83 protein-coding genes and 7 pseudogenes are annotated in these 92,462 nt (G+C 60.5%); 42 read left to right on the forward strand and 48 right to left on the reverse strand.

What is annotated here, in order from left to right; all coding sequences use genetic code 11:
* From NKI49_RS22660 to NKI49_RS22690, 7 genes are all read right to left on the reverse strand, one after another.
* On the reverse strand, positions 1-936 hold a 936-nt coding region (locus NKI49_RS22660), incomplete at its 3' end, for a VCBS domain-containing protein (RefSeq protein WP_352695771.1).
* A 736-nt stretch (positions 937-1,672) separates the two neighbouring features.
* The gene (locus tag NKI49_RS22665) at positions 1,673-3,304 is read right to left on the reverse strand and encodes an ABC transporter ATP-binding protein (RefSeq protein ID WP_352606883.1); all 1,632 of its coding nucleotides are present in this window, start codon (positions 3,302-3,304) and stop codon (positions 1,673-1,675) included.
* On the reverse strand, positions 3,294-4,178 hold the full coding sequence (locus NKI49_RS22670; RefSeq protein WP_352606881.1) for an ABC transporter permease: 885 nt from the start codon (positions 4,176-4,178) through the stop codon (positions 3,294-3,296). Before NKI49_RS22670 ends, NKI49_RS22665 begins: the two co-directional genes overlap by 11 nt.
* Positions 4,175-5,221 (reverse strand): ABC transporter permease, encoded by a 1,047-nt coding sequence (locus NKI49_RS22675; RefSeq protein ID WP_352606879.1) that lies wholly within the window; start codon positions 5,219-5,221, stop codon positions 4,175-4,177. The genes NKI49_RS22670 and NKI49_RS22675 overlap by 4 nt, the downstream gene beginning before the upstream one ends.
* Positions 5,222-5,316: 95 nt before the next feature.
* Positions 5,317-6,924 (reverse strand): ABC transporter substrate-binding protein, encoded by a 1,608-nt coding sequence (locus NKI49_RS22680; RefSeq protein WP_352606877.1) that lies wholly within the window; start codon positions 6,922-6,924, stop codon positions 5,317-5,319.
* 117 nt (positions 6,925-7,041) lie between these two features.
* On the reverse strand, positions 7,042-7,395 hold the full coding sequence (locus NKI49_RS22685) for a Rieske (2Fe-2S) protein (RefSeq protein WP_352606875.1): 354 nt from the start codon (positions 7,393-7,395) through the stop codon (positions 7,042-7,044).
* A gap of 13 nt (positions 7,396-7,408) precedes the next feature.
* Positions 7,409-8,491: an amidohydrolase family protein gene (locus NKI49_RS22690; protein WP_352606873.1), complete on the reverse strand. Its 1,083-nt coding sequence runs from the start codon at positions 8,489-8,491 to the stop codon at positions 7,409-7,411.
* A 134-nt stretch (positions 8,492-8,625) separates the two neighbouring features.
* On the opposite strand from NKI49_RS22690, the gene NKI49_RS22695 reads away from it, so the two are divergent.
* Entirely contained in the window at positions 8,626-9,483 is an 858-nt protein-coding gene (locus NKI49_RS22695) for a LysR family transcriptional regulator (protein WP_352606871.1), read from the forward strand.
* 213 nt (positions 9,484-9,696) lie between these two features.
* Positions 9,697-10,650 (forward strand): FAD-binding oxidoreductase, encoded by a 954-nt coding sequence (locus NKI49_RS22700; protein WP_502899604.1) that lies wholly within the window; start codon positions 9,697-9,699, stop codon positions 10,648-10,650.
* Between the two features lie 339 nt (positions 10,651-10,989).
* Here NKI49_RS22700 and NKI49_RS22705 read toward each other — a convergent pair whose 3' ends face one another.
* From NKI49_RS22705 to NKI49_RS22750, 10 genes are all read right to left on the reverse strand, one after another.
* The gene (locus NKI49_RS22705) at positions 10,990-11,307 is read right to left on the reverse strand and encodes a sensor histidine kinase (protein ID WP_352606867.1); all 318 of its coding nucleotides are present in this window, start codon (positions 11,305-11,307) and stop codon (positions 10,990-10,992) included.
* A 127-nt stretch (positions 11,308-11,434) separates the two neighbouring features.
* The gene (locus NKI49_RS22710) at positions 11,435-12,310 is read right to left on the reverse strand and encodes a YihY/virulence factor BrkB family protein (protein ID WP_352606865.1); all 876 of its coding nucleotides are present in this window, start codon (positions 12,308-12,310) and stop codon (positions 11,435-11,437) included.
* A 415-nt stretch (positions 12,311-12,725) separates the two neighbouring features.
* Positions 12,726-13,862: a succinylglutamate desuccinylase/aspartoacylase family protein gene (locus tag NKI49_RS22715; protein WP_352606863.1), complete on the reverse strand. Its 1,137-nt coding sequence runs from the start codon at positions 13,860-13,862 to the stop codon at positions 12,726-12,728.
* Positions 13,852-14,865 carry an ABC transporter ATP-binding protein gene (locus tag NKI49_RS22720; protein ID WP_352606861.1) on the reverse strand — a complete coding sequence of 338 codons (1,014 nt, stop codon included), beginning with the start codon at positions 14,863-14,865 and terminating at the stop codon, positions 13,852-13,854. The genes NKI49_RS22715 and NKI49_RS22720 overlap by 11 nt, the downstream gene beginning before the upstream one ends.
* Positions 14,862-15,884 (reverse strand): ABC transporter ATP-binding protein, encoded by a 1,023-nt coding sequence (locus NKI49_RS22725; protein WP_352606859.1) that lies wholly within the window; start codon positions 15,882-15,884, stop codon positions 14,862-14,864. The genes NKI49_RS22720 and NKI49_RS22725 overlap by 4 nt, the downstream gene beginning before the upstream one ends.
* Complete coding sequence (locus NKI49_RS22730; protein WP_352606857.1) at positions 15,881-16,711, reverse strand: ABC transporter permease; 831 nt, start codon at positions 16,709-16,711, stop codon at positions 15,881-15,883. The genes NKI49_RS22725 and NKI49_RS22730 overlap by 4 nt, the downstream gene beginning before the upstream one ends.
* Before the next feature lie 62 nt (positions 16,712-16,773).
* Positions 16,774-17,712, reverse strand: coding sequence for an ABC transporter permease (locus tag NKI49_RS22735; protein WP_352606855.1), 939 nt, complete (start codon positions 17,710-17,712; stop codon positions 16,774-16,776).
* Positions 17,713-17,745: 33 nt separating this feature from the next.
* Complete coding sequence (locus NKI49_RS22740) at positions 17,746-19,320, reverse strand: ABC transporter substrate-binding protein (RefSeq protein WP_352606889.1); 1,575 nt, start codon at positions 19,318-19,320, stop codon at positions 17,746-17,748.
* Between the two features lie 183 nt (positions 19,321-19,503).
* Complete coding sequence (locus NKI49_RS22745) at positions 19,504-19,800, reverse strand: hypothetical protein (protein WP_352606853.1); 297 nt, start codon at positions 19,798-19,800, stop codon at positions 19,504-19,506.
* A gap of 5 nt (positions 19,801-19,805) precedes the next feature.
* On the reverse strand, positions 19,806-21,467 hold the full coding sequence (locus NKI49_RS22750; protein WP_352606851.1) for a CocE/NonD family hydrolase: 1,662 nt from the start codon (positions 21,465-21,467) through the stop codon (positions 19,806-19,808).
* Positions 21,468-21,639: 172 nt separating this feature from the next.
* Between NKI49_RS22750 and NKI49_RS22755 the strand changes: the two genes are divergently transcribed.
* Both NKI49_RS22755 and NKI49_RS22760 read left to right on the forward strand, forming a co-directional pair.
* Entirely contained in the window at positions 21,640-22,452 is an 813-nt protein-coding gene (locus NKI49_RS22755) for a helix-turn-helix domain-containing protein (protein WP_352606849.1), read from the forward strand.
* 230 nt (positions 22,453-22,682) lie between these two features.
* On the forward strand, positions 22,683-22,871 hold the full coding sequence (locus NKI49_RS22760) for a hypothetical protein (RefSeq protein WP_352606847.1): 189 nt from the start codon (positions 22,683-22,685) through the stop codon (positions 22,869-22,871).
* Positions 22,872-22,910: 39 nt separating this feature from the next.
* On the opposite strand, the gene NKI49_RS22765 is transcribed toward NKI49_RS22760, so the two are convergent.
* Positions 22,911-23,768 carry a GGDEF domain-containing protein gene (locus tag NKI49_RS22765; RefSeq protein WP_352606845.1) on the reverse strand — a complete coding sequence of 286 codons (858 nt, stop codon included), beginning with the start codon at positions 23,766-23,768 and terminating at the stop codon, positions 22,911-22,913.
* A gap of 872 nt (positions 23,769-24,640) precedes the next feature.
* Between NKI49_RS22765 and NKI49_RS22770 the strand changes: the two genes are divergently transcribed.
* The 5 genes from NKI49_RS22770 to NKI49_RS22790 all read left to right on the forward strand — a co-directional run bounded on the left by NKI49_RS22770 (position 24,641) and on the right by NKI49_RS22790 (position 28,069).
* Positions 24,641-24,898, forward strand: coding sequence for a hypothetical protein (locus NKI49_RS22770; RefSeq protein ID WP_352606843.1), 258 nt, complete (start codon positions 24,641-24,643; stop codon positions 24,896-24,898).
* A gap of 178 nt (positions 24,899-25,076) precedes the next feature.
* Positions 25,077-25,322 carry a type II toxin-antitoxin system Phd/YefM family antitoxin gene (locus NKI49_RS22775; protein WP_352606841.1) on the forward strand — a complete coding sequence of 82 codons (246 nt, stop codon included), beginning with the start codon at positions 25,077-25,079 and terminating at the stop codon, positions 25,320-25,322.
* The gene (locus NKI49_RS22780) at positions 25,319-25,771 is read left to right on the forward strand and encodes a PIN domain-containing protein (protein ID WP_352606839.1); all 453 of its coding nucleotides are present in this window, start codon (positions 25,319-25,321) and stop codon (positions 25,769-25,771) included. Before NKI49_RS22775 ends, NKI49_RS22780 begins: the two co-directional genes overlap by 4 nt.
* Positions 25,772-26,714: 943 nt before the next feature.
* Positions 26,715-27,239, forward strand: coding sequence for a YciE/YciF ferroxidase family protein (locus NKI49_RS22785; RefSeq protein WP_352606837.1), 525 nt, complete (start codon positions 26,715-26,717; stop codon positions 27,237-27,239).
* A 320-nt stretch (positions 27,240-27,559) separates the two neighbouring features.
* Complete coding sequence (locus NKI49_RS22790; RefSeq protein ID WP_352606835.1) at positions 27,560-28,069, forward strand: ferritin-like domain-containing protein; 510 nt, start codon at positions 27,560-27,562, stop codon at positions 28,067-28,069.
* A 560-nt stretch (positions 28,070-28,629) separates the two neighbouring features.
* On the opposite strand, the gene NKI49_RS22795 is transcribed toward NKI49_RS22790, so the two are convergent.
* Positions 28,630-29,442: an SIR2 family NAD-dependent protein deacylase gene (locus NKI49_RS22795; protein ID WP_352606833.1), complete on the reverse strand. Its 813-nt coding sequence runs from the start codon at positions 29,440-29,442 to the stop codon at positions 28,630-28,632.
* Positions 29,443-29,616: 174 nt separating this feature from the next.
* On the opposite strand from NKI49_RS22795, the gene NKI49_RS22800 reads away from it, so the two are divergent.
* From NKI49_RS22800 to NKI49_RS22845, 10 genes are all read left to right on the forward strand, one after another.
* Positions 29,617-30,399: a heme-binding protein gene (locus tag NKI49_RS22800; RefSeq protein WP_352606831.1), complete on the forward strand. Its 783-nt coding sequence runs from the start codon at positions 29,617-29,619 to the stop codon at positions 30,397-30,399.
* 92 nt (positions 30,400-30,491) lie between these two features.
* Positions 30,492-32,270, forward strand: a complete 1,779-nt coding sequence (locus NKI49_RS22805) for a methanol/ethanol family PQQ-dependent dehydrogenase (RefSeq protein ID WP_352606887.1) — start codon at positions 30,492-30,494, stop codon at positions 32,268-32,270.
* Entirely contained in the window at positions 32,251-33,114 is an 864-nt protein-coding gene (locus tag NKI49_RS22810) for a substrate-binding domain-containing protein (protein WP_352606829.1), read from the forward strand. Before NKI49_RS22805 ends, NKI49_RS22810 begins: the two co-directional genes overlap by 20 nt.
* Positions 33,111-33,644, forward strand: coding sequence for a c-type cytochrome (locus tag NKI49_RS22815; RefSeq protein WP_352606827.1), 534 nt, complete (start codon positions 33,111-33,113; stop codon positions 33,642-33,644). The genes NKI49_RS22810 and NKI49_RS22815 overlap by 4 nt, the downstream gene beginning before the upstream one ends.
* Positions 33,641-34,654 carry a cytochrome c oxidase subunit II gene (coxB, locus tag NKI49_RS22820; RefSeq protein WP_352606825.1) on the forward strand — a complete coding sequence of 338 codons (1,014 nt, stop codon included), beginning with the start codon at positions 33,641-33,643 and terminating at the stop codon, positions 34,652-34,654. Before NKI49_RS22815 ends, coxB begins: the two co-directional genes overlap by 4 nt.
* On the forward strand, positions 34,651-36,621 hold the full coding sequence (gene ctaD, locus NKI49_RS22825; protein WP_352606823.1) for a cytochrome c oxidase subunit I: 1,971 nt from the start codon (positions 34,651-34,653) through the stop codon (positions 36,619-36,621). The genes coxB and ctaD overlap by 4 nt, the downstream gene beginning before the upstream one ends.
* A complete protein-coding gene (locus NKI49_RS22830; protein WP_352606821.1) occupies positions 36,618-37,223 on the forward strand; it encodes a cytochrome c oxidase subunit 3 in 606 nt (201 codons plus the stop codon). Before ctaD ends, NKI49_RS22830 begins: the two co-directional genes overlap by 4 nt.
* 64 nt (positions 37,224-37,287) lie before the next feature.
* Positions 37,288-37,566 (forward strand): hypothetical protein, encoded by a 279-nt coding sequence (locus NKI49_RS22835; protein WP_352606819.1) that lies wholly within the window; start codon positions 37,288-37,290, stop codon positions 37,564-37,566.
* Entirely contained in the window at positions 37,563-38,447 is an 885-nt protein-coding gene (locus NKI49_RS22840) for a cytochrome c oxidase assembly protein (RefSeq protein ID WP_352606817.1), read from the forward strand. The genes NKI49_RS22835 and NKI49_RS22840 overlap by 4 nt, the downstream gene beginning before the upstream one ends.
* On the forward strand, positions 38,428-38,964 hold the full coding sequence (locus NKI49_RS22845; RefSeq protein WP_352606815.1) for a c-type cytochrome: 537 nt from the start codon (positions 38,428-38,430) through the stop codon (positions 38,962-38,964). The genes NKI49_RS22840 and NKI49_RS22845 overlap by 20 nt, the downstream gene beginning before the upstream one ends.
* Before the next feature lie 104 nt (positions 38,965-39,068).
* Here the strand turns inward: NKI49_RS22845 and NKI49_RS22850 are convergent, their stop codons facing one another.
* Complete coding sequence (locus tag NKI49_RS22850) at positions 39,069-40,415, reverse strand: IS5 family transposase (RefSeq protein WP_352695776.1); 1,347 nt, start codon at positions 40,413-40,415, stop codon at positions 39,069-39,071.
* 663 nt (positions 40,416-41,078) lie between these two features.
* Entirely contained in the window at positions 41,079-41,315 is a 237-nt protein-coding gene (locus NKI49_RS22855; RefSeq protein WP_352606147.1) for a hypothetical protein, read from the reverse strand.
* 139 nt (positions 41,316-41,454) lie between these two features.
* Between NKI49_RS22855 and NKI49_RS22860 the strand changes: the two genes are divergently transcribed.
* Entirely contained in the window at positions 41,455-41,550 is a 96-nt protein-coding gene (locus NKI49_RS22860; RefSeq protein WP_352606149.1) for a YHYH domain-containing protein, read from the forward strand.
* A 261-nt stretch (positions 41,551-41,811) separates the two neighbouring features.
* Here NKI49_RS22860 and NKI49_RS22865 read toward each other — a convergent pair whose 3' ends face one another.
* From NKI49_RS22865 to ku, 3 genes are all read right to left on the reverse strand, one after another.
* Positions 41,812-41,973, reverse strand: a complete 162-nt coding sequence (locus tag NKI49_RS22865; protein ID WP_352606151.1) for a hypothetical protein — start codon at positions 41,971-41,973, stop codon at positions 41,812-41,814.
* Between the two features lie 477 nt (positions 41,974-42,450).
* Positions 42,451-42,795 carry a hypothetical protein gene (locus tag NKI49_RS22870; protein ID WP_352606153.1) on the reverse strand — a complete coding sequence of 115 codons (345 nt, stop codon included), beginning with the start codon at positions 42,793-42,795 and terminating at the stop codon, positions 42,451-42,453.
* 76 nt (positions 42,796-42,871) lie between these two features.
* The gene (ku, locus tag NKI49_RS22875; protein ID WP_352606155.1) at positions 42,872-43,696 is read right to left on the reverse strand and encodes a non-homologous end joining protein Ku; all 825 of its coding nucleotides are present in this window, start codon (positions 43,694-43,696) and stop codon (positions 42,872-42,874) included.
* A 587-nt stretch (positions 43,697-44,283) separates the two neighbouring features.
* Here ku and NKI49_RS22880 point away from each other — a divergent pair.
* Together NKI49_RS22880 and NKI49_RS22885 are read left to right on the forward strand one after the other, a co-directional pair.
* A complete protein-coding gene (locus tag NKI49_RS22880; protein WP_352606157.1) occupies positions 44,284-44,472 on the forward strand; it encodes a DUF3606 domain-containing protein in 189 nt (62 codons plus the stop codon).
* Between the two features lie 637 nt (positions 44,473-45,109).
* Complete coding sequence (locus NKI49_RS22885; RefSeq protein ID WP_081689552.1) at positions 45,110-45,289, forward strand: hypothetical protein; 180 nt, start codon at positions 45,110-45,112, stop codon at positions 45,287-45,289.
* Between the two features lie 346 nt (positions 45,290-45,635).
* Here NKI49_RS22885 and NKI49_RS22890 read toward each other — a convergent pair whose 3' ends face one another.
* From NKI49_RS22890 to NKI49_RS22910, 5 genes are all read right to left on the reverse strand, one after another.
* Positions 45,636-45,761, reverse strand: a complete 126-nt coding sequence (locus tag NKI49_RS22890; RefSeq protein ID WP_352606159.1) for a hypothetical protein — start codon at positions 45,759-45,761, stop codon at positions 45,636-45,638.
* Positions 45,762-46,336: 575 nt separating this feature from the next.
* Positions 46,337-48,505 carry an amylo-alpha-1,6-glucosidase gene (locus NKI49_RS22895; RefSeq protein WP_352606225.1) on the reverse strand — a complete coding sequence of 723 codons (2,169 nt, stop codon included), beginning with the start codon at positions 48,503-48,505 and terminating at the stop codon, positions 46,337-46,339.
* Between the two features lie 165 nt (positions 48,506-48,670).
* On the reverse strand, positions 48,671-49,786 hold the full coding sequence (locus NKI49_RS22900) for a glycosyltransferase family 4 protein (RefSeq protein WP_352606161.1): 1,116 nt from the start codon (positions 49,784-49,786) through the stop codon (positions 48,671-48,673).
* A 102-nt stretch (positions 49,787-49,888) separates the two neighbouring features.
* Complete coding sequence (locus tag NKI49_RS22905; RefSeq protein ID WP_352606163.1) at positions 49,889-50,209, reverse strand: DUF982 domain-containing protein; 321 nt, start codon at positions 50,207-50,209, stop codon at positions 49,889-49,891.
* A gap of 1,306 nt (positions 50,210-51,515) precedes the next feature.
* Positions 51,516-51,905, reverse strand: a complete 390-nt coding sequence (locus NKI49_RS22910; RefSeq protein ID WP_352606165.1) for a hypothetical protein — start codon at positions 51,903-51,905, stop codon at positions 51,516-51,518.
* 454 nt (positions 51,906-52,359) lie between these two features.
* Here NKI49_RS22910 and NKI49_RS22915 point away from each other — a divergent pair, with 454 nt between their 5' ends.
* The 10 genes and pseudogenes from NKI49_RS22915 (at position 52,360) to NKI49_RS22960 (ending at position 60,396) form a co-directional block, all read left to right on the forward strand.
* Positions 52,360-53,052 carry a winged helix-turn-helix domain-containing protein gene (locus tag NKI49_RS22915; protein WP_352606167.1) on the forward strand — a complete coding sequence of 231 codons (693 nt, stop codon included), beginning with the start codon at positions 52,360-52,362 and terminating at the stop codon, positions 53,050-53,052.
* 198 nt (positions 53,053-53,250) lie between these two features.
* The gene (locus NKI49_RS22920; protein ID WP_352606169.1) at positions 53,251-53,529 is read left to right on the forward strand and encodes a hypothetical protein; all 279 of its coding nucleotides are present in this window, start codon (positions 53,251-53,253) and stop codon (positions 53,527-53,529) included.
* A gap of 146 nt (positions 53,530-53,675) precedes the next feature.
* The gene (locus NKI49_RS22925) at positions 53,676-54,095 is read left to right on the forward strand and encodes a hypothetical protein (RefSeq protein WP_352606171.1); all 420 of its coding nucleotides are present in this window, start codon (positions 53,676-53,678) and stop codon (positions 54,093-54,095) included.
* Between the two features lie 144 nt (positions 54,096-54,239).
* Positions 54,240-55,078: pseudogene (locus NKI49_RS22930) on the forward strand (pyridoxal-phosphate dependent enzyme).
* A 163-nt stretch (positions 55,079-55,241) separates the two neighbouring features.
* Entirely contained in the window at positions 55,242-55,499 is a 258-nt protein-coding gene (locus NKI49_RS22935) for a winged helix-turn-helix domain-containing protein (protein WP_352606173.1), read from the forward strand.
* 285 nt (positions 55,500-55,784) lie between these two features.
* Positions 55,785-56,987 (forward strand): plasmid partitioning protein RepA, encoded by a 1,203-nt coding sequence (gene repA / locus NKI49_RS22940; RefSeq protein WP_352606175.1) that lies wholly within the window; start codon positions 55,785-55,787, stop codon positions 56,985-56,987.
* A gap of 80 nt (positions 56,988-57,067) precedes the next feature.
* Positions 57,068-58,033 (forward strand): plasmid partitioning protein RepB, encoded by a 966-nt coding sequence (gene repB / locus NKI49_RS22945; RefSeq protein ID WP_352606177.1) that lies wholly within the window; start codon positions 57,068-57,070, stop codon positions 58,031-58,033.
* A 155-nt stretch (positions 58,034-58,188) separates the two neighbouring features.
* On the forward strand, positions 58,189-59,394 hold the full coding sequence (gene repC / locus NKI49_RS22950) for a plasmid replication protein RepC (RefSeq protein ID WP_352606179.1): 1,206 nt from the start codon (positions 58,189-58,191) through the stop codon (positions 59,392-59,394).
* Between the two features lie 91 nt (positions 59,395-59,485).
* Entirely contained in the window at positions 59,486-59,917 is a 432-nt protein-coding gene (locus NKI49_RS22955) for an antitoxin Xre-like helix-turn-helix domain-containing protein (RefSeq protein WP_352606181.1), read from the forward strand.
* Positions 59,914-60,396 (forward strand): RES family NAD+ phosphorylase, encoded by a 483-nt coding sequence (locus NKI49_RS22960; protein WP_352606183.1) that lies wholly within the window; start codon positions 59,914-59,916, stop codon positions 60,394-60,396. Before NKI49_RS22955 ends, NKI49_RS22960 begins: the two co-directional genes overlap by 4 nt.
* Positions 60,397-60,564: 168 nt before the next feature.
* Here the strand turns inward: NKI49_RS22960 and NKI49_RS22965 are convergent, their stop codons facing one another.
* The gene (locus NKI49_RS22965; RefSeq protein WP_352606185.1) at positions 60,565-61,734 is read right to left on the reverse strand and encodes a site-specific integrase; all 1,170 of its coding nucleotides are present in this window, start codon (positions 61,732-61,734) and stop codon (positions 60,565-60,567) included.
* A gap of 8 nt (positions 61,735-61,742) precedes the next feature.
* Positions 61,743-62,840 carry a hypothetical protein gene (locus NKI49_RS22970; RefSeq protein ID WP_352606187.1) on the reverse strand — a complete coding sequence of 366 codons (1,098 nt, stop codon included), beginning with the start codon at positions 62,838-62,840 and terminating at the stop codon, positions 61,743-61,745.
* 223 nt (positions 62,841-63,063) lie between these two features.
* Here NKI49_RS22970 and NKI49_RS22975 point away from each other — a divergent pair, with 223 nt between their 5' ends.
* Positions 63,064-64,182, forward strand: coding sequence for an RHE_PE00001 family protein (locus tag NKI49_RS22975; RefSeq protein WP_352606189.1), 1,119 nt, complete (start codon positions 63,064-63,066; stop codon positions 64,180-64,182).
* 100 nt (positions 64,183-64,282) lie between these two features.
* Positions 64,283-64,969 carry an XRE family transcriptional regulator gene (locus NKI49_RS22980; protein WP_352606191.1) on the forward strand — a complete coding sequence of 229 codons (687 nt, stop codon included), beginning with the start codon at positions 64,283-64,285 and terminating at the stop codon, positions 64,967-64,969.
* A gap of 70 nt (positions 64,970-65,039) precedes the next feature.
* On the opposite strand, the gene NKI49_RS22985 is transcribed toward NKI49_RS22980, so the two are convergent.
* From NKI49_RS22985 to NKI49_RS23020, 8 genes and pseudogenes are all read right to left on the reverse strand, one after another.
* Complete coding sequence (locus NKI49_RS22985) at positions 65,040-65,960, reverse strand: hypothetical protein (protein WP_352606193.1); 921 nt, start codon at positions 65,958-65,960, stop codon at positions 65,040-65,042.
* Entirely contained in the window at positions 65,957-66,757 is an 801-nt protein-coding gene (locus NKI49_RS22990; RefSeq protein WP_352606195.1) for a zinc ribbon domain-containing protein, read from the reverse strand. Before NKI49_RS22990 ends, NKI49_RS22985 begins: the two co-directional genes overlap by 4 nt.
* On the reverse strand, positions 66,733-67,701 hold the full coding sequence (locus NKI49_RS22995; RefSeq protein WP_352606197.1) for an ORC-CDC6 family AAA ATPase: 969 nt from the start codon (positions 67,699-67,701) through the stop codon (positions 66,733-66,735). The genes NKI49_RS22990 and NKI49_RS22995 overlap by 25 nt, the downstream gene beginning before the upstream one ends.
* A complete protein-coding gene (locus NKI49_RS23000) occupies positions 67,698-68,516 on the reverse strand; it encodes an N-6 DNA methylase (RefSeq protein ID WP_352606199.1) in 819 nt (272 codons plus the stop codon). Before NKI49_RS23000 ends, NKI49_RS22995 begins: the two co-directional genes overlap by 4 nt.
* 70 nt (positions 68,517-68,586) lie before the next feature.
* Positions 68,587-68,907: pseudogene (locus NKI49_RS23005) on the reverse strand (methyltransferase); the annotation flags it as partial.
* A gap of 547 nt (positions 68,908-69,454) precedes the next feature.
* A complete protein-coding gene (locus tag NKI49_RS23010) occupies positions 69,455-71,191 on the reverse strand; it encodes an adenylate/guanylate cyclase domain-containing protein (protein ID WP_352606201.1) in 1,737 nt (578 codons plus the stop codon).
* 77 nt (positions 71,192-71,268) lie between these two features.
* Entirely contained in the window at positions 71,269-73,017 is a 1,749-nt protein-coding gene (locus NKI49_RS23015; protein WP_352606203.1) for an adenylate/guanylate cyclase domain-containing protein, read from the reverse strand.
* Between the two features lie 181 nt (positions 73,018-73,198).
* On the reverse strand, positions 73,199-74,965 hold the full coding sequence (locus tag NKI49_RS23020) for an adenylate/guanylate cyclase domain-containing protein (protein WP_352606227.1): 1,767 nt from the start codon (positions 74,963-74,965) through the stop codon (positions 73,199-73,201).
* Between the two features lie 263 nt (positions 74,966-75,228).
* Between NKI49_RS23020 and NKI49_RS23025 the strand changes: the two genes are divergently transcribed.
* Positions 75,229-76,974 (forward strand): adenylate/guanylate cyclase domain-containing protein, encoded by a 1,746-nt coding sequence (locus NKI49_RS23025; RefSeq protein WP_352606205.1) that lies wholly within the window; start codon positions 75,229-75,231, stop codon positions 76,972-76,974.
* A 561-nt stretch (positions 76,975-77,535) separates the two neighbouring features.
* Positions 77,536-77,961, forward strand: a complete 426-nt coding sequence (locus tag NKI49_RS23030) for a DUF309 domain-containing protein (RefSeq protein WP_352606207.1) — start codon at positions 77,536-77,538, stop codon at positions 77,959-77,961.
* A 59-nt stretch (positions 77,962-78,020) separates the two neighbouring features.
* Here NKI49_RS23030 and NKI49_RS23035 read toward each other — a convergent pair whose 3' ends face one another.
* Complete coding sequence (locus NKI49_RS23035; protein WP_502899593.1) at positions 78,021-78,422, reverse strand: nucleotidyl transferase AbiEii/AbiGii toxin family protein; 402 nt, start codon at positions 78,420-78,422, stop codon at positions 78,021-78,023.
* On the reverse strand, positions 78,376-79,071 hold the full coding sequence (locus tag NKI49_RS23040) for a DUF6088 family protein (RefSeq protein ID WP_352606209.1): 696 nt from the start codon (positions 79,069-79,071) through the stop codon (positions 78,376-78,378). The genes NKI49_RS23035 and NKI49_RS23040 overlap by 47 nt, the downstream gene beginning before the upstream one ends.
* A 198-nt stretch (positions 79,072-79,269) precedes the next feature.
* On the opposite strand from NKI49_RS23040, the gene NKI49_RS23045 reads away from it, so the two are divergent.
* From NKI49_RS23045 to NKI49_RS23065, 5 genes and pseudogenes are all read left to right on the forward strand, one after another.
* Complete coding sequence (locus NKI49_RS23045; RefSeq protein WP_352606211.1) at positions 79,270-80,028, forward strand: ImuA family protein; 759 nt, start codon at positions 79,270-79,272, stop codon at positions 80,026-80,028.
* Positions 79,943-81,465: pseudogene (locus tag NKI49_RS23050) on the forward strand (Y-family DNA polymerase). Before NKI49_RS23045 ends, NKI49_RS23050 begins: the two are co-directional and overlap by 86 nt.
* Positions 81,462-84,722, forward strand: a pseudogene (locus tag NKI49_RS23055) (error-prone DNA polymerase). The pseudogenes NKI49_RS23050 and NKI49_RS23055 overlap by 4 nt, the downstream one beginning before the upstream one ends.
* 54 nt (positions 84,723-84,776) lie before the next feature.
* A complete protein-coding gene (locus NKI49_RS23060; protein WP_352606213.1) occupies positions 84,777-85,160 on the forward strand; it encodes an ATP-dependent DNA ligase in 384 nt (127 codons plus the stop codon).
* Between the two features lie 254 nt (positions 85,161-85,414).
* Positions 85,415-85,858, forward strand: a pseudogene (locus NKI49_RS23065) (ATP dependent DNA ligase).
* Here the strand turns inward: NKI49_RS23065 and NKI49_RS23070 are convergent.
* From NKI49_RS23070 to NKI49_RS23095, 6 genes and pseudogenes are all read right to left on the reverse strand, one after another.
* Positions 85,744-86,099, reverse strand: a pseudogene (locus NKI49_RS23070) (IS110 family transposase); the annotation flags it as partial. The pseudogenes NKI49_RS23065 and NKI49_RS23070 overlap by 115 nt on opposite strands.
* Positions 86,100-86,121: 22 nt before the next feature.
* Positions 86,122-87,042, reverse strand: a complete 921-nt coding sequence (locus NKI49_RS23075) for a phosphorylase family protein (RefSeq protein WP_352606215.1) — start codon at positions 87,040-87,042, stop codon at positions 86,122-86,124.
* 14 nt (positions 87,043-87,056) lie between these two features.
* Positions 87,057-87,848, reverse strand: coding sequence for an ABC transporter permease (locus NKI49_RS23080; RefSeq protein ID WP_352606217.1), 792 nt, complete (start codon positions 87,846-87,848; stop codon positions 87,057-87,059).
* Entirely contained in the window at positions 87,841-88,728 is an 888-nt protein-coding gene (locus tag NKI49_RS23085) for an ABC transporter permease (protein WP_352606219.1), read from the reverse strand. Before NKI49_RS23085 ends, NKI49_RS23080 begins: the two co-directional genes overlap by 8 nt.
* Positions 88,725-89,762, reverse strand: a complete 1,038-nt coding sequence (locus NKI49_RS23090; protein WP_352606229.1) for an ABC transporter ATP-binding protein — start codon at positions 89,760-89,762, stop codon at positions 88,725-88,727. The genes NKI49_RS23085 and NKI49_RS23090 overlap by 4 nt, the downstream gene beginning before the upstream one ends.
* A gap of 27 nt (positions 89,763-89,789) precedes the next feature.
* Entirely contained in the window at positions 89,790-90,830 is a 1,041-nt protein-coding gene (locus NKI49_RS23095) for an ABC transporter substrate-binding protein (RefSeq protein WP_352606221.1), read from the reverse strand.
* A 146-nt stretch (positions 90,831-90,976) separates the two neighbouring features.
* Between NKI49_RS23095 and NKI49_RS23100 the strand changes: the two genes are divergently transcribed.
* On the forward strand, positions 90,977-92,026 hold the full coding sequence (locus NKI49_RS23100; RefSeq protein WP_352606223.1) for a LacI family DNA-binding transcriptional regulator: 1,050 nt from the start codon (positions 90,977-90,979) through the stop codon (positions 92,024-92,026).
* 354 nt (positions 92,027-92,380) lie between these two features.
* Here the strand turns inward: NKI49_RS23100 and NKI49_RS23105 are convergent.
* Positions 92,381-92,462 (reverse strand): annotated as a pseudogene (locus tag NKI49_RS23105) (FAD-dependent oxidoreductase); the annotation flags it as partial.

The raw sequence follows: 92,462 nt of genomic DNA on the forward strand, positions 1-92,462 counted from the left end.
GGTGGCGACCGTGCCGTTGATGGTGCTGTCCTCGAGGCCGGAGTTGGTGTCGGCCACGGCGGTCGGGGTGTCGTTGGTGCCGGTCAGCGTGATGGTCAGCGTCTGGGTGTCGGTGCCGCCGAGGTGGCCGTCGTCGACCTTGATTGTATAAGTCAGCGTCAGTGTTTCACCGACAGCCAGGAAGTCGAAAGCCTGCGGTGCCGAATTGAAGGTCCAGCCCAGATTGTTGGTTTCGCCCGGATTGGCCGTCAGCGAGGCCGGCGAAACCGTAAGCATCCCAAGCACGGCGCCGCTGTTCAGCCCGCCCGTGGTGCCGGCCAGCGACACGGAGGCAACACTCGCAGTTGCCGTGTCGGAGACATCGGCATCGTTCACCGTCAGAGTGCCGCTCTTCGTCAGGGCGGCATTAGTCTCGGTCAGCGAGGCGGCCGCGCTGTCGGTCGTCACTAGATGGATATCGGGTTTGTCGTTGGTGCCGGTGAATTGAACAGTGGCCGTGGCCCAGCTCAGCGTGCCATTGCCGAGCTGAATGGCGTAGGTCACTTTGTCGACAAGAACCTGACCGGCCGAAAGTGCCTGCAACTGCCCGTCGATATTCGTTGTGTCGTAGTGGATCGTGCCATCGCTGGCTATCCAGATCTTGGCTCCCAAGAGGCTGGTGTCGGTGGTCCCGGAAGCTCCCGAACTATCAGTGCTATATGTCGTGTCACGCGTAAGCAGATCTGCTGGAGCATATGTCTTCGTTGCGGTCGACAAGCTGTCTGCGTTGTCGATGGAGTACAGCTGTTTGGCCGCTCCTCCCAGATCGTTTGCCAATACATTCAGGATCAAGACGCCAGTGGCATCTTCCAAATAGGCAAGAAGATCGTCCTTCGCCTGCGGTGTGTTCGAGAACGACGTCGTGGTGCCGCCAGCACCGGCGATCTGAGTAGCCATGTTTCACCCCTGTTGTTTAACGACAGACGCCCCCGCGCCTGTCGACCGTATTAAAAGACCAGCCGCGTCCCGCCGAAAAATCATTGCGCGCCTGACATGCAGATCACGGCAGACATCAATCCTGTCAGCGCACCCGAAGACCCCAACGCAGTCGCCTTGCGACGGCCAGCACAATGCGTGTCAGTCGCGGGCGAGTGGTGGCTCAAATGGTGATGACTGCGACGATACCCTTTGTCGCGGTGTGTTTCCCAAGCCCAAATGGCGTCGTCTAACTCGTTGTTGCCCGTCGAGAGTAGTTTTATGCGACGCTTATATTAGGAGGTTATTAACTTTAGGGGAGAGCGTCAACATCCGACTTAGGGGAAGAGTTAACGGCAGACCAAAACAGCCCATCCTACGGGCGTGCCGGCTGGGGAACCAGCCGTGTGTGGTGATACGCGATTCCGCGCCCTTGTCGGACAGGCGGCTGCTGGTCTACTTCATCGCAGACGATAACTTGCTTAGTACACGAGATGCAGAAGGCCGGGTTTGCGGTTTATACGCCCCCTTTTTTGCTTTGGGCACCGGCTGCGCGCGAGCACTCCTCCATCATCAGCATTCCGCGGCGCTAGACTGTGAAAGCGGTGAGGCGCCATGGCGCATATGACGTTCGTCCCATATGAGACCGCGTCGAAAGATTGCAGGTATGAGGGTGGAGGGCTTTCTTCCTGCCTAGAACTACCTGCACCGCTCTCTTTCAGATTCTCCGGCTGGCTAGAAGCCGTGTAAGCCAGTCCGGATCCATTTCAGGCACGGATGAAAGAAGCCTTTCGGTATAAGCTGCATGCGGGGGCGCAAGAACTTCGCTCTTCAACCCCTGCTCAATGACTTTACCCTGATGCATGACCACGATTTCGTCGGCTATCGCCCGTACGGTGGCAATGTCGTGAGTGATGAATATGTAGCTCACGCCAAGTTCACGCTGCAGGCGCATTAGAAGCTTTAGGATTTCTTCCTGCACAATCTGGTCGAGCGCGGATGTGATCTCATCGCAAATGATGAGTTCCGGATCGGCGGCCAATGCCCGGGCAATGCAAACGCGCTGTTTTTGGCCGCCCGACAGTTCGGCCGGCAGACGGTCTAAATACGTTTCGCTCATCTCGACCATTTGCATGAGCTCGCCGATGCGGCGATCGCGCCGTGCGCCTTTGAGGCCGAGGTAGAATTCAAGAGGGCGCGCTATGATGTCTTCAACCGTCTGGCGAGGATTTAGGGCATTGTCAGGCATTTGATAAATCATCTGTATGCGGCGCAGGACCTCTCTGGGTCGCATCTTTAGGGTGTTGGAAAGGCGCTTGCCGTCGAAAGAAATGGACCCCGACAGCGCGGGCAAAAGGCCCGTAACGACGCGCGCGAGCGTCGATTTTCCGGAACCGGATTCGCCGACCACCGCAACCGTTCTTCCACGCGGGACCTTTATGGAGACATCCTGGAGCACCTTGATGGTGCCAGCGTAGGCCGCAGTGACATTGTCGATTGTCAGCAGATACTCATCGGCCGGAACTTCGGGCTTAACAAGTTTGCGCACGGCCCACAGCGTTTTTGTATATTCCTGGCTCGGCGAGGCGAGCATTTGGCGCGTCTGAGCCTCCTCCACGGTCAGGCCGTGGCGCAGAACCATGATGCGGTCGGCCATTTGCGCCACCACTGCCAGGTCATGCGTCACGTAAATTGCGGCGGTGTTGAACTCCTCCACTATGTTGCGGATGGAGGCGAGAACCTCGACCTGGGTGGTCACATCGAGCGCCGTCGTGGGCTCGTCAAATACGATGAGGTCGGGACGGCAAATCATCGCCATCGCAGTCATTGCCCGCTGCAATTGTCCGCCGGAGACCTGATGGGGATAGCGGAAGCCGATGGTCTCCGGATCTGGGAGATGAAGACGCCGATAAAGATCGATGGCGCTGCGGTTCGCTTTCTCGCGCCTTGCAATGCCATGCGCCACGACAGTTTCGACAGTCTGGTCGAGGAGCCGGTGGGCGGGGTTGAATGAGGCCGCCGCGCTTTGCGCGACATAGGCGATGCGGGAGCCTCTGAGGCGGCGACGCCCTGTTTCACTCAGTGTAAGAAGATCAGTCCCGTCGAACAGGACCGATCCCTGCGTGATCCGGCAGCCTGGCTTGGCATATCCCATTGCAGCAAGCCCAATAGTGGATTTGCCCGCACCGGACTCGCCGATCAGGCCAAGAACCTCACCACGCTTCAGCGTCAGACCGACCCCGCGGACGATGGGATGCCACCGCTCATCCGAAAAACCCTCAACATGCAGATCGCGGACCTCGAGCAGATCCTTTCCTCTTTCATGCGAAACGTGTCCGCTATTTTTCATCGCGCAACCCGCTTGTTACGTGCAGGAACCAGTCGACGACGAAATTCACGGACACCGTCAGGAGCGCGATCGCGCCGGCCGGCAGCAGCGGCGTGATGTCGCCATAGGTGATTAACGTCGCGTTCTCGCGCACCATCGATCCCCAGTCGGCCGTAGGCGGCTGAATGCCGACGCCGAGGAACGACAACGCCGCAATGGTGAGGAAAACGAAGCAAAATCGCAGGCCGAACTCCGCGATCAGCGGCGGTATCACGTTGGGAAGGATTTCCTTGACGATGATCCACTTTGGACCTTCGCCGCGCAATCGGGCAACCTCGACATATTCCATGACAGCCACGTTCAGCCCCACGGCCCGTGACAGCCGAAAGACGCGCGTCGAATCGAGAAGCGCAATGATAAAAATCAAGCTTGGGATCGAAGAGCCGAAGATCGAGAGCAGCACGAGCGCGAAGATCAGGCTTGGGATGGACATCAGCACGTCCACGGCACGCGATAGTATCTGGTCGAGCCACCCTCTGTATAACGCAGCGACAAGGCCAAGCGAGACGCCGGCCGCGAAGGACAGTGACGTGGTGGCGATCGCGATACCGATGGTGTTGCGCGCCCCGTAAATCAGCCTCGTGAGCATGTCGCGCCCGAGTTGGTCCGTTCCCAGCATGAAGTCCCGGCTCCAAGGTGCGAAGGCTTCGTTGAAGACCCGCGTTTCGCCGTACGGTGCTATCCAGGGCGCGAAAACGGCTACAACAACATAGCCGAGGATCATCAGCATGCCGAACCAGGCGCTGAACGGCGCCTTCGTGAGCGCAACCTTGGCCCGGGTGGCGCGCGAGCGCCTCAGTCTCAGAACCGCTACTGTGGGTTCGGAGCTGGTCATCGCGGGTGCAAGAGCCTGGGATTGGTGACAATAGAAATGATATCGGCGGTCAGGTTGAGCAGGATGTATGCCGCAGCGAAGATCAGGGCGCAGGCCTGGACCACCGGAACATCCCTCGATCTCACCGCATCCACCATCAGCTGTCCAATGCCGGGATAGACGAACACGACCTCGACCACGACCACTCCGACGATCAGGTAGGCGAGATTGAACGCCACCACTGTGACGATGGGAGCCCAGGCATTCGGGAGGGCATGCCTGAGTACGATCGCCATTGGCGACATTCCCTTGAGACGCGCCATATCGATGTAGGGGCTGGCCAGCATGTTGATGATCGCCGCTCGCGTCATGCGCATCATGTGGGCCACGATCACCAGTGTAAGCGTGATCGCCGGCAGCGCCACTCTCCAGGCATGCTCCCAAAACGGCGTCACATCATTCACATTCGACAACGTCGGGAACTTGGGAACCGCATTGAGCGTCCGGTCCACGGAAACCGCGAGCCAGTGCGGCAGGCTTTGGGCAAATTCGGACCCGATGAACGTGTCACGCGAGATGACGACATAAACGAGCAGATAGGCGACGAAAAACTCCGGAAAGGAAATGGCAGTCAACGTCACTGCATTCACCAACCGGTCGAACCAGCCGTTGCGGTACAGCGCAGCCAGGATGCCAAGGCCTAGCGCCAGCGGAACTGCTATCAGCGCGGTCATCGAGGCAAGAAACAGCGTGTTATAAAGCCGGGGCGCAATGATCTCGGCCACAGAGCGCCGATAGCCGGTGCGGCTTGCGAACGAAGAGCCGAAATCACCGTGAAGCATTTGCGTGATCCAGGCGAAGTAACGCTCCACTGGCGGGCGGTCGATTCCGATTTCGCGCTGAAACGCGGCGACAGTTTCGGGTGTCGCCGATTGCCCGAGCGTGGACTTGGCGAAGTCGCCGGGAAGCATTGCGATCGCCGAGAAGATGATGATTGACACGATGAACAGCGTGACCAGACCGAGGCCCAGGCGCTGCAGAACCGTTCTTGCTACGGGGTTCATCGGCATGCGTTTCCGTTGCTGCCCCTGTCACACCAGCCAGGGCACGTCGAGCCGAGCCGGACTGCCGCAATCATCACGCGTCCGGCTCGCGGCACTCACACGCTGGCGATCCACCAGCGCTCAGCCATCTTCAGTCCGTCGTTCTCCCAGTTCGGCGCAACCTCGCCATGTGCGAGCTTGTTGGAGCTGGCGCTAACGAAATTGTTGAATACCAGGACGATGCTGCCGCCATCGTCATGTGTCAGTTGCTGCATCTCGCCATACATCCCCGCTCGCTTGGCTTCGTCCGTCTCCGCGCGCGCCTGGACAAGCAACTCGTTGAAACGGGGATTTTTCCAGAACGACTCGTTCCAACTGGAGTCCGCGGCAAAGGCCTGCGTAAACATCCAGTCGGCCGTCGCGCGGCCGCTCCAATAGGATGCGCACCAAGGTTTCTTAAGCCAAACGTTGTCCCAGTAGGCGTCCTCGGCCTCGCGCACGACGTTCACGTCGATACCGCATTGGGCAGCCGTCTCACGAATGAGCGCAGCAGCGTCCACCGCTCCCGCAAAGGCAGCATCGGCGACCGAGAGATCCACCTTCAGGTTTTCCATTCCAGCTTTCTTCAGATAGTGCTTGGCCTTTTCGGGATCAAAGCTGTGCTGCGGCTGCGGATTCATGGCGAATTTGATCGCCGGGGCGATCGGGTTGTCGTTTGCCACAGCCGCGTGACCAAGAAAGATCTTGTCGGCGATCTCCTGACGATTGATCGCATATTTCAAGGCCTGTCGTACGTCTGCATTGTCGAATGGCGCCACGGTGACGTTCATCGGCAAAGTATAGTGCCCGTAGCCGGTGACCTCGACGATTTCGATTTTCGGATTGCGCTTGAGCATGCCGAGCGTCTTCAGGTCGGCGCGGCCGATATAGTCCACCTCCCCCGTGGACAACGCGGCCATGCGAGCGGTCAGATCGGTGATGGATAGGAACTCTACCTCGTCCAGATAGGGCTTGCCGTTCTTGAAATAGTTCGGGTTGCGCTTGAGTTTGGCCGAAACGCCGGGCTGGAAGTTCTCGAGCACGAATGCGCCGGTGCGTACGCCCGAAGCCCAATCGGCCTTCCCGTCCTTGGTCGGCATAATGACCAGATGGTAGTCGCTCATGATGTAAGGGAAATCGGCGTTGCCGCTGTTGAGCGTGAAAACGACCGTTTCCGGGCCGTCCGTCTTGATGTCGGCGACGGAATCGAGCAGCGACTTAGCGGCCGATTTGGTGTCCTTTCCCATGTGATAGCGCAACGATGTCACCACGTCGTCCGCCGTCACATTCTTGCCGTTGTGGAAGGTAGCGCCCTTGCGCACCTTGAAGACCCATCTCTTGGCGCCGTCCGCAGGTTCGAAGCTCTCGGCAAGATCCGGTTGGACGCTGCCCTTGGCGTCGACCTCGGTAAGGCTGTTCGACATCGAGCCCGAGAACGCGGTTTGCGTAAACGTGTCGGGGTATCCGGCCGGATCGATCGAATCCGTCGTTGCGCCATGCGCCAACCCTAGTTTGGCAAAGCCACCCTGCAGGGGGGCGGCGCGTGCCGTGCTGTCGAAAAGTTTGTCTGCGGCCACGACGGTCAGGCCGGCCGCCAGTCCTAGATGAATGAAGTCGCGACGGGAAATCTTGCTGCGGCCGATTAGATTTTGTGCGGTACTGAGTTTGTGTACAGAGTCTGACATTTTAGCTCTCCCATTGCGGAATTCTCCGCGTTATTATTCGTCAAGCACCCGTGAACAAATCTGCTAGTTGGTACGGTCACCTTTCCTTCGAAGCTCGTGCGATATTGTTGTGCCCAGTCAGGCTGTTACATAGATGTTGTCGGCCTCAACGGTGACTGGAAACGTGCGCGCACGTATGGAAGGGTCGACCAGTGCCGCGCCTGACCTTATGTCGAACTCCCAGCCATGCCAGGCGCACCGCACGATCTCGTTCTCGCGATGGTAGATGAATTGCGCTTCGTCGACCGGGGCGGTTGTTCCGCATTGGGGTCCTTCACAAAGGGGAGCGCCGCGATGTGGGCACACGTTCAGCAGCGCGTGGAAGGAGTCTCCGACCCGGAAAACGCCGACCGAGAGGCTGCGGATCTTGGCGATGAAGGGAGAACCAGTCTCGATCTCGTCGACCCGGCAAATGTATATCTTTTCGGCCATCGGTCTTCCCTCGTCAGGCCGCGTTCGCCGCTTGCGCGGGAGAGATGCGTTTATAAACTTCGAGCGCGTTCAATCCCATGATCTTGCTCCTCCAGGAGGGCGGGATGTGCAGGGTGTTGGCATCGTCGTAGTCCCAGTGCGGATAGTCCGAGGCAAACATCAGCGTGTTTTCGCCGTCCATCGCTTCGAGGGTGGACCAGAGGTGCTGGATGTTTGCCGGCTGCTCCAGCGGCTGTGTGGAAAAACGGATGTTGCGCCGGCAATATTCGGATGGGAGCATCTTCAGCCAGGGCGTCTCCTTGCGTAGCGCCTTGTAGTCGGCGTCCAGGCGCCACAGGACCGATGGAACCCAGGCGACGCCGCACTCGATGATCACGAAGTAGAGATCCGGCCATTTTTCGAAAACGCCATGCGCTATCATGCTGGCCACATGCGACATCGCCGACATGTGCAGGACGGCATGCGTCTCCCAGAAAAATGTCGTCGGCGAAGGTGCGATGGCATTCGAATTCACACCCCCGTGCCCGCCCAGATGTATGGCAAAGGGCAGTCCTACTTCCGTGCAAGCTTCGTAGATCGGATGGTAAAAGGGATCGCCATAGGGCTTCACGGAACCCTGGGAAGCGAGAACCTGAACCATCCGCGGATGGTTGCCCAAGCGGCGTATCTCGGCGGCCGCGAGCTTGGGGTCCTGCGGCGCGATAATGATCGAGCCCATGAACCGCTTGTCCTTCGGCAACCATTGCTCGATCTGATAATCGTTGTAGGCGCTGACGAGGGCACTGGCGTAGTAAGGGTTGGCGAGCGTTGAGGCCTCTATCGGCTCGTCGCCGGTCAGGATCGCCACGCCGATGTTGTATTTGTCGAGGTGCTTTTCTTTCATGATGAGATAGTTGTCGTCTTCGGTCTTCGGACGCACGTCCTTGCGGGAGAAGTCCTGCGGATGAAACCAGGGACGATGACCATGTGGGAATGCGCCGACCGGCCCTGTTTTCTCGCCCTCGACGAACATGTCTTTCCACAAGCCCGAAAGGTAGGGCTCCAGCACCGTGGCGCTTGACCAATAATTGTGACAATCGCAGTCAACGATGAACACCCTGCTCAGCTCCATAGTCCGGCGTCGACCGACGTTTGCCAGCCAATCTCTTCAACGCAGCTTCTGCCTTGAGTATTGTTTGATCAAGCTTATGATGCAGCGTAATATGATCGAGTTTTTCGATTGGAAAAATCGTGCAGCTGGACCACATCGAAACCTTTCTCGACATCATCGAGTCGCGAAACTTCAATCGCACAGCCGAGCGGCTGGGATTGACCCAGTCGACGATCAGCACCCGCATCAAGAACTTGGAGAGCGCGATAGGGTCCGAGCTCTTCCAGCGCGGACGCGCCGGCGCCGAGCCGACGGCGGCGGGGCGCCGGTTTGAAGCCTACGCAAGATCCCTGCTCTCGACTTGGTCGCAGGCACGCCACGACGTGCGGGCCTTCAACCGCTTCGAGGGCACCTTGCGCGTCGCCGCACAGGTAGGCATGACACGCTCAGTTCTACCAGGTTGGGTGGAGACGCTGTGCCAGGTCCTGCCGAAATCTTCGATCCATGTGGAATCGGACTATTCGAACCAGATGGTCAGCGATCTAAGCATGGGAAATCTCGATATCGCGGTGCTTTACGCACCCCGCTATCTCCCCGAGATCACCTATGAGCACTTGATGGTCGAAGAATATGTGATGGTTTCGACCACGGCCCGAACTCTCGCTGAGGTAGACCCGGAAACCTACATTCGCCCGGGCTACACGGTTGTGTTGGAGAAGGCCCACGCAGAGCTGTTAGCTGATCTAGCGATCTGTCGACTTTCGATGGGATCGGAAACTTTGGCAGAAATGATGCTCCGGCGCACGGGCGGCACCTGCTATATGCGCAGCGACGATGCGCATAGGTTCACCGTCGAGCGCCCATCGTTTATCGTTGAAGGAGCCCCGACGCTGCATCAGCCGGTACACACGGCGGTACTGGCGCGTCGCAAGCACGAGCCGATCATCCGTAAGGGAATCCGAGCCCTCCATGTCGCTGTGATGTCGCTCGACGTTTAATTGAAATAACCGATCATAACGCCAGGAGTTTGCTTCTGTTTTAAGGGGCTTCAAACTGGCATCTTGGCTCGACCTCTAAGCCCGAGCCTCATGATGAATGCACACGCTTCCCTCAAAGCCTCCGAGTTTCTGCCCACCATACCCCGGCGGCAATGGGCACCAACCACACGGCAAGCTGTCCACTGCCGGCGCGTAATCGACGAGACGCACGATGTGAAAACATTCGTTTTAACATCGCCGATGGATCGGATGTTCTGCTTCAGCGCGGGCCAGTATGTGCTTGTGCACCTTAACATGAATGGTCACGCGGTGACGCGATCCTACTCTGTTTCGTCACCGCCAACGCGGCCGCTCGACCTGCAGATCACGGTCAAACGAACGCCGGGCGGGTTCGTTTCGAATTGGCTCCACGACAATTTGAGTGTCGGCGACGAGCTAGAGATCGAAGGGCCGCTTGGTTCGTTCAATCTGGACGACCTGCAAGGTGAAAGGCCCCTTTTTCTGTCAGGCGGCAGCGGAATAACTCCCGTTATGTCTATGCTGCGCGCGCTCACCGACCGCGCAGACGACCGACAGATCCGTTTCATTCACAGTGCGAAAACGCCGGCCGATATCATTTTTCGATCGGAGTTGGATGCGCTTGCCGCTCGCTTTCCCAACGTGCAGGTGACTTGCGTTTGTAGTCAGGCAGATATCGCTTGGACCGGCCCATCCGGCCGAATAGATGGTGAGATGCTCCTGAGCCTGGTTCCCGACCTCCACAAGCGCGTCGTTTTTGCCTGTGGGCCTGAAGAGTACATGAAAGCCGCACGTGCCTGCCTGGACGCCATTGGCCTCGCCCCATCGCAGTATCACCAGGAGAGCTTCGGAGGCAGCAGCCCGCGGGTGGGGCTGACTTCAACGATTTCATCTTCGGTCCGTTTCGTCCGCTCCGGCATATCCCGTATCTGCTCGACCGGAGAGACCCTGCTGGACGCGGCGCGCCAATCTGGTGTCTACGTACCCACCGCATGCCAGCAGGGGGTCTGCGGCACGTGCCGCATCGCCAAGCTTTCCGGCGAAGTCGCTATGGATGACCTTGGCGGGCTGACACCTGAGGAGAAGTCGGCCGGCTATGTCCTTGCATGTTGCAGCCGCCCAAAAGGCGCGGTTTTGCTCGACCTTTAATCTCGCGCCTGTTTTTTGGTCATTGACGCCCATACATACTTTAGCGTCTGGCACGTTCACCAGTCTGACGAGACGAGTGTCACCACAGAAGAAGCGGTCCTCAAAACGCAGTCGGAGTTCTACGTGGGATCGGCCACCTGCCTCGCGCTGGCCAGGTAGCTCCTCACGACGACAGTTCTCTGACGATGTCGAAACGCAGCGACGTTGGGACCAGAAACTCACCCGTCGGCGCCACAGGCGTCCAGCGCCGGCGCGGGGCACCGGACCGGATCAAGACGTCTTCGTCCTCGCGATCTGCAACGATAAGATCGGTGTTGATACCGGACCACACAAGGACGATCAGTCTGCAATGCCCTGGGCGGCGGTCACACCAGGCGAAAAGGTCATCCTGAAGCATGCGCCTGCGGTTTTGCCTTCGACGACCTCGATCCGGCCGCCATGCAACTGCATCAGTTCCCGCACCAGGTTGCGGCCGAGACCGGTGCCATGGTCCTGCTGGCGCAGCCGGTAGAACGGATCGAAGATCCGCTCTCGTTCGGCAGGCGGTACGCCGCCGCCCTCGTCGACAACCTCGATCGTGGCGGGCGCGTTGACGCTGACGGTGATCTTGCCCGCCTTGCCGCCATGTTCGATGGCGTTCTGGACGAGACTGGTCAAACGCGCGCTCGATCGCGGTCCGGTCGCCGATGACGCAAAGGCGAACCTTGATGGCTGCCAGTCGCATCTCGCACACTGATTCAGGCCCGTTGTAACTGAAGGCGCCAGAAGGTTTGCCCCAGCCGCGTCATCGACGCTGATGCTTTCCTTCCACCAGCGCCTGCAGGTCGGACCTGCTGCCACGGCGCACTGAATAGGCCCGTGTAAACTCGGCTCCGAGCAAGAATATTTCTGACGAATAATAAACCCAAAGCAGCACAACGAGCAGCGCGCCCGCAGCGCCATAGGAGGACGCGATCGCACTGGTTGCGATGTACCAGCCGATCAAGGACTTGCCGATAGTGAACAGGAATGCCGTGACCACCGCTCCAATGGCCACATCGCGCCAACCCAGCCTTCGGTCCGGCAATATCTTGTAGATCGCGGCGAAGAGTATGGAGAGCAGGATGAACGAGACGATCTCATTGGTAACGCTTAGGATAACAGCACCAAATGGCAGGTAGGCATTGATCACCTGGTTGAGTGCCGAAATTGCAGCACTCGCCACCAGGGAGACAAGCAGCAGGAATCCCAGTGCGGCGACAAGACCCAGGCTTGCGGCCCGTGCGCGCACCAGTCGCGACAAAGTTGTGCCGGTAGGCGCTATCTTCCAGATTTGATTGAGCGAAAGCTGCATTTCGCCGAACACGCCGGAGGCCGTCATCAGCAATGTGACGATGCCTAGGATTGTTGCCAAAGTGCCTGCGGTTTTGTGCGATGCACCTTCGATGGTGATCCGCAGGAGTTCGGCGCTCTGCGAGCCCATCACGCCTGCGATCTCTGCTGACAGGCCCAGTTGCGCGGCCTCATGACCAAAGACCAGGCCGGCAATTGCCACGACGATCAAGAGGATGGGGGCCAAAGACGTCACGGCATAGAATGCCATCGCGGCACCATGGCTGAATGCGCCATCATTGATGAAGCCGAGCACGCTTTGCTTCAACAACTCCCAAGCTTCCCGCATGACACGCCGCATTTCCGTATACCCGTCGACTCCCACGGGATCGACCTCTTTCGCGGCAATCTAGTGCGGCTAGGCATAGAAGCCAGGCGAATGGGCTATGCGGGCCAGAGCGCAGTGTTGTCGTGCCCGTTGCGGCCCTTTCGGGCCGCCGGCGCGGCGAACAGCAGGTTGATCACGATGAGCTTCAGTGAGCGGATGGCGAACACCTAATCTGGAGGTGGGCCCTGCCGGATGTGATCTTCCTCCAAGTGGTGCCATCACCTGTGCTCAGGCTGAATACGGTCAGATCCGGTGTTTGATGCCGTGAGCCGGCCTCAAAGGCTGGCGACAATAGGTCTTGAGAACGGTAAGCGCGGTCTGACCCGTTCTATGTTGGGCAGGCTCGCTTTTCGCGGAACCAATCGTCGGTCCTGTCTCAGTCCTCCAGCAGATAGCCTTTCCGATGAGACAGCGGACTTTCGCCGGCGACTTTGGCGATCACTTGATTGGCAGCCACGAGCTTCTTCAGCCTTCGGGTTATGACGACGCCGTTGGTCCGAGCGTGGACGGTTATCCGACCCTCGGCGCCGAGCACCGACGGATCGACGATGTCGGCGATCGGCTGGCCGGAAGTAACGCGCTCGCCGAGTTCAGCCCGGTAGACGATCACCCCGAACGCCGGCGTGCGCACCACGTCGCACGCATCGAAGCCGGTCACGTCGCAAAGCGGAGCCGGCGCCGCGACCGCCGGGCTGGCAAGATAGCCGCGCCGACGCAGCACATTGAGCATGGCGGAGGCATCGGCCCGGGCCATATCGTCGCTTATGTCGATGAAACCGCGCAGTTCGATGGTCGCGGCCAGGCAGCCGATGGGGATCGGCTTGTCGGGGAACATCGCGGCAAGCCCGAGCCAAGGTTCGACGCTCGCTTCGGCAAAGGTCGAACCGCCGGACGCCGCTTGCGAAAATGCGGCACGGCAGCCGAGTTCGCCCGAAACATCCGACAGCTGCGCCCAGAGCTCGGGCCGCACAAACAGGTGCATTAGCCCTTCGTCGTCGCAATGCAGGTCGAGCACAAGGTCCGAATCGAAAGCCTCGCGAGCCAGGATCGTGTAGAGGGAATCGACCTGCTGACCGACCCCATGTTCGTCCAGGATCTCGCGGATCGTCTCGCGGATCAGCACCAGATTGGCGTCGGCATCGCTTCCCAGCCGGCTCTCGAGCCGGGCGGCCAGTTCAACGGCCAGCGCCGGCCAGTTCCGATTGAAATTGCGCCCGCTGGCAAGGTCGTGGCGCCCGAGATGGTCGCCGTTGACGAACTGCGCCAGGCCAAGCGGATTGGCGTAGGGAACGACCACCACCTGTCCCGTGATTTCGCCGCGTGCGTCGGCCGCATCGAGCTGCTCGATCAGGTGGTGTGAGACGAGCAGGCCCGGAGCTTCGTCGGCGTGCAGTGCTGCATGGATGTACGCTTTCGGCCGGGCCTGCGGTGATCCGTAGCGCACCATGCGCACACTGTGACGGCTGCCGGGCGCGCCGTTGGCGAGAGGGATATCGAGGATTTCACGAGGCATGGGCTACTCCGGCTGTGCTTGCCGACAAGGGAAAATGGCAGCTGAAATTGTGACGCGCCTCATCCGCGCCGATCACCGGCAAAGGAGCGACGCGCCGGCAGACATCTTGCGCGTAGCGGCAGCGTGTATGAAATTCGCAGCCTTGCGGACGCCTTAGCAGGCTGGGAACCTCGCCGCTGATTTCGACCCGATCGAGTACTGCATCTGGATCCGGCACTGGATTGGCCGACAGCAGCGCCTGTGTGTAGGGATGGCGCGGCTGCTCGAAAATGCGTTCCGTCAGCCCGACTTCCACGAAGCGGCCGAGATACATGATCGCCATGCGATCGGTCATGTGACGCACGACATTGAGGTTGTGCGTGATGATCAGGATCGCAATGCCAAGTTCGCGCTGAAGCCGCGCCAACAGATTGAGCACCTCCCCTTGAACCGACACATCGAGGCCTGCCGTCGGCTCGTCGGCGATGATGAGGTCGGGCGCCAGGGCCAGCGCACGCGCAACGCCGACCCGGCGCGCCTGCCCACCGGAAAGCTGGTGCGGGTAACGGCGGCCGAAATCGACCGGCAGGCCGACCATGTTAAGCAGGCGTTCGGCTTCCGCGGCGGGATCGCGGTCGGTGATGCCATGGATGCGGAAGGGCTCCATCAAGAGCGAGCGCACGGTCAGCCGCGGCGACAACGATCCGACCGGGTCCTGGAAGGTCATCGCCATGCGCCTGAGGGTGAGCTTGCGCTCGGCCGCACCAAGACCGTTCACAACCTCGCCGCCGAAGCGGATCGTGCCGCTCGTCGGCGGCCGCAGTCCCATGATCGCCCGCGCGATGGTGGATTTTCCCGACCCGCTCTCGCCGATCAGGCCAAGCGTCTCGCCCTTTGCAATCTCGAACGAGACGCCGCAGACAGCGTCGACGAACGGGTTCTGGGTGCCGGTCGCAATGGCTTTCAGCGGGCTCATCGTGCGGAAGCGCACGCGCAGATCCTCGACCGCAAGCAACGCGCTCATGCGGGCATCACCTGTTCCTTGTCGTCTAGCAGGTGACAACGGGCTGAATGGCTGGTGCCGATCACACGCGCGCCAGGAGTTTCGTCGGCGCAACGCGCGACAGCATGTAGGCAGCGCTGCCGGAATATACAGCCTCCCGGCAGGCCGAGCAGGCTCGGAACTTCGCCCGGAATGGTCGGCAGCAGGCGCGTCGACGTCGCAATCCGGCCCGGGTCGCATTCGAGAAGCGCACGCGTATAGGGATGGCCGGGCCTGTTGAAAATGTCGCGAACCGTGCCTTGCTCGACCACTTCGCCGGCATACATCACCGCGACACGGTCGCAAAGCTCGGCAACCACGCCGAGATGATGCGAGACGAACAGGATCGAACAGCCGATTTCGCTCTGCAGCTCCTTCAACAGATGGAGGATCTGGACTTCGAGCGTCGCATCAAGCGCCGTCGTCGGCTCGTCGGCGACGAGCAGCGCCGGTTTGACCAGCAACGCCATGGCGATACATATGCGCTGGCGCATGCCGCCGGAAAATTGATGCGCATAGCCGCCGATGCGGCTGCCGGCATCGGGAATTCCGACCCGCTCCAGCATGTCGATCGCGCGCTGGCGCTTGGCCCGCCGCGAGCCGCCCTCGTGGTGCTGGATGTCGACCATCTGTTTTTCGATGCTGCGCACCGGATTGAGCGCGGTCATCGGATCCTGGAAGATCATCGCCATGCGGCTGCCAAGCAGGCGCCGCCTTTCCCCCGGCGCCATGGCCAGCAGGTCGCGTCCCTCGAAAAAGATAGCGCCGCCCACCACTTCGGCGTTTTCGGCCAAGAGGCCCATCGTGGCATAAGCGAGCGTCGACTTGCCCGAGCCGCTTTCGCCGACGATGCCGACCACCTGGCCGGCCGGGACGTCGATGTCAACCTTGCGCAATGCCCGCACGCGACCGCGCGGTGTGCCGAAATCGAGATCAAGGCCGCGGATTTCCAGAAGCGGTTCGCCGGGCGGCCAATGCTGCGCGAAGTGTGCCGGTTTCATAGGTCTTTCCGCAATCTGGGATCGAAGATGTCGCGCAGCGCCTCGCCCAGGAACGTAAACCCCAGCGTGGTGATGACGATCGGGATGCCGCCGGCGACGACCAGCCATACCGTCTTGTGGATATAGCCATAGCCGTCGCTGAGGATCGTTCCCCAGTCCGGTGTCGGCGGGCGAACGCCCATGCCGAGGAAGCTCATGCCGGCTTCCAGCGTGATGACCAACGGCACGTCCATGCTGACCAGGATAAGCAGCGGTCCGATCACATTGGGCAGCACATGAACCGCCAGGATACGCACGAAGCCGGCGCCCATGGCGCGCTCGGCGATGATGAATTCGCTTTCGCGCAGCGCATGCGCCTGCGTGCGCACAACGCGTGCATAGATCGGCACCGACGTGACCGCGACGACGAAGATGACGCTGGCGAGGCTTGGCCCAAGCAGCGTCACCACCGCCAGGGCGAAGATGATCACCGGAAACGAACGTATCGTATCGAAGACCAGCAGCAGCAGATTGTCCAGCCAGCGCGGACTGAAGGCGGCGATGAGCCCGAGCACAAGGCCAACGCTGAGCGAGGCGCCTAACGAGACGAAGGCGACGAGCAGCGCGATCCTGCCGCCCATGATCACGCGCGAGAAGACGTCGCGCCCGAGCTGGTCGGTGCCGAGCAGGTAATGCAGCGATGGCGGCGCCAGCCGCGGCCCGACCATGATCTTGACCGCATCATAAGGCGCGATCCAGGTGGCGAAGACCGCGCTCGCCGCAACCAGCACCACCAGGACTGCGCCAAGCACGCCGAGCGGCGTCTTGAGCAGCTGTCGCAGGAACATCGTGACGGCGCCCGGATCCCGGCGTGTTGCTTCTCTATGGGAAATCGCTTGGATGTCGGCCACTACAGGTTCTCGCGAATTCGTGGATCGAGCGCGGCGTTGACGAGGTCAGCCAGGGTCGTCGAGACGACGAACAGCACGGTCGTGACAAGGACCGTACCCATTACGATGGGGTAGTTGCGCGAGTCGACGGCCTTGACGATCAGCGCGCCGATGCCGGGCCTGGCGAACACCACTTCGACGAAAACCGCCGCCGACAGCAGATGCGCCATGCCTACGCCGATGATCGTCACCGTCGGCAAAATCGCGAGCGGCAGCGCATAAAGGGCGACGATGCGCCGTTGCGAAAGGCCGAAGGAACGCGCCATGCGGATATGGCTTTCGCTCAGCAGTTCCAGCATCGAAGCCCGCACGATGCGCGAGATATAGCCGACCCAGCCGATGCCAACGACGAAAGCGGGAAGGATGAGGTGAACGATCCCGTCTCGGAAGCCAGCGCCGGCACCGATGGCGGGCAGCCAGCGAAGACCGACCGAGAATATCAATAGCGCGTAGATCGCCATCACAAAGGAGGGGATGGCGATTGTGCCGACGGCGAAGACCCCGACGGCCTTGTCGATCAGCGAATTGCGGCGCGTTGCCGAATAGCAGCCGAGCGGCACGCCCACGACCACGGCCCAGGCGATCGACGCCAGGATCAGCTCGATCGTGTAGGGCAATTGTTCGAAGACGATGGCGGTGACGGGACGCTGGGTGAAAACGTCAGTGCCCAGATTGCCGTGCAGCAGTCCGGCGAAGAAAGACAGGATCTGGACCGGCAGCGGCTTATCGAGTCCCATCTGTTCATGCAGTTGCGCCTTCAGTTCAGGCGTTGCCCGCGGTCCGAGCAGCACGGCCGCCGGATCGCCAGGGACGGCTTGGATCATCAGGAACAGCAGCGTCACCGCGACCACCACGATCGCGACCGCCAGCCCGGTGCGTTTGGCGAGGTATAGCCACATGTTCCGACCCAAACCTTCCCAGCGATCGCGGCACTAGGCCGATTGCGGCGCGAAACCGAGATAGAGCGGTCGACCGTCGGGGCGCGTACTGGCCTCGACCTGCGTCGTCCGGTACATGATCGGTGAGCCCTCATGCGTGAGGAAGCGGTAGGATCCGGACTCCTCCATGAGGTCCTGCATCTCATGATACAATTTGGCGCGTTCCTGCGGATCCTCGACGGTTACCGCCTTGGTGTTCAGTTCGTCGAAGCGTTCGCTGCGGAAGCGTTCCCAGTTCCACACCCCGACCTGCTCGCGCACGAAGAAGGTGGTGGCATAGTAGGGATCCGGCACCATCGAGAACCGCTGCACGATCAGCTGCATGTCCTTCCAGCGGTCGCCTTCCGATTCCATGCCGATGGTCCAGAATGAGCCGGAATCCTGAACATTGACCTCGACCTTGATGCCGATCTGCGACAGCTGCGCCTGGACCATTTCGGCAATCGTGGAGAAGGTGGTCACGTTGAGGGCGTCGATGGTGAGGCTGAGTTCACTGACGCCGGCCTTGGCCAGATATTCCTTGGCCTTTTCGAGATCGCCCTCCGGCGGCACCAGCGCCTTTTCACGATGCCCGACCAGACCAGGCGCAATGAGTCCGGTGGCCACCGCCGCCTGTCCGGAATAGGCTGCGTCCATGATCTGGGGAACGTTGATCGCCCACTGTATCGCCTTGCGGACATTGACATCCTTCAGCTTCGGGTGCTCCGCGTTCATGGCGATATAGACGTAGTAGAGCGAAGGCTTCTCCTCGATTTTCGTGTTCTCGGGCGGGCTGTCCTTCAGCGTGGCCAGCGAATCGAGGCTGAAATCGGTGAAGTCGATGTCGCCAGCCTGATAGGCGCGCTCGGCGGTCTTGATGTCGCTCATCGGCAGGATATGAACTTCGTCGAAGCCCGGCTTTGGTCCCTTCCATTCGGGATTGCGGGTCAACAGGACGAGCTGGTTCGGCTTCCACTCGGACAGCACATAAGGACCGGAAAAACACGGTGGCTTCAGGCCGAAATCGCCGCCGTCGGGAACTGCCTTGGTCACCGCTTTTTTCGAGACGATATGGCCGCAGCCATAGGGCAGCGTGATGTTCCAGAGCGGCACGAAAGGCGTCTTGAGCACGATCACGCCAGTATGGTCGTCCTCGATCTCGATGCGGTCGAGCGGACCCCAGTCGCCCTTGACCGGAGAATTGTGCTGGATGACGCGCTCGAACGAGAACTTCACGTCCTCGGCGGTCATTTCGCCGAATCCGCCAGTGAAATTGATGCCCTTCTTCAGGCGGAAACGGATGTGCGTGGGATCGATCTGTTCGACGGAGTCGGCGGCCTCGAGTTCCCAGCCCCACTCCGAGCCCGGTTTATAGCGCGTCAGCTTCGTGTAGATGCAGTTCATGACGTCGACATTGTAGGCGTTCTGGTAAAAGCCAGGATCGAGCTTGTCGATATCGGAATAGGCGCGGGCCTTGAGCACCTTGCCTTCGGCGGCCCAAACGGCCTGGGACAAGGGCAGGCCTGAAGCAATGATCGCGGCGCCGACGCCGGCGCCTGCCTGCAGGAAATGTCTGCGGTTCATTATCATGTCAGCCACGATCCGTTCCCCTTTCAATTGAGCGGATTGCCGGTGACTGCCGGCACGCTCTTTTTCGTTTCGTGTCGCCCGGTGGGCCACCTGTTTGGACAGTGCATTCTTCAATAGCGCCGACCCGCCAGTCAATTTCGCTATCGACGCAAATGTAAGCTTTGGGAGCGTCACTTGGCGAAGTTACACCAGCTGCCGTTCCATCTGCTCAGCCCATGTCTGTTCGTGAACGAGATCATCACCCTCCCATGCACGCAGGTGCGCCTCGATATGAAAGTGCGATGGCGTTGCGGTCATCGTCGTTTCCGTGAGCGAGCGAATGCGCCAGTCTTGGCGCGAGAACTCGAACTCCCATTTAGCCTCGGCTGTAACCGATCCGAAATCGCCGTCACGGAAGCTGTAGCGTTCGGTCCCAACCGACGTGATGGTAAGATCGTTCTCGGCAATGCGGTAGGTGCCAGCGCCTTCACCGAGTTCCACGACCGTCAAGCCATCCGCGAGATTCTCGCTGATCGTCCAATCCCTTCGCGCGTTGAGGATCGTCTCGACCTGTAATGGCGAGGCTCCCTCGGCTTCGAGGAATGGCGTGGGCTCGGCCTCTGTTCCATTGCGCTTGCGGACAGGCAGCTCAAGCCGGCAATCCGCCAGGTGGACGGTGAGCGTAACCGTTCGGGAGCGGGCCATGCGACCGGAAAGTAGCCAGTAGAGATAGCAAGACGGATACGATGCCCGGCGCGGAAGTGCTGCGCCACATGCTTGAAGGCAACCGAGACGCGATAGCGCTTGCCTATTTCCAGCGGTTCGGGCTGTTCGTGCCCATCGCGATGCGTCAGATTGAGAAGGCCGTAGCTGACGCGCGTCGCCGCACCATCGGGAGCGACGTCCGAAAGACGGACCGCGACCATGGCGGCGGGCCGGTCGCTTTCGAAGACCAGATCAAGAATTGCGTCGCCGGCAATTTCTAATGCTTCGCCCAGGACTTCCGTCTCGAAGACCAGGCTGCCGGCGTCATCGCCGCGCTGGTCCGGTGGCTGGTCGCCGGGTGAAGCATAGGAGCACCATTTGCCGCCGCGCAGTCCGACCGACAAAGGCGAACTGACCGGTTGAGGCGCGGGCGCCCCCTCTCCTCGATGCATGCAGAGGCCTCCATTGCCGGCCAAGAAGAGAGATCGCCGTTCGACGCTCGGCGACGGCCACGCCGGCTCGGTGATCCAGCGTCCCTCACGTACTTCATAGGAGGCCTGCGGCGGGGCCCCCTCCTGCATGAACAAGCGCAGCATAGGCTCGTCCATGATGCCGGTGTCATGGCGCTTCAGCCAGTGATCCCACCAGCGGACGCATTCCTGCAGGAAGCCGATCGCCGGGCCGGGTTTGCCGATATGCGGATAGGTATGCGCCCACGGTCCGACCAGTCCCTTGCGTGGGCCCTGCAGGTTCTCGACGAGGCGGAAGACCGACCTGCAATAGCCGTCCGCCCAACCGCTGATGGCGTAGACCGGGCAGGTGATCGCGCCATAATCCTCGCACACCGAACCATGCTTCCAGAATTCGTCGCGGTGCTGGTGCTGCAGCCAGTTCTTCAGCCAAAGCCCGCTCTCCTTCAGCCGACCATGCCAAAGGGCACGCCATGTGTCGGGCTTATTGCGAGGATCGGGGGGAAGGGCGTTTCGCCCGAACATGATCGCTGCCCAGGAGAAATTGTCGATCAGGAGTGTGCCGCCCATGTAATGGACATCGTCGGCGTAGCGATCGTCTGTCGAGGCGCAGCTGATCACCGCCTTCAGCGCCGGAGGCCGCATGGCGGCGATCTGCAGCCCGTTGAATCCACCCCACGAGATGCCGATCATGCCGACATTGCCGTCGCACCATGGCTGCGCGGCAAGCCACTCGATGACAGAACAGCCGTCCTCCAGCTCTTGCTGGAGATATTCGTCGAGCATCAACCCCTCGGAATCCCCCGTTCCCCGGAGATCGACACGCACCACGGCATAGCCATGGCCGGCGACATAGGGATGCATGACGGCGTCGCGCGCCGCTGTCAGGTCGTTCTTGCGGTAGGGAATGTACTCCACGATCGCTGGGACTGGCTTGCACTCGGCGTCCTGGGGCAGCCACATCCGCGCCGCCAGCCTGCACCCGTCGGGCATCGGAATCTCGAAATGGTTTATCGCACGGATCGGATGGGGGAAGCTGGTGATGGTGCGCATCGTCTGGGCAAAACCTCTGTTTGAGGCGCTATCTTGGGCAAATCCGCACTGCCGCACAATTTCGCGACCCTTCGCGACTTGACACCAGTCAAGCGTCAATATGCACTAGGGCATGCAAACAGAACCGCTTCCTCAGAACCTTGCATTCTTGTGCGGTTATCATCCCTCGATAGCCGCCGTGTGCCGGCGCCTGCAGATCAACCGCCAGCAGTTCAACAAGTATTTAAGCGGACAGACGTGGCCTTCGCGTCGCAACATGCGCAAGATCTGCGACTTCTTCGGCGTGAGCGAGGGCGAGTTGTTGATGGATCATCAACGCTTTGCCGAGGTCGTTGGACTGAAGCGCCGCCCGCTCGCGGCGCACGCGCCATCCGATCTGCTGGTGCATGTCGAGCAGCTCTACCAGCGATCGGGAGATCTGGGCCGGTATATCGGCTATTATTTTCGCTATTTCTATTCCTTTGGCTATGCCGGCAAGATCATCAAATGCCTGGTCGTCATCTACGAAAAGGACGGTCGCTATTTCTGGAAATGCGTGGAGCGGCTCGCCCTGGTGGGGAAATACGGCGTGAAGACCTCCAAATATTCCGCGGCGCTGCTGTTGCTCGGCGATCGCATTGTCGCGCTGGAAAATGAAACCCTCCTCAAAGGGAACGTCACACAGGCAATCCTCTATCCAAGTTACCAGACCAGCGTCACCTATCTCATAGGTGTTCAGACCGGCATGCCGCTGGTACGGGGACGCAAGCCGGCAGCCTCGGTTGTCCTGCTCGAATATCTCGGCAGATCGATCGATCATCGCAAGGCATTACAGGCCTGCGGCCTTTTCAGCGACACGGATCCCGCCATCGACGCAGGCATCCGCGGCATGATCGCCAACCGCATTCCCGAAGGCACATTCGTGCTCGAGACAGAAGAAGTCTGAGCCCTGCCTGAAATCAGGCCGACTGCTCCACGTCACCCCAACTAGCGGCGAAGAGCGCGATAGTCTTGATCACCCGCCGCAGCGACGACGGGCTGCCCCACTCGTCGATGCGGGCGGTCGGGCTGTCGCGAATTGGTAGGCTGCGGTGGCGGCCGCAGTTGTCCGGCCCTCGAGAGCCAATTACCCCTCGATCCTGGTACCGCTGGCCCACGTTCGATATATATTAGGCCATGACCAAGCGCTACGACATGCAGCGGGCACATAGTGGTCTCTGGTCGGTCATTGACGTGTTCACCGGACAGCCAGTTACTCAGGACGGCGTGCTAATGGTGAGTCTGACGCTACTAGAGGCCGACGAGATGCTTTATGTCCTCAACAATCGGGACTTGAGCGACCGGAAGGCCAGGGGGATCGCCTAAGCTCCCAGCGGCTGGTGACATGCACCAGCCTTCATCGGCCTAGTTTTTTGCGTTCTGCCAGCGCTGGTCATCAGCAGAGGGCGCCGGTTCATTCGAACTTGCGGCGTGTTTTTTGCCTCGTACGTCTTGCAACCTGGCTGGCTCATACTCGAACGAAATGCGGTTCCGCCCACGTTGTTTCGCTTCCAGAAGGCACCGTCCGGCAATGCGGAGGACATTCTGAGTGTCTGCATTGCGAGAGATTTCTGCACCACCGATGCTGACAGTCACCTTTACCCCGTCTTGTTGCCCCCGGCCCCAGGGAATCCCCTCGATATTACGACGGATGTTCTCCGCAATGACAATTGCCTGCTCTTTGCGCACGTCTCGCAGCAAGACCCCGAACTCTTCCCCACCAAGGCGCCCAATTGAGTCACCTGGGCGCGTCGCATAGAGGAGCGCCTTTGCGATCCGAACCAAAGCCTCGTCTCCTTTCGAATGTCCGTGCTCGTCATTAATTGAGGAGAAGTGATCGGGATCGATCAGGAGAAGTGTATCGCATTCTCCTTCGTCGCGGCTCCTGTCTATTCTTGCCATGAATTCCACGCGGCTGAGGAGCCCCGTCATCGGATCGTGGCTGGTTACGAAGGTGAGCCTTCCGTGCGCTTCTCTGAGGGCCGTGTGTGACTTCTCCAGCTTGTCGCAGGTATCCTGGATCGTTTCCGACTGGGCGAAGATGTAGGCACTGACCGGCATTCCGATCAGGATGGGAATTAAGGTACATTCCACCCAACTCAGCCAGTCGATCGGCATCTGCAAGGCCACTCTTGCCGTAAACGACAGACCGAAGGTTGCCACGACTGCAATTGTCGTCACGATCATCGATTTGCCCAGGATACGGTTGGTGCGCGGCGTCATAGCGTTTTGTAGCCATCGGCGCTGAACATGAGGTTACCAATTCGACTAAGATTATTCTGGCTCGAAGCGTTGGTGCGCGAGGGCGAGAAATGCCCCTTCCCTGTCCCACAATTTTGCGAATCCGCTACGTCGACGGAGCTGTTAAAAACCGAAGGGCATCCATCTTTGCAAACACGCTTGCAAAGTAAAAAGCCCACCGCGCGGCGGCGGACTCGCCGGCTGCCCACGACCTCCCCGATACATCCAAAAAGGCCGGCCAGGGTCTTGGCCAAAGGAAACCGGCGCAACACTGGAGGCGGATTGGCGACTGCGAGCAGATATTGCGAGCATGCGGGAGCCAAGCTGTCGGTTGGCTGCGGAAGCGGTGCCGTGAATGCCAAAATGCCCGCCGGTCTTGAAGGACGGCGGGCACTTTTTTGGAGAGTGTGCGGGACTTAAACATTACCGCAAACGAACCGTACGCTGACTTTCTCAACGGAAGGTTAAGAGATTTCTTATATTAGCCACAGTGAACGGCCACCCCACAGGCTATGACAGCTCGAAACCCGCGAACTTGGGTGCAGAGAAACACGGGCGTACCGACCTAGCGTTCCGAGGCCCTCAACTGATCCAAGATGTCCTTAACGTTGGTGAGTATACAGATGGCGGGGTGGCTTTGACACTCATTGACGCCGGAGGAGCACGTATTCGGCTTCTCCTGAGTGGCTCAAGCGAGTTGCTATGCGAGCGAATTGCAGGCACCCTTGAAGCATCGGTACGGGAAATAGCGCTTGGTCGCCATCAACATGTTGAAGGCGGCTTGCACCGTTCATTCATTGGAAACGAATTTTTGTCACAATGACTTTCCCATGACTCGGGGTAGGAGCGGCCATATGGCATCCTTTCTCCTGAAGCTGATTGCGATCGCGAGCAGAACACCTCGTCACGATGGCATCTCAAAGTCGCTCGCAACACTCCTGCTGACGACAGCCACAGCAACTGGCCCGGTCGTTGCTGATCAGGAGGACGACTATGTGACCTGCCTGATCGACACGGCGGCAAAGATCATGAAGAGCCAGGCGGTCAAGGACCCAACCAAGGCGCTCGATGAAGCGGGTAAGCGTTGCCAGCCACCCTCGCGCATAACTTAAATACGGGTCAGGTCGGACGCAAATATCGCGGGGTGCGTCATCAACGCCCACAGTCAGGACGCGGATCGCCTGAGCGTCGAGAGCTTGCTTTGGCAATGATGCTCCCGCCCAGACGAGGCTTGCAATCTTTCGGGCAGCCATTATAGTAGGCAATATAACTACATTGTGGAGTTTGGTTATGGAGGAAGCCGTTTCGGCTGCTGATGCCAATCGCAGGTTCTCCGTCCTTTTGCGAGGGGTTCGGGAGGGGCACAGCTATGTTGTGACCAGCCACGGCAAGCCTGTCGCGCGGCTCATTCCCGCCAGCAGGCATGACGATGTGGCGGTTAGCGCCCATGCAACGCTGCTTTCCCGCCTTGAAAAGCAGCCCGTGTTGGACGCTGGACCTTGGACGCGCGACGAACTCTATGAGGATGATCGGTGAGGGTAGCGCTCGACACGAATGTGCTTGCCTACGCGGAAGGTATCAACGGGGTTGAACGCCGTGATGCCGCTTTGACCCTCATTCGCCGGGTACCGCAAAAGGCAGCTGTCGTTCCGGTGCAGGTTCTCGGCGAGCTTTTCAATGTGCTCGTCCGCAAGGGCGGAAAGTCGCGCAGCGAGGCCCGTGATGCGCTGTTGAGTTGGCGCGATACATTCCCCGTTGTCGAAACCTCGCCCGCAGTCATGGTGGCGGCGGTCGATCTCGCGACGGACCATCAATTGGGGATATGGGATGCGATCATTCTCTCAGTTGCATCGCAATCGGGGTGCCGCTTGCTTTTGTCCGAGGACCTCCAGGACGGTTTCACTTGGGCCGGCGTGACGGTGGTCAACCCGTTCGCCTCGCCACAGCATGCTTTTCTGCACGCATTGTTGAAGGAGGACGAATGATCAGAATGTCAGGTAACCGCCGCTTTTGAGCAGCCGCTTCTCCGATGAAACATCTCAGTAATGGTTCGGCCCCACAATTAGAATCGTCTCTCGCCAATCGGTTTCAAAGGTGGCGAGCGCGCAATCCCACCTTTGTGCTCTTCGCCTCCAGCGCGTTGCGTTGATGCCTCGGGACATCGTTGATGTGCCGGTGGATTCGGCGACGGAAGACGCGCTAAAGTCCATGGCCGCTGAGATGTCGGTCGGATCTCATTCTGATCGTCTTGCGGGAGTGGCTGGAAAACAATGCCTAACTGCCGGTCCGTAGATCGATGAGGAAAGCGAAACGGACGGCGGGGCATAGGCGCGGGGTTCCGCGATCACACCATAGCCTAACTCGCTCACGCAGTTCACAATACAACCACAAGCGGTCGATTCCCCAAGGATGTAGCCGCTCCAAAGGCCCGCCGCAGGTCGCTCCCGTGGCGGGCTTTTCATTGAGATGGATTTGGGACACCATCACCGAGACTGGAACCAAGAGCTATCCAGCCCTCCAAGATGGCCGCTGCGTTGGAGTTCTCGCGGGCAACTGACCACACGGGCCAGAGCGTGATGGGTTGACGTGCCCCGCGCTGCTTAAGTGCCCGCGCCCATCAGAAGGAGGCGGGCAGGTCGGAATTGCGCTCGCCAGCACCGGAGGCAACTGCCCCGCCAGCATCCAGCGAAAATGGTTTTTTCCCGCCGGCTGCCGCCTCGGTTTGGCTGCCGGCTCTCTGATCTGCCGAGCCGGCGCACCTTGACGGAGATGAGGCCTTTATGGCGGCAAACGACGGCTGTGCCCTTTAGTCTGCCATGATGCCCCTGGCCGCCAGTTTCTGGAAGCCGCGAAGGAACAACTACCGAGCAATGCGGTTAAAGCTGTGCGTGTCGCCCGACACGTATTCCTCGATTGTCGGAGATGAAGATGGCCACGAAGAAGAGCTCAAACGGCAACGCCAAAGGCCTTGAAGACCTGTTCTATGACGGCCTCAAGGACCTTTACTACGCCGAACGCAAGATCCTGACTGCGTTGAAGAAGATGGCGAAGGGAGCCGAATCGTCGGAGTTGACCGCCGCATTTGAAAAGCACCGCGAGGAGACCGAAGGCCAGGTCGAACGGCTGCAGCAGGTCTTCGAGATTTTCGGTAAGCGGGCGCAGGGAAAGACGTGTCCCGCCATCGACGGCATCATCGAGGAGGGCCAGGAGATATTGGAGGAGTTCGAAGAGGCACCGGCGTTGGACGCTGGGCTCGTCGCTGCCGCCCAAGCCGTGGAGCACTATGAGATCGCCCGCTACGGGACACTGGTCACCTGGGCCGGGCTCCTCGGTCTGAAGGATGCGATTCCTCTGCTTGAGCAGACGCTCGAGGAAGAGAAGGCGACGGACGAAGCGTTGACGCAGCTCGGAGAGACCGGCGTGAACGAAAGGGCAATGCAGCAAGCCGCATAGACCCGGCCCGCTGACCCCCGACGGCGGCACGGCTCTGGGGCCTGACGGGATCGAAGCAAGCGGCGCTTTGGGGACTTGTCAGACACCATCAGCTGCCGGGCCGGCAAGATGCCGAACGCGCGGCATAAGACATGGGGTTCGCCTGGCTGGCCTGCGCGGACGTCACGGTTCGCATCCAGAAGCTAGCTCATTGAAGTCCGCATGACTGTCAAAGCCGGAAGCATCCGCCGGCAGCTTGCTGTTTGTTTGTTCTTCGGCTGAGCCGACGAGGAACAATATCTCTTCTTGAAAGTTCGACCTGATCATCAAGGAGAAATGAAATGTCGGAATCGCGTGAATGGCTTGTCCAATGGCTCAGGGATGCGCACGCCATGGAGGAGCAGGCCGAGACCATGCTGAACGGGCAGTTGAATCGTATAGAGAGCTATCCGGAACTGAGTGGGCGGATCCGGCAGCACCTTGATGAAACCAGGCAGCAGGCCGCTCGGCTCAAGACCTGTCTCGACCGCATCGGGCAAGGGTCCTCCACCCTGAAGGATGCCGGCGGCAAGCTGACGGCAATGGCGCAGTCGCTGAGCGGCGTCTTTGCCGGGGACGAGGTGATGAAGGGATCGCTCGCTAGTTACACGTTCGAGCACATGGAGATCGCCTCCTACACCATCCTTATCGCCGCCGCCCGATCGCTAGGGGAAACCGAGGTCGCACAGGTCTGTGAGGAAAACCTTCGAGAAGAAGTAGCGATGGCCGACTGGTTGAAGGACCATCTCCCCGCCACGGCCGAGCAGTTCCTTGCGCGGGCCGATACGGAAAGCGAGAGCGCCAAACGTTGACCAGGCATTGGGTTCGGTGGGTTCGGCAAACAGAGCGGAGAGGCTTGGCGCCGCACGCAGCGTTCTGCGCCTTTGCAAGCAAGAGTTCCGGTGGAGGGAAGCAGGCCTATCGATCCCGAATTATCATGTCGAAGCAGTCAACACCGCAGCGCACGTCGTAAGTGTACGCACGCCTTTGGTCGCCGCTGGCGAGGCGATCAAAGGCGACGTAAGTCTTGGCACATTCGAAGCGACGCGGGCCATCACATGCCCGTGCAAATTCGCCTTTCGCCATGACCGCGGCCAGGGTGCATGGAGGATCGCGCGCTCGATCTTAGCTATCCTTAGCTATCCTTAGCTATCCTTAGCTATCCTTAGCTATCCTTAGCTATCCTTAGCTATCCTTAGCCTGTCAACGTTGTCCTCTTCTCGAAAACGGCGAAGCCTATCGGCCGCCTTAACGTCTCAGGTCGGAGCGCCAACAGTGGGCTTGCGAGATTCACGGATGACCGGCAAAGCAAGGCTCCAAGCACGTGGGGCGCAAGCGAGATTGTCTGCAGCAATCGTTGCGACCAACCTCGCTACTTCGCTTCGGCGATCTTGCAGAGAAACGCTATCAGCGCCTGCTCCGGGTTCTCGTCGGCCCCGGACACGACGTTGAGTCCCCAGCGACCGAGAACCGCCTCTTGAACGACGTTCGGGCCTGGCATGAACACGAATGACTTTGGACGATCCCGCTCGAAACCGGACAGACGCCAAGTCTGCCACAGGCGATGCAACAGCAGACGAATGTTCATGTCGGACATGCTGTAGCCGATGAACAGGATCGTGCGCCCCAGCGCATCGGCTCGAAATTTAACATCCAGCGGCGAATCGAACGACAGCCGGTCGAAATAGTCGGTCTCTGCCAACACAAGCGAAGCCTCATCGTCAAAGTCACCGTGGTATTTGACGATTTGCGTCAGGCCGCCGCTGGCCTTGGCGATGTCCTTGGCGTTGGCTATTTTGACAAAGGGCCGGCCATAGATCTCGAAGGCGACTTCCAAGTTTCGATCGTAGTTGGTGGTGTAGATGATCGGGAAATCGAGCGAGACGATCAGCCTGTGGATCGCCGATCGCTCCACCTTTTTCCGAGAGACCGCCCATTCGCGGTCCATCCAGCTGCGCAAAGAGGCGATGCTTCCGTGCTTGAGCCGGTAGTATTCGGCAAGCGCCTGATAAGTGGCATCAGGCATGCCCACCGTCTCGCCGTCCAGGCCGAGGTCATTTGCCATGTGATCGATCAGCTTTTGCCATGACGGCAAGCCGACGCTCATCGACACCCCGGCGCCGACAAACAACATCGCCCTTCGCTCGTTCAGCGACCCCGCAATTTGCTTGAACACCGACTGCATACCAGCGAACTGGCAAATGCGGTTTCGGTTCCAAGATTGCCTGAAGCGGGCAAGGGTCGCTCCGCCCTCGGTGCCCGGGCGTTTTCGCCAGCCGCGCGAACAACAACAATCTTTTGCAGGCGATGGCACTTCTGCCCGTCTCAAGCGTTGGAGAGTGTTCAACGAACGTTACAGATGATGGTTCATCGTCGCGCCCTGTTGCTGGCTCTCAACCTGTTCCTGCTGGCGACAAGCTGCGCCCGGCAAACGGCCGCCGCCCAAGCACCTTGCCCCGCCGACCACGACAAGCTGCTGGCGGCATTGACGAGAAATGTCAAAGCCAGTGGCGGTCCCGGCAATGGCGGGTTCGACACCAATGAATGGGCCGCGGTCGTGGCGCGAGACGGAACCGTGTGCGCGGTTGCCTTCAGCGGCCCGACCGCCGACGCGCAATGGCCTGGCAGCAGGCTGATCGCGGCCGAGAAAGCCAGCACGGCCAATGGGCTCAGCCTTCCTCAGATGGCGCTGTCGACTGCCAATCTGTATGCGCCGGTCCAGCCGGGTGGTCCAATGTTTGGGCTGCAAGCCGCCAATCCAGTCAACCAGTCGGTCGCGTATGCAGGCGATCCCACGACCTTTGGCAGTGCCGGTGATCCACTGACCGGAAAGCCCGTTGGAGGGGCGGTCGTCTTTGGCGGGGGCCTGGCTCTCTATGATGGGAAGGGCATCGTAGGCGGGCTCGGCGTCAGCGGCGATTCCTCTTGCGCCGACCACAATGTCGCCTGGCGGGTGCGCGCCGCACTTGGCCTCGACAAGGTGCCGGCCGGCGTCAATCCAAGTCGCAAAGACGCAATCATCTACGACCTCGATCCTGGGGGAAAGAGCGCTTCGGGCTGGGGTCATCCGTTGTGCGCCGGAACCGAGGCGGACATAGCCGCCGAACTTGGCGCCGGCGTCGGCGGGTCGCTGCGCAAATGAGACGGCCGGCGCCGGTGCCAACCGTAGTCGCCAAAGAGGATGGTGCAATGCACGCAACAGGGCGCGGTTCCAGGTTGGCGCTGGGCTGGGTGATGCTGGCAGGTCTTGCGATCGCGGCCGGGGCGGCTGCCCAACCGGCGAGCGACGCCGCAATAAAACCGCCAGTTTCAGCCGCTCCGGCCGATGACGGCCAGTGGACCATGCCGGCAAAGAACTTTGCCTCGACCCGCTACAGTGAGCTGGCGGAGATCACCGAAGACAACGTCAAGAACCTGCAGGTGGCTTTCACCTTCTCGACCGGCGTCAACAAGGGCCAAGAGGCCGCTCCTCTGGTCGTCGGCAGCACGATGTACATCGTGACGCCGTTTCCCAACGTCGTCTACGCGCTCGACCTCTCCAGACCGGGCGCGCCGATGAAATGGAAGTACGAGCCCAATCCCGAACCGGCAGCGCAAGGCGTCGCCTGCTGTGATGTCGTCAACCGGGGGGCGGTCTTCTCCGACGGACGGGTGTTTTTCAATACGCTCGATGGCCACACGATCGCCCTCGACGCCGGCAGCGGTAAGCCGATCTGGAATACACAAATCGGCAATATCAACATCGGCGAAACGATCACCATGGCGCCCCTGGTGGTGAAGAGCAAAGTGCTGGTCGGCAATTCCGGCGGCGAGATGGGCGTGCGCGGATGGGTCAAGGCGCTCGATGCCGCGGACGGACATGTCGTGTGGACGGCCTACAGCACGGGCCCCGACAAGGACGTGCTGATCGGCCCGGACTTCAAGCCCCACTACGATATGGACAAGGGCAAGGACCTTGGCATCACGACATGGCCTCCGGAGGCCTGGAAGATCGGCGGCGGCAATGTATGGGGCTGGATCTCTTATGATCCGGACCTCAACCTGATCTTCCACGGCACCGGCAATCCCGGTCCCTGGAACCCGGACTTGCGGCCCGGCGACAACAAATGGACGGCCGGCATCTTCGCCCGCGACCCCGACACGGGCGCGGCGAAATGGTTCTATCAGTGGACACCGCACGACCTGCACGACTACGACGGCATCAACGAGCAGATCCTCCTGGACATGAGCTGGCAGGGTAAGCCGCGCAAGGTGCTCGTGCGGCCGGAGCGCAATGGCTATGTCTACCTGCTCGACCGTACTACCGGCGAAGTCCTGTCTGCTCAGCCTTTCGGCCCGGTCAACTCCAGCAAGGGCGTGGATCTGAAGACCGGCCGCCTGGTCGTAAATCCCGACAAGAAGACCGGCACCGGCAAGGTCGTCCGCGACATCTGTCCGACCGCGTCCGGCCTCAAGGATTGGCAACCGTCGGCATTCTCGCCGAAGACCGGCCTGCTCTACATCCCCCACAACAACCTTTGCATGGATGAAGAGGGGGTCGAGGTGAACTATATCGCCGGCACGCCCTATGTCGGCATGAACGTCCGTATGATCCCAGGGCCAGGCGGCAATCGCGGTGCATTCACCGCCTGGGATGTTGCCACCGCCAAGCCCGTATGGAACTTGAAGGAGAACTTTCCGGTATGGAGCGGTGCGGTGGTCACCGCCGGGGATGTCGTCTTCTACGGCACGATGGAAGGCTGGTTCAAAGCGGTCAGCGCCAAGACAGGAGACCTGCTTTGGCAATTCAAGACATCGTCCGGCATCATCGGCCAGCCGATCACCTACCGCGGTCCCGACGGGCGTCAATATGTGGCGATCCTGTCGGGCGTCGGCGGTTGGGCCGGCGCCATCGTGTCGGGTGACCTCGATCCACGCGACGCCACAGCCGCCCTCGGCTTCGCCAACGCCATGAAGGATTTGAAGGACGTCACGACGCCGGGAGGAACGCTCTATGTATTCCGCCTGCCCTGACCACTTCGACAGGCCTGTTCGGCGAAAAGCCGTCCGGCACATTGCCGCTGCGATCGGTGCGCTCGTCCTGTTGTTCGCCGCCGCAGTCGCTCATGCGCGCGAGTTGAGGGTGTGTGCCGACCCCAACAACATGCCTTTCTCGAACGCCAGCGGCCAGGGTTTCGAGAACAAGATAGCCGAAATCGTGGCTGGCGAGCTTGGCGCCAAGCTTACTTACATTTGGTGGGCGCAGCGCCGCGGGTTTGTCCGCAACACGCTGAAGGCCGGCATTTGCGACCTCGTCCCGGGCACTCCCGCCAACCTCGAAATGCTGCGCACCACCACACCCTACTACCGCTCGTCCTATGTATTCGTGATGCGCAAGGATGGGCCCGATATCACGTCCTTCAACGATCCGCGCCTGCGTGAGCTGCGCATTGGTGTGCAACTCATTGGCGACGACGGCGCCAACTCGCCTCCGGTCCAGGCGCTTGGCCGCCGTGGTATTGTCGGCCATCTGATCGGATACCCCGTCTATGGCGACTATTCGGCGCCAAACCCTCCGGCGCGCATCGTCGAAGCGGTGGCCAATGGCGAGGTTGACCTCGCCGTCGTCTGGGGGCCGCTCGCCGGCTATTTCGCCGCGAAGCAGAAGGTGCCGCTTAAGCTCACGCCAGTGACCCCCCGCATAGACGGGCCGCTGCTGCCAATGATTTACGATATTTCGATGGGCGTCCGGCGTGAGGACGACGCGTTGCATGGCGAAGTCGATGCCGCACTTGCCAAGCACAAGGCCGAGATCGATTCCGTTCTGACTCAGTTTGGAGTGCCTCGTCTGGACGCCGGCGGGAATCCGGTACGATGAAACGGGGGCTCGTCGTGCTCCTGTCCGCGACGCTGGCGCTTGTGGCATGCCAACGGGAAGAGCGCGATACACGCCCGCAATCCGCGCTCGGCTCCGGTGAGCAGCCGGCCCCCGTCACCACGTTGGAGCCTGGCGGCGCGCGGCCCTCTCTCAGTGACAACAAGGCTGCCGCTTTCGAGGCCAATGCCTTTCACCTTAGCGAGGGCAAGCGCCTCTTCAGCTGGTTCAACTGCACCGGCTGCCATGCCAATGGCGGCGGCGGCATGGGACCGGCCCTGATGGACCAGAAATGGATTTATGGCAGTTCGATCGAGAGCATCCACGCCACCATCCGAGACGGGCGGCCGAACGGCATGCCAACATTCCGCGACAAGGTCCCCGACGACCAGATTTGGGAGCTTGCCGCCTTCGTCCGCTCGTTGGGCGGCAACGCGCCCTCCTCCGCCGCGCCTTCGCGCAACGACGATATGATGGTGCATCCGTCCGAGAACCGCCTGCCGGATGCCGCGACTCTGGGGAAGTCGCCGTGAGACGGCCCGTCTTTGCGGCGTTCGGCACGGCCTGCGTGTTGCTTCTCCAGGGATGTGCCGGGTGGCAATCGGCACTCGACCCGAAGGGCCCCGCCGCGTCGGAGCTGGCTTGGCTCATCTGGTTCTTCACCGGGCTCTGCGCGCTGATCTGGCTCCTGGTGATGATCGCCTTGGCGGCGCCACTTGCTATGCGATCGCGCACGCGCTCCGACCCGCTTGTGCTCGATCCAGGCGCCGAGCACCGCAAGGCGCGAGCGGTTTGGACCGCGCTTGGCGCGACGACCGTGATCCTCATCGGGCTCACCCTGTTGAGCTTCTTCGCCAACAGGACGCTTGCTGCCATCGGTTCGGACGCCGAGCTGACGATCCGCGTGACCGGACACCAATGGTGGTGGGAGGTACGCTACGAGGACGCTCAGCCGAGCCGTATCCTTACGACGGCCAACGAGATCCATATCCCCGCCGGCGAGCCGGTACGGTTCATCGTGACCTCGACCGATGTGATCCACTCCTTCTGGGTGCCCACCCTCGCCGGCAAGCTCGACCTCATCCCCGGCCATGAGAATGTCCTTGATCTCAAGGCCGACAAGCCCGGCGTCTATCGCGGCCAGTGCGCCGAGTTCTGCGGTCAGCAGCACGCCAACATGAGCACGTTGATCGTCGCCGAGCCGCGGCCGGTCTTCGATGCCTGGTTGAACGACCAGCTTCGGTCCGCCGTAGCACCCGTAAGTGCAGAGGCTAGCGCCGGGGCGGCATTGTTCCTCGATCGTGCCTGCGTGATGTGCCACAAAATTGGCGGCACGGTTGCCGGCGGCACGGTTGCGCCCGATCTCACCCACATCGCGAGCCGGCAAACGCTCGCCGCCGGAACGCTGACGATGAGCCGCGGCAACCTTGCCGCCTGGATCGCCGACCCGCAAGGCATCAAGCCCGGCGCCCACATGCCGGTGGTCGATCTCAATGGCGACGAACTCAATGCGATTGTCGCCTATCTGGAGGGGCTCAAATGAGCAGCTCCGATCTGACCAGCGAACGCGGCCTGGCGCGGCAAGCAACCCCCAAGGGCGACCTTGCGCCAGAACGCGACGGGCCGCGCGATACCGGTCTGGACGATGCCACCCTGCATCGCTGGCTCGAACGGACCTGGCGAACGAAGCCGGGCATCATCGGCGCGCTGTCGAGCGTCGACCACAAAGTCGTCGCGCGGCGCTATCTGGTGACCGCTTTCGTCTTCCTGTGCCTGGGCGGGCTCAATGCAGTCGCCATGCGCATCCAGCTGTCGGGGCCGCAACGCGGCCTGATCGGGCCGGATCTCTACAACCAGCTGTTCACCATGCACGGCGTGACCATGATGTTCCTGTTCGCCGTGCCGATCGTGCAGGCCACCGGCATTTATCTGGTGCCGCTGATGGTCGGCACGCGCAACATCGCCTTCCCTCGCCTGAATGCATTCAGTTATTGGATCTACGTCTCGGGCGGGATTTTTGCCTGGGCATCGTTCGCGCTCAGCATGGCGCCGGACGTCGGCTGGTTCGCCTATGTGCCGTTGTCGGGCCCCGAATTCGGACCCGGCAAGCGCGCCGACGTGTGGGCGCAGATGATAACCTACACCGAAGTGTCGTCCCTGGCCGTCGCCGTCGCGACCATCGTCACCGTGTTCAAGCAGCGCGCGCCGGGCATGTCGCTCGACAAGATCCCGCTCTACGTCTGGGCGATGCTGGTCACCTCCTTCGTCGTCGTCTTCGCCATGCCGGCGGTCATGATCACGTCGACATTCCTGATCCTCGACCGGCTCGTCGGTACCCACATCTTCAACCCGGCCGAGGGCGGCGATGCCTTGTTGTTCCAGCATCTTTTCTGGTTCTTCGGCCATCCCGAGGTCTACATCATCTTCCTGCCGGCGACAGGCATGGTGTCGTCGATCATCCCCGCCTTCGCCAGACGCCCGGTCTTCGGACATCTGGGACTTGTGCTGTCGCTCATCGCGGTCGGCTTCCTGTCGTTCGGCCTGTGGGTCCACCACATGTTCGCGACCGGCCTGCCCAAGCTCGGCGCCAGCTTCTTCACCGCCTCGAGCATGATGATCGCCATTCCCAACGGGCTGCAGATCTTCTGCTGGCTGGCGACCATGTGGGACGGCCGGCCGGTGATCCGGACGCCGCTGCTGTTCGTGTTCGGCTTCGTCTTCACTTTCGTCATCGGCGGCCTCACCGGCGTAATGGTGGCATCCGTGCCTTTGGACCTGCAGGTCCACGACACCTATTTCGTGGTCGCGCATTTCCATTATGTGCTGATCGGCGGATCGGTTTTTCCGCTGCTTGGCGCCGCCTATTTCTGGTTGCCCAAGCTCACCGGCCGCATGATGAGCGAGCGGCTTGGGCGCTGGCATTTTTGGATGGCCTTCATCGGCTTCAATGCGGCGTTCTTCCCCATGCATCTTGTCGGTCTCTGGGGCATGCCGCGACGGGTCTATACCTATCCGGCCGAGCTTGGCTGGGGAAACATCAACCTGTTCATCACCGCGGGCGCGGCGGTCTTCTTCCTGAGCTTCGTCCTGTTCACGTTCAACATGCTGCACGGCGCCTTGCGAGGCGCACCGGCGGGCAACAATCCCTGGGATGCCGGCACGCTGGAATGGGCGACAACCTCGCCGCCACCGAGCTACAACTTCGCCCGCATCCCCGTCGTCACCCACGCCGAGCCGCTGTGGGCCGAACGTGAGGCCTTGCCGGTCGCGACAGGGCTCCGCGTCGACGCGCGCGAACTTGTTATCTCGACGGTAGCCGAAGCGCGTCCCGACATTCGCGAGAAATCGGCCACGCCGTCGATCTGGCCGCTGTTTGCGGCCATCGCTGTGGGCGCGACCTTCCTTTATTCGATCTTTACGCCCTGGGCCGTGGTCTGGGGCGCCTTGCCGATTGCTATCACGCTGATCGGCTGGTTCTGGCCAAAAGGCGATCCGGAGGACGAGGAATGAAACAGCGTCCCGCCGCCGATCTTTCCGGCCTGCCCACCTATGGGGTTGGTCCGCGCAGCCCCACCTGGTGGGGCACGCTCGGCTTCATGGCGCTCGAGGGCACCGGCTTCGCAATCGCCGCAGGTGCCTATCTCTACCTGGCGCAGTCGTGGCCGCAATGGCCACTCGGCGCGCCGCGGCCGAACCATTGGCCCGGAACGATCGTGACGCTGCTGTTGATTGTCAGCTTGGTGCCAAACCACATGCTCAACCGCTATGCTGAGCAATGCGCGATCATGCCTGTGCGGATCGGCCTGGTTGTGATGTCGCTGCTGGGGATCGCGCCGCTCGTCGTACGCTGGTTCGAGTTTCCGGCGTTGAACATCTACTGGGACACCAACGCCTACGGGTCGATGCTGTGGGTGCTGCTTGGGCTGCACACGACGCATCTGATCACCGACGTTGGCGACACCATCGTGCTGACGGTGCTGATGTTCACGCGTCACGGCAACAGCGGCCGGCGCTTCGGCGATGTTGGCGACAATGTCTTCTATTGGGATTTCGTGGTCGCCACCTGGATCCCGATCTACCTGCTGATCTACTGGACACCGAGGCTCGGCTGAGATGCGTGCGGTTGTGTTGGGCACTTCTTGGGGCGGACTTCTTTCAGGGCCACTGGCCTGGGCGGTGTCGACGCAACTGAATTATTCGCTTGTGCATTGGCAATGCAATCGCCAGGTGCCGATCGTGCTGCCCATCGCTTTGGCGCTGGCGCTGCTTTCGCTGCTCGGCGGTGCCTTGTCGTGGCGGGCAAAACGGCAGGGCGGCGCCGCCTTCAAACCGCAACGCACGCGCGGCACGGAGTATTTCGTTGCCAACCTTGGCATTCTGTCGGCATTGTTGTTTGCTCTGGTGATCATCATGCAAGGCAGCGCCGCGCTCATCCTCGACGGGTGCGTGCGATGAGCCTCGAAGACTTCTTCTCCACCTCCATCTGTTACGGCGCCGGCGCGCCCGAGGCGGGATGGACGCTGGCCTTGCCGATTACGCTGCCGCTGTCGGCAGCCGCCATCATCTATGCCGTCGGCGCGCTGCGGCTGTGGCGACGAAGCAGCCGTGGCAGAACCCTGCGATTGCGGCGGGCGCTGCTGTTTTGCGCCGGCTGGATGGCTCTGGCGGTCGCATTGGTCAGCCCAATCCATGCCTTGGGCGAGCGCCTGTTCGCCGCTCATATGATCGAGCACGAATTGCTGATGGCGGTCGCCGCACCGTTGCTGGTCGCTTCGCTCCCGGCGGCGGCAATCATGTGGGCGCTGCCAACGCCGCTGCGGCGGGCATTTGGCCAAGCCGGGCATGCGAGCGTGGTTCGAGTGGTCTGGGCTGCAATCAGCCGCCCCCTGGCTGCCACCATCCTGCACGGCGTGGTGATATGGGTCTGGCACGTTCCGGCGCTGTTCGAAGCGGCGCTCGAACGCGGCTTTCTGCATTATGCCCAGCACGCCAGCTTTTTCGGCACCGGGCTGTTGTTCTGGTGGGCGCTGCTGCCGCGACCCGGCCGCGAACAGGCCCATGGCGGCGCGGTGATGCATCTCTTCTTCACCTCGCTGCACACCGGCCTGCTCGGCGTTCTGCTTCTCGTTTCGCCGAGGCCCTGGTATGCGGCAAAGGCCGCCGGCGCGAGTTCGTGGGGCCTTACCCCACTCGAAGACCAGCAACTCGCCGGCCTTGTCATGTGGGTCCCGGCCGGGCTGATATATGGCGGCGCAGCGTTGCTGCTGGCTGGCCTCTGGATCCGTTCGAGCGGGCAAACCGATCGGGAGGCGTCCCATGCGTTTAACGCTGGCTAGGCTGATCCTGCTGGCGCTCGGCGCGGCCGCGGCCGTTGCCATGCTCGCCGTGGTGCTGCCGCCGCCCGGCCGGCAGCCGGAGCCGGCCGAAGCGCTCGCGGCTGACGAGCCCGGCAGAATCAGGTGGATCAGCATCGGAGCGATGGTCATTGCACTGCTTGCGATGCTGGCGGCGTTTGCCTGGTGGCAGCAGCGTATCGATCGGGCCGAGGACGAGGCCAACCGGGCGACCGGCGGCATTGCCGCGCGAGCGATACCGATCATGACGGCGAACGGTTGCGCCGGTTGCCACATCATCACCGGTGTGCCCGGCGCACAAGGTCTTGTTGGCCCGCGCCTTGACGCCAGCCTGGCCAGCCGCGTCTACATTGGTGGCGTTGTGTCCAACAATCCCGACAACATGATCCGATGGATCCGCGCCGCAAGGCAGGTCAACCCGCGCTCGGCCATGCCCTCGACCGATATTTCCGAGCAGCAGGCGCGCGACATCGCCGCCTATCTCTACGCGCTCAAGTGAAATTCATTGCTTACCGCGCCGGGAACATAGACCCCGTCCCGGATCATTGCCGATGATTGCCGCAAGGAAGAACACGACGAAGTCGACCGTGAACAATGCGGCCGCTAAGCGGCGACCGGCTTGGGCCGGAGTTGGAAGAGAGCGATCAAGAGGGACAAAAAACCCTTCAGCCACCTGAGCAGGAGGGAGAAGTTGTAGCCGGCGGCGGCCAGGATGGCGTTGACGGCGTCGCCCTGCTGGCCGGCGAGGTAGTTGCGGCCCATGCGATGCTCGGCCTTGATGTGGCCGATCACCGGTTCGACCGCCGACCGCCGCCGCATCTGGCGTTTGATTGCCGGGGTGACGCGGCGTTTCTGGCCGCTGGTGAAGACCCTGAACTTGTGGCTCTGGGGTGCGTTGTGGCCGCGATAGCCGGCGTCGGCGAGGATGCGGCCGATCTGGTTGCCGATGGTCTCTTCCATATCGGGGATGACGCTTGCCAGCGTGTGGCCGTCATAGGGATTGCCGGGCAGCGCTTTTGCATGCAGGGCGAACTGGCCACCCTTGGAGCGCTTCAGCGTGGTGGCCACCGACACCTTCACTCCGAACTCGTAGGGCATGTGCGCCTTGCCCTTGCCGATGCATTCCACCTCGTGCGCGTGCAGGCTGTAGATCTTGCGGCCGCGCTGACGCTGACGCTGCTCGAGAACGGTGGCGGCTTGGTAGAGCGGCCATTTGAAGAGCGCGTCCAGCCTCGCATCGCCGGCGACCTGGCGACCGATGTCGCGGATGGTCCGGCCGAGGTAGGTCTTAAGCCTGCGCAGCGCCTTGTTGGCCCGCTTGAACTGCTTGGCGTGGGCATAGCGCTGGTGCTTGATCAGCGCCAGCTTGCCGACCCGTACATAGGTCTGGCGCAAATTGAGCCCCGTCCTCTTGGCCAGCCGCACCAGCCGCTCGCGCGCCCGGTGGATGAGCTTGGCGTCGGTCGGGAACATCACGTTCTTCGGCTGCACGGTGGTGTCGACGATCACCTGGCGCGTGTCGGACGGCTTCATCGCCCCGGTCTTGACCGCGAGGCTGAGGCTTTCCTGCAAGAGCGCCGCGATCCGCTCCTCGCCCATGCGGCTGCGCCAGCGCGTCATCGACGAGCGATCGAACGGCAGCGCGTGGCAGAAGAATTCCTCGCCGCAAAGATACTGGAAGTAGGGGTTCTCCACCCAGCGCTCGCACAGCACCTCATCCGACAGGTTGAAAGTGTGCTTGAGGATGGCCAGCCCCGCCATCAGCCGGGTCGGCAGCGGCGGCATGCCGGGGCCGTCCGAATAGACGGCGCCGAAACGCTCCTCCAGCACCGGCCAGTCGATCGCCAGCGCCAGCCGCACCAGCTCGTGCTTCATATTGATGATCTGATCGAGCCTGGAGCGGAACAGATCCTGCTTTCCCGTCTCGCGCTTCTCGCGTGGCCTGGACATTCGCCGTCCCCTCGATTCGCCGCCGCCGAACCAAGTGAATCACGCTCCGCAGCACAAGGGAATCGCAAAACGAATTGCAGGAAAACAGCCCCCATAAACCGCTAATCCTGCAATCCAAAAGCCACTATCCGCCTCAATCAACATGCTAGATCAACGGCTTGCGGATAGTTCACGGTCGACGACGAAGCAGGCCGGCAAGACGCGAACGAGATCGGCGGAAGTGCAAATAGATCGAATGGGCAGCCAAGCCGAACCATAAGCGCGCAGCCCCAGCTTTGTTCCCGACGGGTCCATCAAACGCGTATGGATTTCGCAGCCCTGGCAGGAAATTGCAAAACGCCGTCCGGAAGGCTGGCCTCGCTATCCCCAACCGGGTTCGGCCCCGCCTGTTCAAAGCCATCCGAACGCTCGCCAAGTTGCACGATCGTTGGCGACGAGACCGCGGCGCGAGCCGTGAACATGCGGATTAACTCGGGACGAAGGCCGTCTCCCCTGGCAGCCGCCAAAGCGTGGATTGGAAAAAAAGGATACATTCGCCTGATCCTTCACAGAGGCGCCCTACCCTCCTTTCGCGCCGTTCGCCCGGCCGCCTGCGCCGGATCTTACGCCCCTTCGCGCTATTGGAACGCAGACGGCCCAAATCGGGCCATTTAGACCTGCCGGTCACAATGGTTGTGTCGATATCCCCGCTGGTTTCTGGTCGTACTCGGTCTCCGCGGCCTCGAACGCCACGACCTGGACCATCATCTGTTTGGCCCGATCGATCAGTGCCGATTTTTCTTGCACTGTGTCCAGCCCCGGGTCTGCCATGGTCACGGCAATTTTCTCGCCGCCTTCGCCAAGAAACTCCACCTTGACGGTCTGCCCTTCAGCGCGAATTTCGGTTTGCAGAAGTTCCATCGTCGCCTCGTCTGTCGTTCCTGAGTAATAAGGCCGGCCCTGCGGGAAGGTTCCCCCTGCCGATGAAATCGGGGTGGTTCCGAGACCCTAGACGTTTCCACTTGGTCGCCAAACTCGGTCGCTTTGGCGACCTTGGAGGATGTGTGTTGCGGCCAACGCCTTTGCGCATGGCGGCGGCACGGCCAGCAACGGGTGCCATATGAACCAGAAGACCGGCGTGTATCACTGTCACTGACATTGCGCCGGCAGTGAACTTCAAAATACGTGCTGCAACGGGTTTTGCTGTGCCCACCCGGTGCTCAGGCGGACAGGACGACTCCGTTGCCGATTGCACGATGCGGGGAATTGCGCATTTCCAGGAAATCGAATCCTGGCCGAACCTAAGTGTAGGTCGAGACGCCGCACTGTCGCTGCGGAGCGGTGCCTGACGAACCACAATGGTCTTCCCGTAGCCGGGCGCAACTAGGTGGCCAAAATCAGAAGTCAGGAAAGGCGATCAGCGCTTCGCCTTCGGTGTGATGTCCTCGATGCGTACCTTGTCGTTAAAGCCCTTCCCCATCGATAGCGCCTTGGCTTTGGCCTTGGTGCTCAGCACTGTGGGCCAACGCGGCTTCTCGAACACGCTGACGACGTCAGTTGTTACGGGCTCGTCGGTCATCGCTCGCTTTGCCACTTATAAAGCCCGCGCCTCTGGCGGAGAGCGCGGGCCGATCAGGGTTGTCGCCCCAATCTTCAGCAGGCGATGGAGGGCATTTACCTGCTGCATGCGTCAACTTTTAGAGACTGCTAATGTTCCGCCAAGGCTGTTTGGTCGAATTGACAATCGGCTTCCAATCGTTGTTGTCGCTTCTTCGGGATTGCAGTGGAACTTACACGTTTTTCCATGGGTGAAACGATGGCGTCGCCACCATGGACCGGGCCGCGTCGACCGAAATTGGAAGCAGGTCAAAGGTGGTCAGCGAACTGTGGCGCAAGCTCACCTGATAAGGGTCTTAACCGCGTCGCCGGCAATCGCGGCCAGCTCGAAGGCAATCCAGGAACGCTACGGCTTGGAGAAGGATCGGTAGGCTGAGACGTCGACTACTGGTCTGTCCGACAAGTTTGGCAGACCGCGTTGGGCTGAATTGGGGGGGCGTCATGGCCTTTTTCTTTCAGCGCCACAAGTTGGCTTCCAGATGCGCTCGCGCTCGCGCTGCCGGCCTTCCGAGTTAGGAATGCATGTGAAGAACACCGGCGTCGATCGCGGCCAGCAGCCTTGCAAGGCCAAATGGCCGCTCAGATCCTGGCGTATGGTATCGCGATCAGCCCGAGCTTTGGATAACGCTTGCGGGCGGCGCACATTATTGGCGCCGGGTCGTTGATGCGGGTCCTCGGCCTGAGGCAGATCGAGTTCGGTCTGGTGGGACGGGATCTTGAGCGCCAGTGATGCCATGATCCGGCAATATTCGGCCCATGCGACATGCTGCTCGTAGCGTTGCACATGGAAGCCTGCGCGCGGCGTGCAACAATAGGGCAACTGACAGCCTGGTGAACAGCACCAGCGTCCGGATGCGCGATTACGCTGATTTGCGTCCGGTCTCGGCTTTGGGGCGGTCCTTGATACCTTCCTTGGCGAGGCTCTTGCGAAGGACCGACGCCAGGTCGACAACGTTCTCCTTAGGCTCGGGTGCGGGTTTTGGCAGCTTCTTGCCCTTGCGCTTCGCGTCGATCATCGCGATGAGTGCATCTTCATAGGTGTCCTCAAATTTCGATGGATCGAACGTGGTCACCTTCTTGTCGATCAGCAACCCCGCAATTTCGAGCAGGTCCTGATCGTATTCAGGGCTTTTCAAGCTCCCGAACACGGTCTCTTCCGAGATCATTTCGTCGTGGGTCCGCAACTCGGTAAGCAGCATTCCCTTGCCATAGGGCTGTATCAGAACTTCGCGCCCGCGCTGGTAAAGCACCACGCAGGACCGCGCCGCCACGCGCTTCTTTGCCATCGCCTCCCGCAATACGGAGAAAGCCTCGACCGAGGCGCCGTCGGCGGGGATCAGGTAATAGGGCTTTTCCAGGTAGCGCGTGTCGATGTCGTCGACGGCGACGAATTCGTCCACCTCAAGCGTATGCGCCGATGTCAACTTGAGCTTCTTGATTTCGTCAGGCTCGACCTTGATGAAGTCGTCCTTGTCAGTCTCATAGCCTTTCACCTGGTCTTCGCTATCGACAATGTCGCCGGTCTCTTCGTCCACATAGGCGCTTTGGACGGGCAGCCCGTCCTTGCGGTTTAAAATCTTGAAGTGGATCTTTGAGGCCTCGCTGGTCGCGCCCACAAGCTTCACGCCGCATGACACCGACCCCACCTTTAGAAAGCCCTTCCAGACTGCGCGCGGGGCAACCATGCCGTGTCTCCTATTAACCTCAGCACAACGTCGGACCGGTATTTGTGTTCCGTCGGTTTCTCCCTAGAGACCAATTCTCCTCTCGGAAGCCCTCCAGTGGGGAATGGCGCAATTTCTCTTCACCGTTCAGAAGCTTAACTCGACCAAGCAGGCCTGGTTTAAGCCATTTGGCCGTTTCTTCGACGGATCCTTTGGCGGATGAGCACTGGCCGTGGCATGCGCTCCCATAGCGCTTGTCGGCTTCGAAGGTCACGAAGATACCGCCCTTATAGCGGCCCTTGTCAGCGAAACCCGCCTCGCCGGCTTTCCGGCCTCGCCATTCATACCGATATTCTCCAATTCCCTCTCTTGATAGCACTTCAACTTCCGCCAGTTCATGGTCGAGCCGCTGCGGTAGGGGCTGTCGAGCTGCTTCGAGGGAGCAATGAACGACAACCGACCATCGCCGGGACCCTTACGCATCGAAACCTCACTCAACGAATTCGATTCAGATATCGCAGAACCGGTCCTGTGCCATTAGCTATCGCTAAATAGCCTTCCGGAACCTTCCGTCTGGATTGTTGTTGTCTTAGACAGGAGGAACCATCATGACCGACGATAAGACCAAGCGCGACTTTCGCGATCGCGACCGCGTGTCTGGGGATGAGGAATATGAGGTCGGATATCTCGCCAGCAAGTTTGGCCTCTCGATACCGCAGGTTCGCGATCTCATTGCAAAACATGGAAACAACCGTGAGACGCTGGAGCGCGAAGCCAAGACGCTCGGCAACCGGTGACATGGTTTTCGGATCCAGCGCCGCCGATCACGAGCGCGTCGGAATCGCGGCAAGCCAGTGCCTGTGCAGGAGCATTTTTACGCCTGTCCAGTTTGCGGCCAGTCAGTTGATCGCCGCGATCTGCGGCAGGTCTCCGCTACGAGCAGCTCGGGTGGTCTCCTACCGATTGGAGGATTAGCTAGGAATCGAGCTCCAGCACCTCACGGTATGACTTGGTTTCTTTGCCTAGTCTCTACGCCATGACTCGCGGCATACCAAACGCGAATGCCCGAACCTTCTGGAAGATGTACGGGAAATTCATGAAGGACCGGGACATTCCGTCGCCCGACGAAATTTGAGCCATCCATGCGCATACTCTTGCAAGCCAGCTTTCATGGCCTGTCGCATCTTCAGCAGCCCACACAACATAACTGACCCTCATCGATCTGTTTCCGCATCTTGGAACGATTCTGGCCGGGATGTGTTCGAGGTGTAAGCAGCCGACCCGCGAAAATGACAGAACTTCGCCCGAGCAAGTTCCTGAATCCACAGCCGGTGCCAAAGCTGCCGCCCGACGTTGGCCCATTACCTAGCGAGCTTCATAGAAGATCCGATGCTCGGGGCAAACGATACACACTCATACCATTGAAGGCCCGCGATGACGCAGCGATACGACTTAGAGAAAACGCCTGAAGGATCGTGGGACGTCATCGACGTTTTCACCGGCATGCCCGTTGTCGAGGTAGGCGTTCCATTGATCGACATGCCAATCGAAGAAGCCGACGACCTTCTAGAGCTTCTGAACTACCGCGACTGGAGACAGCGGAGAAACTCCTAGTCGGCGATTACGGAACGGAGGCTGCGCGAAGCCGGATGAAACCGAACCCGTGCGGCCCGGCGTCGAGGGTGTCTGGGGCTGGCGTCGAGCCTAACCGGTACGGGTCACTTCTCCGGCTATCTTAATGTGCGCCAAAGCTAATGTAAGTGCAAATAGCAAGACGGAACGTCAGCGGCTGCTAGCGGCCTCGTGATGCTGTAGCTACAACTTCGTGGGCATTGAAAACGCCAGGAACCAACGATAAAGCAAATGAGCGCGGAAGCCGGCCGTCAGCATTCGTGCCGCCGCAGCCGCCGCGGTGTCGACTCGTCACCAGCCAGCCGGCCAGAATCTCGGCGCCTCTCAATTAGCGCCGTTCGGTCGGCATAGTGCCGTCACCGTGGTATCTGGCGTCCAGCGCCAGCACCAGCTCCGCATCGTCGGCAACATAGGGGACATGGCGATAGTCGCGAGAAGCTGATCCGGCCTTCACATCACTCGGGCCACATAAAGTGGTTGGGCTTCGCGTCTGTCCGGTCGTCGAACACGGTGATCACCTCCGGCCCTCGAGCCAGGCCGGCTCGAGCCACACGCCACCGCTCTTGGCGAGATGGTGAGAACATGGCGAAATCAGCGGCACCCCCGCCCCCGCATCAAACGTGTCCGCTCGCTTATCGACGCACTGAGCGCCGCGCTTGCGACACTGCCCGGCAACCGGTAGCGGCGGGCCGCTTCCGGAGGTTTCTTATCGCAAAAGACCTCTCGACCGCGATAGAGCTGAGCAGGTTCACCCAGGGAATCCGCGCGCACACAGCCTCTGTTAAAGCGCTGCCCGCCTTCACCGCCGCGCACCCGGATGACACGGTCGAGGTGCTGATCGACCACGCATGCCGGGACACTGTCGGCGCTCCTACGGCTGCCTCTTCACTGCCGCGGCCGAGGCGAATTTCCTCCATCCCGCCCGCGAAGTTCGTCCGACATTGCGGACGCACATGGGATCGCGGCCGCGCCAGTTGCAGTTGGCCACCCCAGCCAGAACGGCTAAGCGGAATTTATCGGCAACGCCGGCTAAGACCGCACGACCAGCGGCACGAGACCCTCATGGTGCTGGTCGAGATAGCAGACAATGCGGTCGCCGATGCGCTGGAAAGTCAGGTCGACTCTCGCTTCGCCGACAGCCAAATGTCGGATCACGATGTTGTCGATGCCTATGGGCAGCCGCGGGGATTCGACGCTGATTTCGCGCTTCCAGCCGTCGATACGGATGCCAAGGCAGGCCTGCAGCATCATAAATGCAGCGCCAGCCGACCACGCCTGAGGCAGGCAGGCGACAGGATAGGCCACTGGCGCATCGCTTGCGGCACGGGTGAAGCCGCAAAATAGCTCTGGCAGCCGCATGTTGAAGCGGACCGCCGCCTCGAACATGCCGCTCATCAGCTTCACCACGCTGTCGCGCTCCTGGTAGCGGGCAAGGCCAGAGGCGCAAATCGCTGTGTCGTGCGGCCATATCGAGCCGTTGTGGTATGACATCGGGTTGAATGGGATCTCGTCGTCGGCCAGCGTGCGAACGCCCCAACCGCTGTGAAAATGGCCCGACAGCAGCTGCGTCGCCACCGCCTGCGCTCTTTCCGCTGACGGCAGTCCGACATAAAGCAGATGACCGGCATTGGACGCGCGAACCGCGCATTGTCTGCCCTCTCCGTCTATCGCCAAGGCATAAAAGTCGCGCTCCGGCATCCAGAAATGCGTCTCCACTGCCTCGCGGGTTCTCTCCGCCAGCTCCGTCCAATGCGCTGCCTTGGCATCGTCGCCACGTTTGGCTGCCAATGCAGCCATGCCCTGGTATGCCGCGAAGACGTAACCTTGCACCTCAACCAAAGCTATTGGCCCCTTGGGAATAGTGCCGTCGACATGGAAGATCGCATCAGCGCTGTCCTTCCAGCCCTGGTTGAAGAGGCCGGTGTCCGCTGCCCTGTTGTAGGTTACGAACCCCTCCCCGTTGCGAGCTCCGACCTCTTGCATCCACGCCGTGGCAGCACCCAGTGAATCCCAAATGCGATCGACGAAGTCCTCGTCTCCGGTTCTGTCAGCGTAGGATGCAGCCAGATAGACATACAGTGGGGTGGTGTCGACGCCACCATAATAGCGGCCGAACGGCAGCTCGCGAAGCACGGCCATCTCGCCCTTGCGCGTTTCGTGCATGATCTTACCTGGCTCCGCGTCTCCGAAGATCGAGGTCTCCGTCGATTGGTACCGGGCGAGAAACGCCAGAACCCCACGAGCAAGCTGGGGATTGAGCCAGAGCATCTGCAAGGCAGAAATGACTCCGTCACGGCCAAAAGCCGTTGAGAACCACGGAATGCCGGCATACGGGTACGGTCCTGTCTCGAGGTCCGTCGTCAGCAGCGCGATGTCGGCACGTGTGCGGGTCAGCCAGTCATTGAACACGCGTCCCGAACTGAAAACGGTGGCGCCCTGCCTGCGCTTTGAGCGCATGGCGAATCGCGCTCGCGCGGCGGCGGCACGAAACCGGTCACTGGATGGAAGCTCTTCGGCGTGGCCAACCTCCAGGTATAGGACCCTGCGGTCACGGCTCGGCACGACAATGAGGAACTCGGCGTAATTGGGATGCACTCGATCGGGCTTCTTGGAAAATGCAATGACCGACTGACGTGCCACATTATCGAGCCCCTCATATCGAAATGTGACGCTTGCCTCCCCGACCAGCGCCTCATGGGCACGACCGCGACGGCTGCGCGTGGTCCCTCGCACCTCGAACATGTCTCGGAAATCGGCATCGAAGTCGAGCCGGACCGGCAACGACAACTCGCGCGCGGAGTAGTTCGTGAAAGTGATGCGCTCGAACATGCGGTCTTGCCAGATGAACCGAGTCCGATCGATGTGGATGGCGCTCGCGGGGGCCTCACTGCCGCTCGGTCCTACCGCAACCAGGTTGGTGAGATTAGCGGTGAACAGGATGTTGTCTTGCGACAAGGAAGCGCCAAGCAACGAAGGCATGCGGCCCCCAATTAACATGCGGAAGCGCGACAGCACACGCGTGTCATCGCGGAAAAGCCCGTCGCCGGTGCCTCGTATGTCGCCGTAGCTGTCGGCGACGATGAAGCAGTCCTCGTGCTTGAGCGCAAATTGCCGATGTGGCTCGCGCGGTGCGGATTCATCGAGTGCCGGCAGCGCCAAGGCGGGATCAAATTTGCGTTCTTCGACTTCAGTACTCATATCAGCCTTCCTGTCCAGAAGAGACCAAGCCGGTGAGACATATGTCCATTTCGGCTGACGCTGGCACGGAGCATCAGAAGCGTCTGTACTCCTCACCAATCCTGTGGTCATGCGATTGCAGACAACCATCGTTCGCTTGCTGGCCAACAATCGGCGAGAGCTGCATCAGTGAGCATGCGACCGCTGAGGGCTTAGAGCCTGCGTCAGCTCAACGTTTTTCAGCGGCAGCTTTTCGGGAGCCAAATGCTCTCTCTCGCCGTCCATGAGCGTCCGATAGATCGCCAAATAGTCATGACACATGCGCTCGGCCGAAAACCGCTCTTCAAAGGTTCGCCGCACCTTGGCACGATCGACTGCGCCTACCCGCCGCACCGCGTCCACAGCTTCGTCGAGATTGTCCACGATCAATCCGGATACACCGTCATCGACGACTTCTGGAACGGCGCCGCGGTTGAAGGCTATCACGGGCGTCCCACAGGCCATCGCCTCTATGGAAACGAGCCCGAAGGGTTCCGGCCAATTTATGGGGAACAGAAGCGCTGTCGCATTGCCCAGAAAGTCCGCCTTTTGCCTTTCATCGATTTCTCCAACGAACTCTACGTTCGGATCGCGAAGCATCATCGGTTCAACTCGCTCCGCCCAAAATGATTGATCCACCTTGTCGATTTTGGCCGCGATCTTCAGCGGCATTCGCGCGCGCGCGGCGATCTCGATGGCGGTTTCGGGCCCCTTTTCCGGTGAGATGCGACCAAGGAATGCAAGATAGCCGGAGGCTTTCGGGCAGTACGGGAGGATATCCCGTGGAAGGCCGTGATACACGGTTCCGACCCAGTTGACTGGCGACATGGGTCGTCGTTGGTCAAAGGATATCGAGACCAGCGGAATGTCGTCGAACATTGCATAGAGCTGCGCCAAGTCCGGCAGATCAAGGCGGCCGTGAAGCGTTGTCAGGGTTTGCTGGACGAACTCCCGGATTATCGGGAAGTGGAGGACGTCGACGTGGAAATGCAGCACATCGAATTCTCTAGCCCTTCTGCGCACGCGTTCTAGCATCATGACGTGGTAAGGAATATCGCTCTGGACGTTGGGGTTGAGGCGCAATGCAACGTCGCAACACGGCACCAATTCGGCCGCCGTGCGTGAATCGCCGCTGGCGAACAAGGTCACGTCATGGCCTTGCCGAACCAGTTCTTCCGTCAGATATGAAACAATTCGTTCTGTCCCGCCATAGAACTTCGGGGGTACGGATTCCATGAGCGGAGCGATCTGGGCTATTTTCATTTTCGGACATCTTGACTGAGAGACATCTTGGAAAACAAACTCATCCTCGAACGAATCGGCTGCGTTACCTCCTTCGCTAGGCATTCAGCTGAGTCAACGCACCTAATCCTTCGTCTGTTCAGCTAGGTGGACATTCAAAATCGCGTCATCTGCCGACCACGGCGGCGACTCGGGCGCGAGCAGGTCGTTCTTTCGAGCAAAGGCGACAAACATGCGACGGGCAGCCTCGGAACTGCCCGCGGCAGCAAAGGCTGTTTTGCAGGTATCGAGCGCAATCGCGTGTGCAGCGTCGCGTCTTGAGGGCGGCCAATCGCTCAGAAGCGCGTAGGCCTGCATCACAGTACTGATCTCGGCTGGATATCCAAGGCCCAGCAGAACTCTGACGGGCTTGCTAAAGCGCTTACGTTCGATTTCATTGCCCATGCTCTTCAACCTCCTCGACTTTGGCAATGCGGACGCCATAACTTTGGTTGAGACCCAGCGCATCGGCGACGTCCAGTACTGAACGGCGATCCTCATGCGGCCTCAATGCAACCCGCCATCTCACCTCAGGTGTGTCATCGCGGCATGGGACGGCGGGAGCCGACGTCGATGTTGCGGCCGGTCTGAGCGGCGATAGCGATGTTGATGACGTGATCATTTTGTCCTGCCTAAGGGCTGTTCAAAATCCTCGCTCAGTGCAGCTAGGGCTGAGCCAGGGCGCACCAGCACGCGCCGCCTAGAGTGAATTGCTCGCCTGTTTCAGGCCCCACTATCGACCGGCCGGAGGATCTAGTTAATCGTCTGCGAACCTCGCGCATATTGAGTCGAGCTAGTCCAGGTATTTGACCTTTCAAGGGCAGCTGCAAAAAACTCCGGCGCAGAGAGCGCTAGCCCTTTGGATTTGTGCGACTATTTCCTTGCCTCGCGTGCACTTAAACTGGTGCGAAAGACCCGAGCTGTCCGCTGTGAGATCTCACGCGATTTGGGAGCGGGATTCGAGTAAAACGAATCGAAAAAGGCGGAACATTAGAGTTATCGAACGCTGTACCTTGGTTCGAGCTCTTTCGGCTTCATGACCGGCCAGCTTCTGGCGCGTGAACAAGCTCGCCAGATCTGCGTTGGTGCCAATACCGTCGCCCGACGTTGCTCCATTGCTTGACCCACCTTGACAGAAAACCAACGCCGCAGCGGACGACACACAGTCACAGCTTTCAAGGCTCGGCCCCAACGACGCAGCGATACGACGTAGAGAAAACGCCTGAAGGAACCTGGGACACCATTGACGTGCTCACTGGCATGCCCCGTTGTCGAGGTGGGGTTCCGCCAATCGACATGCCGATCGAAGAAGCTGACGATCGGGTCGATCTCGTCAACACCGGCTACAGGACACAGCGAGAGATCCCTAAGTCGGCGCTCACTCTGCACCGAAAGCCGCGTGAGCCAAGGTGGAGCCGGCCCGCGAGCGGCCCGGCGTCGAGGGGGGCGGAGGGACTGGCGCCGAGCCTAACCGGTACGGGTACTTCGCCGGCTGCCCCAATATGCGTCAAAGCTAACGTAAGTGCAAACGGCAAGACGGTGCGTCAGCGGCTGCTAACGGCCTCTGATGCTCGACGCCACGACTTGTCGCATTGGAGTTCACTACTTCCTGGTCCTGGTCGTGGAAACCGTGGGAAACGAAAGGACGTAAGGGGTAGGCGAAGGGCTACCTTGCATTTGTCATCGTTTCGTCCACTACCGGACTGAAAGATCAGCTTGAACGGCCGAAACGGCCCGATTCACGACATACAGCGAGCAATATCGCGGCCGTGCTGCTGAAACTAACACCAATTTGCTCGGCCATCGGCAGCGAATACCATGCGGTTAGCTCCGCAACCAGATGATCGCTATTCCCTTTCATCGGCGCCGAAGCAAGCTGCCCGTTCTTAGCCATCGTGATCACTACGGTTCCGTTTGCACCATAACCAATCGCCGCCATCCTGGTGATAAGGGTGTCTCCATCGACGCGGACATCGAACAGGACAGAGCCGCCAGTTTTTTCCGCCACATCGCCCACGCGATCCGAAAACGGCCGATTCATATCGTCCTTGTTGGCGAGCGACTGCTCCAGCAACACCAGCTCGACATACTCCGCCTTCATGTCGCCGACTATGGGCGCGCAGCCGCAATCAGCAATGCTTCCAGAATCTTTTCACACAGAAATCCCGATGACCGGCGGGGGAGCACGGAATGGCATGTCCGAGCGGTTTGTGGAGCCGCCGGCGGAGGAAATTGCACTGGAGGGTTTCGTTCCAAGTGATATATGCCTCTCGCGCCAGCGATTATCTCTCCTTGAGCGCCTCCGACGGGCGCTTCCTCCATGGGCGAGAACGCACCCCGGACTTGGCCGGCCATCGGGTTCGGTCTTCCGTTTCGGCCATGCCTGGCGTGAGCCTCCATCGCACTCATGATCGTTTGTCCGGCGTGGCCCGACGCGAAATACCAGTCTGCACGATGGCCAAGAAGGTCGGTGGCTGAAACTAGTCTGTTGCCTGTGGCGAACTTTGAGGCGGACCTCGTGTCAGCCTTCCGGGCCGAATGAGTTTGCCGCGCATATGAATCCACTAGTCGCAATTTGCTCGCGGGATGCGGAATTCTATCTGCTCTTCAGCCACGTCCTGGAGGCTGACGGTTTCACAAGCGTGCTGGCGAGCTGCATCGACGAAGTGCTGGAACTTGCCGTGGAGAGGCCGGTCCAGTTGTGGTGCTGGTCCGACAATCATCTGGCGGTCGGAAGGGCCAGACTAAAGCAGGACGCCCGCACGGGCGCCCTTCCTTGCGTCGCACTAATTTCCCCTGGCGCGGAGATCCAGCACATTCAGCTTTTGCAGTCCGGCATGGATGAAGGTTTTGTCAGGCCATTTGCGCCGGCCATGCTGCTTGACTATCTCCGCTCTAGGCTGGACATCGGTCAGAGGTCGGGACATCGGCCCGCGAGTGGAAAATCGCTGAAATACAGCGATGTCGAAATGCAAATCGAGACGCATCGTGTTCGGTGCGCCGGCAAGGAGGTTCTGCTCGGGCCAATCGAGTTCAAGTTGCTGCGCCATTTGTTGGAGCACCCCGAAAAGGTGCTCAGCCGTGACGAGTTGATTGGAGTGGCTTGGCCAAATAGTGCTGGTGTCGGCGCCCGTATGGTCGACGTGCACATCAGCCAGTTGCGAAAGGTCTTCAAGCATTCCTCTCATGGTGCTGCTATTCGCACCGTCAGGCTTGCCGGGTATGCACTAGAGCAGAAACCGCCCTGATCGTTCCGTCGCATGGCCGGCCAATTTCTTTGAGTTTTGCATTTGCAATAGATGCGAGCGCGAATGCTAGAGCATATTTCATTCGTGACGCTTACGATATCAAGAATTGTTCACTTTATTCCGACCTGTAGTGGCGTGACCTGCGAATGTATTCTTCTATTCGTAAGGGCCGAAGTAAATCGGCGCAGAGGAGTGCCTATGCCTGTTGGGTCGGGATACGCGGAAGCCATCGGCCATCACGGGGAGTTGCTGCAAGGCCTGTTTGAGGACGATGGCGCCCAATTGCGGCGTGCGCTGGTCTCGTTGCCTTGTCGTCAGCTGAGATCCAAAGCAACGTTCACCGCGAACGATAACGATGAGGTAAATGTCACGCTGGTCTCGCGGGAGAAGGCCAGACGCGCGGCCGAGTTGACTATCAATGCATTCGGTAGCCCAGGCAGGGGCGGCAGTCTCGCGATAGACGGCAATATTCCCTAAGCCGCGGCATGGGATCGTCCACGGCCGATGTCCTAGCTGTGAGCTTTCGGGAGGTTGTCCATTCGGACCGAAGCGCGGAAACTGCTTGTGACTCCACCCTGTTTAGGCAGCAGGCGGTCCTGTTTGCGCACCGTGACGGTGTCGTCATGGAGTCCTTCCGCAGGCCATTGCCGCCGATCGACTTCATCAGCATCGATACAACCCCTGGCGTAACCGTCGATACGCTTGAACTGGAACCCGCGCATTATGACCAGCTGGAAATAGAGACCTTTCGCCCCCTTCGCGGCCTCTTACGAATCGCCATCAAGAACGCGGACGCGCGCATGTTGGGCCGGATTGCCACGGCCAGTGCGCGGATCAACGAACGTTTTCTGCCCAAGCCGCGGCTTGCTGAAATCGAAACCATAGGGGCTCGTTTCGACGCCATTGGCATTCAGGTCGCCCATAGCGGCACGGTCGTTGGGCTGATGTTCGATGCGATAGACGAAAAGGCATTTGGCAACATCGAGCGCGCAGCAGCTGCATTGGAGGAGTGTGGCTTCGAGCCGGCAATCTTTCGCCACTGAAAGCCTGGCCCTCAGGAGAAGCCCATGCCGGCCCGTGCCCTGATGCGTCAACTGGAAGAGTTCGAAGGCCCGCGCCTTGTTCCCTTGGCTGGAGATCTGTACGGCGCCAGCTTTTTTCTGATGAAGCTCCTGCCAGCTCGGTTCATGCTCGAACGCGCTGCCGAACAGGGGCAGTTGCGACCAGGAGCGACAATCTGCGAATCCTCGTCAGGAACCTTTGGCCTTGCGCTGGCGATGCTGGCTGTCCAGCACGGCTACGGATTAATTCTCGTCAGCGACTGGGCGCTCGATCGCCATCTTCATCGACGCCTCATCGAACTCGGCACTGAGGTGGTGATCGTCGATCGTCCCGCGCCCTCAGGAGGTCTCCAGCAAGCGCGCCTCAATCGCCTTCAGACGTATTTGCAAGAGATTTCCGACAGCTATTGGCCGTCGCAATACGACAATCGCGACAATCCGCTGTCTTACGGCAAGGTGGCTGAACGATTTTTGGACAGGCTCGGCAGGGTGGACTGCCTGTTGGCCCCGTCGGGTCGGGCGGTTCCATGAGCGGGACGTCCCGATATCTGCGCACTCCGTTTCCCGATCTCCACGCAATCGGCGTCGATACGCCGAACAGTGTCTTGTTCGGCCAGCCGAGCGGCAAGCTCAACCTCAGCGGGCTTGGTGGCAACATTGTCCCAAGCAATGTCGACCACAGCCAGTTTGATGAAGTTCATTGGCTCACCTCGGCAGAGGCATTTCATGCCACGCATGATCTTCATCGTAGGCATGGGCTTTTTATGGGGCCGACCAGCGGCGCTGCTTATCGGGTTGCTGAATGGTGGGCGCGCAAGCACCCCGGCAGGACCGTGGTCGCGACATTTCCCGATGAGGGGCGGCAGACATTTGCAGTCGCCTCAGGAAGGATGCTCGAACAAGCCCCCTCCCCGTCGTCGCGCCAATCGCGCCCGGCGCCGAGGATCAGCATATCGCGCTGCTGAAGTCAGGAATTGATGAGAGTTTTGTCCGCCCCCTGGCATCGGCGAAGCTGCTCGACTACCTGCGCGCAAGACTGGGAAGCGGCCGTCGATCGGTTATGTCACCGCACGGTGCGACGTCGCTCAGCTACGCCGATATCGAAATGCAGCTCGCGACACGCATCACGTGCGCTGCAACGGAACCGAGATATCGCTCGGGCCGATCGAGTTCAGATTGCTGCGCCGTTTGCCGGAGAACCCTGGCAGGGTGCTCAGCCGCGACGAACTGATTGGGGCAGCCTGGCCGGGCAACGTCTATGTCGGTGCACGTACGGTCGACGTTCACATCAGCCGGCTGAGGAAGTCGATCAGGCATTCGGCCCATGGCGATGTTATCCGCACCGTCCGGCTCGGCGGATACGCGCTGGAATCTCAAACGGCTTAGGCAGGACCTGTGCGGCCATGTTTTGGCTGCTGGAAGCCGTGATTTACTGCCGTAAAATTCGGTCCCTTTGGCTGAAAAAACATGCCGTTGCGGCAAAACGCCGGATGCCACAGACGAACCCGCACCTGTGAGAAGCCAGCAGATCAGCCGGCATAAAAGACCCCGACCCGAACCGTTAACCTTCTGTTAACCTAAAACTTCTTGCCGGGGTTGGCCGAATCGGAGCTTAATAGCGGTTGTTGAATGGTTTCATCGCTAAAAGCGCCAATTCAGGTTCGGACGAGAATGAACATCGCCATGCGGTTACCACGCTTCGAGTTCGATGACAAAATCCTCGAGCAGGGTGCTGAGATATCGCGACGCCTGAACCAGCTTCGCATGGAGAAATTTCCACCCAACGCGACCAAGACGCTGCGCCCGTTTTCGATGGCTGAGGTGGCCCACTATCTCGGTGTATCGCAGAACAATTTGAAGCGCCTTCATCTCGAGGGCAAGGGGCCCCTGCCCGATCAAAAACCCTCGGGCCGACGCTCTTACACGGCCGAGCAGATGCTTGAGCTGCGCCATTTCCTTGACCGCCACGGCCGGACCGAGGTCAAAAAATACGTTCCGCATCGCAAGCCCGGAGACAAGCTTCAGATCGTGGCAGTCGTGAACTTCAAAGGAGGCAGCGGCAAGACCACGACGGCGGCTCACCTGGCCCAGCACCTGGCCCTGACAGGCCATCGTGTGCTGGCAATCGACCTTGATCCGCAAGCCTCGCTTTCAGCGCTTCACGGTTTCCAGCCGGAACTGGACCGCAACCTCTCTCTTTACGAGGCCATCCGCTACGACGAGCACCAAAGGCCCATTTCGGAGGTGATCACGCCCACCAATTTCCCGGGCCTGGATATCATTCCAGCCAACCTGGAACTCCAGGAGTACGAGTACGACACCCCGCTAGCCATGCAGGACAAATCCACCAATGCGGGCAGGCAATTCTTCACGAGGATCGCCAAGGCGTTGTCAGAGGTGGATAGCCATTACGACGTCGTCGTCGTCGACTGTCCGCCGCAACTTGGGTACCTGACCTTGACTGCAATGTCGGCAGCGACGTCCGTCCTGATTACCGTTCATCCGCAAATGCTCGACCTGATGTCCATGAGTCAGTTTCTGCTGATGCTTGGCGGCATATTGAAGACGGTCAAAGCTGCCGGAGCGCAGATCGAGTTGGACTGGTTTCGCTATCTGATTACCCGCTACGAGCCGACAGACATTCCGCAGGCGCAGATGGTCGGCTTCATGCAGTCCATGCTGGCCGGTCAAATCCTTGAGAACCCAATGCTCAAGTCAACGGCCATCTCTGATGCTGGATTGACCAAGCAGACCCTCTACGAGGTCGAGAAATCGGCCTTTACCCGCTCCACCTACGATCGAGCGGTCGAGTCGCTTGATGCGGTGAATTCGGAGATTGCCGAACTCATCCATCGCGCATGGGGCAGGTCGTGACAATGAAGCACTTTACGGCAGTAAAATCCGGGGGTTTTTCCCGCGAAATCAGACTCCTAGCGACAAATCGGAGCGAGTGAATGGCGCGCAAGGATGTATTCGGGAGCGTGATGGGGGCGGGGGCTCCAGCTGCGGAGGTGAGAGACGTCTCCGGCTATGCCGTGCGAGGCGCCTCGCGCTCGATCATGCAATCCTTCGAAGAGCTTTCCAAGAGTTCGGTGGTCGATCTAGATCCCACCCTGGTCGACGGTTCATTCGTTTCAGATCGTATTGACGACGACGACGAACCATTTCAGGCGCTGCTGGCGGCGATCCGTGAACGCGGGCAGGATTCTCCGGTGCTGGTCAGGCCGCACCCGGAGATCTCTGGCCGTTTCCAAACGGTCTTTGGTCACAGGCGTGTCCGGGCCGCACGCCAGCTAGGCAGACCGGTTCGCGCCGTCATCAAGAAGATAGGCGATGAGGACCATCTCCTCGCCCAGGGCCAAGAGAACGCGGCTAGAGCCGACCTGTCGTTCATCGAACGGACGCTTTTTGCGGATCGCATTCTCAGGCGAGGCTATTCGCCTGAGACGGTCAAATCAGCGCTAGCGCTGGACGACACGACATTTTCGAAGATGCGTACGGTCAGCGCTCACGTTCCCGAGGCGATCGTTTTGGCCGTCGGAGCGGCCAAGGGCATTGGCCGCGATCGCTGGTGGCAGGTTGCCAAGCTGATGGAGCATCCTGAAAACGCAAAAAGAGCTGCCGAGCTTGTGAAGAGCACCGAGTTTGCATCCTTTGAGAGCGATGGCCGCTTCACGCGCCTGTTTGAGGTTCTGAGCAGCGTTCCAAAGCGGGCCCGTGCGTCGGCAAAGCTTCAAGAAAGGGCTTGGGCCCCGCAGGATAAGTCCGTGCGCGTCAAGATCACCGACACGGGAAAGATGTTTACGCTTGCCTTGAAGTCCAAGGAAGCATCGCCTTTCGGCGCGTTCATTGCCGATAGGCTCGACGAACTTTTCGAGACCTTCCGGAAATCGGAACTGGAAAAGAAAGCAGGAGACTAAAACCGCAAAAGAAAAAGGCCCCCGAACGTCACCGTCGCGGAAGCCCTTCTCAGGTCTGTAGCAAGCCGAGAATCGCATTTCCCCGAATCACTGTCAAGAGTCGTGGCGCCGTTTGGGCGAGCAGATTTCTTTTGCCTGATTGAAAGGTGAGGGAAATGGAGAGTGGGTACGCAACGACGCCCTTTGGGCGGCGGCCGATGACGCTTGCCCTGGTGCAAGCGAACACGGCAGCGCGCGAGATTCCACAGGGATCTCTCGTGGAAAAGTGGCAGGTCTATCGTTGGCTCTGTGAAGGGAAGTCGATCCTGGGTGTGGGCGATCGTGCCCTGGCTGTGCTGAGCGGTCTGTTGTCCTTCTATCCTGACGACCAGATCAGCGAGGAAAATGGCCTGATGGTCTTTCCGTCGAATGCACAGCTGTCGCTGCGGGCACATGGCATGGCTGATTCGACACTGCGGCGGAACCTGGCCGAACTGGTGCAGTGCGGTCTTATCATTCGCCGCGACAGTCCGAACGGCAAAAGGTTCGCTCGCAAAGGGCAGGGCGGGGCTGTCGAGGAAGCGTTCGGATTTTCGCTGGCTCCGCTGCTGACACGGGCGGCGGAGTTTCAGCGCGCCGCCGAGCAGGTCCGTTCCGAGAGCCGGGCGCTCAAATTGATGCGAGAGCGGATCACTCTGCATCGTCGCGACATTCATAAACTTGTAGAGGCTGCGATCCAAGAGGGGGTCGCCGGCGACTGGGGCGGCATGTGGAGGCGCTTTCGGACTATCGTTGATGCAATCCCGCGCCGTGCTGGACTGCCGGAGCTGGAAGGGATCGTCGCCAGCCTGGCCGCGCTTCATCATGACGTGGATAGGATGCTGGAAAACCTTGCATATTCCACGAATCCAAGCGGCAATGAGTCCCAGAATGAGCGGCAGCAATCAGATTCAAACACAGACTCCACTTTTGTATTTGAACCTGCTTCCGAAAAAAGCGGGGTCGCGGTCGAGCCAACATATCCCCCGGCCGAGAAGCCGAAAACGTATCCGATCGGGCTGGTGCTGAAAGCCTGCCCCGAAATCGGGGAATATGCCGCCAGCGGGATCGGGAACTGGCGCGAATTGATGATCACCGCGGCCCAAGTGCGGGGCTACCTTGGCGTTTCGCCCTCGGCGTATGAGGAGGCCTGCCATGTGATGGGCCAGGAGGTCGCCGCAATGGTGATTGCCTGCATTCTGCAAAGGGCACAGCACATCAACTCAGCAGGCGGCTATCTGCGGGTGCTGACCGAAAAGGCACGAGCGGGGCAGTTTTCGGTCGGGCCGATGCTGATGGCGGCATTGCGAGCAAACGGCGTGACAGCAAGGTTGACAGCGTAACAGTTGGCGTGTCGGGGTTCATGTCGAGGCAAATGCTTGCGTGGCGCACCATGTGAGGCTATATTTTGCCTCACATGGTGCGGAGAGTGAAATGCTGGCGTTTGGAAATGTCGCTGACGTGTTGGGGCTGCCCGTTAAGGAGGTGGCGTCGCGGTCGCCTTTCGGGCTGATCTCGCGGATCGAGGATGGACTTCCCATCGGGGCGCTCGAGCGCGTTGCGCATCTTCTGGCGCCTGGCGATGCTCAGTTCAAATACCGGCTGATCCCCAAGGCGACCTACGAGCGGCGCAAGGCGGTACATCGTCTCTCGTCGGACGAGGGCACACGATTGGTCCGCGTGGCGCGCGTCTGGGGCCTTGCTGTCGATGTCTGGCAGAACGAAGAGGAAGCGCGCGATTTCTTGTTTCGGCCGCACCCGATGATTGAGGACAAGCGACCGATCGACGTCGTTATCCTGAGCGAGTTCGGCGCCGAAATGGTGGTAGATATCCTGGGAGCTCTGAAGTACGGCAGTGCTGCGTGACGGCGCAGACTCTCGATCGCACGCTATCGTCCTTTCGCATCGGCGATCCGGCCGGCACCTACCCGATCTTCGACGCGACCGGCTCGACAATCGCGCCAGGGCGATGGAACGCGCCCGGAAGTCCTATCATCTATACCAGCGAGCACTATTCGACGGCCCTGTTGGAAAAGCTAGTGCATGGCAGCGGCCGACTGCCGCCCAACCAGCACTACATCGAAATCGTGATCCCGCGCGGGCTGAGCTACGAGGTCTTTTCCCAGCCCTCACTGCCCGGCTGGGACACGATGCCGGCGACGGTGAGCAAGGGATTTGGCGAAACCTGGTGTTTAGAACGGCGCAGCGTCATCCTGCTTGTGCCCAGTGTCGTGGCGCGTCTCGATTGCAATGTGCTGATCAATCCGGCGCATCCGGAGTTTTCAAGCATCCAGAAAAGCCTGCACCAGCCCGTCTACTGGGACCGGCGGCTGTTTGGCGCGTAACGGGGGGACGGGGAGGGGCTTTCTGTCGGCCGCAACCCCGAGGCCTTCGTGAGATTGACGCGGAACTGAACACGTCGGCGCTGATAATTCCGCGTCATCTCGGCCGAGGCACGGCCGAGATGCGCACATAGTGCCAGCAAGCTGTGACGTGTCGGATCGATCTGCGACTCAGATGATTATCCGCGCCGCGCGCCCGAGCGTGCGTTCGGCATCGTTGTAGTAGTTCGACGCCTGCTGCACCGAGCGGTGCTGCGACTGCTGCATGGCTTCGGGCAGCGGAATGCCGCGGCGCGCGGTCTCGGTGAGATAGCCGGAACGCAGGCCGTGGGCCGAAAACGCCACCGGATCGAGTCCTGCCTCGGCGACGCGCCTCTTCAGGATCAGGTTGACCGCCTGCGGCGTCAGGGCGCGTTTTTCGAGATTGCCCCAGCGATCGATGCCGCGAAACACGGCGCCGTCGGTGATGCCGGCGCGTTCGAGCCAGTCTTTTAGGACCAGCACCGGGCGGCCGACGAGCAGCACAAAAGCGTCGGTGTCGGCCTGTGTCGTCTTGGTGCGGCCAAGCCGGATTTTTAGGCAGGGCAGTTTTGGCCCCTCTGGATCCTTGGGATCGGCCGGCACAGGCTCTTCCTCAACGAACTGCTCGACACGCAGGGACGAAATCTCGCTGCGGCGCCGGCCGCCGGAGGCGAAGGCGGTGATGAGTAGGGCGCGGTCGCGCACGTCGACAAGACGATCGCCTGCACAGGCCTTCAGGAGGGCGGCCAAAATATCGGCGGTCACCGCCTTCCTGCTCTTGCGGCCGCGGGGGCGAGGGCTGGCGCGCACCGCCAGTTTTGTCGCGCTGTGCAGCCCCGGCGCGTTGAATTTGCCGCGCAAACCGCGCCATTTGGTCAGCGTCGACCAGCTCGACAGCCGCCGGCGCACGGTGGCGGGCGCGTGCGGGCCGTCAATGCGCAGAAGCCCTTCAGCTTTCAGCGTTATCGCGACTTCGGCGGGCATGCCGTGCGCTGGATCGGTTTCCCGTTTGGCCGGATCCCACAGGTGATGGGCGACGAATTTGATCAAGAGCGCCTCCGGCGCCGGCCAGGGGAGCGGAAAACCAGTCGCGGCAAGCGACCAGGCTTCGAGGTAGCCGAGGTCGGAGGCCAGCGCCCGCAGCGAATTCTCGCCGATGCCTTCCTTGGCGAGATGGCGCAGTGTGGCGACGTCGTCATCGGTGAGGATGTCGGCCAAAAAGTCGCGCCGGTCGAACGGCAGCACGGACTCCAGCGCGTCCAACGCTTCGGCGCGGCGCAGTTTTTGGTCCGACGCGGGTTTTGGCAGGCGAAGGTCCATGACGGCGCTCAGAACAAATAGGGCCTGGCGGCCCAGTCAAGCAGCACGGCCGCATCGTGGTCTGGCAGGCGCACGCGCCCGGCGCGCAGCCCGTCGGCGATCGCATGGCCGAGATCCGGATCGATCCAGTGCCCGTGCGTCATCAGAAAAAACCAGGCGAAGGGCAGGCCCATTTCGGCGTCGATCGCCTCGATGCGCTCCATCAGCCGATGCACGGACACGCTCTCGCCGGCGAGCAGCCTCTCGGTGGGCATTTTCAGTGGCCGCGGGATAAAACCGATCTCGCGTTTTTGGCCGCGCCCCTCGAGGTCGTGGATGTCGAAGGCCCAATGGTCAAAGATGCGGTGGCCGTAAGCGCTCGATCGCTCCCAGTCGGCAAAAAAGCGGTTCTCGCGCGGCACGAAATCGAACCAGTCCGGGTTGGCGTCCAGGAACGGCGTGTTTCGCGCGCCGTCCGGACCGACCTCGCGGATGGTGCGGGCCTCAAGCTCCGGGCGCTGTGCTTCGCGTTGCTCGCGTTCGATGCGGGCGCGGCGCGCCAAAAAACTGCGCATATGGACGATGCCACCGCCGGTGCGGCCGCGCAGCCGGTAAACCGGTCCGGCGAGCTGCCGCGCCGCAACCGCGGACTCGCGCGAAACCCAGGTCGGCTCGAACAGGTGGTCGGCGCTGGTGGGGCGATAGTCGCGATCGACCACTGCGCCGGCCAGAACCTCGATCTCGCGGCCGAGCGAGAGCTGGACGAAGTCTGCCACGCCCGGGCCAGTCGGCGCGAAGGCGAAGTCGCTGGTGCCGCGCCATTCGGTGAATTTTTCGCCGCTCTGGCGATGCCGATTCCAGAAGGCGGTGAGGTCGCCGCCGACTTCGGCCAGTGCGCGCTCGACCCAGGCGCGATGGTCGCCGAGGCGCGTGCCGTCGGCAGCGACGACAGCATGAGGGTTGCACCAGTAGGGATCGTCGACCCTCGCAACGGTAAAGGCGAAGCCCGGAAAGGCCTTGCTCAGGGCAGGGGCGAGTTCGGCGTCGGCCGACTGCGGCTGCAGAGCTGCGAGCACGGTTTCGACGGAAGCGGGGTCGGGCAGGCGGATGGGGTTTTGCTCGGACATGCCGGATGTGCCTCTCTATCGGCCGGGAAAGGCCGTCCAGAACGCCGGCCGCACGCCGCCGGCGGCCGTCATCAGCGCGATTCTGGCTGATTTGAGCGCTCAAATCAATGACTATCGATAAGAGGTCATTATCGATAGTGATATTTGTCCCTGAAGAAACACGACGTAAGTCCAGTGATACCCTCACTAGCTTGACCAACGCGAATCGGCCATCATGAAAACAATGGCTTACACGCTCGACAAACTGCCCCTGGAAACCCTTATCGGGCCGGTTGCCCGCGCGACCGAGGTTTTGGTCCGCCTCGACGAGCGGGTCGCCCGTTCGCCGGTCCGCGACGGCTTTGTCGAGCGCCAGCATTTTGCCGACGCGGCTTCCGCGCTCTGGCTCGAGGGCGAACTCGTCCACCTCGAGGACCTCGTGCTGCACGACGCCCACATGGACATCCGCACCCCGACCCACGAACTCACCCGGGCGCACGCGGTGCTGCGAACCCGCCGGCGGATTTTTGCGCAAAAGCCGGACTGGGCGCTCAGCCGCGACGGTTTTTTGGCGCTGACCGGTCGCGGCGGCGCCATGCCGGCGGCGGACCAAAAAAGCCGAGACGGGGAGGGCGCTGGAACTGCCTCTGTGGAAGCCGACGATCGCGATGATGCTGAGGCCGATCTGCTGGCCGAAGAATTTGCCGAGATCGATGCCGTCCTGGCGCGCTCGTCGAAGATTCTCAGCGGCGCCGATGTGCCGGCGAAAGCGGCGCGCCCGGACGACCGGCCGGACCTGATTTACGATCTCGACTGGAATGAGGAAGAACGGCTGGCCGAATGGCACGCTGTGCTCGTGGAAACGCGGGGGCAGCCAGTCGTCCTGCGCGCCGCGGTCCTGCTCGAAGCCTGGTCGGACATCGAGGTGCTGCAGCATGCCACGTGGCTTGGGCCGCTGCTGGTGGCTGCACTGCTGCGACAGGAAGGACTCGCCGCCCACCATCTCGCTTGCATTCATCTCGGCGCGAAAAACATTCCGCGCGAGCGGCGGCGGGCGCGCAATCGGTCCGATCGGCTGCTCGCCTCGCTCGATGCCATTCACGACGCAGCAGTGGCTGGCCTGAAGGAACACGATCGGCTGGTGATGGCGAAAAGCCAGATGGAGCGGCGGCTCAAACAACGGCGCGTCAGCTCGAAACTGCCCGATCTGGTCGAGCTGGTGCTGTCGCGGCCGCTCGTCTCGACTGGCATGATCCAGGAGCGGCTAAAAGTGACAAAACAGGGGGCGCTCAACCTGGTCGGCGAGCTTGGCCTGCGCGAGATGACGGGGAGGGGAAGGTTTCGGGCGTGGGGAATTGTTTAGTTCGCAGCCATTCGCTACGAACGTTACGAAATTATCGAACTTGACGAACTTGACGAACTTGCGCTCTGTACCATATTGGTGACACCAAGAGGTCGTCGTCATGGCCGCTCCAAAGCGCAGCAATCATAGTGGGACCGCATCCCACACAGCAGTCGCCGCCCTGAGCTTCACCACAAAACTGCCGGCACAGGCAGACTTCGAGAAGGTGCTGCTCGAACGCTATCAGGAAGCGATCGCACGCAGCCGCAAGATTGGCCATCGCGTATCGTTCCGGGTAGAGGTCGATCCAACGGCTGGTGCGCAGACGATCACGCCAGTCGAGGAGCAACCGATCGCTTCAGACTATACTTTTCCCGTCGAGGACACAGGCAGGCCCGATACCGAACTCGAGGCGGCTCTTGCCGAAGCACGCGCGCGTGGCCGCAAGCGTGTCGCCGAAATTGTCGCCGGTGAGGACATGCTGAGCGCGGATGCCTTTGCCAAGCTGCTCGGCACGTCGCGGGTGACGGTCAATGCCAAGCGGCAGAGCGGGCAGGTACTCGGGATCGATGGCGCCAAGCGCGGCTTCCGCTTTCCTGTCTGGCAACTCGACAAGGACGGTCGTCCCTTCGAAGCATTGCCGGCGCTGCATGCCATGTTGGGCAACAGTGCCTGGGCCGTCTATCGGTTTCTGGTGTCGCGCCATGGCGCGCTCGATGGCCGGACGGGCCTTCGAGCCCTTCAGCAAGGCGATGACGCCTCGGTGTTGGCCGCGGCGGAAGGCATGGCCAGGGGTGATTTCGACTGAATGCCCGGCGTTCCACCTCCGCCGGATTTCGGGCGTGCAAAGCTCGAAATCGAGACCATATCGCCGGGACCTAAGCTTGGGTTTCGGCCTCACGCTGCGGAGCACGTCCAGTCGCATCGCGTCGAGTAGTCAGTGCGGCCACCTTAGCGGCGTTGGAGTCTTTGAATTGCATGTAAGCGTCTTTCATCACCACGCTCGACGGGCGACCGACGACAAGCGCGAATAGGTCATAGTAGGGCTTGAACCGCTTTTTGTCGGTTTTAAATTTCCACGTCCAACTCCAAGCCCATTCGAAATCGTGTTTAGGACAGATTTGCGCAACAACGGTTCGATCGGTCACAAATTTGAAGATGTGATTGTTGCATGTCTTAACAAATACTTGGAGCGCATCGGCAATGTTGGCGAGGTCGTCAGTCGATGCGGAGAAGAGACCGCCGATCAGATGATGGTGTTTGGACATGCCAAGGTCGTTGGCATTCTTGTTGCCGAGATATCCGAAGCGATGCACACAACAGTGGCGGACGTGGCAGATGCTCTCGTAGATTCCAAGCGCGGCATCGATCTCCGGCGGAAGCTTGGTCATCCCGATCTCGCCGAGGCGCGCCTTCAGTTCCTTCACAGATGCGAATGAGTCCTCATAGAGGGCTTCCGCCAGGGACTCACGTGGGCGTTTCATTGCCACCGAAAACAGGAGCTGTTTCTGTCCAAGCGCCTCCATAGTCAATTCGTCGATGTGAGCAAGCCGACTGAGCAATGTTCTGAAATAGGTCTCGACTGCCGAAAGGTATCCCAACAGGACGATGGAACACAGCTCCGGTGACGGGTCCCTGTTTGCCGTGGCGCCAGCCAAAATGACATTGATGGCGTTGGTGTTCGCAATGAACTTGTCGATGGGGCTCCAGACTTCATCGGTGTGTCTGAAGAGCTGCGTTGTATCGATGGACGGAAGGGGCTGGACCTCGACGAGGGGACGGATCGCAATTGCCGTCATGACATCATCTCGTCGACGTAGTCTTCAACCTTGGTGAGAATCCGATCAGAACGTGCCTGGGCGATCGCGTGGATCTTTCGGAGCTCGGTACCCGGGTCCTGGAGAGCGCGCAGCGCGCCAACCGTCTTGATGTTGGCGCTTTCCATTTTCCCGATCAGGAATTCGGTGAGCCCAGGAACGCCGTTGATTTTCATCGCCATGATGCGGTTGTAAATCAATTCGTCGACGAGCTTGCTCCCGCAGTTCTGGCAGAATTTTTGTTTCTCAGCATTCCTTGGGGTTTGGCAATTTTGACAAGGAGGGAGATCGAGTTTCAGCGTTTCGTTGATGCCCTGGGCGGTGAACAGGGTCGTGAAGTTCCTCCGGACCGGATGCTTTTCGTTCGGCCGGGCGATGAACTCGACGATGTTGCCGAGTGATGTGCCCCGTTCACCGGGCGAGAATGCTCGCTCCGCAATAAGAGCGGCTAGGTGCGGGGTGAAGCGCCGATACGTCCGGTCGCGTCCATGAGACACCTCTTCCTCCCTGTGAAGCAGGCCCGCCTCCGCTAGGAGGTCCACCATTCGGCTCGACAGGGGGTCGAATTCCTTGGCCTCGATGCCAAGTACGGTGGCCTTCTCACGCTTGCCCTTGAGTTCTTCGTTGCGAGCAGTCATCGCCGCAACGACGCCGTCGAAGAACTTCTCACCAACGCGGATGAGTGTTTTCAGTTCTACGACCTTCTCCCCGAGGGACCGGAACTCACGAATTCTGTTGTCGCGATGCGCGCGGATCACCTTGGTGACCGTCGGCCCCATGCTCGACTTCGTAGGCTTGGCCGCCTGCACAGACCTAAGGAGTGTAAGACTGCTCTGGGAATACCGAACGCGGCATATTGGAGGAGGGTGCTCGCCTCGGGAGTGATTCCGCTGAGCCCTTCCGGATAGCGACGCTCCGCGATGGTTTGCATCATCGCGCCATAGCCTGGATTGTCGACCGCAGCCCATGCGGAGACGGTTCTGCCCTCATGGTCAGCGTGGAAGCGGGTTCCGAACACCGTGGTGCCAGGATAAATCGAGCATTTCGGAGCGATCTCCGGCGACTTGATGACCCGAAGAATATCCAGGAATTCCGTCATGAACGCCGGCGACAGGGTGAGCGCCGCATCGTCCAACAGGAGGACGGTACGCATCCGACCGCTTCGCGCGGCCAAGTCCGCGAGGACTCGTTTGACGGCTTCGACGGACAGTTCGCGGTGTACCATCTCGTCGCCGGCATCAAGCTGGAAGTTACGCTCAAGAGCCTTGACGAGCTTCGCAAGCCGCCCGGCTTCGACGCCGAATTCGGTGCCGATATCGTAATCAGAGGGGCCGCCAACGCGCCTGAAGGTTTCCTGTGCGCCCTCAAGGATTCGCGCGAGGACCCAAGAGTGGAATAGTCCGTTCGCATCCGTCCGCGCTCGAGAAAGCGGTTCGAGGCTCAGGTACCGGTTCAAGGACGTATAGACGCTGAAGGGCCGGTCCTTTTGCTCGACACATTCAAGCCAAGCATACCGCATGAGATGGGTTTTTCCGCATCCGCGAGGGCCTACGAGAAGCACCAAGCCGCGTGCACACAGCACTCTTACGATCTCGTCGAATTGGTCGCCCGTTGCCGTTCCTGACTTGATGACGTTCTCCTCGACGTGGTCGGCTCGCTCCTCGAAGGAATCGTCCAAGGCCTCATCAAATTCCTGATCGTCCACGTCCGGTGTTCCGTTCATTGCGCTTCGATCTCCAGGTCCAAGAGATCCTCTCGATTCAACATGCGCGCGCCAACGCCTCGTGAAATCCGTATAAGGGCTGCCTGACCGGCCTCCGATAAAAGTCCGCGAACAACAGTGTCGCGCCATGTAGCCGGTACGCGAATGCGGTATATGCAGTCCGTGAGGAGCGCTCGACCTTGAGCGACGATGCAGACCTTGCGCTGCAGTTCGCGATCAACCCTGGCCAACAGAATGTCGCCTGGCTCGGCGATGCGTTTGCCGGGGCGATCCGCGCCAAGGCGCTGGTCAGAAAGACGATAGGCGCAGGGCGAAGTTTGGTTGAAGCCGGTCGTGTGGAAGACCGGCTCGCTGCATGTGCGGGCTGCAGCTGACGAAAGGGAGCCTCTGGTGATCTCTGCGTGGATTGCGCGAAGCGTAAAGCCTCGCCTGACGGTTTTGGCGGATTTGTAGAAGTTATAATCCATCCGGAATGCGGCATCCTCCGCCCGTACAAGGGTCGGAGAAGAGATGCCGTCGACATCGAGATTGCTGATTTCGACCGGGTCACCTCGCCCGCGCTCGTTCCGGAAGACGATGACGTGAGCCTGAGCCTCAGTGCCTCGGAAGGAACCACGCGGCAGTTGGACGACGCGCATGACACGCAGGCGATCGAGCAGGGCCTGCCGGACGGCATGTGATCGTCGAGCAGACACCAATCCGTCCGGGACAATAACTCCAATCTCGGCTCCGGGTTCTGCCAGGCGAAGTATCTGGGCGACAAACATGATATCTGAACCAAGGGCCGCCGGCGGAACCGCGTGCAGATGGTCCATTCCTGCATCCGCGAGGATGCGCGCAAAGCCCTCTCGCCATCGAACCCGCGTATAGGGAGCATACCGCGAGATCGAAGCGGGATCGTCCGACCTTTTCAGGAAGGTCCTCGTCGAGCACATCAGCGACAAGGTGCTCATGCGCTTGGTGGCCGGCAGAAGCCATGCCCAGTCGGATGTACTTCTCAGCGTCGAGGTCGAGGTCGATCGTCTGGATGCGAGCATTTGCCCATCGGTGCGCAGCGGCGACGGTCAGCGAACCACCCCCCGAACCGAGGTCTAGAATTGAAGTCGCGTAACGACGATCGATTAGGCTGACAAAAGCCTGTCCGATTAGGGGATCAGTATAATACCGTCCCAACGGATCACTTTCTGTCCCGAACCCCTGAAGCATTCTTCCGCCTAAGCCAACCTTGAACGAATCGTCCGCTCACTTCGCTGCGTTAATTCCGACACTGCATCCGTGGCATAGATGGATGCAAGGTGACGCAAGTCGACATTTCCTTAAACGCTCCTAACACAGGCTGCGTCGTCCAGACATCTTCCTGCCGCAAATTTTGTCGACGGCCCCCCTGAGGCTGAAGCGTCGTCAGCAGCGCTTCATCCGCGCTCTCCTCCGACGAAGGTCAGCGATCATTTGCCGGTCCCAGACGCTGCCAGCCCGCGTATGGACGTTCTATGCCGCAGGCGGCCGTTTCTGGATCCTGCCTTTGGAACGTCGGATAGTGGACCACCTTGACCAAATCGACACCGAGGGAGTTGCCTCGTCACCAGATATCCTCTTCTGGTCTGCCTTAGCCGGTGGTCGCCGACACGTAAGTCTCAGTATTGACGCCGCTTTCGCGGAGCACCGCTAGGCAATTTCTGCTCAACCGCTCAACGATCGATAATCCTCACCGCCTCGGCCGCCCGGCGTGGTGGTCCGTCGAGCAAAAAAATGGTCATTCCGGAAAGCCAGCCTTACGAAGGCCTCCGACATACATGTCTCGCAGGGCAAGGTCGCGATAGGGCTGGGATTCGACCCAATGGCTAATCCTGAAGTGAGGGTTTGTTGCCAGATATAGCGTGGCCTCCTCACGCGCTTCCTCTAACCTGCCGAGTCGCGCCAGGATCGACGCCAGATTTACCCTGGATTCGGTTCGATATGTTGCATCATTCCTCAGAGTTTTCACTGCTTCCTCATACTTGCCGGCAGCGGATTGAGCACCTCCGAGTAACCAGAAATACCAGCTCGGCGGGCGCGGATTCAGGCGCAATGCCTTCTCAATGCAGGCGATGGCCTCTACTCCGCGACCTTCATAGGTCTTCAGATCCCCGAAGTTTGCCCACGCATCGGCATCGTTCGGATTGAGTCGAAGCGAAATCTCGTACTCTTTGGCAGACTCATCCCATTGGCGCTCGAGGAGGAGTATGAACGCGAGCACCCAATGCGTGCCGGAATTTTCAGGATCGAGTTCAATCGCCTTTCTTGCCGACGCCATAGACTGTTGACGAAGGGGATTCATCGGATAGTTCCTAAAGACCCAGGCCTCGCACTGACTGATAGCCAACCAGCGATAGGCATCCGCGTAGTTGGGATCGAGCGCGATGGCCCGCTCGAACAAGGGAATGGCCGCAACGCCCGCTTCCGTGGAGTGTGCCCATTCAGCTCGCCCCCTTAGATAGAGATCATAAGCCCCGACGTTCGTTGGGCGATAACGGTCCTTCAGGTTTGCCGCGGCTAACTTGCCGGCGAGCCCCTCCACAATCTTTCCGACGACTTCGTCTTGCGCCGCGAAGATATCGGCAAGCTCCCGGTCGAACCGATCCGCCCAGATATGCCCACCGGCGGGTGCATCGATAAGCTGGGCATTGATCCGCACGCGGTCCGCCACCCGTCGGGCGCTTCCCTCCAGGACATATTTCACCCCCAGTTCGCGAGCGATCTGGCGGGTGTCTATCGATCTGCCCTTATAGGCAAAGCATGAGTTCCGGGCGATGACGAAGAGCTCGGGCACTTTGGAGAGGTCGGTAATCAGATCTTCCGTTAATCCATCAACGAAATATTCCTGTTCAGAGTCAGCACTCATATTCACAAAGGGCAGGACGACTATTGACGGCTTGACGGGGAGAGAAAGTTCAATGGCCGAGGCCACCACCGCGGCTCCATCCTTGCCCGCCAGCCGATAGGTTTGGACCGGTCGATCGATGTTTTTGAGAGTCTGCGGCCCCAACGAAACGAATAGATGTGGCAGCTTGCCGCTGATCTGCTCGAAGACACTTCCGGAGATGCACAATCCCCCCGGCTCCGACAGACTCTCGAGCCGAGCCGCGACGTTGACTCCGTCGCCATAGAGATCGTTGCCCTCGACCACCACGTCGCCGACATTAATTCCAGCTCGCAATACAATGCGGCGGTCCCCAGCCACATCTGCATTCGCGATATCCATAGCCTTCTGCAATTCGACCGCGCAGTCTACGGCGTTGACTGCGCTTCCGAACGCTATCAGCGCGCCATCCCCGATCAGTTTGATGATGCGACCGTGATGTTTGGAGATCATTGGCTGAAGGATCTCTCGACGCCGAGATTTGAGCGTAGTCAAGGTGCCTACCTCGTCGCGCTCCGTAAGGCGACTATAGCCAACCACGTCGATGGCCAGAATGGCAGCAAGGCGGCGTTGAACGCGCTCTTCGGACATCGCAGGGGTGCTCTCACTGCGGCAAATTGTATTTGCATCCCGAGGAGGAGTCGATTCGCCTGATGCCCCATCATCCTTCAATCCGCAATGCCTGCTTTCCTCAGACCATCTAGCCAGTGCTCCGCGTCCTCCTGACGGCGATATGGAGAGCCGCGCTTGTAGTCAGCCAGAGTGAAACCAGGCTTGCGATCGAGGCACTTGCCCCAAGCCGATCTTGCCTCTCTGGCGCGTCCGAGCTGTCCCAAACACGCAGCCAGATTGGCGAACCCGCGATCATAATGGTTGTTGTCCCAACGGCGGAACGAATCCAGCGAAGCCTCATATTCACCGAGCAGATAGTAAGTGAACGCGAGTAGCTCGTGCACGTCGCGCTGTTCGAGCGGACTCAGACGTCGGAGCCGCTCGCCCATCTCTCGGGCCTTCGTGAGTTGACCGCTCCAAAGACAGATGTACCCGACCCAGACGAGGACGACCGGGTTTGTCGGGCCCATCGCGAGCGCGCGTTGCGCATGAGTCGCGGCAGCGTCGAAGTCCCCTGTCCATCCATGCAGAGCGGCGACGACCGCCTCTGCCAGTCCGCTGGCGTCTCCGAGTTCGATAGCTCGCAAGGCCGACTGCATGGCCAGCGCCTTCATCTCTTCATCAGCTCTGAAAGCGGAGAGGGCCGCGTACGCGTCCGCGAGCCATGCGTGCGCCCGCGCTGAATCAGGCTCCCAGCCAAGAGCCAGCTTCAAGAACTCGACACCAGCGACGGTATCTTTTTCGGTGATCCGGCTGGTAGCATCGATGCCGCGCAAGAACGCGTCATATGCAGTGAGGCTCGTGTGCGTTTGCCTGGTCCGAACAATCTCAGCAGCGCCTACCTTACCGACCAGTGCCCACGCGATCCTCTCTGTCACCTCGTCTTGAACGGCGAAAAGGTCCTCGATGTCTCGGTCGTAGCGCTCGGCCCAGACGTGATTGCCGGTGGCCGCTTCTATCAACTGCGCAGTGATCCTGACGCGTGCAGCGGCCTTTCGAACGCTTCCTTCGACAACGTACCGTACCCCGAGCTTCCTTCCGATCTCGGTGATGTTCACGGATTGACCCTTGAGAGCGAACGAGGAATTGCGCGCGATCACGAACAGACTCTGACTGCGACTTAGTTCTGTGATTAAGTCCTCGGCCATTCCATCCGAGAAATATTCCTGCTCGGGGTCCGCCGACATGTTTGTGAAAGGGAGTACCGCTACCGATGGTTTGTATGGGAGTGGCAAATCCTCCGCTGAACCGACTGACGCCAAAGGTTCTGGACCAACCGACTCTTCTGCTCCAACGCGGTAGACACGTACGGGCCCAGCAATGTTCTTCATCGTATGCTCGCCCAGGTCGACGAGCGTATAGGGAACCTTTCCCTTCACTTGGTCATAGACGCTGTGTCCAATGACGACACCTCCGGGTTCACTGACCTTCTCCAGCCTGGCGGCGACGTTAACACAGTCACCGTAGATCGTCGTCTCATCGACGATAACCTCTCCGGCGTTGACACCCATTCTAAAGGCCATGCGCCGGTCTTCGGGAAGATCCGTATTGCGTCCCGTAATGCGTTCTTGCGTCTCGACCGCGAACTGCAACGCATCGACGGCGCTGGGAAACTCGATCAGCAGACTGTCGCCCGCAGTGCCGACCAGCCGACCCTTGAATTGCGCGACCTTTGGATCGATCACTTCGGCGCGCAGTGCCTTGAGATGGAAGAGAGTCCCGGCCTCATCGGCCCGCATCAAACGCGAGTAGCCAGCTACGTCCGCTGACAAAACCGCCACAAGCTTTCGTTCCGGGCGCGCCACAATGCCTCCTGGACCCTGAGACGCCACGTTGGTTTGCTGGGAACGTAGCACTCGCGTCGATGCGCAACCAGAGAACATCTGCTGTGAGTCAGGAGCCGGTGACCGCGCCTGCAGACTGAGCTCTTGGGCGGTAGCGGAACGGCGGCTTTTCGGGGGGTATATCACCACGGCCGAAATGGACCTAATCCCGCAGTCCCGCGAGGCGCCAGCCGTCAAAAAACGGCTGCGCAGTGCTCATGCTCTTGAACGGTGAGTTCGCCGCCAAATCGGCTAAATTCCAATTCGGATTGCCCGCGAGAAATAGACGGGCTTCCTCCTGTGCCTCAGGTAGGCGACCGGCAAGGGCAAGCGCGGGAACCAGGTGCTCCCTCGAACCTGTCCCGTACGTTTCCTCCCGGCTCAAGGACACGACAGCTTCTTCATAGTGACCGGAGTAAACCTGCGCCATTCCCATGACCCGGAAATACCAACCTGGTGGACGGGGATTTAGACGGAGCGCCGCGCCACAGGATAGTAGCGCCGCCTGCGGCTCACCTAAGAATATCTGAAGCTCACCAATCCATGCAACCGCATCTGCATTGTTGGGATTTAACCGAATGGCTGCATCGAATTGCAATTTTGCATCATCCCAATTGCGCTCATAAAGCTGAACGCAGCCTAGGATCCTGCGAGCGTGGGAATCGCCGGGATCGATTTCCACGGCTCGTTGCGCGTGCACCAGAGCTTTTGCGCGACCGGGTTCCTGTGGCTCTCCCCAGACGATCCAGCCAAATAGCAGCGAGATGGCAAGGTTGCTGTGCGCTTCGCCATAGTATGGATCGAGCTGAACAGCACGTTCCAAATCCGAACACGCCTCACTGTTGTCTGCTCTGGAAATGTTGCATTTGCCTCGCGACTTGACACAAAGATCGTAGGCTTCAAGATTCGACGGTCGGGAGCGGACAACCATCTTCTTTTCACCCAGCTTGCCAGAAATCGCTTCGACAATGCGTCGTGTGACCTCGTCCTGAACGCCGAAGATATCGGCGACATCGCGGTCGAAGCGCTCGGCCCAGACATGGTTGCCCCCTTCCAGCCCATTGATCAACTGCACATTGACACGCAAACGTTTGTCGGACCGACGTGCACTGCCTTCAAGAATGTACTTGACCCCCAGATCGCGAGCGATCTGACGGACATCACTGGGCTTGCCCTTATAGGCGAAGGTGGAGTTGCGAGCGATTACGAAGAAGCCCGGCACATTCGAGAGATCGGTGATGATATCCTCCGTCAGCCCGTCAGTGAAGAACTCCTGCTCTTGGTCGCCACTCATGTTGACAAAGGGCAGCACGGCAATCGACGGCTTGTCGGGCAGCGGGAGCGGCTGCGGAGACATCTCCGGCACAGCGTGCTCTGTGGGTGCGGCGGCCTTCGCCTGAGCGGGGACTCCGACTTGCAGCGAATAAACTCGGATCGGATCGGCGATGTTCTTGAGTTGCAAGGCACCGCGATCGTTGATGGCGATATCGAGCCTTGCCTTGACCTGCCAATAGGCTTGTTCGGAAAGACAAATATTGCCGGGTTCGCAGATGCCTTCGAGGCGTGCGGCGATGTTGACGCCATCGCCCATCAAGTCGCCATCGCGCTCCTGCACGACGTCGCCCAAGTGAATGCCGATGCGGAACTCGATGCGGCGATCATCCGGCACCCCGGCATTGCGCTCAAGCATGGCGTTCTGCACTTCGATCGCGCAGCGCACTGCTTCCACAACGCTGCTGAACTCGACGAGGCTCCCGTCGCCTGTGCGCTTGACGACGCGACCACGATGAACGGCGATGGTGGGATCGATAAGATCGCTGCGCAGCGCCCGCAGCCGTGCCAAGATACGATCTTCATCCGCGCCGGCTAGCCGGCTGTAGCCCACCACATCAGAGACTAGGATCGCTGCTATTTTGCGGGTCTCACTCATGTCGTGCTTCTCCATGCAGCCTGACCCATTCCGCGGCTTGCGATTTTCGCTCATCGCGCGGCCTCCTTTGCGACTAGGATAGCAGGAAGACCGCGAGCAGGAGGGAACTTTTGCGGTCACGTCGCCAGATCCGACGATCTATGTTCGGAGGTCGGCCCCGAGAGTTAACTGACCTCCCATTTGCCTAAGCCGCAGGCACTGCTATGCTCTGGCAGGATTTGCCAATAGCGTAAAAGCTAGCGAACCTGATCAGTAGGTAGAAGGTGAATCAAGCATCTGCGCATCGCCGCCTTGCAGCGATTCTTGTTGCCGACGTCGTCGGCTACTCTCGCCTCATGGAGGCCGACGAAACAGGGACTCTCTCGGCGCTCAGAGAACGTAGGAAGGAAATCATCGAGCCCCTCGTCCGCGAGAATGACGGACGAATCGTGAAGTTCATCGGTGATGGTGTGCTTGTCGAATTCGCTAGCGCAGTTAATGCCTTAAGGTGCGCTCTCGACGTGCAGAACCGGATGGCCGAGTCCAATGAACATCTGGCTGATCGCAAACGGGTCATATTGCGGATCGGGCTAAATCTTGGAGAGGTCGTTGGCGAGGGGTCGGATATTTTTGGCGATGGGGTGAACATCGCTGCTCGCCTTGAAGGTCTCTCGGAACCGGGCGGCATCTGCATTTCCGGCAAGGTAAATGACGAAATTCGGGGCAAAGTCGACGTCTCGGCCATGGACTTGGGCGAGGTGACGCTCAAGAATATTACTCGGCCGGTGAGAGCCTTCCGCATCATGACGGGTATCACCCCAACACCGCAGGGCGTGTCGCAGGAACCGGTCGATAGCAGACCGTCGATTGGCATTCTCCCGTTCACTAACATGAGTGGCGATCACGAGCAGGAGTACTTCGCCGACGGCATCACAGAGGACATTATCACTGAACTGGCGCGCAATCGTGGACTGTTCGTGATTGCACGAAACTCGTCCTTCACGTTCAAGGGAACCGCCGTCGACATCGCGGAAGCGGGGCGAAAGCTTTGCGTACGCTACTTGGTGGAGGGCAGCGTTCGCAGGGCCGGCAGGCGCGTGCGCATAACTGCCCAGTTGATTGAGGCAGCGACCGGTAGTCACGTCTGGGCGGAGCGCTATGATCGTGACCTGGAAGACATCTTCGCAGTTCAGGACGAAGTGACTCGAAGCATCGTCGCCGCCGTTCCAGGATACGTTGAATCCGACGTTGTGAAGGCCTCGCGGCGCAAACCGACCGAGAGCTTGGGCGCTTATGACCATTACTTGCGCGGTATGGAGATTGTCAATCGCTGGCGCAACGATGACATTCCGCAAGCCATGGCGGAATTCGAAAGTGCGGTGAAGCTTGATCCAAACTTTGCCCGCGCTCATGCGGCGGTGGGCCATATGCACGTTCGCGTCTATTGGCAAACGCTTGCCCCACATGCGTTGGAAAAAGCAAACACAGAAACAGAACTCGCCGTGCGGCTCGACGGCGAGGACAGCAGGTGCTTGGCTATTCGCGGGATGTGCCTCATGCTCGACAAGAACTTTGACGCGGCGTCGGAGACCTTTCAGCGTGCCCTCCGGCTGACACCCGATAACGCCGATCTCAATGACATGATGGCGTACTATCTCCTTTGCACAGGTCACGCGAGCGAAGCCATCGAGAGGTCAGTCAAAACTGTCCGAGCCAGCCCGCTGTTCCTTCCGGCCTCTCTCAGCGAGACCATGGGCATGGCGTTCATGATGACGCGACAGTACGAGGAGGCGATAAGGTCTTTCGCCAGTATCAGCAGCCCCTATTACTATATCCACGTCTATGCCGCTGGATGCCTGGCGAAGCTCGGGCGTCTCGAAGACGCGCGGGCGCAAGGCCGTTTGGCAAGCAAAATCAAGCCAGATTGGCCCAGTGTGGATTGGGGCTATCAGTACACAAAAGAAGAGTATAGGGCGCACGAGCGCGAATTGGCCCGCTTGGCGGTCAAGGCGCTAGAGGACGGACCTTGAGGATATTTAGCTAAAGAGTCCCGCAACGGCGATACTATGAAGCAAGCGTTGGTGCGAGGACGGCGCCGAGTGCCCCTTTTTTTGATCTTCCGCCGCGCTGTGCGCTCGGTGACGTCCCACATGTTGGTGAACCTCGAGTGGATGGGCAAACTTGGTCGCGCCGGCTCGGGTGTTCACTCGAGTGGCTGCTTTTGAGATGCAGGTAGGGTCTGCCCAGCGACTGACATGCTGCGCAAAGCCGACGTTGAGTTAGCAAGTTCAGGCCCAACAGATGTTCATGATTTGTGCTTCGAAAGTCGCATAATTGGCAGTCTGGAATTGGGAGGAAAATCTCCAGAAACCGGAACTCAACCCCATCCACGGCCTCAGCTCTGACCTACGAAGCCTATGCCGTCAGCTCCATGTAACATGAATTGCCATGAACGCGCTTTCATGCTTGCTGGGCCTATGTCTCGTCCTCGCCTGCTGCCCGAAAAGAGTTTTCCGACCTATGCGTACCTGCCTGGCAAACATCCACATCCGGTACGTGACCCCTTGGGCCATAGCTACCGAAACGAGCCCGTGACCATCGCCCTTGCGGAAGCACTGGGCTCGGACGTCTTTCGATGGGGAATCGACCTTTTCAACCACGGCTATTACTGGGAAGCCCATGAGGCTTGGGAGCCTCTTTGGCACGCTGCGAAACGAAGCACGCAGCACCGCCTGTTCTTCAAAGGACTGATCCTGTTGGCCGCAGCCGGGGTGAAAATCCGAGAGGGAAAGCGGGTCGCTGCCGTGCGCCATGCGACAAAAGCTGCCGCGCTTTTTCGTCGGGTGGTGACGATGCCGAGCCGGCTCTTTGAGACCGCACTCGGGATGACACCTGCCGCGCTTGCAGAATATGCCGAAGCAGCCGTAACTTCCCGGGGTGTTTTGCCAGAGCCAAAGCCTGACCAGCCCCAGCCCGTTTTCGATTTTATTCTCTCACCAAAACTTGAGAGTGTCTGATCGGCAAGCCTTGATACCGTTCAACCCAGCTTCGCCTGTGGAAAGCTGGTTACTCCCGCCTATTTTGTGTCCGGGCTACATGGGCCGATGGATCTGCAGCAATCAGGCCGCGCGTCCCGGATGGCGTCTAGCTTGGCGTGGCGCTTCTTGTTCGGCAGTCTCTCAAGCTCTTCGACGGAGGCAGCCTCGTCGAGATCGTCGCGGAACACGGTAACGTCCATGTCCTCGGAAAAACGCTGAATGAGGCCATAGCCTTTGGACAGCGACGTCCCGCCGTCGAAAAGCAGCCGTGGCTCCTCCGCAGGCCGTTCGTGGTAGAGCGAATTGAGGGTCCAGCAGACCCAGAAATCCTTTTCGACATTGCCCACCGGAGCTCCGATCCGATTGGCCGTGGCGAGGAACAGGTCGAGCCGGTCACGTGGGGATGTCGCGATGATCTGGCGGTAAGCATCGGTACTCATGGCTTCGCCTTCGTGCGGGTCCGCCCTCAGGATTTCGCGGAGGAACTCCTGCATCCAGATCGGCACGGCGGAGAGACCGGCGCGCAGATCCTCGCGAATGGCCTCGCCGTGCTTGGGGTCGGCAAACAGGCGGCGCAACGTTGCCTGGATACGCTTCTGCTCGCCCTTTTGGGTCAGGACGCAAAGCCTGGACGACCCGCATCCCCGGCCGATCCGCCCAATAGAGGCGGCAAGGGGCAGCGTATTTGAAGTGGATTTCCTGCGTGCCGAGCTTGATTGGCTTCAACCGCGCATCGACCAGCACTTCTAGTCGGGCGGGGACGGCGGTCGTCAGGCCGAGGTCGTTGGCGGCCGTCATACCATCGATGACGGCGCGCGCCCGATCGCGGCGCGTGACGGCGCGGATCACAGCGCGATAGTCCGGCACGGTGGCGCGGCCAGTCAGGTTGTTCGTGCGCGGCCGGTCATAGAGGCCTCGGTCGATCCGGCGCAGCTCCCCGGCGGCTGCCAGGCGCTGCAGGGTTTTGTCCACGGCGGCGCGCGCGCCGAGATCGGCGAAGTCGCCGGGGGTCCAGACCTCGTCGGGTTTGGACTCGATGCGGGCAAGCAGGCGCGAGCGAAGATCGGCATCGGCCTCAACTATGGGCATGTCCGAAATATGCTACAAATTTCGGACACTCGTGTCGCCCAAAGTCCAAAAATGGAACTCGCATTTTCGCATCGAAGGATATGGCCCGAGCATCGAATGCCTCCTTCCGCAGGGGCACGACATCATCCCGGTTGACTTTGAGTCAAGACGAGAACAAATGTAGAACATATCACGGGCTTTCCGCGTTTCAAGGGTCAGATGAGTGTATCGGCGCCCCCTGCTGCCATTTCCGAGCTTCGAGACCGCATAGCGCGCCTCGAAGGCGGAAACGCGTGCGCTCGCACTGTTTTGCCGTTCGGAGTGGCCGCGATTGACAGGGTTCTGCCGGGAGGGGGATTGGCTTTTGGCGGTCTGCACGAGGTCGCGGGTGGTGGAAATGGCTCCGTCGATGGGGCAGCCGCGGCACTCTTCGCTGCCGGTATTGCCGCGCGCACTGTCGGAAAGGTGCTGTGGTGCGTTACCCGGCCCGATCTTTTCGCGCCTGCGATCGAACAGGCCGGTCTTCCTCCTGGACGGGTAATCTATGTCGAAGCCGGCGACGAAAAATCCGTTCTCGCCTGTTTCGAAGAGGGTCTTCGCGGCGGTTTTGGCGCTGTCGTTGCTGAGATTGCAAGGCTTTCGATGACGGCCTCACGGCGGCTTCAGCTTGCTGCCGAAAGCTCCGGCGCCATCGGCATCGCCATTCGCCGCTGGCGTCGGCAGACGGAGGCAACGGATTTTGGCCAGCCAACCGCCGCCGAGACACGCTGGCGGGTGTCGGTCCTGCCGTCGACACCATTGCCGGTGCCGGGGATTGGACGGGCGCGCTGGCACGTTGAACTGATCCGATGCCGTGCAGGAGACAGTGCAGATTTCAAAGTGGAGGCTTGCGATGCCAAGGGTCGTATCGCTCTTCCTTCCGATGTGGCCAACAGACCGCTTCAGAAGGAAATCGGGCGACGCCGCGCCTCCGCCTGAGACGCCGCTCGTTTTGATCGGACGCGACGGACGCCGCCGTGTTGTGCTTGCCGCCGACGCGCCAGCACACGCAGCAGGCCTGCGCATCGGCATGCCGGCGAACAAGGCGCAGGCCCTTGTTCCGGGCCTGATTGTTCACGACGCTGAGCCCGACGCCGACGAAATCGCGCTCGAGCGGTTGGCGTTGTGGGCGCTGCGCCGCTATGCACCTGTCGTCGCCTCGGATCCACCGGACGGCATCGTCATCGACACGACCGGCGCCGACCATCTGCATGGCGGCGAGGCGGCGATGCTTACCGATATGGTGGATCGCCTTGCCGCGTCGGGCCTCATCGCACGCGCCGCGGTCGCCGACACTTGGGGCGCAGCCCACGCGATGGCCCGCTTCAGTACACGGCAAACGCCTGTGGTTCCATCCGGCAAGATTGCCCAAGCGATCCTGCCTTTGCCGATCGCTGCCCTCCGTCTTCCCGCCGTGACGATCGACGGCCTGCGACGGCTTGGCTTCGAGATAATTGCGGACCTCGCCGCTACGCCACGCGCGTCGCTCACCTTGCGTTTTGGACCGGAACCCGGCCGCCGCCTCGACCAGGCGTTCGGGCGGGTGAGTGAACCGATAGAGCCGATCCGACCGCAGGAAATCGTCGAAGTGCGCCGCAATTTTGCCGAGCCGATCGGCGCGGCAGAAACAATCGCGCGCTATACCGGCAAGCTGGTCGCTGAACTGTGCGCCTCACTCGAGACGCGAGGACTTGGCGCACGCCGGCTCGATCTTCTGTTCTTCCGCGTCGACAATCGCATCGAGGCGATCCGTGTCGGCACGGCAACGCCGGTTCGCGATGTGAAGCGCCTGACCCGGCTGCTCACCGACAAGATCGACACCATCGATCCCGGATTTGGCATTGAGCTGATGCGGCTTGCCGCGACGGCCGCCGAGCCGCTGCGGGCGAAACAGACGATCTCTTCACTTGCCGAGGCGCCGGAGCCGGACGTCTCGGATGTGATCGACATCCTCGCCAACCGTGTCGGCGAGGACCGGCTCTACCCTTCGCCCCGGTGCAGAGCGACGTTCCCGAACGGTCGGTTCAACGCATTGCCCCGATGGCGCCTGATACCGGCGAGGGCTGGCCGGGCCATTGGCCGCGACCGTCGCGGCTGCTGCCGCGGCCCGAGCCGATCGAGACGGTAGCACTTCTTCCCGACCATCCGCCCGTGACCTTTACCTGGCGCGGCGTCCGCCGACGCGTGAAACGGGCAGACGGCCCGGAGCGCATCTTCGGGGAATGGTGGAAGCGCGACGCCGAGCTCGCGGCGGTGCGGGATTATTTCCAGGTCGAGGACGAGAACGGCGAACGCTACTGGGTCTTCCGTGCCGGCGACGGGGAGGATGCCGCGACCGGATCGCACAAATGGTTCATGCACGGGATCTTCGGATGAGAGGCGCCACCCGATATGCCGAGTTGCAGGTGACCTCGCATTTCTCGTTCCTGCGTGGAGCATCATCCTGCGAGGAGCTGTTTGCGCAGGCGGCACTGCTCGGCATCGAAGCGCTCGCTGTCGTCGATCGCAATTCGCTTGCCGGCATCGTGCGCGCGCATGAAGCGGCAAAGACGACAGGCGTCCGGCTGATCGTCGGCTGCCGTCTCGATCTCGCCGACGGCATGTCGATCCTGGCCTATCCAACCGATCGACCGGCCTATTCGCGGCTCTGCCGCCTGCTGTCGCTCGGCAAGGGCAGGGCCGGCAAGGCGAAGTGTCATCTGGAATGGCATGATGTCGTCGCCTATGGCGAAGGACTGATCGCGGTCCTGGTGCCGGACGAAGCGGATGTTCTTTGCGCCGTTCGGCTGCGGCGGTTGCGCAAGATCTTCGGTGATCGCGCCTATCTGGCGCTCACCTTGCGCAGACGCCCGAACGACCAGGTGCGACTTTACGAGCTGGCAAACCTGGCGGTCGCGATGCGCGTGCCCACCGTGGTCACCAACGATGTGCTCTTCCACGAGCCGGCCCGCCGCGTGATGCAGGATGTCGTCACCTGCATTCGCCACAACGTCACCATCGATGACGCCGGCTTCCGGCGTGAACGTCATGCCGACCGCTATCTCAAACCGGGCGATGAAATGGCGCGGCTGTTCAGCCGTTATCCTGAGGCCCTGGCGCGCACCGTCGAAATCGCCGGCCGCTGCCGGTTCTCGCTCGACGAGCTCGCCTATCAATACCCCGAGGAAAAAACGATGCCGGGCCTCACGGCGCAGCAGGCGCTGGAAAAACTGACCTGGGAAGGTGCGGCCCGCCGTTACCCCGAGGGCTTGCCCGACAAGGTGATCAAGATTCTGAAGCACGAGCTGCGGCTGATCGAGACGCTCAGATATGCGCCGTACTTCCTGACCGTCAACTCGATCGTCCGCTTCGCTCGCAGCCAGGACATCCTCTGCCAAGGCCGCGGCTCGGCCGCCAATTCAGCGGTCTGCTATGTGCTTGGCGTCACCTCCACCGATCCCGAACGCAACAACCTCCTGTTCGAGAGGTTCGTTTCGCAGGAACGGCGCGAGCCGCCCGACATCGATGTCGATTTCGAGCATGAACGGCGTGAGATCGTCATGCAGTGGGTCTACGAGACCTACGGTCGCGATCACGCAGCATTGTGCTCCACGGTTATTCGCTATCGGACCAAAGGTGCTGTCCGCGATGTCGGCAAGGCGCTCGGCCTGCCCGAGGACATGACCAAACTTCTGTCCTCGCAGGTCTGGGGCCATGGCGAAGCAGTCGACGAGCAGCGCGCCGGCGAGCTCAATCTCAATCTCGGCGATCGCCGACTGCGGCTGACCCTTGAACTCGCCGCGCAACTTGCCGGCACGCCGCGTCACCTCTCGCAGCATCCGGGCGGCTTTGTCCTGACGCATGACCGGCTCGACGATCTCGTGCCAATCGAGCCGGCGGCGATGAAGGATCGCCAGGTCGTGGAGTGGGACAAGGACGACATCGACGCGCTGAAATTTATGAAGGTCGACGTGCTGGCGCTCGGAATGCTGACCGCGATGAAGCGTTCCTTCGATCTCCTGTCCGAGCACAAATGCATCGCCCTCGATCTGGCGACGATCCCGGCCGAGGATCCGCGCACCTATGCGATGATTCGCAAGGCCGACACGCTTGGCGTGTTTCAGATCGAATCCCGCGCGCAGATGTCGATGCTGCCGCGCATGAAGCCCAGGGCATTTTAAGACCTTGTCATCGAGGTTGCGATCGTTCGACCTGGTCCGATCCAGGGCGACATGGTCCATCCCTATCTTCGCCGGCGCGACGGGACGGAAGAGGTGACGTTTCCGACGCCGGAGCTCGAGCGCGTGCTCGGCAAGACGCTCGGCGTGCCGCTGTTTCAGGAGCAGGCGATGCAGGTCTCGATGGTCTGCGCCGGCTTTTCTGCCGGCGAGGCCGATCAGCTGCGGCGCGCCATGGCCACCTTCAAGCACACTGGCGGCGTCTCGAAATTCCGCGACAAGCTGATCAACGGCATGATCGCCAACGGCTACACCCCGGAGTTTGCCGAAAAGACCTTCTCGCAACTCGAAGGGTTCGGCAGCTACGGCTTCCCCGAAAGCCACGCCGCCTCCTTCGCTTTGATCGCCTACGCCTCATCCTGGATGAAGTGCTGGCATCCGGATGTCTTCTGTGCCGCGTTGCTGAATTCGCAGCCAATGGGGTTTTATCTGCCGGCCCAGATCGTACGCGACGCTCGCGATCATGGCGCCGAGGTGCGTCCGGTCTGCGTCAATGCCAGCCGCTGGGATTGCACGCTGGAGCCGACCGATGCCGATGACCGCTTCGCTGTCCGGCTCGGCCTGCGCATGGTGAAGGGTCTCGCCAATGATGACGGGGCGGCGATCATTGCGGCGCGGGCCGATGAGCTCTTCGTCTCGGTAGACGATCTCTGGCGCCGCGCCGGCGTGCCGGCGGCGTCGCTTGTGCAGCTCGCCGAGGCCGACGCCTTTCTGCCGGATATGAATCTTGCCCGCCGCGATGCGCTCTGGGCGATTAAAGCGTTGCGCGATGAACCTTTGCCGCTGTTTGCGGCCGCCACGTCCCGCGAACAGAAAACCGTGCCGGAGATCCAGGAGCCTCCCATTGCACTCAGGCCGATGACGGCCGGGCGCGAGGTTGTCGAGGATTATGGCCATGTCGGGCTGACCTTGCGCAGCCATCCGGTGTCATTTCTACGCGCCGATCTACGCCGGCGTCGCATCGTGACTTGCCAGGAAGCCATGCAGGCGCGGGACAAACGATGGCTCGAGGCCGCCGGCCTGGTGCTGGTGCGGCAAAGGCCAGGCTCGGCCAAAGGCGTCATGTTCCTCACCATGGAAGATGAGACCGGCGCCGCCAACGTCGTTGTCTGGGTCAAGGTGTTCGAGAAATTCCGGCGCGTGCTTCTTTCGTCGGCCATGCTCGGCGTGCGCGGCCGCATCCAGCGGGAAGGGGAGGTGGTGCATCTCGTCGCCCACGAGTTGACCGATCTTTCGGCCGAACTCGCCAGCGTCGGAAACCGCGACACGCCATTTCCATTGCCACACGGCCGCGGTGACGAGGCCCATCATGGCGGATCGGGCATCGATCCGCGCGGCATGCCGAAAACGCGCGATATCGTCGATCCATACGAGCACATCGAACGGATCAAGGTGAAGACGCGGGATTTCCGATAAAGCTGCAGCGGTTATCATGTGGTAGTCTCGCCCGCATGACGACGCTTTATCTCATTGGCGCGCAAGACGGTGAATCCCACAAAGCCGAATAAAACCCATGCGCCGAAATGGATCGAGCCCCAGCTCACGCGCCTCGTCGACGAAGCGCCCGACGGCCCGAACTGGCTTCACGAAATCAAGTACGACGGCTACCGCATGCACGCGCGGATCGACGGCAGCGACATCCGCTTGCTTACCCGCACCGGCCTCGATTGGTCGCATCGCTATCGAGCGACGATAGCGGCCCTGCGCGCGCTCCCGGTGAAAGGAGCGTATGTCGACGGGAGCTGTGCGCCGTTCGGGCCGACGGTGTCACCTCCTTCAGCCGCCTGCAGGCCGCTATGGACGAGGGCCGCACGGGCGATCTTGCCTTCTTTGCTTTCGATCTTCTGTTCCTGAACGGGGAAAGCATTGCGAAGCTGCCGCTCATCGACCGCAAGGGGCGGCTGGAAGGCCTATCTCAAAGCGGATCGACAGCGCCTATGCATCCGGCAATCGCGGGCTATGGGTCAAGTCAAAGAGCCGGCAGGCGTGCTTGCGGAACGCAGGCCGGTCGCCGATCACGTGATCGCTGAAGCGCAGGCCGGGCATGTCTCAACAGAGAGGAATTCATCGTCGTCGGCTGGACCGATCCGACGGGAAGCCGCCCGCATATCGGCTCGCTGCTTCTCGGCTATTACACCGATGATGGTCGTCTGATGTACGCGGGCCGCGCCGGCACGGGCATCACGGTTGCAGAGCTCAAGCGATTGGCTGGCCAGCTTGGACCACTTTAAGTAGATCGAATGCCCCTCGACGCCCCACCACCACGTGAGAGCCGGTTCGGCTCGCCGCTTGAGCTGTCGCGCGTCCATTGGGTCAGGCCTGAAATGGTGGTCGAGGTCGCCTATCTCACCTGGACGGAAGACAATCTCCTGCGTCAGGTTTCGTATCAAGGTGAGCGGCAGGCGTCACAACACGCCTCTCTTGAAGCTTCGGTACCGCGCGACAGCATCATCACACTCTGCTGCTCGGGCGATTTCACCGGCACGAAGCGCATGGTCGGTCGGGTCACCGCATCACAGATCGCCTCTACATCTGCGGCATCGTTCTTCTGACGCTTCACATATGCCTTCACATACTGTGCCGGCAGTAGCGGCACATCATGGCCACGCGCAGTAAGTTCTCTCGCCAATAATGCGAGGAACTGCAGGCTTCGATCCCGACCAGGCATCCCGGTAAACTCTGGAAAAACGCCAGCACGCGCCCACGGGTCAGCTTCCTGCGAACGACAACCTCGCCCGCCGCGCGCACGCCGTGGACTTGAAACACTGCCTTCGAAATATCCAGACCAAGTATCGAACTATGTTCCGCCCGCGCCTCAGAACCGGCTGGAACGCTCTGCTGGTTGGGGCGACTTTAACCCTTGGCAAGAGCATTCCGGATTGGCCGGAAGTCGCGCCGCGGTCTCCAGCGCAACCCGCGAGGCGGTCATCGAGAGCTTCGGCAATACGTCTTTTTGTAGCAATTCCTGGCGGTTGCGGTCCATATAGTCATTAAAGCCTGCCGTTACGAACGCAAGAGGCACGAAACACGCGCCGATCTCGCGCGACAAGGTAGCCTCAGGGGCAATTGAATGGTTGATCACGTCCGCTCCCATGTTTCGATACGCCAGAGCTTCAGCGGGGGTTGTCAACCGCGGCCCGTAGCAGTGGGCAGCGACCAACTGCTGTTCGATGCCATGGACCCGGCATTCGGCAGGCCAATGGCGCCGGGCGGTCTCGGCCAGCAATGCCGCACATCTTGGACATACGATCTGCTTGCCCGAGCAGTCGAAGCTCTGGCGGCCGGGCAGCAGTGAAAACGGGGTCTGCGATAGTTCGATGATATCGGCGCTCACCACCATGTCTCCGGGCTGGATCGCCTTGTTGACGGCGCCGACGGTCGAGCAGGCGAGGACTTGCCGTACACCCGCGTTCATCAAGACCCAGAACGCACGGCGATGGCAGGAATGGTCGATATGGTCGCGCGGATTGCCGTGCGAATACATGCACAATGCACGTTTCGTTTTACCTTCGGCTGTAATCGACGCATCGAACTCGAGAAGCTTCCAGTGGTCGGAGCGACCGAAAGGCGTTTCAAAACTCATGTCGCGCCGCAAGGTGCGCGCACCCTCGAATTCGATATCTTCCGGGAAGGCAAGCCCCCAGTTTGCCGAGCCGGTGATGATGGCCAACCCTACTTGAGGTATGTCCGTTGATTGATACGCCAGATCGGCGGCTGGGTGATGATGTGTAGGCATGTTTCCAGTCTCGGTCAGGATTTTTGGCGAAGGCTCACAATCAGGACGACGGCCACGACGATGACGGTCCATAATGTCGAGATCGCCGCGATGGTCGGATCGATCTGATCGCGCAGCGACAGGAACATAAGCTTCGGCAGCGTGCTGTTTTGGCCGCTTGCGACGAAGATGGAAATGACGGACTCGTCTAGCGAAGTCAGAAAGGCCATCAATGTCGCCGACAACAGACTGATCTGAAGTTGCGGGACAATAATTCCGCCAATGGCTCTCGCCCAGTTCGCGCCGAGGCTGCGCGCCGCCTGCACCTGGTTCCAGTCAAAGCGGGCCAGAGCGGGCAACAACACAATGCATGCGACCGGAATGGCCAGCACCACATGCCCGACCAGGACACCGAACAGCGTCCCGACCAGACGTTGCGCCGCCAGAACAAAGAAGAGCCCGATCGCCAGAAGGATGCCCGGCACAATGGACGGGGTGAGCAGGATGCCCTGAATGAGAATGGCGGCCTTTCCGCCAAGCCGATTTATCGAAATGCAGGCCAGCAGCCCCAGCGGTACGGCGACCACCGCCGTCAATGTCCCAAGGATCAGGCTCGTCCTGAGTGCGGTCATCCATGTCGCCGACCCGAAGAAAGTCTCGTACCAGCGCAACGAGTATGCGCGCGGCGGGAACTCGAGAAGATTGGACGCCGAAAAGGACAGCGGCACGACCACGAGCGTTGGCAACATCAAAAACGCCATCACGAGTACGGAAAAGCCCCACAGGAAAATGCGGAACAGCCTGTTGTCAGGATAGGCCTCAAGCATGGGCCGCACCGTTGCGCGTCAACAGTCGCCGTGCCGCCAGAAACATCATCCCGATCATCGCCATGACAACGAGGAGCAGAATGCCCAGGACGCTCGCCGAACCCCAGTCCTGAAAGGTCGACAATGTACGCTCGATCCGGGTAGAGAGAGGATTAACTTTGCCGCCGCCAAGCACCGCCGGCGTGATGAAAAATCCTATGGTGTAGATAAAGACGATCGTCGAACCCGAGAAGATGCCGCCGGCCGAAAGAGGCAGAATGACTCTGCGGATCACTTGCCCGAGAGAGGCTCCCATGCTCGACGACGCGCGAATGAGGTTTGCGTCGATATCGCGCATCGCGGCATAAACGGGCAGCAAAAAGAGCGGCAGCATGTAGTGAACCATGCCGATGAGCGTTCCCGTGAAGTTGTAGACCAGCGGCAATGGCTCCGCTGTCAGACCTGAACCTGTCAAAGCCGCGTTGATCAAGCCATCGCGCCGCAAGAGCACGAGCCAGCCATAGGTTCGCACCAGGATTGAGGTCCATAATGGCAGCATCACGAAGGCCATCAGCAAATTGGCGACCCTTGGTCTGGCGCTGGCCAGAGCGAGCGCCAGCGGGGTGCCGAGAAGAATGCAGATCGCCAGCGTGGCCAAGGATAGCTCAAGGGTTGTGACGAGTGCCGACCACGTCAGCCCGCTCGAAAGCACCTTCTCGTAATTGCTAAAAGTGTATTCGCCTCCCGTGGTCAGGAAGGATTGCCGGATGATCCACAGGATAGGCAATACCGCCGCCAGTCCAACGATGAACAACGCTGGCAGCGAAAGCGACAGGAAGAACCGCCGCTCGCGCAGGGCGTCTGCCGCGAGTGCGGGATCCGCGGTTGCGGTCGCGGTCACGTTTTCGCTTCCGGCAACGGGTGAACTTTCGCTGCTGGCGCATAAGCGGTCACCCGCGCGCCCGTGGCAAGCTCGCCGCAGCCGCTGGCCAGGGCCGCCGGAATGCAGACAAGAACCTCTTGCCCGCCATCCAGCACCAGAGTCAAAAGCCAGTTCTCGCCGCGAAACGCCTTGGCGCGTAGTGTTCCGTCGAGCGCCATCCCATCTCGCCCGGCGTGCCTTGCATCAAGATGGAAGCTTTCCGCGCGGATCATCAAAGTGGCTCCCGAGGCATCGGCGCCGTCGATTCTGCGCACCAGGCCTGGGGCCACAATGTTGGCCTCACCCATGAACTCCGCGACGAAGCGGGTCGATGGGCGATCATAAATCCGCTGCGGCGTGTCGATCTGCTGGATGCGGCCGGAATTCATCACCGCAATCCGGTCTGAAATGATCAGCGCTTCGCGCTGGTCATGCGTCACATAGATCGTGGTGATCCCCAGATCGTCATGCAGACGCCGGATTTCGTACTGCATGGTTTCGCGCAGATTCTTGTCGAGGGCCGACAGCGGCTCGTCCATCAGCATCACGCGAGGCTCGAAGACGATTGCCCGCGCCAGCGCCACCCGCTGGCGCTGACCGCCGGACAATGCGGCAATGTTGCGCTCCGCCAGACCTTCCAGTTTCACGCGGGCCAATGTGTCAAGCGCTCGCCGACGGGCCTCCGCCTTCGGCATCTTTCGCAGCGCCAACGGATATTCGACGTTCGACAGGACGTTCATGTGGGGGAACAGGGCGTAGTTCTGGAACACTATGCCGATGTCCCGCTTGTTGGGGGCCAGGCGAGTAATGTCCCGATCGCCCAACAAGAGTTTGCCGGAATCCGGCCGGACAAAACCGGCCAAAGCCATGAGCAGCGTGGTCTTGCCCGATCCCGATGGCCCTAGCAGCGTGAGGAATTCGCCAGCTTGAATGTGGAGCGAAACATCATCCAGTGCGACATAGGTCCCGTAAGACTTGCTGACGCTGTCGATGGTGATCGGGAGCGACTTCATCATGTGCTCAAGCCTTAGAGCTGAGACTCAGCGGGCCATCATCTCATCGAAGGCTTTTTGGGCAGCCTCACCGTTCTTGACCCACCAATCTGAATTCGAAAACACCGAAGTGCCAGCATTTTCGGGCGCGGTCGCCAGGGTCTTGAGACGGTCTTCGGGGATAAGGCCACCCTCATAGCCAGCAGGATTGACCGGGCCATAGGCTATGAAGTCGGTCAACTTCGCCACGCGCGCGGGCTGTGTCATCGCCGCGATGAGCTTCATAGCTGCTTCCTTGTTCGGCGCCCCCTTCGGCACCGCAAGACAGTCGGTACCAATGACCGAACCCTTGAACGTGTAGTCGGCCGCGCCTCCATCCGCTTTCACGGTTTGGGCCCGCCCGTTCCAGGTAACGACCAAATCCGCCTCACCATCTTTCAGCAACTGCGCCGACTGCGCTCCCGAAGTCCACCACACCGCGACATTTGGTTTGATTGCTTCAAGCCGCTTGATGGCGCGATCCAGACCCTCCGGCGTGCTGAGAACGGGATAGACGTCCGCCGGTGCTACGCCATCAGAGAGCAGCGCGATCTCAATCGAGTCTTGGGCATTGGCACGCAGCGCACGACGGCCGGGAAATTTGGCAACGTCCCAGAACTCCGCCCATGTCTTCGGCGGGTTCTCGCCATAGGTCTTGGTGTTCCACGACAAGACGGTGCCATAGGAGTCGAACGGATAGCAGTAGTCGGACTTTGCGCCGTCCGGCACGGCCTTTGGGTCGATGATCTTGTAGTCGAGCGGCTCCAGCAGCGATTGTGCGGCGGCCTGCGCTCCTTCCGGTGAACCCAGGTGAATGACGTCGGTCGTGACCGCACCCGAGGTGACCTGCATCTTCAGGGCGGCCAGGCCGTCGCTTAGGGTCTCCTCGCGGACATCATAGCCAAGCTCTTTGGCAGCAGGGCCCCACATGGCCTCCTTCATGGCGTTGCCATAGTCGCCACCCGCGGTCGTGATGGTGACTGATTGGGCATAGACCGGCACGGCCGCCGAGATAGCCAATGCCGTCAAGGAAATGCGTAGCCAGGACATAGGTTCTCCTCCCTAGGATTTGTCAAGATGCGCTTAAAATAGCCGCTTCTTTGTAATCGTAACGTTACGATTGCATCGCAGCGTGCCAGAGTCAAGCTGCTTTAGCGAGAGCTTGGATTGACCGTGAGGTGGAATCCGGTAACGTTGTGACGGTCAGCAAGATCAGCCGGCGCTTTCACAAAATGAGGTCGGGCGAGGTGGCCAATCTAAAACAGATCGCGGCGGAACTTTCCCTTTCGGTGACCACGGTGTCGCGCGCTCTAAAGGATGGGCCGGAAGTTCATCCCGCCACCATCGCTCGCGTCAAAGAGGCGGCGAAGCGGGTCAACTATGTGCCAAATCATCATGGCCGCGCGCTCAAAACCGGCCGCACGCTGACGATGACGGCCGTATACCCGATGGAGACACAAGACCATCTGTCCGATCTGTTGAAGCTTCCCTTGATCGAAGGCATGACGCTGGCGGCGCGGCAAGCGGGTTATAGTCTGTCCATCTATTCCACCACGCCCGATGACGATCCCGTCGAGAGTGTGCAGCGACAGCTTCAGGCGGGTAGCACAGACGGACTGATTATCACGCGCATGGTCTCGGGCGATCCGCGCGTTAAGCTATTGCTGGATAGAGGCATGCCATTCGTCGCGTTTGGAAGAACTGACCTGGACACAGCATATCCTTATGTCGACATCGACAATGAACAGATTGCCTACGAGGCGACCCGGCGGCTCATGGACAAGGGCTGCCGACGCATTGCGCTGCAACTTCTCGTTCCGGGGGACCAGGCGAGTGCCATGCGTCTTTCCGGGTACGCACGCGCAATGGCCGAGGCTGGTATTCCGATCGACCAGTCGCTGATCGGTCATGGAATGTTCACCATGGAATCGAGCGCAGCCTGGTTCGATCGCATGCTGGCCTGGCCAGATCAGCCGACGGGCTTGGCATGCGCCAACGAACTGGGCCTTCTGGGGGCATTACACGCTCTTGGCAGAAGAGGTCTCGCGCCAGGCAGTGACATCCACATTGTCACTCGGGACAGCACGCGGCTATCGCGCTTCCTGCCTGCGAAGATCGGCGTTCATTTCGTGGATATGGCGGCGGTTGGACGCAAACTTGTCGAAGTCCTGGAGAGCCGGATCGTCAATCCCCTCGGGCCGGTGGAGACAGTCTTGTTCAAAGGTGAGTTCGACCCCGGCGAATAGTCGGGGCCGACTTTGAAACCTTGTCAAACATGCATCACCCGCGGCATACCGTCGGGCGACCTTGAACAACCATGGGGGCGGGTTCGCTCCTCGCAACCGTTCCCACCTAACCTCGATGTTCCTGCCGGTCACGCTGCTGCGGCTGCAGCGACCATCAGTGTCGGATCCGTCCACCTTAGACCGGGCAACTCGATCGAACGACTGCTTCTGGGATCTACGGCCGCCGCTCCCAACGACTCCAATGAGGGCGTGCCGACGGCTCAATTGGGGCCGGCAGCAGACTGGCTGGTATTGTTGGGCAGCCGACGGTGGCGACGACGTAGGGGGCGGTGCCGGAGAAGGGAATCTGTGCTCTCAAACCAGCATCGACTGCTGGGCGAAGATGCCCGCCATCGCGCCGTGCGATGATGCCGTGGTGACCGAGGCCATGAGGGGG

Origin of the sequence: Mesorhizobium sp. M0587, assembly GCF_040320945.1 — a bacterium.
Taxonomy (GTDB): Bacteria; Pseudomonadota; Alphaproteobacteria; order Rhizobiales; family Rhizobiaceae; genus Mesorhizobium.

Excerpts from the sequence above, each read along its gene's own strand:
- NKI49_RS22665 (WP_352606883.1), bottom strand. The coding sequence starts at position 3,304 with ATGAAAAATAGCGGACACGTTTCGCATGAAAGAGGAAAGGATCTGCTC.
- NKI49_RS22670 (WP_352606881.1), bottom strand. The coding sequence starts at position 4,178 with ATGACCAGCTCCGAACCCACAGTAGCGGTTCTGAGACTGAGGCGCTCG.
- NKI49_RS22675 (WP_352606879.1), bottom strand. The coding sequence starts at position 5,221 with ATGAACCCCGTAGCAAGAACGGTTCTGCAGCGCCTGGGCCTCGGTCTG.
- NKI49_RS22680 (WP_352606877.1), bottom strand. The coding sequence starts at position 6,924 with ATGTCAGACTCTGTACACAAACTCAGTACCGCACAAAATCTAATCGGC.
- NKI49_RS22685 (WP_352606875.1), bottom strand. The coding sequence starts at position 7,395 with ATGGCCGAAAAGATATACATTTGCCGGGTCGACGAGATCGAGACTGGT.
- NKI49_RS22710 (WP_352606865.1), bottom strand. The coding sequence starts at position 12,310 with ATGCGGGAAGCTTGGGAGTTGTTGAAGCAAAGCGTGCTCGGCTTCATC.
- NKI49_RS22715 (WP_352606863.1), bottom strand. The coding sequence starts at position 13,862 with ATGCCTCGTGAAATCCTCGATATCCCTCTCGCCAACGGCGCGCCCGGC.
- NKI49_RS22720 (WP_352606861.1), bottom strand. The coding sequence starts at position 14,865 with ATGAGCGCGTTGCTTGCGGTCGAGGATCTGCGCGTGCGCTTCCGCACG.
- NKI49_RS22725 (WP_352606859.1), bottom strand. The coding sequence starts at position 15,884 with ATGAAACCGGCACACTTCGCGCAGCATTGGCCGCCCGGCGAACCGCTT.
- NKI49_RS22730 (WP_352606857.1), bottom strand. The coding sequence starts at position 16,711 with ATGTTCCTGCGACAGCTGCTCAAGACGCCGCTCGGCGTGCTTGGCGCA.
- NKI49_RS22735 (WP_352606855.1), bottom strand. The coding sequence starts at position 17,712 with ATGTGGCTATACCTCGCCAAACGCACCGGGCTGGCGGTCGCGATCGTG.
- NKI49_RS22740 (WP_352606889.1), bottom strand. The coding sequence starts at position 19,320 with ATGATAATGAACCGCAGACATTTCCTGCAGGCAGGCGCCGGCGTCGGC.
- NKI49_RS22750 (WP_352606851.1), bottom strand. The coding sequence starts at position 21,467 with ATGCCCGACGGGTGCAGGCTGGCGGCGCGGATGTGGCTGCCCCAGGAC.
- NKI49_RS22755 (WP_352606849.1), top strand. The coding sequence starts at position 21,640 with ATGCAAACAGAACCGCTTCCTCAGAACCTTGCATTCTTGTGCGGTTAT.
- NKI49_RS22760 (WP_352606847.1), top strand. The coding sequence starts at position 22,683 with ATGACCAAGCGCTACGACATGCAGCGGGCACATAGTGGTCTCTGGTCG.
- NKI49_RS22765 (WP_352606845.1), bottom strand. The coding sequence starts at position 23,768 with ATGACGCCGCGCACCAACCGTATCCTGGGCAAATCGATGATCGTGACG.
- NKI49_RS22770 (WP_352606843.1), top strand. The coding sequence starts at position 24,641 with ATGGCATCCTTTCTCCTGAAGCTGATTGCGATCGCGAGCAGAACACCT.
- NKI49_RS22775 (WP_352606841.1), top strand. The coding sequence starts at position 25,077 with ATGGAGGAAGCCGTTTCGGCTGCTGATGCCAATCGCAGGTTCTCCGTC.
- NKI49_RS22785 (WP_352606837.1), top strand. The coding sequence starts at position 26,715 with ATGGCCACGAAGAAGAGCTCAAACGGCAACGCCAAAGGCCTTGAAGAC.
- NKI49_RS22790 (WP_352606835.1), top strand. The coding sequence starts at position 27,560 with ATGTCGGAATCGCGTGAATGGCTTGTCCAATGGCTCAGGGATGCGCAC.
- NKI49_RS22795 (WP_352606833.1), bottom strand. The coding sequence starts at position 29,442 with ATGCAGTCGGTGTTCAAGCAAATTGCGGGGTCGCTGAACGAGCGAAGG.
- NKI49_RS22800 (WP_352606831.1), top strand. The coding sequence starts at position 29,617 with ATGATGGTTCATCGTCGCGCCCTGTTGCTGGCTCTCAACCTGTTCCTG.
- NKI49_RS22805 (WP_352606887.1), top strand. The coding sequence starts at position 30,492 with ATGCTGGCAGGTCTTGCGATCGCGGCCGGGGCGGCTGCCCAACCGGCG.
- NKI49_RS22810 (WP_352606829.1), top strand. The coding sequence starts at position 32,251 with ATGTATTCCGCCTGCCCTGACCACTTCGACAGGCCTGTTCGGCGAAAA.
- NKI49_RS22815 (WP_352606827.1), top strand. The coding sequence starts at position 33,111 with ATGAAACGGGGGCTCGTCGTGCTCCTGTCCGCGACGCTGGCGCTTGTG.
- ctaD (WP_352606823.1), top strand. The coding sequence starts at position 34,651 with ATGAGCAGCTCCGATCTGACCAGCGAACGCGGCCTGGCGCGGCAAGCA.
- NKI49_RS22830 (WP_352606821.1), top strand. The coding sequence starts at position 36,618 with ATGAAACAGCGTCCCGCCGCCGATCTTTCCGGCCTGCCCACCTATGGG.
- NKI49_RS22840 (WP_352606817.1), top strand. The coding sequence starts at position 37,563 with ATGAGCCTCGAAGACTTCTTCTCCACCTCCATCTGTTACGGCGCCGGC.
- NKI49_RS22845 (WP_352606815.1), top strand. The coding sequence starts at position 38,428 with ATGCGTTTAACGCTGGCTAGGCTGATCCTGCTGGCGCTCGGCGCGGCC.
- NKI49_RS22850 (WP_352695776.1), bottom strand. The coding sequence starts at position 40,415 with ATGTCCAGGCCACGCGAGAAGCGCGAGACGGGAAAGCAGGATCTGTTC.
- NKI49_RS22855 (WP_352606147.1), bottom strand. The coding sequence starts at position 41,315 with ATGGAACTTCTGCAAACCGAAATTCGCGCTGAAGGGCAGACCGTCAAG.
- NKI49_RS22860 (WP_352606149.1), top strand. The coding sequence starts at position 41,455 with ATGTGTGTTGCGGCCAACGCCTTTGCGCATGGCGGCGGCACGGCCAGC.
- NKI49_RS22865 (WP_352606151.1), bottom strand. The coding sequence starts at position 41,973 with ATGACCGACGAGCCCGTAACAACTGACGTCGTCAGCGTGTTCGAGAAG.
- ku (WP_352606155.1), bottom strand. The coding sequence starts at position 43,696 with ATGGTTGCCCCGCGCGCAGTCTGGAAGGGCTTTCTAAAGGTGGGGTCG.
- NKI49_RS22880 (WP_352606157.1), top strand. The coding sequence starts at position 44,284 with ATGACCGACGATAAGACCAAGCGCGACTTTCGCGATCGCGACCGCGTG.
- NKI49_RS22885 (WP_081689552.1), top strand. The coding sequence starts at position 45,110 with ATGACGCAGCGATACGACTTAGAGAAAACGCCTGAAGGATCGTGGGAC.
- NKI49_RS22895 (WP_352606225.1), bottom strand. The coding sequence starts at position 48,505 with ATGAGTACTGAAGTCGAAGAACGCAAATTTGATCCCGCCTTGGCGCTG.
- NKI49_RS22900 (WP_352606161.1), bottom strand. The coding sequence starts at position 49,786 with ATGAAAATAGCCCAGATCGCTCCGCTCATGGAATCCGTACCCCCGAAG.
- NKI49_RS22905 (WP_352606163.1), bottom strand. The coding sequence starts at position 50,209 with ATGGGCAATGAAATCGAACGTAAGCGCTTTAGCAAGCCCGTCAGAGTT.
- NKI49_RS22910 (WP_352606165.1), bottom strand. The coding sequence starts at position 51,905 with ATGAAGGCGGAGTATGTCGAGCTGGTGTTGCTGGAGCAGTCGCTCGCC.
- NKI49_RS22915 (WP_352606167.1), top strand. The coding sequence starts at position 52,360 with ATGAATCCACTAGTCGCAATTTGCTCGCGGGATGCGGAATTCTATCTG.
- NKI49_RS22920 (WP_352606169.1), top strand. The coding sequence starts at position 53,251 with ATGCCTGTTGGGTCGGGATACGCGGAAGCCATCGGCCATCACGGGGAG.
- NKI49_RS22925 (WP_352606171.1), top strand. The coding sequence starts at position 53,676 with ATGGAGTCCTTCCGCAGGCCATTGCCGCCGATCGACTTCATCAGCATC.
- repA (WP_352606175.1), top strand. The coding sequence starts at position 55,785 with ATGAACATCGCCATGCGGTTACCACGCTTCGAGTTCGATGACAAAATC.
- repB (WP_352606177.1), top strand. The coding sequence starts at position 57,068 with ATGGCGCGCAAGGATGTATTCGGGAGCGTGATGGGGGCGGGGGCTCCA.
- repC (WP_352606179.1), top strand. The coding sequence starts at position 58,189 with ATGGAGAGTGGGTACGCAACGACGCCCTTTGGGCGGCGGCCGATGACG.
- NKI49_RS22955 (WP_352606181.1), top strand. The coding sequence starts at position 59,486 with ATGCTGGCGTTTGGAAATGTCGCTGACGTGTTGGGGCTGCCCGTTAAG.
- NKI49_RS22965 (WP_352606185.1), bottom strand. The coding sequence starts at position 61,734 with ATGGACCTTCGCCTGCCAAAACCCGCGTCGGACCAAAAACTGCGCCGC.
- NKI49_RS22970 (WP_352606187.1), bottom strand. The coding sequence starts at position 62,840 with ATGTCCGAGCAAAACCCCATCCGCCTGCCCGACCCCGCTTCCGTCGAA.
- NKI49_RS22975 (WP_352606189.1), top strand. The coding sequence starts at position 63,064 with ATGGCTTACACGCTCGACAAACTGCCCCTGGAAACCCTTATCGGGCCG.
- NKI49_RS22980 (WP_352606191.1), top strand. The coding sequence starts at position 64,283 with ATGGCCGCTCCAAAGCGCAGCAATCATAGTGGGACCGCATCCCACACA.
- NKI49_RS22985 (WP_352606193.1), bottom strand. The coding sequence starts at position 65,960 with ATGACGGCAATTGCGATCCGTCCCCTCGTCGAGGTCCAGCCCCTTCCG.
- NKI49_RS22990 (WP_352606195.1), bottom strand. The coding sequence starts at position 66,757 with ATGGGGCCGACGGTCACCAAGGTGATCCGCGCGCATCGCGACAACAGA.
- NKI49_RS22995 (WP_352606197.1), bottom strand. The coding sequence starts at position 67,701 with ATGAACGGAACACCGGACGTGGACGATCAGGAATTTGATGAGGCCTTG.
- NKI49_RS23000 (WP_352606199.1), bottom strand. The coding sequence starts at position 68,516 with ATGGACCATCTGCACGCGGTTCCGCCGGCGGCCCTTGGTTCAGATATC.
- NKI49_RS23010 (WP_352606201.1), bottom strand. The coding sequence starts at position 71,191 with ATGTCCGAAGAGCGCGTTCAACGCCGCCTTGCTGCCATTCTGGCCATC.
- NKI49_RS23020 (WP_352606227.1), bottom strand. The coding sequence starts at position 74,965 with ATGAGTGAGACCCGCAAAATAGCAGCGATCCTAGTCTCTGATGTGGTG.
- NKI49_RS23035 (WP_502899593.1), bottom strand. The coding sequence starts at position 78,422 with ATGAGTACCGATGCTTACCGCCAGATCATCGCGACATCCCCACGTGAC.
- NKI49_RS23040 (WP_352606209.1), bottom strand. The coding sequence starts at position 79,071 with ATGCCCATAGTTGAGGCCGATGCCGATCTTCGCTCGCGCCTGCTTGCC.
- NKI49_RS23045 (WP_352606211.1), top strand. The coding sequence starts at position 79,270 with ATGAGTGTATCGGCGCCCCCTGCTGCCATTTCCGAGCTTCGAGACCGC.
- NKI49_RS23075 (WP_352606215.1), bottom strand. The coding sequence starts at position 87,042 with ATGCCTACACATCATCACCCAGCCGCCGATCTGGCGTATCAATCAACG.
- NKI49_RS23080 (WP_352606217.1), bottom strand. The coding sequence starts at position 87,848 with ATGCTTGAGGCCTATCCTGACAACAGGCTGTTCCGCATTTTCCTGTGG.
- NKI49_RS23090 (WP_352606229.1), bottom strand. The coding sequence starts at position 89,762 with ATGAAGTCGCTCCCGATCACCATCGACAGCGTCAGCAAGTCTTACGGG.
- NKI49_RS23095 (WP_352606221.1), bottom strand. The coding sequence starts at position 90,830 with ATGTCCTGGCTACGCATTTCCTTGACGGCATTGGCTATCTCGGCGGCC.